86 protein-coding genes are annotated in these 104,575 nt (G+C 73.4%); 24 read left to right on the top strand and 62 right to left on the bottom strand.

Annotated features, from left to right (window positions below; all coding sequences use genetic code 11):
- Positions 1-701: 701 nt before the first annotated feature.
- The 6 genes from Q7T67_RS03610 to Q7T67_RS03585 form a co-directional block, all read right to left on the bottom strand.
- The gene (locus tag Q7T67_RS03610) at positions 702-1,763 is read right to left on the bottom strand and encodes an aldose 1-epimerase family protein (RefSeq protein WP_304786081.1); all 1,062 of its coding nucleotides are present in this window, start codon (positions 1,761-1,763) and stop codon (positions 702-704) included.
- 190 nt (positions 1,764-1,953) lie between these two features.
- Positions 1,954-3,387: an aldehyde dehydrogenase gene (locus Q7T67_RS03605; RefSeq protein ID WP_304786079.1), complete on the bottom strand. Its 1,434-nt coding sequence runs from the start codon at positions 3,385-3,387 to the stop codon at positions 1,954-1,956.
- 73 nt (positions 3,388-3,460) lie between these two features.
- On the bottom strand, positions 3,461-4,264 hold the full coding sequence (locus tag Q7T67_RS03600; RefSeq protein WP_304786077.1) for an SDR family NAD(P)-dependent oxidoreductase: 804 nt from the start codon (positions 4,262-4,264) through the stop codon (positions 3,461-3,463).
- Entirely contained in the window at positions 4,264-4,602 is a 339-nt protein-coding gene (locus Q7T67_RS03595; RefSeq protein ID WP_304786075.1) for a cupin domain-containing protein, read from the bottom strand. Before Q7T67_RS03595 ends, Q7T67_RS03600 begins: the two co-directional genes overlap by 1 nt.
- 39 nt (positions 4,603-4,641) lie before the next feature.
- Positions 4,642-5,805: a mandelate racemase/muconate lactonizing enzyme family protein gene (locus tag Q7T67_RS03590; protein ID WP_304786073.1), complete on the bottom strand. Its 1,164-nt coding sequence runs from the start codon at positions 5,803-5,805 to the stop codon at positions 4,642-4,644.
- Complete coding sequence (locus tag Q7T67_RS03585; RefSeq protein ID WP_304786070.1) at positions 5,802-6,557, bottom strand: SDR family oxidoreductase; 756 nt, start codon at positions 6,555-6,557, stop codon at positions 5,802-5,804. The genes Q7T67_RS03590 and Q7T67_RS03585 overlap by 4 nt, the downstream gene beginning before the upstream one ends.
- A gap of 202 nt (positions 6,558-6,759) precedes the next feature.
- Between Q7T67_RS03585 and Q7T67_RS03580 the strand changes: the two genes are divergently transcribed.
- A complete protein-coding gene (locus Q7T67_RS03580) occupies positions 6,760-6,963 on the top strand; it encodes a ribbon-helix-helix protein, CopG family (RefSeq protein WP_304786068.1) in 204 nt (67 codons plus the stop codon).
- Positions 6,960-7,337 (top strand): type II toxin-antitoxin system death-on-curing family toxin, encoded by a 378-nt coding sequence (locus Q7T67_RS03575; protein WP_304786066.1) that lies wholly within the window; start codon positions 6,960-6,962, stop codon positions 7,335-7,337. The genes Q7T67_RS03580 and Q7T67_RS03575 overlap by 4 nt, the downstream gene beginning before the upstream one ends.
- 25 nt (positions 7,338-7,362) lie before the next feature.
- Here Q7T67_RS03575 and Q7T67_RS03570 read toward each other — a convergent pair whose 3' ends face one another.
- The 19 genes from Q7T67_RS03570 to Q7T67_RS03480 all read right to left on the bottom strand — a co-directional run bounded on the left by Q7T67_RS03570 (position 7,363) and on the right by Q7T67_RS03480 (position 28,644).
- On the bottom strand, positions 7,363-7,749 hold the full coding sequence (locus tag Q7T67_RS03570; RefSeq protein ID WP_304786064.1) for a Na-translocating system protein MpsC family protein: 387 nt from the start codon (positions 7,747-7,749) through the stop codon (positions 7,363-7,365).
- Positions 7,750-7,854: 105 nt separating this feature from the next.
- Complete coding sequence (locus Q7T67_RS03565; protein ID WP_304786062.1) at positions 7,855-8,613, bottom strand: FadR/GntR family transcriptional regulator; 759 nt, start codon at positions 8,611-8,613, stop codon at positions 7,855-7,857.
- 126 nt (positions 8,614-8,739) lie between these two features.
- Positions 8,740-9,495 carry an SDR family NAD(P)-dependent oxidoreductase gene (locus Q7T67_RS03560; RefSeq protein WP_304786060.1) on the bottom strand — a complete coding sequence of 252 codons (756 nt, stop codon included), beginning with the start codon at positions 9,493-9,495 and terminating at the stop codon, positions 8,740-8,742.
- Positions 9,479-10,330, bottom strand: coding sequence for a sugar phosphate isomerase/epimerase (locus Q7T67_RS03555; protein ID WP_304786058.1), 852 nt, complete (start codon positions 10,328-10,330; stop codon positions 9,479-9,481). Before Q7T67_RS03555 ends, Q7T67_RS03560 begins: the two co-directional genes overlap by 17 nt.
- A gap of 27 nt (positions 10,331-10,357) precedes the next feature.
- On the bottom strand, positions 10,358-11,494 hold the full coding sequence (locus Q7T67_RS03550; protein WP_304786056.1) for a Gfo/Idh/MocA family protein: 1,137 nt from the start codon (positions 11,492-11,494) through the stop codon (positions 10,358-10,360).
- 250 nt (positions 11,495-11,744) lie between these two features.
- Positions 11,745-13,862, bottom strand: a complete 2,118-nt coding sequence (rhaD, locus tag Q7T67_RS03545; protein ID WP_304786054.1) for a bifunctional rhamnulose-1-phosphate aldolase/short-chain dehydrogenase — start codon at positions 13,860-13,862, stop codon at positions 11,745-11,747.
- A 103-nt stretch (positions 13,863-13,965) separates the two neighbouring features.
- Positions 13,966-15,180 carry a TIM barrel protein gene (locus tag Q7T67_RS03540; RefSeq protein ID WP_370695354.1) on the bottom strand — a complete coding sequence of 405 codons (1,215 nt, stop codon included), beginning with the start codon at positions 15,178-15,180 and terminating at the stop codon, positions 13,966-13,968.
- Positions 15,181-15,209: 29 nt separating this feature from the next.
- Positions 15,210-16,724, bottom strand: a complete 1,515-nt coding sequence (locus Q7T67_RS03535; protein WP_304786050.1) for a rhamnulokinase family protein — start codon at positions 16,722-16,724, stop codon at positions 15,210-15,212.
- The gene (locus Q7T67_RS03530; RefSeq protein WP_304786049.1) at positions 16,714-17,034 is read right to left on the bottom strand and encodes an L-rhamnose mutarotase; all 321 of its coding nucleotides are present in this window, start codon (positions 17,032-17,034) and stop codon (positions 16,714-16,716) included. The genes Q7T67_RS03535 and Q7T67_RS03530 overlap by 11 nt, the downstream gene beginning before the upstream one ends.
- Entirely contained in the window at positions 17,034-18,608 is a 1,575-nt protein-coding gene (locus tag Q7T67_RS03525; protein WP_304786048.1) for an L-fucose/L-arabinose isomerase family protein, read from the bottom strand. Before Q7T67_RS03525 ends, Q7T67_RS03530 begins: the two co-directional genes overlap by 1 nt.
- A 98-nt stretch (positions 18,609-18,706) precedes the next feature.
- Positions 18,707-19,798, bottom strand: a complete 1,092-nt coding sequence (gene rhaS / locus Q7T67_RS03520; RefSeq protein ID WP_304786047.1) for a rhamnose ABC transporter substrate-binding protein — start codon at positions 19,796-19,798, stop codon at positions 18,707-18,709.
- Positions 19,791-20,903, bottom strand: a complete 1,113-nt coding sequence (locus tag Q7T67_RS03515) for an ABC transporter permease (RefSeq protein WP_304786045.1) — start codon at positions 20,901-20,903, stop codon at positions 19,791-19,793. Before Q7T67_RS03515 ends, rhaS begins: the two co-directional genes overlap by 8 nt.
- On the bottom strand, positions 20,900-22,003 hold the full coding sequence (locus tag Q7T67_RS03510) for an ABC transporter permease (RefSeq protein ID WP_304786043.1): 1,104 nt from the start codon (positions 22,001-22,003) through the stop codon (positions 20,900-20,902). Before Q7T67_RS03510 ends, Q7T67_RS03515 begins: the two co-directional genes overlap by 4 nt.
- Entirely contained in the window at positions 22,000-23,532 is a 1,533-nt protein-coding gene (locus tag Q7T67_RS03505; RefSeq protein WP_304786041.1) for a sugar ABC transporter ATP-binding protein, read from the bottom strand. Before Q7T67_RS03505 ends, Q7T67_RS03510 begins: the two co-directional genes overlap by 4 nt.
- Positions 23,529-24,380 (bottom strand): DeoR/GlpR family DNA-binding transcription regulator, encoded by an 852-nt coding sequence (locus Q7T67_RS03500; protein ID WP_304786039.1) that lies wholly within the window; start codon positions 24,378-24,380, stop codon positions 23,529-23,531. The genes Q7T67_RS03505 and Q7T67_RS03500 overlap by 4 nt, the downstream gene beginning before the upstream one ends.
- Positions 24,381-24,989: 609 nt before the next feature.
- Positions 24,990-25,655 carry an LUD domain-containing protein gene (locus Q7T67_RS03495; protein ID WP_304786037.1) on the bottom strand — a complete coding sequence of 222 codons (666 nt, stop codon included), beginning with the start codon at positions 25,653-25,655 and terminating at the stop codon, positions 24,990-24,992.
- The gene (locus Q7T67_RS03490) at positions 25,652-27,286 is read right to left on the bottom strand and encodes a lactate utilization protein B (RefSeq protein WP_304786035.1); all 1,635 of its coding nucleotides are present in this window, start codon (positions 27,284-27,286) and stop codon (positions 25,652-25,654) included. The genes Q7T67_RS03495 and Q7T67_RS03490 overlap by 4 nt, the downstream gene beginning before the upstream one ends.
- Positions 27,287-27,368: 82 nt before the next feature.
- On the bottom strand, positions 27,369-28,151 hold the full coding sequence (locus tag Q7T67_RS03485; RefSeq protein WP_304786033.1) for a (Fe-S)-binding protein: 783 nt from the start codon (positions 28,149-28,151) through the stop codon (positions 27,369-27,371).
- A 145-nt stretch (positions 28,152-28,296) separates the two neighbouring features.
- Complete coding sequence (locus Q7T67_RS03480) at positions 28,297-28,644, bottom strand: hypothetical protein (protein WP_304786031.1); 348 nt, start codon at positions 28,642-28,644, stop codon at positions 28,297-28,299.
- A gap of 228 nt (positions 28,645-28,872) precedes the next feature.
- Between Q7T67_RS03480 and glsA the strand changes: the two genes are divergently transcribed.
- Positions 28,873-29,877, top strand: coding sequence for a glutaminase A (gene glsA / locus Q7T67_RS03475; RefSeq protein ID WP_304786029.1), 1,005 nt, complete (start codon positions 28,873-28,875; stop codon positions 29,875-29,877).
- A gap of 74 nt (positions 29,878-29,951) precedes the next feature.
- Here the strand turns inward: glsA and Q7T67_RS03470 are convergent, their stop codons facing one another.
- On the bottom strand, positions 29,952-31,214 hold the full coding sequence (locus Q7T67_RS03470) for an MFS transporter (protein ID WP_304786027.1): 1,263 nt from the start codon (positions 31,212-31,214) through the stop codon (positions 29,952-29,954).
- Positions 31,215-31,298: 84 nt separating this feature from the next.
- On the opposite strand from Q7T67_RS03470, the gene Q7T67_RS03465 reads away from it, so the two are divergent.
- Positions 31,299-32,234, top strand: a complete 936-nt coding sequence (locus tag Q7T67_RS03465) for a LysR family transcriptional regulator (RefSeq protein ID WP_304786025.1) — start codon at positions 31,299-31,301, stop codon at positions 32,232-32,234.
- Here the strand turns inward: Q7T67_RS03465 and Q7T67_RS03460 are convergent.
- Both Q7T67_RS03460 and Q7T67_RS03455 read right to left on the bottom strand, forming a co-directional pair.
- Entirely contained in the window at positions 32,188-32,949 is a 762-nt protein-coding gene (locus Q7T67_RS03460) for an SDR family NAD(P)-dependent oxidoreductase (protein WP_304786023.1), read from the bottom strand. The genes Q7T67_RS03465 and Q7T67_RS03460 overlap by 47 nt on opposite strands.
- Before the next feature lie 97 nt (positions 32,950-33,046).
- Complete coding sequence (locus Q7T67_RS03455; RefSeq protein WP_370695353.1) at positions 33,047-34,411, bottom strand: epoxide hydrolase family protein; 1,365 nt, start codon at positions 34,409-34,411, stop codon at positions 33,047-33,049.
- Between Q7T67_RS03455 and Q7T67_RS03450 the strand changes: the two genes are divergently transcribed.
- Positions 34,388-35,020 (top strand): TetR/AcrR family transcriptional regulator, encoded by a 633-nt coding sequence (locus Q7T67_RS03450; protein WP_304786019.1) that lies wholly within the window; start codon positions 34,388-34,390, stop codon positions 35,018-35,020. The two genes, Q7T67_RS03455 and Q7T67_RS03450, sit on opposite strands and share 24 nt — an antisense overlap.
- A gap of 12 nt (positions 35,021-35,032) precedes the next feature.
- Here Q7T67_RS03450 and Q7T67_RS03445 read toward each other — a convergent pair whose 3' ends face one another.
- The 4 genes from Q7T67_RS03445 to Q7T67_RS03430 form a co-directional block, all read right to left on the bottom strand.
- Positions 35,033-35,455, bottom strand: a complete 423-nt coding sequence (locus Q7T67_RS03445; RefSeq protein ID WP_304786016.1) for a hypothetical protein — start codon at positions 35,453-35,455, stop codon at positions 35,033-35,035.
- A gap of 230 nt (positions 35,456-35,685) precedes the next feature.
- Positions 35,686-36,093, bottom strand: a complete 408-nt coding sequence (locus tag Q7T67_RS03440) for a thioesterase family protein (RefSeq protein ID WP_304786014.1) — start codon at positions 36,091-36,093, stop codon at positions 35,686-35,688.
- A gap of 22 nt (positions 36,094-36,115) precedes the next feature.
- On the bottom strand, positions 36,116-37,600 hold the full coding sequence (locus Q7T67_RS03435) for a hypothetical protein (protein ID WP_304786012.1): 1,485 nt from the start codon (positions 37,598-37,600) through the stop codon (positions 36,116-36,118).
- A 213-nt stretch (positions 37,601-37,813) separates the two neighbouring features.
- The gene (locus Q7T67_RS03430) at positions 37,814-38,257 is read right to left on the bottom strand and encodes a MarR family winged helix-turn-helix transcriptional regulator (protein WP_304786011.1); all 444 of its coding nucleotides are present in this window, start codon (positions 38,255-38,257) and stop codon (positions 37,814-37,816) included.
- A gap of 187 nt (positions 38,258-38,444) precedes the next feature.
- On the opposite strand from Q7T67_RS03430, the gene Q7T67_RS03425 reads away from it, so the two are divergent.
- Entirely contained in the window at positions 38,445-38,987 is a 543-nt protein-coding gene (locus Q7T67_RS03425; protein WP_304786010.1) for a cysteine hydrolase family protein, read from the top strand.
- 24 nt (positions 38,988-39,011) lie between these two features.
- On the opposite strand, the gene Q7T67_RS03420 is transcribed toward Q7T67_RS03425, so the two are convergent.
- Positions 39,012-40,328, bottom strand: coding sequence for an LLM class flavin-dependent oxidoreductase (locus Q7T67_RS03420; RefSeq protein WP_304786009.1), 1,317 nt, complete (start codon positions 40,326-40,328; stop codon positions 39,012-39,014).
- Positions 40,325-41,356: an LLM class flavin-dependent oxidoreductase gene (locus Q7T67_RS03415; protein WP_304786008.1), complete on the bottom strand. Its 1,032-nt coding sequence runs from the start codon at positions 41,354-41,356 to the stop codon at positions 40,325-40,327. Before Q7T67_RS03415 ends, Q7T67_RS03420 begins: the two co-directional genes overlap by 4 nt.
- Before the next feature lie 284 nt (positions 41,357-41,640).
- Here Q7T67_RS03415 and Q7T67_RS03410 point away from each other — a divergent pair, with 284 nt between their 5' ends.
- Positions 41,641-42,660: an MsnO8 family LLM class oxidoreductase gene (locus Q7T67_RS03410; RefSeq protein ID WP_304786006.1), complete on the top strand. Its 1,020-nt coding sequence runs from the start codon at positions 41,641-41,643 to the stop codon at positions 42,658-42,660.
- Positions 42,661-42,830: 170 nt separating this feature from the next.
- Positions 42,831-43,364 carry a GNAT family N-acetyltransferase gene (locus Q7T67_RS03405; protein ID WP_304786004.1) on the top strand — a complete coding sequence of 178 codons (534 nt, stop codon included), beginning with the start codon at positions 42,831-42,833 and terminating at the stop codon, positions 43,362-43,364.
- 48 nt (positions 43,365-43,412) lie between these two features.
- On the opposite strand, the gene Q7T67_RS03400 is transcribed toward Q7T67_RS03405, so the two are convergent.
- From Q7T67_RS03400 to Q7T67_RS03370, 7 genes are all read right to left on the bottom strand, one after another.
- Complete coding sequence (locus Q7T67_RS03400) at positions 43,413-44,864, bottom strand: LLM class flavin-dependent oxidoreductase (RefSeq protein ID WP_304786002.1); 1,452 nt, start codon at positions 44,862-44,864, stop codon at positions 43,413-43,415.
- Positions 44,865-44,974: 110 nt separating this feature from the next.
- Positions 44,975-46,381, bottom strand: a complete 1,407-nt coding sequence (locus tag Q7T67_RS03395; protein ID WP_304786000.1) for an NtaA/DmoA family FMN-dependent monooxygenase — start codon at positions 46,379-46,381, stop codon at positions 44,975-44,977.
- 75 nt (positions 46,382-46,456) lie between these two features.
- Positions 46,457-47,869: an NtaA/DmoA family FMN-dependent monooxygenase gene (locus tag Q7T67_RS03390; protein WP_304785998.1), complete on the bottom strand. Its 1,413-nt coding sequence runs from the start codon at positions 47,867-47,869 to the stop codon at positions 46,457-46,459.
- A gap of 63 nt (positions 47,870-47,932) precedes the next feature.
- Complete coding sequence (locus tag Q7T67_RS03385; RefSeq protein WP_304785996.1) at positions 47,933-49,660, bottom strand: ABC transporter ATP-binding protein; 1,728 nt, start codon at positions 49,658-49,660, stop codon at positions 47,933-47,935.
- Positions 49,657-50,544, bottom strand: a complete 888-nt coding sequence (locus Q7T67_RS03380) for an ABC transporter permease (protein WP_304785994.1) — start codon at positions 50,542-50,544, stop codon at positions 49,657-49,659. The genes Q7T67_RS03385 and Q7T67_RS03380 overlap by 4 nt, the downstream gene beginning before the upstream one ends.
- Positions 50,541-51,548: an ABC transporter permease gene (locus tag Q7T67_RS03375; protein WP_304785991.1), complete on the bottom strand. Its 1,008-nt coding sequence runs from the start codon at positions 51,546-51,548 to the stop codon at positions 50,541-50,543. The genes Q7T67_RS03380 and Q7T67_RS03375 overlap by 4 nt, the downstream gene beginning before the upstream one ends.
- Positions 51,545-53,233, bottom strand: a complete 1,689-nt coding sequence (locus tag Q7T67_RS03370) for an ABC transporter substrate-binding protein (RefSeq protein ID WP_304785989.1) — start codon at positions 53,231-53,233, stop codon at positions 51,545-51,547. Before Q7T67_RS03370 ends, Q7T67_RS03375 begins: the two co-directional genes overlap by 4 nt.
- A gap of 142 nt (positions 53,234-53,375) precedes the next feature.
- Between Q7T67_RS03370 and Q7T67_RS03365 the strand changes: the two genes are divergently transcribed.
- A complete protein-coding gene (locus Q7T67_RS03365) occupies positions 53,376-54,320 on the top strand; it encodes a LysR family transcriptional regulator (RefSeq protein ID WP_304785987.1) in 945 nt (314 codons plus the stop codon).
- Positions 54,317-55,081: a hypothetical protein gene (locus tag Q7T67_RS03360; protein WP_304785985.1), complete on the top strand. Its 765-nt coding sequence runs from the start codon at positions 54,317-54,319 to the stop codon at positions 55,079-55,081. The genes Q7T67_RS03365 and Q7T67_RS03360 overlap by 4 nt, the downstream gene beginning before the upstream one ends.
- 57 nt (positions 55,082-55,138) lie before the next feature.
- Here Q7T67_RS03360 and Q7T67_RS03355 read toward each other — a convergent pair whose 3' ends face one another.
- Positions 55,139-56,332, bottom strand: coding sequence for a sensor domain-containing diguanylate cyclase (locus Q7T67_RS03355; protein ID WP_304785983.1), 1,194 nt, complete (start codon positions 56,330-56,332; stop codon positions 55,139-55,141).
- Positions 56,333-56,651: 319 nt separating this feature from the next.
- On the opposite strand from Q7T67_RS03355, the gene Q7T67_RS03350 reads away from it, so the two are divergent.
- Both Q7T67_RS03350 and Q7T67_RS03345 read left to right on the top strand, forming a co-directional pair.
- Positions 56,652-57,089, top strand: a complete 438-nt coding sequence (locus Q7T67_RS03350) for a hypothetical protein (protein ID WP_304785981.1) — start codon at positions 56,652-56,654, stop codon at positions 57,087-57,089.
- Between the two features lie 49 nt (positions 57,090-57,138).
- A complete protein-coding gene (locus tag Q7T67_RS03345; RefSeq protein ID WP_304785979.1) occupies positions 57,139-58,752 on the top strand; it encodes an MFS transporter in 1,614 nt (537 codons plus the stop codon).
- A 159-nt stretch (positions 58,753-58,911) separates the two neighbouring features.
- Here the strand turns inward: Q7T67_RS03345 and Q7T67_RS03340 are convergent, their stop codons facing one another.
- Positions 58,912-60,450 (bottom strand): acyl-CoA synthetase, encoded by a 1,539-nt coding sequence (locus tag Q7T67_RS03340; RefSeq protein WP_304785977.1) that lies wholly within the window; start codon positions 60,448-60,450, stop codon positions 58,912-58,914.
- A 210-nt stretch (positions 60,451-60,660) separates the two neighbouring features.
- On the opposite strand from Q7T67_RS03340, the gene Q7T67_RS03335 reads away from it, so the two are divergent.
- The 3 genes from Q7T67_RS03335 (at position 60,661) to Q7T67_RS03325 (ending at position 63,725) form a co-directional block, all read left to right on the top strand.
- Positions 60,661-61,914: an acyl-CoA dehydrogenase family protein gene (locus Q7T67_RS03335; RefSeq protein ID WP_370695352.1), complete on the top strand. Its 1,254-nt coding sequence runs from the start codon at positions 60,661-60,663 to the stop codon at positions 61,912-61,914.
- A gap of 94 nt (positions 61,915-62,008) precedes the next feature.
- Positions 62,009-63,295, top strand: coding sequence for a cytochrome P450 (locus Q7T67_RS03330; protein WP_304785973.1), 1,287 nt, complete (start codon positions 62,009-62,011; stop codon positions 63,293-63,295).
- Between the two features lie 13 nt (positions 63,296-63,308).
- The gene (locus Q7T67_RS03325) at positions 63,309-63,725 is read left to right on the top strand and encodes a GFA family protein (RefSeq protein WP_304785971.1); all 417 of its coding nucleotides are present in this window, start codon (positions 63,309-63,311) and stop codon (positions 63,723-63,725) included.
- Positions 63,726-63,781: 56 nt separating this feature from the next.
- Here the strand turns inward: Q7T67_RS03325 and Q7T67_RS03320 are convergent, their stop codons facing one another.
- Positions 63,782-64,456 (bottom strand): TetR/AcrR family transcriptional regulator, encoded by a 675-nt coding sequence (locus Q7T67_RS03320; protein WP_304785969.1) that lies wholly within the window; start codon positions 64,454-64,456, stop codon positions 63,782-63,784.
- Between the two features lie 52 nt (positions 64,457-64,508).
- Between Q7T67_RS03320 and Q7T67_RS03315 the strand changes: the two genes are divergently transcribed.
- Positions 64,509-65,966 (top strand): cytochrome P450, encoded by a 1,458-nt coding sequence (locus Q7T67_RS03315; protein WP_304785967.1) that lies wholly within the window; start codon positions 64,509-64,511, stop codon positions 65,964-65,966.
- Between the two features lie 15 nt (positions 65,967-65,981).
- Here the strand turns inward: Q7T67_RS03315 and Q7T67_RS03310 are convergent, their stop codons facing one another.
- Positions 65,982-67,082: an NAD(P)-dependent alcohol dehydrogenase gene (locus Q7T67_RS03310; protein WP_304785965.1), complete on the bottom strand. Its 1,101-nt coding sequence runs from the start codon at positions 67,080-67,082 to the stop codon at positions 65,982-65,984.
- Positions 67,083-67,391: 309 nt separating this feature from the next.
- On the opposite strand from Q7T67_RS03310, the gene Q7T67_RS03305 reads away from it, so the two are divergent.
- Together Q7T67_RS03305 and Q7T67_RS03300 are read left to right on the top strand one after the other, a co-directional pair.
- Positions 67,392-67,793: an SCP2 sterol-binding domain-containing protein gene (locus Q7T67_RS03305; RefSeq protein WP_304785963.1), complete on the top strand. Its 402-nt coding sequence runs from the start codon at positions 67,392-67,394 to the stop codon at positions 67,791-67,793.
- A 32-nt stretch (positions 67,794-67,825) separates the two neighbouring features.
- On the top strand, positions 67,826-69,349 hold the full coding sequence (locus Q7T67_RS03300; protein WP_304785961.1) for an aldehyde dehydrogenase: 1,524 nt from the start codon (positions 67,826-67,828) through the stop codon (positions 69,347-69,349).
- Between the two features lie 116 nt (positions 69,350-69,465).
- Here the strand turns inward: Q7T67_RS03300 and Q7T67_RS03295 are convergent, their stop codons facing one another.
- The 6 genes from Q7T67_RS03295 to Q7T67_RS03270 all read right to left on the bottom strand — a co-directional run bounded on the left by Q7T67_RS03295 (position 69,466) and on the right by Q7T67_RS03270 (position 76,009).
- Entirely contained in the window at positions 69,466-70,707 is a 1,242-nt protein-coding gene (locus Q7T67_RS03295) for a LuxR C-terminal-related transcriptional regulator (RefSeq protein ID WP_304785959.1), read from the bottom strand.
- Between the two features lie 2 nt (positions 70,708-70,709).
- Positions 70,710-71,957 (bottom strand): CaiB/BaiF CoA-transferase family protein, encoded by a 1,248-nt coding sequence (locus tag Q7T67_RS03290; protein WP_304785957.1) that lies wholly within the window; start codon positions 71,955-71,957, stop codon positions 70,710-70,712.
- A 47-nt stretch (positions 71,958-72,004) separates the two neighbouring features.
- Complete coding sequence (locus Q7T67_RS03285) at positions 72,005-72,766, bottom strand: SDR family NAD(P)-dependent oxidoreductase (protein ID WP_304785955.1); 762 nt, start codon at positions 72,764-72,766, stop codon at positions 72,005-72,007.
- Positions 72,767-72,890: 124 nt separating this feature from the next.
- Positions 72,891-73,694, bottom strand: a complete 804-nt coding sequence (locus Q7T67_RS03280; protein ID WP_304785953.1) for an enoyl-CoA hydratase/isomerase family protein — start codon at positions 73,692-73,694, stop codon at positions 72,891-72,893.
- A gap of 1 nt (position 73,695) precedes the next feature.
- On the bottom strand, positions 73,696-74,898 hold the full coding sequence (locus tag Q7T67_RS03275) for an acyl-CoA dehydrogenase family protein (RefSeq protein WP_304785951.1): 1,203 nt from the start codon (positions 74,896-74,898) through the stop codon (positions 73,696-73,698).
- A gap of 73 nt (positions 74,899-74,971) precedes the next feature.
- Positions 74,972-76,009 (bottom strand): phosphotransferase family protein, encoded by a 1,038-nt coding sequence (locus Q7T67_RS03270; protein WP_304785949.1) that lies wholly within the window; start codon positions 76,007-76,009, stop codon positions 74,972-74,974.
- Between the two features lie 108 nt (positions 76,010-76,117).
- On the opposite strand from Q7T67_RS03270, the gene Q7T67_RS03265 reads away from it, so the two are divergent.
- Positions 76,118-77,527 (top strand): S9 family peptidase, encoded by a 1,410-nt coding sequence (locus Q7T67_RS03265; protein WP_304785947.1) that lies wholly within the window; start codon positions 76,118-76,120, stop codon positions 77,525-77,527.
- Between the two features lie 168 nt (positions 77,528-77,695).
- Here Q7T67_RS03265 and Q7T67_RS03260 read toward each other — a convergent pair whose 3' ends face one another.
- A complete protein-coding gene (locus Q7T67_RS03260; RefSeq protein ID WP_304785945.1) occupies positions 77,696-80,929 on the bottom strand; it encodes a M14 family zinc carboxypeptidase in 3,234 nt (1,077 codons plus the stop codon).
- Between the two features lie 11 nt (positions 80,930-80,940).
- Complete coding sequence (locus Q7T67_RS03255; RefSeq protein WP_304785944.1) at positions 80,941-83,364, bottom strand: Ig-like domain-containing protein; 2,424 nt, start codon at positions 83,362-83,364, stop codon at positions 80,941-80,943.
- Between the two features lie 547 nt (positions 83,365-83,911).
- Between Q7T67_RS03255 and Q7T67_RS03250 the strand changes: the two genes are divergently transcribed.
- Both Q7T67_RS03250 and Q7T67_RS03245 read left to right on the top strand, forming a co-directional pair.
- The gene (locus tag Q7T67_RS03250) at positions 83,912-85,051 is read left to right on the top strand and encodes a N(5)-(carboxyethyl)ornithine synthase (RefSeq protein WP_304785943.1); all 1,140 of its coding nucleotides are present in this window, start codon (positions 83,912-83,914) and stop codon (positions 85,049-85,051) included.
- A 42-nt stretch (positions 85,052-85,093) separates the two neighbouring features.
- A complete protein-coding gene (locus Q7T67_RS03245) occupies positions 85,094-85,882 on the top strand; it encodes an alpha/beta fold hydrolase (protein ID WP_304785941.1) in 789 nt (262 codons plus the stop codon).
- A gap of 51 nt (positions 85,883-85,933) precedes the next feature.
- On the opposite strand, the gene Q7T67_RS03240 is transcribed toward Q7T67_RS03245, so the two are convergent.
- Entirely contained in the window at positions 85,934-86,956 is a 1,023-nt protein-coding gene (locus tag Q7T67_RS03240; RefSeq protein ID WP_304785939.1) for a hypothetical protein, read from the bottom strand.
- A gap of 639 nt (positions 86,957-87,595) precedes the next feature.
- Here Q7T67_RS03240 and Q7T67_RS03235 point away from each other — a divergent pair.
- A complete protein-coding gene (locus tag Q7T67_RS03235; RefSeq protein ID WP_304785937.1) occupies positions 87,596-89,146 on the top strand; it encodes a glucose-6-phosphate dehydrogenase in 1,551 nt (516 codons plus the stop codon).
- Entirely contained in the window at positions 89,143-91,071 is a 1,929-nt protein-coding gene (locus Q7T67_RS03230; RefSeq protein ID WP_304785935.1) for a glycoside hydrolase family 15 protein, read from the top strand. The genes Q7T67_RS03235 and Q7T67_RS03230 overlap by 4 nt, the downstream gene beginning before the upstream one ends.
- Before the next feature lie 92 nt (positions 91,072-91,163).
- Here Q7T67_RS03230 and Q7T67_RS03225 read toward each other — a convergent pair whose 3' ends face one another.
- The 7 genes from Q7T67_RS03225 to Q7T67_RS03195 all read right to left on the bottom strand — a co-directional run bounded on the left by Q7T67_RS03225 (position 91,164) and on the right by Q7T67_RS03195 (position 102,859).
- On the bottom strand, positions 91,164-91,439 hold the full coding sequence (locus tag Q7T67_RS03225) for a glutaredoxin domain-containing protein (protein ID WP_304785933.1): 276 nt from the start codon (positions 91,437-91,439) through the stop codon (positions 91,164-91,166).
- 98 nt (positions 91,440-91,537) lie between these two features.
- Positions 91,538-94,567 carry a hypothetical protein gene (locus tag Q7T67_RS03220; RefSeq protein ID WP_304785931.1) on the bottom strand — a complete coding sequence of 1,010 codons (3,030 nt, stop codon included), beginning with the start codon at positions 94,565-94,567 and terminating at the stop codon, positions 91,538-91,540.
- Entirely contained in the window at positions 94,564-96,849 is a 2,286-nt protein-coding gene (locus Q7T67_RS03215; protein ID WP_304785929.1) for a hypothetical protein, read from the bottom strand. Before Q7T67_RS03215 ends, Q7T67_RS03220 begins: the two co-directional genes overlap by 4 nt.
- A 169-nt stretch (positions 96,850-97,018) precedes the next feature.
- Positions 97,019-97,666, bottom strand: coding sequence for a hypothetical protein (locus Q7T67_RS03210; RefSeq protein ID WP_304785927.1), 648 nt, complete (start codon positions 97,664-97,666; stop codon positions 97,019-97,021).
- A gap of 195 nt (positions 97,667-97,861) precedes the next feature.
- Complete coding sequence (locus Q7T67_RS03205; protein WP_304785925.1) at positions 97,862-98,794, bottom strand: hypothetical protein; 933 nt, start codon at positions 98,792-98,794, stop codon at positions 97,862-97,864.
- Between the two features lie 440 nt (positions 98,795-99,234).
- Positions 99,235-99,903 (bottom strand): SDR family NAD(P)-dependent oxidoreductase, encoded by a 669-nt coding sequence (locus Q7T67_RS03200; RefSeq protein ID WP_304785922.1) that lies wholly within the window; start codon positions 99,901-99,903, stop codon positions 99,235-99,237.
- Between the two features lie 88 nt (positions 99,904-99,991).
- Positions 99,992-102,859 carry a hypothetical protein gene (locus Q7T67_RS03195; RefSeq protein WP_304785921.1) on the bottom strand — a complete coding sequence of 956 codons (2,868 nt, stop codon included), beginning with the start codon at positions 102,857-102,859 and terminating at the stop codon, positions 99,992-99,994.
- Positions 102,860-103,077: 218 nt separating this feature from the next.
- Between Q7T67_RS03195 and Q7T67_RS03190 the strand changes: the two genes are divergently transcribed.
- Complete coding sequence (locus Q7T67_RS03190; RefSeq protein WP_304785919.1) at positions 103,078-103,557, top strand: cupin domain-containing protein; 480 nt, start codon at positions 103,078-103,080, stop codon at positions 103,555-103,557.
- A 106-nt stretch (positions 103,558-103,663) separates the two neighbouring features.
- On the opposite strand, the gene Q7T67_RS03185 is transcribed toward Q7T67_RS03190, so the two are convergent.
- Positions 103,664-104,467 carry an NAD(P)H-dependent oxidoreductase gene (locus Q7T67_RS03185; RefSeq protein WP_304785917.1) on the bottom strand — a complete coding sequence of 268 codons (804 nt, stop codon included), beginning with the start codon at positions 104,465-104,467 and terminating at the stop codon, positions 103,664-103,666.
- Positions 104,468-104,575: the final 108 nt, after the last annotated feature.

Raw genomic sequence — 104,575 nt, 5'->3', positions numbered from 1 at the left:
GGCCGCGTCGGTGGGCGTTAAGGCGCGGCAGGGCGGGGCCGCGTCGGTGGGCGTTAAGGCGCGGCAGGGCGGGGCCGCGTCGGTGGGCGTTAAGGCGCGGCAGGGCGGGGCCGCATCGGTGGGCGGCAGGCCACGGCGAGGCGGAGCGGGGCGGAGTCGGTGGGCGCCAGGCCGCAGCGGAGCGGCGGCAGGGCGAGGCGAGCCGCAGGCCGGAGCGGACGGCAGGGACGAGACGCGGTGGCCGATCGGCCGCCGGCGGAACGTGCATCACCCGCCAATCCGCCCGAGCCCGGGCGGTGGGTTGGCGACGGACGCACGTAGAGCGTGCGGGATCCGCCACTCGACCGACGGCCCGCCCTCGATTGGCGGATCCCGCACGCTCCGGGGGTGTGGTCGATCCCCGGCCACCCCATGGCACCCGATCGGCCCCGCCCCTCGACCAGACGCGGCCGCAGCGGGCGGCCGCGGCCGGGAACGCGGTCGATCCCCGCCCACCCCACGGCACCCGATCGCCCCCCACCGTCGTTCCCGGGACCGCCCCGCCACCGCACCGCCGGCCCCCTGTGCCGGCGAGGGCCGGCGAGGGCCGGCGCCACCGATCCCGGGGCGCCCGGGCCGCCCGCCCGCCCGCGGCGGCCGGCGTCGGCCCCGGGTCGCGTCCTCCTCACCGAGCCCGGCGGACCCGACCCGGAGGAGGACCCTCAGCGCGAGACGCGCAGGGCGGTGCGGTACGTCCGCGACTCGCCGGCCTGCAGCCAGATCATCGAACCGTCGTCGCGGGCGGCCTGCTCACCGGCCACGTGGTGGGTCGACGGCTCCAGGCCCAGCGCATAGCCGCCCTCGCGCAGGTGCATCCACTCGAAGAACGCCGGGAACGCCTGGAGGTCGACGTCGAGCTCGACCGTCATGCCCAGGCGGTCGTTGACCGCGCGGACCTGGGCCCGGCCGTCGGGCCCGGGCGTGAGCTCGTGCTCGAGGACCTGCTCGACGAACTTCGAGGTGGGGGGATCGATCACCAGGTGGTCGCTGCCCTGCTCCCCCACGGAGTCCGTCTGCCAGAGGGTCTTCGCGATCGGGGCCTCCACGCGGACGCCCTCCTCGAGGAACGGCCAGCCGAGATTGATGTGGTAGAGGAACATGTGCGGCGTGACGTCGGAGCCGTGGTTGGTCACGACGTCGTGCAGGCGGATCTCGTCGCCGCCCAGGTCGCACTCGATCCGCCGGCGCAGCCGCAGGTGCTCGCCGAAGACCGCTGCCTGGCGGATCTCCCCCTCGCACCAGAGGACGCACGAGCCGTCGTCCTGCCACTCCTCGCCGTAGCCCAGGAGCTTGGCCGGGATGTTCGCGACCCGGCCGTGCAGGCCGTTCCAGGTCGTCGCCTTCGGCGGGTAGTGGTAGTTCGAGGCGTCGCCCTCGGCCGTGAACAGCGTGTGGTCCATGCCGGCCGTGACGATCAGGCCGGAGAAGCTGCGCAGCCACGACAGGCCGTCCTCGTCGCGGTACTCGTGCAGCCCGGGGTTGCGGAAGCCCGTCGGCGACTGCCAGCCGAACCCGACCCCGCCGTGCTCGGCCGCGCCGATGTCCATCGCCCGGTCGACGAGGACGTCGAACGCCAGCCCGCTCCCGGAGCGGAACTCGAGGACGCGGATGCCGCGCTCGACGCCGTCCTGCAGCTCGACGAGCCGCACGCCGCCCGCCGCCGCCAGGTCGCCGGCGTGCCGCGCGAGGCTCCTCCGGTCGTGGTCCTGCCCGTGGATCTTCATCGCTCTCCCTCTCCGTGGTCCTGCATCGTTCGTTCTCCCGGGGGCCCGCCGGCGGGCTCCCGTCCCCGGCACCCGTCGTCCGGCTCAGGCGACCGGACCCGCACCCGCGAGCCGGTCCTCGGCGCTCGGACGCCGCGTCCGACCGGTCACCACGGCCCCCGGCGCGCCCCTCGCGCGCCGGCCGCCGACCCTACGCCCAGCCCCAGGTGACGGACTTCAGGCGCGTGTAGAACCGCAGCGACTCCGGACCGTGCTCCTTGGAGTCCGTGCCCGACGCCGCGAAGCCGCCGAACGGGACCGGGAGGTCGATGCCCGCCGTCGGCCCGTTGATGGCGACGACCCCGTGCTCCGAGGACCCCGCGACCTTCCACGCGTGGTGCAGGTTCGCGGTGTGGACCGCCGAGCTCAGCCCGTACGGGGTGTCGTTGAGCACCGCGATCGCCTCGTCGACGTCCGCCACCGACAGCACCGCGAGGACCGGCCCGAAGACCTCCTCGCGCGCCAGCTCGGAGTCCTGCGCCACGTCGGCGACGATCGTCGGGGCGTACCAGGTGCCCTCCAGATCGAGACGCCCACCACCCGTGACCACGCGCGCCCCGGCCTCGGTGGCCCGGCGGACGAAGCCGTCCACCGTGTCGAGCTGCGCCTCGTCGATCAGCGGCCCGTAGGTCGTCGACGCCAAAGCGGTGTCGCCCGGCGTCAGCGCCTCGGCCCGCGCGACGAGCTTCGCCAGCAGCGCGTCGTGCACGCTCGACTGGACGATCACCCGGCTGGTGGCCGTGCACTGCTGTCCGGCCAGGGCGTAGGCGGCCGCGATGATGCGGTCCGCCGCGGCGTCGAGGTCGGCGTCCTCCAGGACGACCGCGGCGTTCTTGCCGCCGAGCTCGAGCTGGATCCGGGTCAGCGTGTGCGACAGCGCGTGCTTGAGGTCCAGGCCGACCGAGGTCGAGCCGGTGAACGACACCGCCGCGATCCGCGGATCGAGCGCCAGCGCGTTGCCGACGACGCGGCCCGATCCGGAGACCGTCTGCGCCACTCCGTCCGGTGCGCCGGCCTCGCGGAGCGCGTCGACCATGTGCCACGCCGAGATCGGCGTCGCGCTCGCGGGCTTGACGATCATCGGGTTGCCGGCCAGGAGCGCCGGCGCCAGCTTGCGCGCCGGCGAGGCGGCCGGGACGTTCCACGGGGTGATCGCCACGGTCGGGCCGATCGGCTCCTGCCGCGTCACCGTCGTGAAGCCCGGGGTGCCGCCGTCGAACGAGCGGCCGTCCAGGGCGCCCGCGAGACCGGCGTAGTAGCGGAACGTCGCGACGCTCTTGCCCCACTCCCCGGCGGCCTCGGCGCGTGGCTTGCCGCCCTCGCGCCGCAGGTCGTCGATCGCCTGCTCGGCGCGGGCGTCGAGCAGGTCGGCGGTGCGGGCCAGGAGCGCGGCGCGCGCCTGGGGCGGGGTGGCCGCCCAGCCGGGCGCGGCGGCCGCGGCGGCGTCGACCGCGCGGGTGACGGCCTCGACGTCGAGCGCCGGCACCTGCGCGAAGGTCTCCGCGTTCGCCGGGTCGACGACGTCGAGGACCGAGCCGTTGGGCGAGACCTGCTGCCCGGCCACGAGGGCGTTCACGCTGCGCATCAGGGGGTCACCGTTCCGTGGTGGGAGGTCTCGCCCGCCGGCGTGGCGGGGCCGTTCGCGTTCGCCGCAGGCATCAGGACATCACCAGTCCGCCGTCGACGTTCAGGGCCTGGCCGGTCACCGAGGACGCCAGGTCGGAGGCGAGGAACGCCACCGCGCCGGCGATGTCCGCCGGCTTCTGCCCCCGGCCCAGCGGGATCAGCCGCGAGGCCTTGTCCTGGAAGAACTCCTCGTCGGTGATCTCCAGGAGCTTCGGGTCGTTCTCCGCCGCCGCCAGGCGCTGCTGGCGGTAGAAGGGTGTCAGCACCATGCCGGGGCAGACCGCGTTGACGCGGACGCCGCGCGGCGCCAGGTCGGTGGCCATCCCCTGCGTGAAGTTGAGGATCGCGGCCTTCGACGCCGAGTACGGCGGGCTGGTCGTGAACCCGCGGCGGCCCGAGACCGACGCGATGTTGACGACGCTGCCGCCGGTCTCCGCCAGCTGCTCGACGAGCGCCGCGGTGACGAGGAACGGGCCGACGACGTTGACCTTCCAGGGCAGCTCCCAGTCGGAGCTGTTCAGCCGCGTGAACGGCATGCCGGTGCGACCCGCCATGCCGGCGTTGTTCACCAGCAGCGAGACGGGCGCGGGCAGCTCCGCGTGGCCCTCCAGCGACGCGACCGCCGCGGCGACGCCTTCCTCATCGGTGACGTCCATCGTCAGCGGGACGACGCTCCCCGGATGGTCGGCGGCCACGGACGCCGCGGCGTCCGCGACCAGGTCGGCGGCGACCACCGTCGCGCCGGCCTCCACCAGCGCGGCGACGATCCCGCGGCCGATGCCGCCGGCCGCGCCCGTGACCAGGGCCGTCCGGCCGGTCAGATCGATGTTCAGCATCAGCTCTCCTCGCTCCAGGTCAGCGGCGAGCGCCCGACGTAGCCCGGGAGGCCGTCGTAGCGCGCGGGCGCGAACCACTCGTAGTACTCGGCCCCTTCGGACCCCACGCCCACCGCGCCGTGCACGGTGTGCGGCTGGAACAGCACGAGGTCACCGGTGGTGACGTCGAACTGCTCCCCGTCGATCTGCAGCCGGAGCTCGCCGGCCAGCATCACGAGCCACTGCTCGTGCGGGTGGTGGTGCAGCCGGCCGTCGAAGACGGCGTCGGCCTGGGTCACCACCCGGGTCAGGCTGACCTGCTCGCCGGCGACCCACTGCCGGACGGCCCCCGGGCGCATGCCGGGAGCCTGCGGGATGGTGTCCCAGTCGATCCGCACTCAGACCCGCATCCCGGCGCCGGTGCCGATGGACCGCTCGCCGGCCCACACGTGCTCGGCGACGAAGTCCTCGTCGATCTCGATGCCCAGACCGTTGCCGGTCGGCGGGTGCAGCAGGCCGTCGACGACCTCGATCGGCTCCGTCGTCAGGTGCGTCATCAGCTCGTTGTAGGTGACGTCCCACTCGAACATCGCCGGGTGCGGCGACGCGGCGACGAGGTGCAGGTTGGAGACGACGGTGAGGATGTCGTTGAACGTGTGCGGGTTCCACTGCAGGTGGTGCGCACGGGCCATCGCCTGGATCTTGTTGACCTCCGTGATGCCGCCGGCGCGCGAGACGTCGGCCTGCAGGACGTCGATCGCGTCGGCCTGCACGAACGGCAGGAAGCCCGACGCCGTGTAGTGGTTCTCGCCCGTGGCGATCCGCACCGACCGGCGCGCGGCGCGCAGCATCGCGTGGCCCTCGATGTCGTCGATGTCGATGGGCTCCTCGAACCAGTAGACCCCGGCCTGCTCGAGCACCGGCAGCATCGCCAGCGCATCGGTGCGCGAGAGCGCCTGGTTGCCGTCGACCAGCAGGTCGTTGTCGGGACCGATCGCCTCGCGGATGGCCAGGACGCGCTCGGCGTCCTTGCGCGGCTCGCGGCCGACCTTGAGCTTGACGGCGGTGAAGCCGCGGTCGATCCAGGAGCGCGCCTCCTCGGCGGCCTGGTCCGGGGTCAGCTTCCAGTAGATCGACGAGGCGTAGGTGCGGACGCCCTTGGCGTGGTAGAGCCCGCCCAGCAGCTCGTACAGCGGCAGGCCGGCGGCCTTGCCGCGCAGGTCCCAGAGCGCCATGTCGACGCCCGAGAGCGCGGCGACGCCGACCCCGCGGGTGCCGAGGTTGCGGGTGACCTCGCCGACGTAGACGTGGTTCCAGAGGCGGCTGTGCTCGGAGAGCTCCTCACCGATCAGGTGCGGCCCGATCACGTGCTCGACGATGCGGCCGAGGACCGCCAGGTCGTACGGGCCGGACGGTGAGCCGAAGCCGACGAGGCCCGAGTCCGTCTCGATGCGCACGAGGCACATCTGGCGCATGAGCTTGAGCCCCGCGCCGGACTCGACCCGGAGCTCCTCCGGGATCGGGGTGTTGAGCAGGTTGGCGGTGACGCTGACGATCTTCACGAGAGGAGACCTCCGATCTTGCCCCCGTCGACGAGCACGGTGGTGCCGGTCACGTAGGAGGCGTCTTCTGAGCACAGGAACCCGACGACCGCGGAGAACTCCTCCGGAGTCCCGTAGCGGCCGGCGGGGATCGACGCGCGCGACCTGGCGCTGACGTCGTCGACGGTGGAGTTCTGGCGCTTCGCGGCGGCGGCGTCGAGCTCGCCGACGCGATCCGTGGCGATCCGGCCGGGCGCGACGCAGAGGACGCGGACGCCGTCGCCGGCGAGCTCCGCGGCCGCGGTCTTCGCCAGCGCGGTGACGGCCGAGCGCATCGCGTTGGACGCGACGAGGTTGGGGATCGGCTCCAGCACGCCCGAGGACGTGAGGAAGACGACGACGCCCGATCCGCGCTCGCGCATCGGCGCGTCGATCCCGGCGATCAGCTCGTAGGCGGGGCGCAGCATCGAGGCGTACGCGCCGTCGAGGCCCTCGACCCCGAGCTTGGCGACCGGACCGGGCGGCGGGCCGCCGCCGTTGAAGATCACGACGTCCGGCACCGAGCCGTGGCGTGCGGTGAGCTCCTCGAGCGCCTTCGTCACGACGAGCGGCTCGGAGAGGTCCAGCGGCAGCGCGTCGACCTCGCCGAGCGCCGAGAGCTCGGCCAGCGCCGCGTCGAGCCGCTCGCCCGGTCGGGCCGAGATCGTGACGGCCAGCCCCTGGGAGAGCAGCCGGCGCGCGACCGCGTTGCCGAGACCTCGAGAGGCCCCCATGACCCACGCCCTGCGCGGTGTCGTCCCGTCGGTCATCGCCGCACCCCCGGACCCGTGAGTCCCTCAGTCGTTCGCTCCATGAGATGAACCTACACTGTTCTGAACACCTGATGTGCTGAGTTGCAACGGACCGGAGAATCGAACCGTTGGGAGCGCCCACCGTTCCCTGGTGACGTGACACCACGGGCGATACCATCTCGTCATGGCCATGACGCTCCGACTCACCGAGGACGAGACCGAGGCCCTGCGACGGCGCGCCGAGCGCGAGTCCCGGTCGATGCAGGAGGTGGCGCGTCAGGCGATCCGCGACTACGTCGAGTCGTCGAGCCGGGCCGAGCTCCTGGACGAGGTCCTCGACGCCGAGATCCCGCGCTACGCAGAGGCTCTGGAGCGCCTCGGGCGGTGATCTTCCTCACCCTGGCCGAGCTGCTGCACGTCGCGGACCGGGTCATCGAGGGAGACGTCGCCGTGCGCGACCACGGGCTGCTCGAGTCCGTACTGGCCCGGCCGCGCGCCACGGCGTTCGGATCGGACGCCTACCCCACCCTCGAGGAGAAGGCCGCCGCGCTGCTCCACTCCCTCGCACGGAACCGCGCGCTGGTCGACGGGAACGAGCGCCTGGCGCTGGCCGGCACCTTCGCGTTCCTCGGCGTGAACGGCCGGCGCCTGACGCTGTCCCACGATGAGGCCTACGACCTGGTGATCGCCGTCGCGACGGGCGACGTCGACGAGATCGGGGAGATCACCCGGCGGCTGCGCGACGGGAGCGAGTCCCGCTGAGACCGTCCGGACCGCGCGCCGCGGCTCAGTCGCGCGGGGCGAGGACCAGGACGATGACGCAGAGGTCCGGGTCCTGGCTCGTGTCGGCCAGCACCGCGACGACCTCGCGGTCGATCACCTCGGTGATCGCCTCCGCCAGGGCGGGGGCGACCATGTCCCCGAAGACGCGCCGCTGGTCCCGGACGGCCTCGGCCTGACCGGCGGCGCGGAGCGACTCCTCCACGACCGAGAAGCCCCCGCGCAGGAGGGCCATGACGGTGTCGCCCGTCAGGTGCACCCGGATGTTCTCCGGCCCCTTGCCGAACTTCGCCTTGTAGGTCTGGATGATGACGGCGGAGATCCGCTGCGCCGGTGGGGCCTCGCGGTCGCCGGAGCCTTCTCCGTCGGTCGCGTCGGTCGCTGCTTCCGTCATGGCGGGCATCGTGGGAGAGACGGCCCGGTGAACGGCGACGGGACCCTGGCGCCCGGCGCCACGGGCCGCCGCGGGCGCGACGACCGGGAACCCGCGACGGCGAGGTCAGTCCGCCGCGGACGCCGCCGGCGGCGGCGCCGCCGCGGTGCCCTTGAGCACCGACTCGTGGTGCCGGCCCATCATCTCGAAGAGGGTCTGGCGGGTCGCCTCGGCGTCGCCGGACTCGATCGAGTCGACGAGGCGCCGGTGCGACTGCAGGCTCGCCTCCAGACCGCCGGGCCGGCCGGCCGCGATGGTCGACGAGAGCTCCATGTTCTCGCGGATCATCGAGCGGATCTGCTCGACGGCCTGGCGGAGGAAGCGGTTCTGCGCGGCGTCGGCGATCGCCATGTGGAGCGCCATGTCGGCGTCCGCGTAGGCGGGGACGTCGTCGACCGAGGCGGCCATCGCCTCGAGGCAGGCGCGCAGGCGGGCAACGTCCTCGGCCGAGGCGCGCTCGGCGGCCATCGGACCCAGCTGCAGCTCGACGATCTCGCGGGCCTCGATGACCTCCTCGACCTCGCGGCGGGTCAGCCGCGTCGCCGAGCCGGCGAACGCGAACGACGCGCCGCGCTCCTGGACGTAGGTGCCGCGACCGGCGCGGGTCTCGACCAGCCCCTCGCTCGCGAGCATGCTGATCGCCTCGCGGACCGAGCTCAGTCCGACCGAGAACATCGCCGCCAGCTCGCGGTGGCCCGGCAGGCGAGCCCCCGCCTGCAGGTTGCCGTCGCGGATCTCCTCGCGCAGCTTCTCCGCGACGCTCTCGGAGAGCTTCTCGCGGCGCAGTGGTGCGAAGCCGGGGCCGGCGGGGGTCTCGGTGCTCACGATCGGTCCAGGCTAGCGGTCATCGGGTCCTCCGACCTTCAGGTGTACTGCTTGCACGTGCCCCGGTCGGGGCCGCCCCACTCCTGCAACCGGCGCCCCTCCCCCGAAGGTCGCCGGTCGCGGGCATCAGTGGTGCGCCCAGCCGCCGTCGACCTCGAGCATCTGCCCCGTGATGAACGACGCCCGGTCGCTGGCCAGGAACGTGACCGCGTCGGCCAGGTCCTCCCCCGTGCCGCGGCGCTTCAGCGACTGCTGGTCGATGACGTGCTGCGAGTAGCCCTCGGGATCGGGGTGGATCGTCTCGCCGCCCGTCGGGAACGCCCCCGGCGAGACGGTGTTGACCCGCACGTTGTGGACGCCGACCTCGCGGGCCAGCGCCCGGGTGAACCCGACCATCCCGCCCTTGCTCGTGACGTAGGGCAGGATCAGCGGCATCCCCACCAGGAACGTGATCGAGCCGATGTTCACGATCGATCCGCCGCCGCGGCCGGCCATCACGGGCACGACCGCCTTGCTCATCACGAAGAGCGACCGCAGGTTGGTGTCGAGGACGCGCGAGAACTCCTCGACGTCGTACTCGTCCCACTTCTTCGACGGGTAGATCGCCGCGTTGTTGACGACGACGTCGATGCCGCCGAAGGCCTTCGTCGCGGTCTCCACGACACCGTCGGCGAAGTGGGGATCGGAGACGTCGGCCAGGTGGGCGACGGCCTCGCCGTGCTCGGCGAGCCGCTCGATCAGGGCGGCGGAGCGCTCGGGGTTGCGGTCGACGGCCACGACGCGGGCGCCCTCGCGCAGGAGCCCGACGAGCATCGACTCGCCCAGCCCCCCGCCGGCGCCGCCCGTCACGACGGCGACCTTGCCCTCAAGCCGCAGATCCACTCAGGCTCCTCACGCCGAGCTCGTCCAGGATCCGGGCGGAGGACTCGTAGGCCTCCTCGACCCAGGCGACGATGTTCGCCGGGTCGGGCGAGTACTCCAGCTCGAGCGCGACCGTGGAGTCGTCCAGGCCGGTGTCGATGACCGCCTGGAGGTACTCCTTGATCGGCGTCTTCCCGCGGCCGGGCGGCAGGTCGCCGTGGACCTCGCCGTCGCAGTCCGAGAGGTGCACGTGGCCGATCATGCCGGTCATCAGCGCGACGTCGGAGAACTCCGTCTTCGCGAGGTGCAGGTGCGAGATGTCGGCGTTGGCCTTCACGCGCGGGTGCCCGACGTCCTTGACGAACCGCACGAGCTCCGGGACGTCCTTGACGAGCGCCTGCGTGAACGGCTCGAGCTCGATGACCAGGTCGACGCCGGCGGCGTCCGCGTCCTGGGCGAGCGCCTTGACGTTGTCGACGGCGATCTGCCAGACGCCGTCCTTCGGGATGACCTCGTCGTCCCAGTAGTACTCGCCGATCACGAGGACGACGTTGCGCGCGCCGTAGAGCTTCGCCTGCTCGATGTAGGCCCGGCCGCGGTCGAGCGCGAAGCGCTGCACGGACGGGTTGAAGTCCACGAGCGCGAAGTTCACGCACACGCACGAGCGGATCGGCAGCTCGAGCTCGTCGGCGAGCTCCTTGATCCGCGCCTGCTCCTCCGTCGTCATGTCGAGCGGGTCCTCGAAGATGTCGTAGGAGTCGAAGCCGATCTCCTTGACCTTGCGCATCCCCTCCTCGCGCCCGACCGGCGTCCCGTCCCACACGCCGCTGATGATCCCCAGCTCCAGCTTCGCCATGCGAATCCTCCCCTTCTCGTCCGTCGTTCAGGACGCCGCGGTCGCGGCGCCCGTCGGGGCGGCCACGAGGCCGCCGGTGATCTCCTCGACGCGCACGAGGCGCTTCTCCTCGATGGAGCGGTAGCCCGCGTCCAGGAGGGCCAAGGTCTGCAGGTTGTCCCGGCCCGAGATGCTCAGCGGCGCACCCTGCGTCGCGCCGATCAGCTCGCCCATCGTTCCCGCGAAGGCGTCCGGGAACCAGACCTCGGGCCACACGGGCTCGACGATCTGGTTCGGCCGCGCCGTGGACGCGAAGCGCATCGTGCTCGGCGTGCGGTTCGGGTAGCTCGGCCACCCGATCGTGCCCCAGGCGACGCCCGCGGTGCCCTCGACGCGCCACTTGATGTAGACGTCGCCCTCCGAGCCCTCGCGGACCGGGCCGGTCCAGACGTCGTCCCACGCGCTGGCACGGACGCCGTCGTCCCACTCGAGGATCGACAGGCAGATGCCGTCCCGGTGCTCGAAGGTCGTGCGCGGGTCGGTGCGGGCGGAGACGTAGATCCCGTCCGGGTCGCCGAGCAGGTAGCGGAACGCGTCGAGGTGGTGGATCGACATGTTCTGCAGCGTCAGGCGGTCCGTGCCCTCGAGGAACGGCTGCCAGTGCGGGATGGCCCGCATCTCGATCGTCGCGAGCACCGGCGTGCCGAGCTCACCGCGGTCCAGCAGCGTCTTCACCGCGCGGATCGACTGGTCGAAGCGCATGTTCACGTTGACCGCCAGCGGCGTGCCGGCGGCCTCGCAGGCCTCGACGGTGCGCAGGCCGGTGGCGTGGTCGACCGCCATCGGCTTCTGCGCCAGGACGCCTCGGACGTGCGGCTGCTCGGCCGCGGCGACCACGATCTCGGGCTGCAGCGCCGGCGGGAAGGCCACGTCGATGATCTGCAGACGCTCGTCGGCGACGAGGTCCTGCCAGGTGTCGTGGACCGTCGGGATGCCGTGACGCGCCGCGACCTCCTGGGCCCGGGCGGGCGAGCGCGACGCGATCGCCTGGACGTTGAACCCGGCCTCGCGGTAGGCGACGAGCTGGATGTCGTCGACGATGAACCCCGCCCCGACGACGCCGATCGGCGCGCTGCGGTCGGCCGGCAGCTGCGGCATGTGGGCCAGATCGAGATCGTGCGACATGTCCTCTCCCCCTCCGGAGTCCGGAGATCAACTGTTCAGAGCACCTGAACTTCAGGTATCTCTATCCGACCGGTCCGCCGGGTGTCAAGGGGAGTCGCCGGATGCGTCGCGGAGGCGGGGCGGGGGCGCCGCGGACGGCCCCGGAACGACGGCGAGCCGGGCCTCCCGGCCCGGCTCGTGCACCGTCGTGCGGGCCGCGCACGAGGCGCGGCCCGGGGTCCTGCGGGCGGCCGGCGCCCGCGGGGGACCGCTACCGCGTGTAGGCCGCCGGGACGCCGCCGTCGACGTTGAGGATGTTGCCCGTCGACTTGCCCGACCGCGCCTCGGAGGCGAAGTGCAGCGTCGAGGCCGCGATGTCCTCGGGGAGGATCAGGACCTTCAGCGTGTTGCGCTGGCGGTAGTGCTCCTCGAGCTCGGCCGGGTCCAGGCCGTAGTTGGCGGCCCGCTCCTCGCGCCAGTTGCCCTGCCAGATCTTCGAGCCGCGCAGGACCGCGTCCGGGTTGACCGTGTTGACGCGGATGCCGTCGGCACCGCCCTCCTCGGCCAGGCAGCGCGCCAGGTGCAGCTCGGCGGCCTTGGCCGACGAGTAGGCGGAGGCGTTCTTGCCGGCCACGAGCGAGTTCTTCGAGGAGATGAAGACGATGGAGCCGCCCGTCCCCTGCTCGCGCATGATCCGGAAGGCCTCCTTCGAGACGAGGAAGTACCCGGTGCCGAGGATGCGGTGGTTGCGCTCCCACTCCTCGAGCGTCGTGTCCTCGATGGCGGAGCTCGACGCGATGCCGGCGTTGCTCACGAGGATGTCGACGCCGCCGAACTTCCGCACGGCCTCGCGGTACGCGTTCGCCACGGACTCCTCGGAGGTGACGTCGCCGCCGATGCCCACGCCGAGCGGGCCGACGGCCTCGGTGGCACCGTCCGCGTCCAGGTCGAACCCGGCGATGACCGCACCGGCCGCGGCCAGCTCCGCCGAGATCGCGCGGCCGATGCCGCCGCCGGCGCCGGTCACGAACGCGACCTTGCCCTGCAGCTCGCCGGGCGCGGGCGCCAGGGAGAGCTTGTAGAGCTCGAGCGGCCAGTACTCGACGGCGAAGCTCTCGTCGGCGGTCAGCGAGACGAACTCGTCGACCGCGTCGGCGCCGGCCATGACCTCGATGGCGCGGTGGTAGAGGTCGCGCGAGAGCGACGCGCCCTTCGGCGTCGGGGCGACGCCGACGAGGCCGACGTGCTGGATCAGCACGACGCGCGGGTCGGGATCGGAGATCGGCACGGCGCCGGCCTCGGTGCCCGGCATGCGGACGTCCGGGTTCTCGGCGTTGGCGGCGTGGTACGCGGCGTACTGCTCGCGGTACGCCGCGGCGCGCTCGACGACGCGCGCCTTCAGCACCTCGGCGTCCTCCGACGTCGGGTCGAAGGGCACGAACATCGGCAGCATCTTCGTGTGGACCAGGTGGTCCGGGCACGCGGCGCCGACGGTCACGAGCTCGGGAGCGCGGACCGACGTGACGAACTCGATCGCCGGGGCGGACTGGTCGACGAGCAGCACCTTCGAGCGCTCGCTGGAGACCGCGCCGCGCAGCGACGGCAGGACGACGTCGAGGACGGCCTGGCGACCGGCGGCGTCGAGCGCCGAGGCCTCCGGGGCGACGCCGCCGAAGCGCACCGCGCCGCCGGCCTTCTCGTTCATGAAGGCGGCGCCCTCGTTGATGATCGAGATCGTCCGGCGGTAGGTGTCCTCCGCCGTGTCGCCCCAGACCACGAGGCCGTGCTTGCCCAGCACGACGAGCTCGGCGCCCGGGTTGTCGCGGACGGCCTCGCCGATCTGCTTGGCGAGCGTGAAGCCCGGGCGGATGTACGGGACCCAGATCGCGCGGTCGCCGAAGCACTCCTGGATCAGCGCCTCGCCGTTCTTCGCGCCGGCGATGACGTTGATGCCGTCGGGGTGCGTGTGGTGGACGTGGTCCGCCGGGATGAACGCGTGCAGCAGCGTCTCGATCGAGCCGCGCGGCATGGCGGGGTCGAGCATCGAGCGCCCGACGTAGGCGACCATCTCCTCGTCGACCATCTCGGGCCGGTCCATCAGCGGCAGCAGGTCGTCGAGCTTCAGCCCGGTGAAGTTGGCCTCGGTCATCGTCGCGAGGTCGGAGCCGGAGCCCTTGACCCACATCGCGCGGACCTCCCGACCGGTGTGGTCGGTGGCGGTGCCCTTGGCGGACGTGTTGCCGCCGCCGATGTTCGCCACGGCGCGGTTGGCCCCGAGCAGGTGCGACGCGAGGACCACCTGACCCAGCGGGTCGGACGGCACCTCGGACGGGTCGGTCGGCCAGAGGTCGTCGGCCAGGGCGACGAGGGGCTGCGTGGTGGTGCTCATCGAGGATCCTCGTGCTGCGCGGGGCAGGTCGTGGTTGCGGAAGTGGTGGTCGTGGCGGCGCCGGGGATGCAGGCGCGGCTCGGTGCGTGAGCGGGGCACGAGGTCATCGGCCCCATCCCCCCGCGACGCCGGCGGCCTTGCCGCGCGCGTCGATGATCTTCTGGGGGTAGCCGCCGTCGCGGAGCGCGGCGACCGGGTCCGCCGCGGCGCCCTTCGCCTCGCGGACGCTGGCGGTCAGCGGGCGGACGTCGGTCGAGAACGCGTCGGTCAGCAGGCCGTGCGCACGGTTGACGTCGCCCTCGGCCTGCGCCTGCGCGAGCGCGGTGCGGTCGACCAGCAGCGCCTTGGCGTAGGAGTCCTGGATGTTCAGGACGGAGCGCAGGATCGCCTCGACCTTCGTCTCGACGTTGTGGCCCTGGTCGATCGAGATCCGCGGCAGCTGCGGCAGGGCCGTCAGCTCGAAGAAGATCGAGAAGAGCGCGAACGGGTTGACCGACCCGGTGATCAGGTCGTCGTCGCCGTAGCGGCGGTCGTTGGTGTGGAAGCCGCCGAGCAGGCCGTAGCTCGCGAGGATCGCGACGATCTGCTCGATGTTCACGCCGTGGGCGTGGTGGCCGAGGTCGACGAGGACCTGCGCCCGCTCGCCGATCTCGCGGCAGAGCAGGGCGGCGGAGCCCCAGTCGGCGAGGTCGGTGGCGTAGAACGCGGGCTCGTAGAGCTTGTACTCGACGAGCAGCGCGAGAGCGGGGCCGGACTCGGATCCCGTGGCCGCGTGGAGCTCCTGCAGCGCCTCGCGCATGCGGTGGCGACGGGCGAGCAGGTCGTCCTGGCCGACGTAGTTCGTGCCGTCGGCGAACCAGAGCGACAGTGCGTCGGACCCGGTCGCGCGGGCGATCTCGCCGCACTCCAGGAGGTGGTCGGTCGCCTTGCGGCGGATCCCGGCGTCGGGGTTGGTGATCGAGCCGAGCTTGTAGTCGACGTCCTGGAACAGGTTCGGGTTGATGGTGCCGACGGTCAGGCCGCGGTCGGTGATCTCGCGCCCGAGCTGCGCGTAGTCGTCGACGGCGTCCCACGGGATGTGGAGCGCGACGCGGGAGGAGGCGCCGGTCAGCCGCTGGACCTCGGCGGCGTCCTCGAGCCGCTCGACCACGGAGCGCGGCCGGCCGTCCTGCAGGAACGTGGCGAAGCGGGTGCCGGAGTCGCCGAAGCCCCACGACGGGACCTCGACGACGAGCTCGGACAGGCGCGCGCGGACGGCGGCGACGTCGACGCCCCGGTCGGTCAGCTTCGCGGCGAGGTGCTCGTAGTCGGTGCTCATGGGGTTCTTCGGTCCTCGGTTCTCGGAGGTCATGCGGTGGTGGTCGGCGCAGCGAGCTGCGCGACCTTCAGGAAGCGGCGGTAGAGGTCCTCCGCCGCGGCGCGGTCCGGGGCGGGCTCGTGGACCCGGGGCCGTGCGGACGCGGCGGCGAGCGCCCGCAGCTCGGCGAGCGAGCCGAGCTCACCGGCGGCGCGCAGCTGCACGAGCACGTTGCCCATGCCGGTGCCCTCGACGGGTCCGGCCAGGACGGTGCGCCCGGTGACGTCGGCGGTCAGACGGCAGAGCAGCTCGTTGCGCACGCCGCCGCCGACGACGTGGATCGTGCGGATCGTGCGCCCGGAGACGGCCTCGAGCTGCTCGAGCACCCAGCGGTAGCGGCAGGCGAGCGACACGAAGATCGTGCGGACGGTCTCGCCCTTCGTCGCCGGGGGCGTCTGGTCCGTGCGACGGCAGTGCTCGGCGATCAGCATGGGCAGGTCGTCCGGGGCGAGGAACGCGGCGTCGTCGATGTCGAGGACCGGCACGTCGGGATCGGCCTCGCCGGCGAGGCGTTGCAGCTCGGCCGCGTGGACGTTCCAGGCGCGCGAGAGCTCCTGCTCCAGCCACAGGCCCATGACGTTCTTCAGCAGCCGGATCGTGCCGTCGACGCCGCGCTCGTTCGTGAGATTGGCGTCTCGGGCGGCGTCGGTCAGGACGGGCGCGTCGAGCTCGAGGCCCAGGAGCGACCAGGTGCCGCTCGAGAGGATCGCGGCGTCGTCGCCGACCACCGGGGCGGCGGCGAACGCCGAGGCGGTGTCGTGCGAGCCGACCGCGTGGACCTTCGCGTCGCCCAGGCCGAGCGCGGGGCGCAGGCGGCCGATCGTCGTGCCCGGCTCGACGGTGGGGCCGAAGAGCACGCCGGGCAGGTCGAGGCGGCCGATCAGGTCGTGCGACCACGTGCCGGTGCGCGCGTCGAGCAGCCCGGTGGACGAGGCGTTGGTGGCCTCGTTGACGAGGTCGCCGCCGAGCCAGTGGGAGAGCAGGTCGGGGATCAGGGCGATGCGGTCGGCCGCGTCGATCGCCGCGGAGCCGCGCTCGGCCTCCAGCTGGAAGACGGTGTTGATCGGCATCGTCTGGATGCCGGCCACGGCGTACTGGGCCTCGCGGGAGACCCGGGCGAAGCTGCGGTCCACCATGCCCTCGGTCCGACCGTCGCGGTAGTGGAACGGCAGACCGAGCAGTCGGCCGTCGCGGTCCAGCAGCCCGTAGTCGACGGCCCACGTGTCGACGCCGACGCCGACGAGGTCGGTGCCGGCCGCGACGGTCCGCAGGCCCTCGAGCGCCTGGGCGTAGAGGCCGAGCAGGTCCCAGTGCCTGCCGTCGGGCAGGTCGACGGGCCGGTTGGGGAATCGCGCGGCCTCCGTCAGGCTCACCCGCTCGCCGTCGTAGCGGCCGGCCAGGACCCGGCCGCTGGAGGCGCCGAAGTCGATCGCGGCGTAGGTCGCGGCCGATCCGCCGGCGGGGCCGGCCCCGTCCGCGGGTCCGGCGTGTGGGTCAGCCGACATGGAAGACCTCCCGCAGGCGCAGCAGCCCCGTGTCCGGACGGGCGCCCTCGGGCAACGTCATGAACTCGGCCATCTCGGCCTGCCAGCGGGCGTTGACGTCCGTCGCCTGCATCGCGGCGTCGGCGGCGGCGAAGTCGTCGCACTCGAAGTAGCCGACGAGCAGCCCGTCGGGGCGCAGGAAGATCGAGTAGTTGCGGTACCCCGACGCCAGCAGGGCGTCGAGCATCTCGGGCCACACGGCGGCGTGGCGCTCCTCGTACTCCGCGATCCGCTCCGGCCGGACCTGGAGCAGGAAGCAGACGCGCTCCATCAGCGGCCGCCGATCGGGGCCGGGCGGTGGGCGACGTGGCGGTCGTTCGCCGAGGCGGAGAGGCGCGAGCCGCGGGCGGCCGCGTCCTTGCCGACCACGACGAGTTCCAGGTCGAGCAGCCGCGCGACGGCCTCGATGTCCTGGATCCGGTGGCCGACGCCGAGCGCGACGTGGTGCGTCGGACCCTCGGCGGACCAGGCCTCGAGGAACGACGCGGGGTCGAGGTCGAAGCGCAGGCGCGAGTTCGTGTTGCCGATGCGGAACGTCGGGCCGGGAATCGACGCGCCCTCCGCGGCGATGAGCTTCAGGCGGCCGTCCGCGGTCTGCGTGCAGCCGAGGATCGTCACGTCGCCGTGGCGGACCTGCAGCTCGACGGACAGCCCGCCGCCGCGCTTGCCGTGGAAGAGCTTCAGCGAGCGGAGGACCGGCTGCTCCTGGGCGATGGCGATGTGGCCCGGGCCGTCGTGGCCCATCAGGACGAAGTCCTCGTCCAGGTCGAGCCCGTAGTACTCCGTGTAGGAGCCGCCGGCGCCGAGCCGGTCGAGGATCAGCTGCGCGAGGTTCGTCTTGATGTCGGCCTCGCCGGCCGTCGGGATGCCCCGCGCGGTCAGCAGCGAGTTGCCGACGATGACCCCGGCGCCGAGGCGCTCCTGCGGGTTGTCGTCCAGGCCGCGGTAGTAGTAGGTCAGCGCGTCGAGCTCGAAGTCCTTCGCGAGCGCGTCGAGGCCGACGGCCACGCGGGCGGACCAGTCCAGCTGCGCGTCGGTGATCGGTCCGGCGATCGGGTCGCTCGACGGGTCGGCGAAGGCGAAGTGCTCGCGGATCTCGGCGGTCTTCGCGGCGACCTGCTCGTCGGTGGCCGCGTCCGTGCGGACCTGCAGGTCGTCGATCTCGAGGACCTCGACGTGCGCGCCGACCTGGCCGTGGAACATTGTGAAGTCGGAGTACATGTCGAGCATGCCCGCGTAGGCGTGCCCCATGAAGCCGATGCGGGCGCGCTTCAGCGAGCGGGCGACGCCGGCGGCGCGGACCCAGGCGCCGATCCTCGACCAGGCGCGCTCGTCGTCCCGGATCGTCCCGGCGACCGTGTCGTACGGGATGCCCGAGCGGGTGAACGCTCCGGCGATCTCGGGGACGGAGCAGGCGGCGCAGTTGGCCAGCCACTCCCCCGTGTCGACGTGCTCGTAGTCCAGGGTCCGGGTGGGCTGCAGACCCAGCAGGACGACCGGGACCTTCGCCGCCTGCACCGCCGCGAGGACGGTGGCCGACGTGGCGTACGTGACGACGTGGCAGAGGATCAGGTCGACCTGACCCTGGGCGAAGAGGTCGCCGGCGATCCGGGCCTTCTGCGGGGTGTCGACGAGGCCGGCGGAGACGACCTCGCCGCCGAGCTCGGCGACCTGGGCCTCGACGTCGGCCTGGTAGCCCTTGCAGCGGTCCTCCAGGCCCTCGAACTGGTCCCAGTACGCCTCGAGGCCGATGCCGAAGACGCCGATGCGGCCGGTCGCGCGAGCGGACGGGCGGGCATCGGTCTCTGCGGGGGCGGTGCTCGTGATGTCGTGGGTGGTGCTCATGTGGTCCTGGTCCTCGGGGGTCTCCGCGGTGCGGCGGGACGGACGCGTGGTGCGCCCGTCCCGCCGTCCTGCGAGGGGTGTTCGACGTCTAGGTGGCCCTAGAAGTCGAACTTGTCGATGTTGTCCGTGGTGAACGTCGTGGGCGGCCCGAGGACGATCTCGCCGTTCTCGCCGATGGTCTTCGTGCCGAGCTTGCCCGCCTTGAAGGACTCGCCCTGCTTGCCGGTGATGACGTCCGAGGCCAGGGCTGCGGCGGCGTAGCCGCCGAGGTAGCCGACGTCCTCGGGGTTCCACAGCGCGAACTGCGCGACGGTGCCGTCCTTGACGAACTTGCGCATCTGGTTCGGCGTGCCGAGACCGGTGACCGCGACCTTGCCCTTGTACTTCGAGTCCGACACGTACCGGGCGGCCGCGGCGATGCCGACGGTCGTCGGGGAGACGATGGACTTGAGGTTCGGGTAGGCCGACAGGAGGCCCTGGGCCTGCTGGAACGACTTCTGGTCGTCGTCGTCGCCGTAGGCGACCTTGACGAGCTTGATCTTCGAGTACTCGGGCTTCTTCAGCTCGGTCTGCATGATCTTGATCCAGGCGTTCTGGTTCGGCGCGTTGGCCGTCGCGGACAGCACGGCGACCTCGCCGCCGGCGGAGCCCGCGGTCTCGAGCGCCTGCTTGGCCAGCTGCTCGCCGATGGACTGCGTCGTCGCCTGGTTGATGAAGATCTGACGACCCTCGGGCGCGGAGTCGGAGTCCTGCGTGACGACCTTGATGCCGCGCTGCTGCGCCTGCTTCAGGACCGGGACGACCGCGTTGGGGTCGTTGGCGGCCAGGACGATGGCGTCCGGCTTCTGCTGCGTGATCGAGCGCAGGAGCGAGACCTGCGACGACGCGGCGGCGTCGGTCGGACCCTGGATCTTGGCGGTGCCGCCCGTCTCCTCGATGGCCGCGACGGTGCCCTTGTCCTCGAGCTCCTCGTACGGGTTGCCCAGCTGCTTGGGCATCACGACGACGTTGAGGCCCTTCTTGATCGTGGCCGACGAGTCGGCGGCCGTGGTCTCGGCGGCGGTCGAGCCGGAGCTCGCGCTGCCGCTCTCCTCGTCGTCCTTGGTCGAGCCGCAGCCCGTGATGACGGCGGCGCCGAGCACGACTGCGAACAGCAGTGCCAGGACGCGCATGAAGCGTGAATCACGCATTCGAGTTCCCCTCTCCTCCCGGCCCGGACTGTGGTGCCGCGGATCGGCCGGGCCGAGGGGGCCGAGTTCCGCGGGAGTTGATGCGGCGCGCCTCACGGACGCGCGCTGCGAGGTTCGGCCCCAGGACGGAGCCGATGAGCAAGATGCCGAAGACGATGTTCACCCAGTACGTGCTGATGTCCGGGTCGAGGTTCAGCGCCTTCTGGATGCCGCCGAGCAGGATCAGGGCGAGCAGGACGCCGCCGATCGTGCCGGTGCCGCCGAAGATGGACACGCCGCCGAGGACGACCGCCGCGATGGCGGTGAGCTCGAAGCCCTCGCCGACGTTGCCGGCGGCGGTCGAGTTGCGGAGGGTCAGCAGGATCCCGGCCAGGGCCGCGATCACGCCGCTCAGGATGAAGAGCCGGAGCTGGATCCGGTTCACGCGCAGGCCGCTGAACCGCGCGGCCTCCCGGTTGGCGCCGATCGCGAAGATCGCGCGGCCGAACGGGGTCCGGTGCAGGACCACCGCGAAGACCGCGGCGAGCACGAGGAACAGGACGATCGTGTTGGGCACGACGGTGCCGGCGAAGTTGCCGAACGCCCAGTCGGTGTAGCCCGTCGGGAAGGAGGTGACCGACTCGTCGCCGAGGATCACGAACGCCAGGCCGCGGAAGAGCGCGAGCGTGCCGATCGTGACCGCGAGGCTCGGGAGCCCGAGGCCCGTGACGAGCCAGCCGTTGAGCAGGCCGCAGAGCGCGCCGGCCACGAGGCAGATCGGGATGATCCCCTCCATCGGCAGCCCCTGGTTCCAGAGGTAGCCCATGAGCGCCGAGCTGAGCGCCAGGACCGAGGCGACCGAGAGGTCGATCTCGCCCGTGGCGATGATCAGCGTCAGCGGGAGCGCCAGGATCGCGTACTCGGTGAAGTCGCTCGAGCCGGTCGTCAGGGACTCGCCGGTCAGGAACTCGGACGAGATGCCCGAGCCGATCAGGAAGACCAGCGCGATGAGCGCCAGGATCAGCGTCTCCCAGCGGCCGAGGATCGCCTTCAGGCGGGAGTCCTCGGACCGCGGGCTGCTCGGCGTGCGGTCGGGTGCCGGCGCCGTCGGGGCGATGGTGCTCATGCTGCGGTCCTCCGTCGGGCGGACCGCTGCCGGAGCAGTGCCTCGCTCTGCTTGGCGATCAGGCGGTCCAGCGCGATCGCGACGATGATCAGGAGACCGACGATGGCCTGCTGCCAGAAGTCGTCGATCTTCAGGACGATCAGGGCGGTCTGGATCGTCCCCAGGACGACCGCGCCCAGGGCGGCGCCCAGGACCGAGCCCGAGCCGCCGGCGATCGCGACGCCGCCGACCACCGCGGCACCGATGACGCGCAGCTCGTAGCCCTGGCCGGCGGTCGCGTCGACCGTGCCGTAGCGGGCGGCGAACATCGCGCCGCCGAGGCCGGCGAGCGCGCCGGAGATGACGAACGCCTGGGTGACGCGGCGGTCGCTCTTCAGGCCGGCGAGCTTGGCCGCCTGCCCGCCGGAGCGGCCGGACGAGCCGATCGCGTAGAGCTGGCGGCCCCACGCGTAGTCGCGGGCGACGAACCAGAAGAGCGCGATGACCAGGAGCGCGACCACGATCAGCGTCGGGATCCCGAGCAGGTCGCCCGAGCCGGCGGTGAGGAACGAGTCGGGCAGGTCCTCCGCGTTGATCTGGCGGCCGTCCGTGACGAGGAAGGCGACGCCGCGCAGCGCGTACATCGTGCCGAGCGTCACCACGAGCGCCGGGACCCGGCCCCAGGTGACGAGCACGCCGTTGAGCAGGCCGCAGGCGGCGCCGATCACCACCGCGATGACCACGCCGACGGGCCACGGGACGTCCGGGTTCTTCGTCAGGAAGTCGCCGCACACGAAGGCCGAGAGCCCGAGGATCGAGCCGACGGACAGGTCGATGTTGCGGGTGACGATGACGAGCGTCATGCCCGCCGTCATCACCGCGATGATCGCGACGTTCAGGACCGTCTGCTTGAGGCTGTCGGCGTCGAGGAAGTTCGGCTCGATGACGCCCGTGACGATCACGATGAGCGCCAGGACGACCAGCAGGCCGAGCTCGCGGGCGCGGATCAGGCGGTCGATGAAGCGGCGCCCGGCGGAGACGCGGGCCTCCTCCTCGGCGGCGATCTTCGGGGCCAGGCCGCCCGGGCCGGCGGGCGCGGGAGACGTCGTCGGGGTGCTCATGCGATCTCCTGGGTGGCCGGCGCGGACACGCGGCCGGTGGCGGCGCGGACGATGCGCTCCTCGTCGGCCTCGGCGCGCGAGAGCTCGGCGGTGACGCGGCCCTCGAACATCACGAGCACGCGGTCGGCCATGCCCAGCACCTCGGGCAGCTCGCTCGAGACCATCAGGACGGCGAGTCCCTGGCCGGCGAGCTCGTCGATGATGCGGTGGACCTCGGACTTCGTGCCGACGTCGATGCCGCGGGTGGGCTCGTCGATGATCAGCAGGCGGGGCTCGGTGCCCAGCCACTTGGCGAGGACGACCTTCTGCTGGTTGCCGCCCGAGAGCGTGCCGACGGCGTCGCCGAGGCGGCCGTACTTCAGCTGCAGCCGCTCGCCCCAGCGCTCGGCCTCGGCGCGCTCGCGCTTCGGGGACAGCAGCCCGCGGGAGCGCATGTCGCCCAGGCGGGCGAGCGTCGCGTTCTGCCCGATCGACATGTCCATGACGAGGCCCTGCTGACGACGGTCCTCGGGCACGAGCGCCATGCCGGCGGCGACCGCGGCGGTCGGCTTGCCGAGCGGCAGGTCGTTGCCGAGCATCGTCACGGTGCCCTCGGTGGCGCGGTCGACGCCGAAGATCGCCTGGACGACCTCGGAGCGGCCGGCGCCGACGAGGCCGGCCAGGGCGACGATCTCGCCGGCCCGGACCTGCAGGTCGACGTCGTAGAAGACGCCCTCCCGGGAGAGGCCCTTCACGTCGAGGACGACCTCGCCGATCTTCGGCTCGCTCTTGGGGAACAGCTGGGTGACGTCGCGGCCGACCATCCGGCGGACGAGCTCGTCCTCGGGCAGCTCGGACAGCGGGCCGTCGTGGACGACCTCGCCGTCGCGCATGACGGTGACGACGGAGGCGATCTCGTAGACCTCCTCCAGGCGGTGGCTGATGAAGAGGACGGCGGCGCCGCGCTCCTGCAGCGCCCGGACGACGCCGAACAGGCGCTCGACCTCGCGGCCCGAGAGGGCGGCGGTCGGCTCGTCCATGATCAGGACGCGCGCGTCGAAGCTCATCGCCTTGGCGATCTCGACGATCTGCTGGTCCGCGATCGACAGGCCCTGGACGGGGCGGTCGGGGTCGAGGTCGACCCCGAGGCGGTCGAGCAGCCCCTGGACGGTCTTCTTCATCGCCGGGCGGTCGACGCGCCCGAACGAGCGCTTCGGGTGGCGGCCCATGACGACGTTCTCCGCGACGGAGAGGTCGGGGAAGAGCGTCGGCTCCTGCAGGATCACCGCGACGCCGGCGTCGCGGGAGTCGGCGGTGGAGTGGAAGACGACGGGCTCGCCGTCGACGAGGACCGTGCCGCTGTTGGGGCGGTCGACGCCGGTGAGGATCTTCACGAGCGTCGACTTGCCGGCGCCGTTCTCGCCCATCAGCGCGCGGACCTCGCCGGCGCGCAGGGCGAGCGACGCGTTCTGCAGCGCGCGGACGGCGCCGAAGGAGCGGCTCGCGTCGTCGAGGGCGACGAGCGGGGTCGTGGTGGACGGGGTGCTCATGCGGTCGCCTCCTCGGGCGTGGGTGCTTCGCCCGCGTCGAGCTGGCGCACGGCCACGCCGGGGACGTCGATGGCGGAGATGAGGTCCGAGCCGGCGGGCAGCCCGGCGACGAGGACGTCGCTGCAGGTCGAGACCGGCCCGATGACGGACAGGCCGCGCCGGTCGAGCTTGCCGCCGTCGACGAGCAGCGTGGCCGTCGTGGCCTGGCTGATCATGGTGCGCTTGACCTCGGCCTCGAGCGGGTCGGCGTCCGTCAGCGTGCCGTCGGGGGCGATGCCCTTGACCGACAGGAACGCGCGGTCGGTCCAGTGGCGCTTGATCGCCTCGACCGCGAGCGGGCCGACGAACGAGCGGGAGATGCGGCGCAGCTGGCCGCCGGCGACGATCAGCTCGATCGTCTCGCGGGCGTTCGACGAGAGCAGGTCGATGATCGGCAGCGAGTTCGTGACGACCGTGACGGCGCGGTCGTCGCGGATCAGGACCTCGGTGAGGTGGTACGCCGTGGTCGACGAGTCGAGGAACAGCGCCTCGCCGTCCTCCACCGTCTCGGCGGCCGCGACGGCCAGGGCGCGCTTGGCGGCGGTCGCCGTGGCCATGCGGGCGGAGAACGAGTCCTCGTGGGAGGAGGAGCTCGGCAGGACGGCGCCGCCGTGCGTGCGGCGGGCGTGCCCCTGACGCTCGAGCTCGGCCAGATCGCGACGGGCGGTCATCGGCGAGACCGCGAAGCGGGACTCGATCTCGGCCACGGTGATGGCGCGCTGGGCCTGCAGGACCTCGAGGATCGCCTCGCGGCGCCCCTCGGCGAGGCGCGGTCGATCGTCCGGTGCTTTGCGGTTGTTCTTCCCCACGAGGTGGCTTCTCTCTCCTACAAGTGCACGGGTTCGCGCAGAAACGATCAGAACAGAAACGGAAGTCTGTGTCAAGACGCACATTGGCTCCTTGCCCGCGAACCTCCGCATCGCCAGTGTTGGACGGTGGATTCGGGGAAACCTCCCCCCGTTCGGAGGGTGGCCGGAGGGCTGTACGCATGGTCGACGTTCGCCCCCTTCCGCACAAGGGACACCGCGAACGACCACGTTCGGGAGGGGTCGCGGGCCGGGGGCGGGAGGCGCGGGCGCCGCGTGCCGGGCGGCCGGCCGGCCGACGCCGCGAGGCGAGGCGCGGGGCCGGCCGACGTGCGGAACCCGTCAATCCGGGCTCGGCCCACCGCCCCATTGGCGGATGACGCACGCTCTACGTGCGTGACCTGCCAACGGACGGGCCCGGCCCGGCCGATTGGCGGAATTCGCACGCCGACCGCCGACGCAACGCCCCTGGAAACGACGGTCGCGGGCCCGCCGCGCGCTGCGCCACCCACCGGACCCGGTCGCGATCACGACGCCACCGGCGACCGGACCACGACCACTCCGCCGCGATCGCCCTCCCGACGGGCCGGGGATCGGTGCACCGCCGACCGTTCAGCCGGGCCCCACCACGATCACCACGAGGGTCCGCGGGCCGTGGACGCCCTCGACGCGCTGCAGCTCGATGTCGCTCGTGGCCGAGGGGCCGGAGACGAACGTCAGCGGCGGGGTGCCCGGGCCCGGCGGACCGTGGTCGGCGGGCGACATCGCCGCGAAGGCGTCGTCCACGTCGTCGACGATCTGCTCGGTGCGGACGACGCAGACGTGCCGGTCCGGCACCAGGGTCAGCCGCCGCGGGCCCTGGTCGTCGGCGTGGTCCAGGACGATCGTGCCGGTCTCCGCGATCGCCAGACGGCACGCGGTGACGACCGCCGAGACTGCGGGCAGCTCCGCGGTCCGCAGCACCGACCCGTCGAGCGCGTCGTCCGGTCTCCACGCGGCGGGCAGCCCGGCCGGCGCCGCGACGGTGCCGGGGTCCAGATCGGCCAGCGCGGCGGCGACCGCGGCCCCCACGCCGTCCGGCCCCGTCCGCACGACGGTCGCCCGGTAGTCGTCGACCCGCTCGGCGAAGCGGTCCGCGAGCTCGTCGGCGTCCCACGCGTCGGGCCGGGTCCGCCGCCCGGGAGCGGGCACGGGCCGCGGTCCGTCCGGCCCCGCGCCGCGCTCGGCCGTCTGCAGCGCCGCCCGGACCTTCGCCAGCACCTGGTCGCGGCCGCTCACGCGTCGTCCCCCGCGGTCCGGGTCGGGTCGGTCGGCGCCCCGCCGGGCCGTCCGACCACGCCGGGCCCGCCGACCACCCCGGGCCGGCCGCCCGGTGGATGCACGACGACCTCCAGCGGCACCGACCCGGCGGCGCCCGCCCCGCCGACCGCTGCCGGCCGCTCGACAGGTGACGCGCCACCGACCGACGGCGCCCCACCCGTGGCCTCGCGCTCCCGCCACCACGAGCGGAAGGACGGCTCGGGCGGGGGCAGGTCGCGCGAGGCGGTCCAGCCCTTCAGGCCCGGCAGGCGGCCGGGGCGGCCGTTGCCGTGCTGCAGCAGGGACAGGCCCAGCCGGCCGGCGCGCTGGGCGGCCTCGTACGCGGGGCGGCTGTCCATCACCCGGGCGACGCTGCGCATCGCGAGACGCTCGACGCCGGCGTGGTGGCCCTTGCCGGAGGCGTCGGTCTCCGCCGTGACGCGCCCGCGCAGGTGGACGAGGATCTTCGGGATGTCGATCTTGACCGGGCACACCTCGTAGCACGCGCCGCACAGGCTGGAGGCCCACGGCAGGGTCGGCGCGGTGTCGAGGCCCTGCAGCTGCGGGGTCAGGATCGCGCCGATCGGGCCGGGGTAGATCGACTCGTACGCCTGCCCGCCCGTGCGCTCGTAGACGGGGCAGACGTTCAGGCACGCCGAGCAGCGGATGCACCGCAGCGCGTCGCGCCCGACGGGGTCGGCCAGCGCGTTGGTGCGCCCCGCGTCGACGAGGACGAGGTGGAACTCCTCGGGCCCGTCGCCCGGCGTCACGCCGGTCCACAGCGAGGTGTACGGGTTCATCCGCTCGCCGGTCGAGGACCGCGGGAGCAGGCGCAGGATCGTGCCGAGGTCCTCCCAGGTCTCCAGCACCTTCTCGATGCCCATCACGGTGATCAGCGTCCGCGGCAGGGTCAGGCACATGCGCCCGTTGCCCTCCGACTCGACGACGGCGACCGTGCCCGTCGCGGCGACCGCGGCGTTGGCCCCGGAGATCGCGACCGGCACGCGGAGGAACGTCTCGCGCAGATGGCGTCGCGCGGCCTCGGCCAGGGCGGCGGGATCGTCGGACACGTCCCCCGCTCCGGGCAGGTGCTCGCGGAAGATGTCGCGGATCTCGCGCCGGTTGCGGTGGATGGCGGGGACGAGGATGTGGCTCTGTCGGTCGCCGCCGAGCTGCACGATGAGCTCGGCCAGGTCGGTCTCGTGCGCCTCGATGCCGGCATCGGCCAGGGCGGGGTTCAGCTCGAGCTCGTCCGTCAGGAGCGACTTGACCTTGATGACCTCGTCGCTGCCGGTGGCGGCGACGAGGTCGACGACGATCCGCTGCGCCGCCGCCTTGTCGGGCGCCCAGTGCACGACGCCACCGGCGGCCTGCACGTTGGCCTCGAGCTCGACCAGTCGCTCGTCGAGCGCGCGCAGCGCCCGGTCGCGTGCCGCGGCGCCCTCGTCGCGCAGGTCCTCCCAGTCGTCGACCTCGGCCACCACGCCCCCGCGCTTGGCCCGGATCGCGGTCGTGGCGTGCCCGAGGTTGGCCCGCAGCTGCTCGTCCTGCAGCGTGACCTTCGCGGCCTTCGGGAAGTCCTGGGGCACCTCGGGCCAGCGGGCGCTCATCGGGTCACCGCCGGTCGGGGCGTGGGCCGGTGCCCCGGCGTGGCCGTCGGGCGGGACGCGGCGCGGACGGGCAAGCGGGCGCTCATCGGGTCACCTCGAGCGTCGGGGCCGACCGGCGGGCGTCGTCATCGCGGACGCCCGCGAGGATCTCGGCGTAGTGCAGCGGGCGGACCGTCGAGTGGCGGTGCTGCAGGCCGCCGCCCATGTGCATCAGGCACGACGAGTCCGCGGCGCTGAGGACTTCGGCGCCCGTCGACGTCACGGCGGCCAGCTTGTCGTCCATCATCGCCGTCGAGACGTCCGCGTTGGTGACCGCGAACGTGCCGCCGAAGCCGCAGCAGGTGGCGGCATCCGGCAGGTCGCGCAGGTCGATGCCGGGGACGTGGCGCAACAGCCGCTGGGGCCGGTCGGCGATGCCGAGCAGCCGCAGCCCGTGACAGGTCGGGTGGTAGGTGACGGTGTGCGGGAACGCGGGCGCCCCGACGTCCTCGACGCCCAGGTCCTCGACGAGGTAGGTCGACAGGTCGCGGGTGCGGGCGGCGAGGTCGCGTGCCTCGCGCAGCAGGCCGGCGTCCCCCGTCCGTTCCGCCAGGTGCGGGTAGTGCGCGACGACCTGGGCGGCGCAGGAGGGCGAGGGCGACACGACGACCTCCGCGTCGGCGAACGCCGCGATCGTGCGGCGCATCAGCCGGGTCGCGTCGGCGGGGTGCCCGGCGTTCTGGTGCATCTGGCCGCAGCAGGTCTGCTCCATCGGCACGTCGACCGCGACCCCGACCCGCTCGAGCACCGCCACGCTCGCCCGTCCGACGTCGGGGAACAGGGTGTCCACCAGGCAGGTGATCAGCAGCGATGCCCTCGTCCCCATCCGAGCGAGGGTAGCCCGTCACGATCGTTCGCGGGGCTTTTTGTGCGTTTGCGCTCGAATGACCGTCGAGCGGGCGGGACCGCACGGCCGGCCACCGCGAGGCGCCCCGCGCCGTGGTGCTCGGGGCGGCCGACCGACTGCGCCCTCAGCGCGAGCCGGCGCCCGCCCGCGGCGCCGGGCGCGGCGGGAGGACGACGTGCTCGAGCATGCCCTCGCTGCGGGCCTGCGCGAGCAACTCCGGCGAGGCCTGGCCCGGCCACATGCCGTAGCGGCTGTAGAAGGCGCGGACCTCGGCCTCCTTGTCGCGCTCGACGTCCCCCGCGAAGCCGACCCGCTGGATGTAGTTGACGACGACGATCGCCGCCCCGCCGCCGAAGAGCACCGCGATGACCTCGAGGCCCGTCTCGTCCGGGCTCAGCGCGTAGACCACGAAGCAGGCGACGAGGATGACGCCGGGGAACCAGTACCGGTTGAGCTTCTCGAGGGAGAACATGGGTAGCGCGGGCTCCTGACGGTCAGGGGCAGGGTGCCCCGTACCGTCCCATCTTCCCACCCGCGCGGGCTCGGTCCTGGGTGGAGAACCCGACAGCCGTCCTCCGGTCCCGTCGGCTCGCCGCACCGGGGATCGACCAGGCGGGTCGTCCCCCGGCGCGGGGCCCGCCCGCACGCACGGCGCGGCCGACCGCCGGGCAGCCTCGCCGCTGCGTGCGATGCTCGCCGCGTGCCCTCCGCCGCGATCCGCGCCCAGCTCCAGGACCGCCTCGGGGACCTGCTCGAGCGCCACGCCCGGGCGGGGCACGAGGGGGTCGAGAAGCTCTACGACGAGCACCGCGGGATGTACCCGCCCGAGGAGGCGGGCGACGAGCTCGACCGCCTGGCGATCGCGATCACGACCGTCGACGGGGAGACGTTCGCGGTCGGCGACCACGACGTGCCCTTCGCGCTGCAGTCGATGAGCAAGGTGTTCTCGTACGCGCTCGCGCTCGCGAGCCACGACTCGGAGGAGCTGGCGGAGACCGTGGGGGTCGAGCCCAGCGGCGACGCGTTCAACTCGATCACGTTCGACGAGCGCCACCACCGGCCGTTCAACCCGATGGTCAACGCGGGCGCGCTGGCGACCACCAGCCTCGCCCGGGGCGACACGTTCCAGGAGCGGCTGGACGCCATCCTCGGCGTCATGCGCGCCTGCGCGGGCGACGACGGGCTGCACGCGGACGACGAGACCGCCGCGGCCGAGCTGCGCGGCGCCGACCACAACCGCGCCACGGCGTACCTGATGCGCGCCGAGGGGATGATCGAGGGCGACGTCGAGGAGCTGCTCGAGCTCTACCTGCACCAGTGCTCGGTGCACGTCACCTGCTCGACCCTGTCGACGATGGCCGCGACCCTCGCCAACGGCTGCGTGCACCCCACGACCGGCGACCGGGCGGTCCCGAAGGACCGCGTCCGCGACCTGCTGAGCGTCATGTACACGTGCGGCATGTACGACAGCACCGGGGAGTGGGCCTACGACGTGGGCCTGCCCGCGAAGAGCGGCGTCAGCGGCGGGATCCTCGTCGTCGTCCCCGGGAAGATGGGCATCGGCGTCTGGTCCCCCGGCCTCGACGCCTACGGCAACAGCGCCCGCGGCGTGGCGATCTGCGAGGAGATCTCGAAGAAGCTGGGGCTGCACCTCTTCGCCACCGAGGACGAGGACCGCCTGACGGTCGAGGAGGCGACGGGCTAGGCCGCCCGCCGCCTCGCCGGACGCCCAGAAGACCGGGGCGACGGGCCGCAGACCGTCGCGACCGCCGGCCGTCCCTACGCCGCGGCCCGGGCGGGTCGGCCCCCCGGCTCCCCCGCCGGCCGCCGCAGCAGCCGCGGGGTGGACAGCACGATCGCGCCGCCGACGAGGACCGCGAAGCCGGTCAGCGTGGTCCGGGCGCTCAGCTCCTGCAGGGCGATCCCGGCACCGACCGCGGGGACCGACAGGCCCAGGTAGCCGGCGAGGAACAGGCCGGCCAGCGCCTCGGCGCGGGTCTCCGGCGGCGCCAGGTCGACGACGGTGGCGACCGTCCCCTTGAAGACCGCGCCCGCACCGGCACCGCTGATCGCGCCGCCGAGCAGGAAGACCGCCAGGCTCGGCGTCGGCAGCCAGACCGCCAGGACGGTGAGCGCGAGCCCGGCGAGCATGAGCGCCGTGCCGGCCGCGAGCACCCGGTGGGCCGACCAGCTCATCGTCCCGACCTGCGAGACGACGCCGCCGCCGAACATGAGGAACAGGGTCAGGCCGGCGAGCGCGTGGGACGTGTGGCCGAGCGTGCCGACGAGGAAGACGGAGACCAGGCCGGTGAAGAGGCCGAGCACGCCGAACGCCAGGAACGCGCCGGTCGCCGCGGCCGCGAACGCCCCGCGCGACTCGGGCGGCACCGACACCCGCTGGGGGCGGTAGTCGGGCATCGGGTCGGGGCGCTCCCGGGTCTCCGGCGCCAGGGCGACGACGCCGATCGCCACGACGAGGACGACGACGAAGAGCACGTAGGGCAGGCCGAGCGGGCTGCCCGACCACTGCGCCAGCGCACCCGAGACCAGGGGTCCGACCCCGAGGCCGCCGAGGTTGACCGCCGTGGCCACGAGCTGCGAGCGCCGCGGGCCGGCGTCGGGGCGGCTCACCGCGTGCAGCTCGGCGAGGTACGCGGTCGCCGTCGCCGCGACCACGCCGACGGACACGCCGTTCAGGATGCGGGCGAGGAACAGACCCGGCAGGTCCCGCCAGACCAGGAACACGATCGCGCTGAGGACCGAGAAGCCGAGCGCCGGCAGCAGGACCCGCCGGCGGCCGTGCCAGTCCGAGAGGTGCCCGGCGAGCAGCAGGCTGCCGACGACGCCGACCGCGTAGCCGGCGTAGATCAGCGTGATGACGAACGACGAGAAGCCGTCGCGCTCCTGGTAGATGCCGTAGAGCGGGCTCGGCACGGTCGAGAACGCCATGACGACGAGGAACGCGAAGGCGACGGACCAGAAGCCGAGGCCGTGGCGGCGGCGATGACGATGACCTGCCGCGGGGTCGAGGGGCGTGGACATGCATCGAGGATGCGCCTCTCGGCCATCGCACGCAACGCCGGTACGCGCTCTCGGTCATATCCAGATGCGATTACGATCGGGATCGTGGACCTCCGGCATCTCACGGTCTTCGTCGCGGTCGCCGAGGAGGAGGGGTTCTCCCGCGCGGCCGACCGGCTGCGGGTCGCGCAGTCCGCGGTCTCGGCGACGGTCCGCAACCTCGAGCGGGAGTGGGGCGTCGTGCTCTTCCACCGCACGACGCACCGGGTCGCGCTGAGCGCCGAGGGCCGGGCGCTGCTGCCGGAGGCGCGCGCCGCGCTGGCCGCCGCCGCCCGGGTGGGCGACGCCGTCGGCGAGGTCCGTGGCGGGCTGCGGGGGACGTTGCGCCTGGGGATCGTGCAGGCCGGGGCCATGCCCCGCGGCGTCTCGGCCGCGGCCGTCCTGGCCGCCTTCCGGGAGGAGCACCCCGGCGTGACGTTCGACCTGCGCCAGGGCGGGAGCGAGCTGCAGGCCGAGGCTGTGCGGTCCGGGGAGCTGGACCTCGCGTTCGTCGGCCTCCCCGACGTCGAGCTCCCGGGGCTCACGACCACCGTCCTGGCGCGCGACACGATGGTGCTGGCGTGCCACCGGGACCACCGCCTCGCAGGACGGTCCGCCGTCGAGCTCGACGAGCTGGGGGACGAGCCCTTCGTCGAGCTGCCGTCGACCTGGGGCGTCCGGATCGCGAACGACCGGGCGTTCGCGGCGGCCGGCGTCACCCGGACGGTCGCGCACGAGATCAACGACCTCGGCACGGCGGTCGACTTCGTCCGCCACGGGCTGGCCCTGGCCGTGGTGCCGCCGCTCTTCGTCGCCGACCCGGCGATCGTCACCGTCCCGATCGGCCGGCACGCGCCGGGCTTCGTCGTGTCGCTCGTCCTGCCCGCGGGACGACCGCCGGGAGCCGCCGCCCGCGCGTTCGCCGCGACGGCGGCGCGGGTCACCCGGCCCGGGGCTACGAGATCGTCATCCCGCCGTCGACCACGACGGTCGCGCCCGTGATGTAGCCCGACCCCGCGCCCGCGAGGAAGACGACGGTGGCCGCCAGCTCCTCCGGCCGTCCGCCGCGACCGATCAGCGTCCGGCCGATCGCCTGCTCGAGGTAGCCGTCCTGGTACTGCTCGGTCATCTCGGACGGGAAGAACCCGGGGCAGATCGCGTTGACCCGGATGTCCTTGCGGCCCGACCACTGCTGGGCCAGGTCGCGCGTCAGCCCCAGCAGGCCCGCCTTGCTCGCCGCGTAGGCGGCCTGCGGCAGGCCGGCGGTCGTGAGGCCCAGGACGCTCGAGATGTTGACGACGCTGCCGCCCCCGGTGGCGGCGCGGGCGAACTCCTGGGCCATCCAGTAGCACCCGTTGAGGTTCAGGTCGATGACGCTGCGGAACTGGTCCGGCGTCTCCTTCAGCGCCGGCACGGCCGTCCCGATGCCCGCGTTGTTGACCAGCACGTCGACCCGCCCGAACTCCTCGATCGCCGCGGCGATCAGCGCCTTGCAGGCCTCGGGGTCGGTGACGTCGGTCGGCACCGCGAGCGCGCGGCGGCCGGTCGCCTCGACCAGCCTGGCGGTCTCCTGCAGCGCCTCGGCGCGGCGGGCGGCGATGACGACGTCGGCGCCGGCCTCCGCCAGCCCGATGGCGCACGCCACGCCGAGGCCCGAGGACGCGCCGGTGACGACGGCGACCTTGCCGTCGAGTGCAAAGAGGTCGGTGATGCTCACGCCGCCCAGCCTATGTCGCCGGGCGACCGTGGTGCCACCGCGGTCGCCGCACCCGGCGGCGGGTGTCGCGAGCCCCTCCGGCGCCGGCGCCGTGCCCTCAGCGCATCGTGGCGAACGCCGCCCGGACCTCGTCCACGAAGACCGCGGGCTGCTCCATCGCCGCGAAGTGCCCGCCGCGCTCCACGCGGGAGTAGTGGCGCAGGTCGCGGTAGCGGGTGCGGGCCCAGCGCTCGGACACGGCGAAGATGTCCTCCGGGAACAGCGTGTAGCCGACGGGGATCTCGACCGGCTCGGGCTTCGGGCCACGGCGGCCGAAGCTCTCCCAGTAGAGCCGGGCGGACGACGCGCCCGTGTTCGTCAGCCAGTAGAGGCTGATGGCGTCGAGCAGCGCGTCGCGGGACACCGCGTTCTCGGGGTGGCCGTCGCAGTCGGTCCAGGTGCGGAACTTCTCGAGGATCCAGGCGCACTGGCCGACGGGCGAGTCGGCCAGGGCGTAGCCGACGGTCTGCGGCTTGGTCGACTGCTCCTGGGCGTAGCCGTTCTCCTGGGTGGCGTAGTGCTCGAGCTTGGCCAGCTGCCCGCGCTCCTCCTCCGTCGGCTCGCCGAGGGCCAGCAGGGCCTTCGGGCTGCACGCCGGCAGGTTCAGGTGGATGCCCTCCACGCGGTCGGCGTGCGCGGTCGCCAGCCGGTGGGTGACCCCCGAACCCCAGTCCCCGCCCTGCGCGAGGAACCGGTCGTACCCCAGCGCCTCCACGATCGCGACCCACGCGGAGGCGATCCGCTCCAGGCCCCACCCCGCGCCCGTCGGCCTGCCGGAGAACCCGTAGCCGGGGAGGGACGGGAGCACCACGTGGAACGCGTCGGCCGCGTCGCCGCCGTGCGCGACGGGGTCCGACAGCGGTCCCACGACGTCGAGGAACTCGAGGACCGATCCCGGCCAGCCGTGGGTCAGGACGAGCGGTCGTGCGCCGGGCTCGGGGGACGGGACGTGGACGACGTGGAGGTCGAGCCCGTCGACGGTGGCCAGGTGCTGCTCGTGGGCGTTCAGCCGCGCCTCGACGGCCCGCCAGTCGTAGGCGTCGGCCCAGGTCGCGCAGACCTCCTGCAGGTACGCGAGCGGCACGCCCTGGGACCAGTCCTCGACCGTCTCGCGCTCGGGCCAGCGGGTGTCCCGCAGACGGCGGCGCAGGTCCTCGAGGTCCGCGTCGGGGACGGCGACGGTGAAGGGACGGAGCAGGGCGGGGGACACCCGGGGGACGCTAGCGACGCACGCGACGGCGGTGGACGGGCCGCAGGTCCCTCGCGGGCCGCAGGTCCCTCGCGGGGCGCCGGCACCGGGGACGGCCCACGGCGGGCGGAGGACGGACCGGTCCCCGGACCGTGGACGGACGTCGTGTGCGCCGCAACCGTCGGAGGGGCTGCTTCGTACCCTGTTGCAGTGCCTCGCCCTTGGTCCAAGCAACCCGTGGAGAGCCTCGACGCGGACCAGCTCGCGGCCCTCGCCCGCCGCCGTGAGCAGATCGTGGCCGCCGCCGAGCGCCTGATGGGCGGCCGCGGGCCGGCCGTGACGATGGCCGAGGTCGCGGCCGAGGCCGGCCTGGGCATGTCGAGCGTCTACCGGACGTTCGCGTCGAAGAACGAGCTGCTCGACGACCTCGCGGGTCGGCGGGCGGAGCGGTGGGTCGGCATCTGGAACGAGGCGCTGGAGTCCGCGGACGCGCGCGCCGCCCTCGTCCAGGCGATGTGGACCTTCGGCGAGCTCGAGGCGATCGACCCGCTCGCCGACGTCGTCCGCGACTACGTGCTGGCGCACCGCGACACCTTCCGCCCGGTCATGGAGGCCGGCGAGGCCGTCGTCCGACGCGCCCACGACGCCGGCCTCCCGGCCGACGTCGACCACGAGGACGTGATCCGCGCGATCCAGGTCCTCTCGGCCCTCCCCCGCAGCCCCGACGGCGCGTGGCGACGCGTGCTGGCGATCTACATCGACGGCATGTTCGGCGAGCGCTCCGAGCCGCTGCCGGACGCCGTGGGCGAGCGGACCGAGCCGCAGCCCGAGCACGCCGGCTAGCGCGCCGCGACCTCAGGCCACGTGGCGCTCGGCGGCGCCCGGCAGGCGCACGACCACCGCGGGCGCCTGCGGCGACGTCTCCACGTTCGACCCGCCCTCGTCCCACGAGAACGGGCGGTGGCGCTCCCGCTCGTCCGCCGCCGTCCAGCCCGCCGCCGCGTCGGCGGTGACCGAGGCGACCGCGGCGTCGGCGGCACGCCGGAAGGCGGCCGTGACGCCGTCGGGGGTGGCGCCGACGAACGTGATCGCCGCGGGGTCGCCCGGTGCGATGCGCACGGACGCCGCCCCGCACCGCCACGTCAGGCGCGCCTCGAGCAGCTCCAGCGCCCGGGCGCCGAGGGCCGACAGCTCCGCCGGGACCCCGATCGCCGGCCGTCCCTCCACCGCATCGGGGCGAACGCCCGCCCACCGGATCGCCGGCGCCGCGTAGCTCATCGCCCGCCTCGCCCGGAGTCGCCGGGGAGTCCGGCCGGGCGCCGTGGGGCACCCTGCCGGAAGAGGGGTCGGGTGCACATGGGAGCACGACGGTAGGAGCACCCCCGACGCCCCGCAACGGCGGTGGCCGAACGGCGGACGCCGCGGGCCAACGAACGTTGAGCCCGTACGCGGGCCCGGCCGGCGGTCGCCCCGCCCCGTGCGTGGCGGCCGGTGCGGGGAGGCGACGGTCAGCCCAGGACGACGTGGTCCGCCAAGGCGTCACGGACGTCGTCGGGCCAGGGCTGCTTCGCGTGGGTCGCACCGTCGACGCAGACGTGGCGGACCCAGGTCTCCGCGAGGACCGTGTCGCCCCGACGCATGGTGTGCCGCGAGGTCATCGAGCTCGTGGTCAGCGGCTCGAGGACGACCTCGATCGCGACGTCGTCGTCGAACCGCGCCCCGGCACGGAACCGCGCCCCGACCTCGGCGACCAGGATCTCGAGGCCCCGGTCCGCGAATTCCGCGTAGGGCCCGACGGCGGCGCGCCACAGCTCGGTGTGGGCGATGTCCATCCACGTCACGTAGTGCGCGTTGAAGACGTGGCCCTGCATGTCGCACTCGACGTAGCGGACCCGCAGCTCGTGGACGAACCCCATCGCGCCGCGGCCCGCCCCGCCCCTACTTCGTCTTCCGCAGCGAGGTCGCGGCGCTCGTGACCTCGGACTGGGTGACCGGGTCGACGTAGACGTAGCGGTAGCGGGCCTTCGACGACTGGGGAACCTTGAGCTGGAAGACGCCGTTGACGTCGGTCTTCACCGTCTTGTAGTCGCGGAACGACGAGCCGCTCGCGCGCTGCAGCCGGACGCTCGTGGCCGTGTCGCCCGGGCGGACCTGGCCCCAGACGTACGCGGCCTTGCCGGTGCGCCAGCCGAAGATCGGGTTGGAGAACACCGCGGCGAGCGGCTTGGCCTTGCCGTCGAAGGTGTAGAGCCCGGACTGCCAGCGGTTGAACGCCTTGTCGCCCTCGCCGAGCGGCTCGTCGAACCACTCGTACTGGGTGAGCGTCTCGACGCGCGGGTTGCGGGCGGCCAGCGACCAGCCCCACTGCAGGTAGGTGGCGGCCTGGCTCGGGCTGAACTTCTGCTCCTTGTCCGGCGGGTTGGTCTGGTAGCCGTACTCGTCGAGCCACAGCGGCAGCTTCGACGCGCCGGCGACCTTCATCCGCTTGCTGGACGTGAGGCGATCGATGACCTTGATCAGACGCGGCAGGTCGGCCATGCGGGCGTTGCCGGAGTACTTGTCGGCCTGGCCGGGCGTGAGCGTCGTGGAGTGCGGGTGGTACGCCAGCGCCTCGCTCTGGACGGGCTTGAAGTCCTTGCAGGCACCGGTGCGGATCCGCTTGTACTTCGAGGTGACGCAGGACATCGTGCGCAGGAAGTTCAGCGGCTGCGTCGTGGCGTTGACCCGGATCGCGAACCGGTCGCCGAAGGAGGAGGTGCCGCCGACCGCGACGCGGGCGGTCTTGTCGGCCGCGTGGATGGCCGCGTAGCCGGCACGCGCCAGGTCGCGGTAGAGGTGCGGGGCGGTCGACTCGCACGAGGCGGCGCCGATCTTCTTGCCGGTGCAGACGTACTGCGGCTGCAGCCACGTCTTGACGTTCGGCTCGTTCCAGACGATGTAGCGGTCCACGCGTGCGCCGACGTGCGAGGCGATCGCCGTGCTGAAGTCCGCGAACTGCGCCGGGTCCGGCCGCCAGGCGCCGTTGCGGCGCGCGGCCTCGAGCGAGCCCCAGACCGGCCCGGGACCGGTGACGACGAGCGTCACGTTCAGCCCGTGCTTGACGACGGCGTCGATCTTCTGGTCCAGGACCGTCAGGTCGTAGGACGCGGGGTTCTTCGGGTCGAAGCCGGCGGGCGCCTTCGTCTTCGCCGCGTCCGGGGCGAACTTGTCCCACTGGGCGAAGATCCGGACGTCGTCGACGCCCGAGGCCTTCCACTTGGCGACGGTCGCGTCGATGCCGCCCGGCGTCCGGCCGGTCAGCACGTTCTCGTCGGCGATCCCGACCTCGAGGTCGTTGGCCGCCGACGCGGCGGTCGGGGCGGCGAACGCGAGGGCCAGGGCCACGAGGGCGAGGAGGGCCGTGCGCAGGAGGCGAGGGGTCATCGAGAGGGTCTCCGGGGGCGTCCCGCGGCGGCGTGCCCGGGGCGGGCGCGCGGCGGACGCGGCGAGGTCTGTACATGGGAACCCGCGAAGGGGCCCGATGTTGCGGACGAGCCCCGTACGGTACGGGATCCGCACCGCCGGGCGGCCCCGCGGGAGCGGCCGTGCATGGCGCGCCGGCGCTCGCCCGCGACCCCGGCGGGCCGAGGTCCCGGGTCAGCCCAGGGCACCCGCGAGCCGGGCGATGGCCGCGTGCGCGTCGTCGTCGAGCTCGTCCAGCAGGTGCCGGCGGACCGCGGCGGCGTGGACCGGCCGGGCCCGGCCCAGCAGCGTGCGGCCCTCCTCGGTCAGGTGGATCAGGACGCCGCCGGGGACGACCTCCCGCTCGACGAGCTCGCGGCGCTCCATGCGGCTGAGGTGGTTGGACGCGCGGCTCTGGGTCCAGCCCGTCTCGTCGCACAGGCGCTGCTGGCGGACCGGGCCCTCGGCGTCCGCGACGATCGTCAGCACGCCGAAGTCGGCGTTCGACAGGCCGGTGGCGGTGCGCACCTCGCGACGGACCCGCTCGAGGACGGCGTCGCTGGCGTGCTTCCACGCGGTCCAGCGCTCGAGCTCGAGCGGGGTCAGGGGATCGTCGGTGGTGGGTTCTGGTCGGGACATGCGACGGGAGTGCCGGGGCGCCGGCGGTGGTCCGCGGGTCGGGCCCGCGCCGACCGACGACACGAACGCTAGCGATGTACGCGCGCTTTCGCGATTACCTATCCGGAATACAGTGAATCCATTACCCCGGTCGCCGGGCGTGCCCGCCCGACCGGGGCCAGGCCCCGGCGGCCCCTAGGCTGTCCCCATGACCCGCGCGCTGCTCCTGATCGACATCCAGCAGGACTACTTCCCCGGCGGGGCGTTCCCGCTCGTGGGGCCCGAGCCCGCCGCCGAGGCCGCTGCGCGCCTGCTGGCCGCGTTCCGTGACGCCGACGAGCCGGTGGTCCACGTCCGCCACGCCGGCGAGCCGGGCTCCGGCTTCCTCGTCAAGGACACCCCTGGTGCCGAGTTCCACCCCTCCGTCGCGCCCACCGAGGGCGAGGAGGTCGTCGTGAAGGGCTCGCCGAACGCGTTCCTCGACACCGACCTGGACGCCCGCCTCCGTCACGACGGGGTGCGCGACCTCGTGATCGCGGGGATGATGACCAGCATGTGCGTCGACGCCACGGCGCGGACGGCCTCCGACCTGGGCTACCGCGTGACGGTCGTCGCCGACGCCTGCGCGTGCCCTGACCTCGAGCACGACGGCCGCAAGGTCCCCGCCGCCGACGTCCAGACGGCGTTCCTCGCCGCGCTGGGCAGCGCCTACGGCGACGTCGCGCCGGCGGACCAGGTGCTCGCGGGCTGACCCGCGGGACCGCGGGCCGCGACGTCAGGCCCCCGCCGCCCCCTGCTCCGGCGTCCACCGCGGCAGGCCCAGGCGCTCGCGCAGCGTCCCGGGCTCGCGCTCCGTGCGCAGCGAGCCGCGCTCCTGCAGCAGCGGGACGACCCGGTCGGCGAACTCGTCCAGGCCGCCCGGGGTCAGGTGCGGGACGAGGATGAAGCCGTCGCACGCGTCCGCCTGCACCTGCGCGTCGATCTCGTCCGCCACGGTCTGCGGCGATCCGACGAACGAGTGCCGTGCACGGGTCTCGACCATGACGTCGCGCAGGCTCAGGCCGTCCTTCGCCGCGAGCGCGCGGAGCTGCTCCACGGTCTCGTGCCGCTTGCCGGAGAACGCCCGGGCGGGGATGCTGCCCGGCGCGATCGTGATCTCGCCCTCGACCGGGTCGACGTCGGGCAGCGGGCCGTCGGGGTCGTAGGCGGAGAGGTCGCGGTTCCAGAGCTGCTCGGCGAAGACGATCGCCGTCGGCCCCGAGACCTGCTGACGGCGGACGTGGGCGGCCTGCTCGCGGGCGTCCTCGTCCGTGTCGCCCAGGACGTACGTCGCGCCCGGGAGGATCAGCAGGTCCTCGGGCCGCCGCCCGTACCTCGCCAGTCGCCCCTTCACGTCGGTGACGAACGCCTGGCCCTCGGGGATCGTGCCGGCGCGGGTGAAGACGGCGTCGGCCTGCGCGGCGGCGAACTCGCGGCCGGCGTCGGAGTCGCCGGCCTGCAGGATCACCGGGCGGCCCTGCGGCGGGGTGTCGAGGTCCCACTCGCCGCGCAGCGTCACCTGCCTGCCCGTCGTGTCGAACGGTCCCGGCCCCTGCGCCCAGAGCCGGTCGGCCAGGGCCAGCAGCTCCTGCGCCCGGTCGTACCGGCCGTCGTACGGGAGGTACGCGCCACGGCGGAAGTTCGCGCCGGAGACCGCGTCGGTCGACGTGACGAGGTTCCACGCCGCGCGGCCGTCCGAGAGGTGGTCGAGGGTCGCCAGCTGCCGGGCGACCTCGAGGGGCTCGTGGTAGGTCGTGGTCAGCGTCGCCGCCAGGCCGATGTGCTCCGTCACCGCGGACAGCGCGGCCAGGATCGTCATCGCGTCGGGACGTCCGACGACGTCGAGGTCGTGCAGGTGCCCGGCGTGCTCGCGCAGGCTGAGGCCCTCGGCGAGGAAGAACAGGTCGAACATCGCCCGCTCCGCCGTCCGGGCGAGGTGCGCGAACGAGGCCAGATCCATGTGGCTGCCGGCGGCGGGGTCGCCCCAGACGGTCGTGTTGTTGACGCCGGGGAAGTGCGCGGCCAGCCGGACCTGCTTGCGCGGCGTGCTCATGCGGGGACCTCGAAGCGGTTGGTGGCGGCGGGTAGGCCGAGCCGGTCGCGCAGGGACGGCGGGGCGGCGACGGGCGGGTGCTCCCCCGTGGGGTCCGGAGCGGGTCCCGGCTCCGCGAGCGGCCGGACGCCCGCGGCGGCGAGCGCGGGCAGCAGCACCGCGAGCGTCCCCTCCAGGTCGTCCGCACGCAGGACCACGCCCTGCACGCCGGCCGCGTGCTCGTCGGCCAGCCGGGCGGCGAGGCCGTCGAGGTCCGCCGGGTCGACGTCGACCTCGAGGAGACGGACGGGACCGGCGAAGGTGCCCGGGCCGCCGGCGGGGGCGGCGGCGTCATCCGGGTCGCGCCCGGTGGCGGCCTCCCCGTCGCGGCGGTCGGTCGCCTCGCCGCCGCCCCGGGCGAGGTGGGGGTCCGTCGTCAACAGCGCATCGCCGTGGGCCCGGGCCAGCTCGAAGGTCGCCTCGTCGGTCACGCGGACGAGCACCGGCGGATGGCCCTGCGGCGGGCGCGGGGTGATCGACGGGCCGCGCACCGCGAGGTGCCGGCCCTCGAAGTCGACGTGGTGGACCTTGTCGCGGTCGAGGAACCGGTCGGTCGCGGTGTCGCGGATCACGGCGCCCTCCTCCCAGGAGTCCCACAGCGCGCGGACCGCCTCGAGGTGCTCGGCCGCGTCACCGGGAACGTCGCCCGGGACCTCCCACGTGACGGTGCCGCGCACGTCGTCCGCCGCGTCGACCTCGAGCACCCAGCCGGCCCGACCCCGGGCGACGACGTCGACGGTCGCCAGCGCGGTCGACACGTGGAACGGCTCCGTGGTCGTCGCCGACGTGACCGGCACGATGCCGATGCTCGCGGTCTGCGCCGCCAGCCGGGCGGCGACGAGCAGCGGGTCGAGCGGTTCGGCCTCGAGGACGACGAGGTCGAGCCCGGCGCGCTCCGCGACGAGCGCGCGGGCCGTCAGGGCGGCGTGGTCGGGGGTCGCGCGGCGGTCGGCGAGCGACGCGGCGAGGAGGAGCGGGCGGGTCGGCATGGCGGCGATCGGGGCGAGGGGGTCTGAGCGGGGCGGTGGCGAAGGGCGCGGCGGGCGGGCCGGCGGGCCGCCCGGTGGGTGGCCCGGTGTCCGGATCGGCGCGGCCGGCACGGCGGCGGACGGGATCCCCGTTGAGGACGGGGAGCACGTCCGGCTGGTCTACCGTGACCGTAGGGAATGTCGATCCGGTTTCCGTCCCCACCGGGTGATGCGCACCGCGTCGCGTCCCGGATGCGGGTGGGCGGGGATCCCTCGCGACGACCGACCGGAAGACCGAACCAGCCATGCTCCTCTCGATCCTCGACCAGGCCCCGACCCGTACCGGCGGTGCCCCCGGCCACGCGTTCCAGGACGCCCTGACGCTGGCCCGTGCGGCCGACGAGCTGGGCTACCACCGCTTCTGGGTCGCCGAGCACCACGCGATCGGCAGCGTCGCGATCTCGGCCCCCGAGGTCCTGATCGGCGTCCTCGCCCACGTCACCGAGCGCGTCCGCATCGGCTCCGGGGCGATGCTCCTCCCCAACCACCGGCCGATCCACGTCGTCGAGCAGTTCCGCTCGCTCGAGGCCCTGGCCCCCGGGCGCATCGACCTGGGCATCGGCCGGTCCGAGGGCGCGATCGACGAGGCGATCGTCCGCGCGTTCGGCCGGCCCACGGACAACGCCCACGGCGCCGGCTACGAGGACCAGCTGGACGAGCTGCTCGCGTTCGGCGAGGTGCAGCCGTGGCCGGAGGGCCACCCGCTCGCGACCGCGCGCGCCGCCCCGACGGACGTGCCGCTGCCGCCCGTGTTCCTCCTCGGCTCGTCCGCCGGCTCGGCGGCCACCGCCGCCCGGCGCGGCCTCGGCTACGGTTTCGCGGCGCACACCAACACGCAGGGCGCCGCCGAGGCGGTGCAGGCCTACCGCCGCGACTTCGTCCCCGCGAGGCCCGGCGACCGGCCGCACGCCATCCTCGCCCTGAAGATCACCGTCGGCGAGGACGACGAGCACGCCCGCGCGCTGGCCGCCCCGTCGCACCTGTCGATGGTCCGGGCGCGCCTGGGCGACCGCTCGCCGATGGTCTCCGTCGAGGACGCGCTCGCGCACCGCTGGACCGACGAGGAGCGCGCGGCCGAGGCCGAGTTCGTGGACACCCGGGCCGACGTCGTCGGCGGCGTCGACGCGGTGCGCGCGGGCATCGAGGCCGCGGTCGAGGCCTCCGGCGCCGACGAGGTCATCGCGATCACGAACACCCCGGACCCCGAGGAGCGCCGCGCCTCGTTCCGCCGGCTGTCCGAGGCCTTCGCGCTCGCGGCGGCCTGAGCGGCGGGTCGGCTGACCGAAGGGTCGGCTCACAGGCGGGCCGGCTCACAGGCGGGCCGGCTCACAGACGGACCCGCTGCCGGGTGGGCGAACGGACGAGCAGCCGGCCGACGCGCGGTCGGGCGGGCGTACGATCCGCCCGGTCCCGTCCTCGTCCCAGGAGCCCACCGTTGTTCGCCCGACCGCTGACCGAGAACGCCGAACTGCGACCGCTCGAGGCGTGGCACGCGGAGGAGTTCGCCGCGCACCTCGACCGGGCCCGCGAGCACATCCGGCCGTGGGTCGGCCCGAGCTTCGTCACCAGCACCGTCGACGGGGCCCGCGCGACGCTGGTCCGCTACGCCGCGGCCACCGCGCAGGACGGGGCGCGGCTCTACGGGATCTGGGCGGACGGCCTGCTCGTCGGGGGCGTCATGTTCGTGACCTTCGACGCGGGGGGCGGCTCGTGCGAGATCGGCTGCTGGCTCGAGCCGGCGGCCGAGGGCCGCGGGCTGGTCACGGCCGCCTGCCGCGTGCTCGTCGACTGGGCGCTGCAGGACCGCGGGCTCGTCCGCGTCGAGTGGCGCTGCCGTGCGGACAACGACCGCAGCTCGGCCGTCGCCGAGCGCCTGGGCATGACGCTGGAGGGCGTCCTGCGCCGGGCCTGGCTCAACGGCGGCAGGCACCACGACAAGCAGGTCTGGGCGATCACGACGCCGGGGTGACCCGGCGGGCGGCCCGTGGCCTGCGGCACTCCACCTCGCCCCCGGCCGTCAGTCGGCCGCCCCGGCCGCCTGCACTTCGCGGTCTGCCTGCGGCCCACGCCTGACGGGCACCGTCGCGCCCACGCCCCGCCGGTACTGCGCCGCCGGGTGGCGGTCCGGCAGTCGCGGGCCGACGCGGCCGTCGAAGAGCTTCTCCCGGAACGTGCCCTCACGGTATTCGCGCTGCACGATCCCGCGCTCCTGCAGGACCGGGACGACGCCGTCGATGAAGTCGCGGAACGAGCCCGGTGTCGTCGTGTAGGTCAGGTTCACGCCGTCGATGCCGCCGTCCTCGTGCCACTCCTGCAGCTCGTCGGCGACCCGCTCGGCGGTGCCGACGATCCGCTGGTTGGCGATCGACTTGACGAGGTCCTTGAACCGCCAGGTGTGGTCCGGTGCGGACTCCACCAGGGCCTTGATGATGCCCTCCTGGGCGTTCGTCCGGAGGTCGCCGACCGGGGCGTCCGGGTCGACCGCGCCGAGGTCTGCGCCCAGCCAGCCCGAGACCACCGCGAAGGTCCCCTCGTCGCTCAGCTGCTCCTGCACCTCGCGCTCCTTGCGCAGCGCCTCCTCCTCGGTCGCGGCGGTGATGACCGTGAGGCCCTGGAAGACGAGCAGGTCCTCGGGGCGGCGACCGTTGCGCAACAGCCGTTCGTGCAGGTCGTCGACGTTGGCCCGCGCGCCACGGACGTTGCGTGCGGCGATGAACGTCGCCTCGGCGTGGCGGGCGGCGAACTCGCGGCCCCGCTCGGACGAGCCGGCCTGGAACAGCACCGGGGTGCGCTGGCGCGAGGGCTCGGACAGGTGCGGGCCGACGACGTCGTAGTACCGGCCGCGGTGCCCGATCTCGTGGACCTTCGCGGGATCGGCGTACATGCCGCGCTCGCGGTCGTCGACCACGGCGTCGTCCTCCCACGAGCCCTCCCACAGCTTGTAGAGGACGTCGAGGTACTCGTCGCCGCGGTCGTAGCGCGTGTCGTGCAGCGGCAGCCCGCCGTAGCCGAGGTTGCGCGCGGCGTTCTCCAGGTACGACGTGACGACGTTCCAGCCGACGCGGCCGTCCGTCAGGTGGTCGAGCGTCGTCGCCCGCCGGGCGAAGCTGAACGGGTGCTCCTGCAGGATCGAGAGCGTGAACGCCAGACCCAGGTGCTCGGTGACCAGCGCCATCGCGGGGATCAGTGCGCTGGGGTCGTTCACCGGGAACTGGACGGCGTTGCGCACCGCCGCGTCGCGCGAGCCCTCGAAGACGTCGTAGGCGCCGACGACGTCCGCGAAGAAGACGGCGTCGAAGCGACCGCGCTCGAGCAGCCCGGCGAGCTCGACCCACGGCTGCAGGCTCGTGTAGTCGCGCTGCCGCGTGTCGGGGCGGGTCCACTGCCCCTGCACGATGTGCGAGACGACGTTCATCGTGAACGCGTTCAGGCGCAGGCGGCGGGGCGGGTCGGTCTGGCGGTCGGTCACGTGGGGCTCGGCTTCGGTGTCGGTGGGGTGGGACGGGACGCTTCTGCGGTACCGGTGTGCTCGGGACGCCACGGCTCGCGGCCGCGGTGCCGGGGTGCTCGGGACGGCGGTCAGTCCGCCGCGATCGAGGTCGGCGCGGACTGCGGGGTGAACGCGCCGCGGTAGCGCGCGGCCGGGTGGCGGTCGCTGAGGCGGTCGGTGCCGAAGAGGCGGCCGCGCAGGGTCTTCGCGGGGCTGCCGGGCTCGGGCGCCGGGGCCGCGAGGCCCCGGGTGCGCAGCGTCGGCAGGACGTGGTCGACGAACTCGACGTAGGAGCCCGGGATCGTCGCGTTGATGACGTTCACGCCGTCGACGCCGGCGTCGCGCCAGGCGGCGAGGCGGTCGGCGATCTGCTCCGGGGTGCCCACGACGCGGCTGCGCTGTGCGTTGAAGACGGCGATGTCACCGACGGTCGGGCGGCGGTGCGGGACGCCCTCGGCGATCCACTGGAGGATCGACCGCACGCCCTCCGTCTCGATCTCGTCGATCGGCGCGTCGTGGGACAGGTCGCCGAGGTCCGCGCCGACGCCTCCACCGAGGTGCGCGATCTGGCCGGCCACGTCGATCTGGCCGTCGAGCTCCTCCGCACGCCGGCGGGCCTCCTCCTCCGTCGAGCCGACGACGAACGACAGGCCCTGGAAGAACCGCAGGTCGTCGGGGTGGCGCCCGTGCTCCTGCGCGAGCCGCCGGGTGTCGTCGATCAGCCGCCGGGCGCCGTCGGGATCGGGGCTCTGGATGAACTGGGCCTCGGCGTGCCGCGCCGCGAACGCCCGACCGACGGGCGAGCTGCCGGCCTGGAAGATCAGCGGCGTGCGCTGCGGGGACGGCGCCACCAGGAACGGGCCCTCGACGCGGTAGCGCTCGCTCTCGTGGTGGATCTTGTGGATCCTCGACGGGTCCGCGTGCCGCCCGGACGCGCGGTCCTGCAGCAGGGCGCCCTCGTCCCACGAGCCCTCCCAGAGCTTGTACAGGACGTCGAGGTACTCGTCGGCCCAGCGGTAGCGCTCGTCGTGCTCGGTCAGGCCGTCGAGGCCGAAGTTGCGGGCGCCGTTCTCGAGCGCGTTGGTGACGACGTTCCAGGCGATGCGGCCGCCCGAGGCGTGGTCCAGCGTCGCGACCTGACGCGCGAAGTTGAACGGCGGCTGCTGGATCGGGGCGGACGTGAACGCGAGACCCAGGTGCTCGGTGTGCGACGCCAGCGCGGAGAGGATCACCAGCGGGTCGTTGCTCGGGATCTGCAGCCCGAGCTCCACGTGGTGGTCCCAGCCCCCGCGGAAGTCGCCGTAGAGGCCGACGACGTCGGCGAAGAAGATCGCCTCGAAGCCGCCGCGGTCGAGGGTCTTCGCCAGGTCGACCCAGAGGTCGAGCTCGCTGTGGCGGAGCTGCTCGCCGTGCGGCTGGCGCCAGAGGCCGTGGGTGATGTGCGAGGCCGTGTTCATCACGAACGCGGCGAAGGTGAGGGGGCGGGGCTGGGGCATCGGGTGGTCCTCGGAGGCGGGTCGGAAGGGCGCCGGACGCGGTCGGGCGGGGCGCCCGTCCGGTCCGGCGGTCGGTCAGTCGGCCGCGATCGGCGCGGGCGCCGGCGCGTCGGAGGCGGACGAGAACGCCCCGCGGTAGATCGCCGCCGGGTGCCGGTCGCTCAAGAGGTCGCCGCCGAAGAGCCGCGCGCGGAGGGTCTGCGCCGGCGCGTCCGGGTCGGGGGTCGCCGCCGCCAGGCCCCGCTCGCGCAGCACCGGGAGGACGTGGTCGATGAACTCGACGTAGGAGCCCGGGATCGTGGCGTTGACGACGTTGATCCCGTCGACCCCGGCGTCGCGCCACGCCGCCAGGCGGTCGGCGATCTGCTCCGGGGTACCGACGACGCGGCCGCCGCGGGCCCGCAGTCGGACGATGTCCTCGAGCGTCGGGGTGCGACCGCCGGTGCTCTCGCGCAGCCACGTCAGGCCGGACTGGCCGCCCTCCGTGTGGACCTGGTCGATCGGGGTGTCGGGGTCGTAGCCGCCCAGGTCGATGCCGACGCTGCCGCCGAAGTGGGCGATCTGGCCGTCGATGTCGACCCGCTCCTCGAGCTCCTGCTCCCGCTCGCGGGCCTCCGCCTCGTTCGACCCGACGACGAACGAGAGGCCCTGGAAGAACTTCAGGTCGTCCCGGTGACGGCCGTGCTGCTCCGCCAGCCGGCGGGTGTCGTCGATCAGCGTCCGCGCGTTGTCGGGGTCGGGCGAGGCGATGAACTGCGCCTCGGCGTGGCGGGCGGCGAAGTCGCGCCCGACGGGGGAGGAGCCGGCCTGGAAGATCAGCGGCGTGCGCTGCGGCGAGGGCGCCACCAGGGCGGGGCCCTCGACGCGGTAGTGCTTCGACTCGTGGTGGATCTTGTGGATCCTCGACGGGTCCGCGTGGCGCCCGGACGTGCGGTCCTGCAGGAGCGCTCCGTCATCCCACGAGCCCTCCCACAGCTTGTAGAGGACGTCGAGGTACTCGTCGAGCAGGGCGTAGCGGTCGTCGTGGCCGTAGCGCTCCTCGTGGCCGAAGTTCCTCCAGCCCAGCAGGTTGGAGACGACGTTCCAGGCGATCCGCCCGTTCGACGCGTGGTCCAGCGTCGCGACCTGACGGGCGAAGTTGAACGGCGGCTGCTGGATCGGCCCGGCGGTGAACGCCAGGCCCAGGTGCTTCGTGTGCGACGCCAGCGCGGAGAGGATCACGAGCGGGTCGTTGCTCGGGATCTGCAGGCCCAGCTCGGCGTGGAAGTCCCAGCCGCCGCGGTAGTCGCCGTAGAGGCCGACGACGTCGGCGAAGAAGATCGCGTCGAACCCGCCGGCCTCCAGGGTCTTCGCCAGGTCGACCCAGAGGTCCAGCTCGTTGAACCGCAGCTGCTCCCCCCGGGGGTCGCGCCAGAGGCCGTGGGTGATGTGGGAGGCCGTGTTCATCACGAACGCGGCGAAGTGGAGGGGGCGCTGCTCGGTGGTCATGGGGACTCCGGGAGGGGTGGGGGACGGGGTGCGGCGGCGCCGGGCGAGGGCGCCGCCGCGGGCTCAGTCGGCGGCGGCCGCGGTGCGGGAGCCGGGCCGCTGCAACCGCGGGACCGCCGCGAGCAGGGCCTGGGTGTAGGGCTCCTGCGGGCGCCGGAAGACGTCGTCGGCGGGGCCCTGCTCGACGACCCTCCCCTTGCTCAGGACGAGCACGTGGTCGCTGATGTGGTGGATCACGCCGAGGTCGTGCGAGATGAACAGGTAGCTCACGCCGAGCTCGCGCTGCAGGTCCTCCAGCAGGTCGAGCACCTGCGCCTGGATCGACACGTCGAGCGCCGAGACGGGCTCGTCGCAGACGATCACGGCCGGGTCCGGGCCCAGCGCCCGGGCGATCGCCACCCGCTGCCGCTGGCCGCCCGAGAGCTGCAGCGGCCGACGGTGGCGGTGCTCGTCCTGCAGGCCGACGAGCTCCAGCAGCTCGCCCACGCGGCGCCCGCGGGCGGCGTCGTCGGCGAAGGCCTCCGGGGCCAGCGTGTCGCGCAGGATCCGCTCGACCGACCAGCGCGGGTCGAACGACGACAGCGGGTCCTGGTAGATCACGCTGACCTGCCGGCGACGGGCGCGGCGCTCCTTCTCCTTGAGGCCGCTCCAGGGCTCCCCGTCCAACAGCACCTCGCCGCCGTCGGGCCGCGTCAGGGCCAACGCGATGCGCGCCGTGGTGGTCTTGCCGGAGCCGGACTCGCCGACCACCCCGAGCGTCTTCCCACGTTCGAGCCGGAACGACACGCCGTCGACGACGGTGCGCTCGATCCCGTCGGGCCCGCGGTAGCGCTTGACCAGGTCGGTGGCCTCGAGGACCGGGACGGTCGCGTCGGGAGCGGCGGCGCGCGCCGACCCGATCACCGAGACCGCCGCGTCCCGCCCCGGCGACAGCCGCTGGCCACGGGAGTGCTCCGACGGGACGGCGTCCAGCAGCGCCCGCGTGTAGGCGTGACGGGGGTTCGCGAGGACCTCGCGGGCGTCGCCCTGCTCGACGATCTCCCCGCCCTGCATGACGGCGATGTCGTCCGCCATGCGCGAGACGACGGCCAGGTCGTGGCTGATCAGGATCAGCGTCCTGCCCCGCGCCTTCGTGGCCTCGAGCAGCTCGAGGATCTGGGCCTGCACGGTGACGTCCAGCGCGGTGGTCGGCTCGTCGGCGATGACGAGCTCGGGGTCCAGGGCGAGCGCCGAGGCGATCAGCGCGCGCTGGCGCAGCCCGCCCGACAGCTCGTCGGGCCGCTGCGACGCCACGAGCTCCGCGTCGGGGACGCCGACCTGGGTCAGCAGCTCGACGACCTTCTCGTGGCGGGACGTGCGGGTCCCCCAGCCGTGCAGCCTCAGCGCCTCCGCGATCTCCCGTCCGACGGGCCGCAGCGGGTCGAGCGAGACCAGGGCGTCCTGCAGGATGAAGCCGACGTCCTGGCCGCGGATCGCCCGGAAGCCGCGGTCGCCGAGGCCACGCAGGTCGCGGCCGGCGAGCTCCAGGCGACCCGCCCGGACGTGCGAGCGGCCGCCCGTCAGCCCGACGATCGTGCGCGCCGTGACGGACTTGCCGGACCCGGACTCGCCGACGATCGCCAGGCAGCGCCCGCGCTCCAGGGTGAACGACACGCCCTTGACGACGGGCGTCGGATCCCGCGCGTCGCCGAAGCCGACGTGCAGGTCCTCCACCCGCAGCAGCGTGCGGTCGAGGTCGGCGGGGGCCTCCGTGGGCCACACGGGTGCGGACCGCCGGGTGGTGGTGCTCATCGCTCCGTCCCTCCTTCGAGGCGTGCCTGCAGCGCGCGGCCGAGCGTGGTGACGGAGAGCGCGAACGCGACGATCGCGAGCCCCGGCATCACCTCGAGCCACCAGGCCTTCTGCACGTAGTTCTTGCCGGCGTCGAGCAGGGCGCCCCACTCCGGCGACGGCGGGGCGACGCCGAGCCCGAGGAATGCGAGGCCGGAGGCCCACACGATCGCCTGGCCGACGCCGAGGGTCACGACGACGACCAGCGGCCGCATCGCGTTGGGCAGGACGTGGCGCCGGACGATCCGGGCGTAGGAGTGCCCGAGCGCCCCGGCCGCCTCGACGTAGCCCGAGTCGCGGACCGCGATGACCTGCCCGCGGATCAGGCGGGCGTAGCCGGGCGCGGTGCCGATCCCGACGGCGACGATCTGGGTCGTCGCGCTCGCGCCGAAGACGGTCACGAAGAGCAGCGCCAGGAGCAGCACGGGGAACGAGAAGAGGACCTCGAGGAAGCGGTTGATGATCGCGTCGGCGATGCCGCCGGCCAGCCCGGCGCTGACGCCGAGGACCACGGCGATCGACGTCGAGAGCGCGGTGGCGCCCAGGCCGATCAGCAGGGACTCCCGGGCGCCGTAGACGACGCGCGTGTAGAGGTCGCGCCCGTTCTGGTCCGTGCCCAGCAGGTGCTCCAGGGACGGGGCCCGCAGCGCGCCGCGCAGGTCGATGTCGGTCGGGGAGCCCGACGCCAGGAGCGACGGGACGGCCGCGGCGACGACGAAGAACAGCAGCACGAGGCCGGCCAGGACGAGCCCGGGACGCCAGGTCCGGACGCGGGACCACGCGGCGCTCGCGACGGCGCCGGGGGTCGGGGCGCCGCCGGAGAAGGTGGGGGTCGCGGTGCTCATGCGGCCTTCCCCAGCCGCGGGTCGACGACCACGTAGAGCGCGTCGACGATCAGGTTGGCGATGACGTAGACGAGCGCGACGAGCATCACGACGCCGGAGACGAGGGGGATGTCCCGCGCGCTGGCCGCGTCGACCAGCACCTGCCCGAGGCCGGCCCGGGCGAAGACGAGCTCCACCACGACCGCCCCGGAGAAGAGCGCGCCGAGCGCCCAGCCCGACAGGGTGATGGCGGGCAGGACGGCGTGGCGCAGGGCGTGCTTGACGCGCACGCCCAGGTCGCTCATGCCGCGCGCCCGGGCGGAGGTCACGAACGGCTCGTCGAGCGTCCGCTCGAACTGCTCGCGCGTCACCTGGCCGAGGAACCCGGCCAGCGGGATCGCCAGGGTCAGCGCCGGCAGGACCAGCCCCACGAACCCGGTGCCGCCCTCGACGGGGAACCACTGCAGGTCGATCGCGAAGACCACGAGCAGGATCACGCCGAGCCAGTAGTGCGGGAGCGCGGCGGTGACGACCTCGAAGCCCGACGCGACCGACGAGGCGATCCGGCCGCGGCGAGCGGTCGCGACCGTCAGGGCGATCGAGATGATCCAGGCGAGCGCCAGCGCCGAGAACGTCAGGAGCAGCGTCGGCCCGATCTGCTCGGAGATGATCGTCGTGACGGGCTGCTTGAGCCGGTAGGACGTGCCCAGGTCGCCCTGCACCAAGCCGGTCAGGTAGTGGCCGTACTGGGTGACCAGCGAGTCGTCGAAGCCGAAGCGCTCGTTGATCGGGGCCAGCTCGGCGGCGCTGCGCTCGATCGTCTGACCGGTGTCCTGGTTGATGATCAGCGTGGCGCGGTCGCCGGGCAGGACGGACTGCACGAAGAAGGTGAAGGTCGCGGCCGCCCACAGCACGCCGAGCGCGCTGAGGATGCGGACGGCGACCCTCGCCGGCCGGCGCAGCCGGGCGCGCAGGAGCTGCGCGTCCGGCGGGGCCGGCCGGTCGTCGAGGACCGCGGTGCTCACGGCTTCACGAGCCAGGCGTCCGAGAACACGGGCTCGCCCTGCGAGCTCTCCAGCCACACGTCGCGGAGCTTGGACCGGTCGATCGCCAGCGACGAGGTGCGGGTGTAGAGCCCGATCGCCGCGGCCTGGTCGGAGATCCGCTTCTGCGCCTTGGAGTAGAGCGCCTGCTGCTCCTGCGGGTCGAGCGTCGAGTTCGCCTCGCCGATCGTCCGCTCGAGGCCCGGATCGTTGTAGAAGGACGTGTTGTTGCCGTTCGGACGGTCCTTCAGGTTCTGGCGCCAGACGATGTAGAGGACGCCGGCGGTCGGGCTCGTCCAGTAGCCGGGCCGGGCGTCGTAGCTCGTCGGCGTGGAGAACTGGCCGCCGAAGAGCTGCGTCAGCGTCAGCGGCTTGAGCTCGATCTCGAAGCCGACCTGCTTGGCCTGCTCCTGCAGCGTCTGCAGCAGCGTCGCGCCGTCGGCGTTGATGATCGAGCCGGCGCCGTAGTCGATGACGGCCTTCAGCGGCCTGCCGCCCTTCGTCCGGATGCCGTCGGCGTTCTTCGTGCTCCAGCCGGCCTGGTCGAGCAGCGCGTTCGCCTTGTCCGGGTCGTACGTGTAGGCGTTCTCGAGCGACGCGTCGTAGTTCGGCGTCGACTTCGACAGGGCGGGGTTGCCGTTGAAGTCGGCGGCCTCGCCGAACGCGTTCTCCACCGCCGCCTTGCGGTCCAGCGCGTAGGCCAGGGCCTTCCGCACGCGGATGTCGTCGAACGGCGCCTTGGTGACGTTCAGGGACAGCGTCTGCGGCCGGCCGGGGGTCGTGTACTTCTCGACCTGGTACTCGGCCTTCGCCTCCTGCCAGTCCACGGACGGGATGTCGTAGATGACCTGGTTCTGCCCGGTCGTCAGCGAGCCCCAGCGCGTGGCGGGCTCCTTGACGAACTTCCAGTTCAGGCGGTCGACGTACGCCGGGCCCTGGTTCTTGGCGTTCTGCGGGGCGGAGTTGTACGTCGGGTTGCGGACGAACTCGACGTTCTGGCCGCGGTTCCACTTCTCGATCACGAAGGGGCCGGAGCCGACGGGCTTGACGCACTGGACGTCGGCCGGCTGCTTCAGCGACGACGGCGAGTGCAGGCCGAAGTAGCCCTGCGAGAGCGCGGAGAGCAGCGGCGAGTACGGCTTCTTCAGCTTGAGCTGGAAGGTCGTCGCGTCGACGGCCCGGCTGGAGTCGTAGTACTCGCCGATGTAGGCGGCGACCGTGCCGTTGATCGTCTTCGGGTCCAGCCAGTAGTCGAAGTTCGCCTTGACCGCCTCGGCGTCCAGGGCGTCGCCGTCGGAGAACTTCACGCCCGGCTTGAGGTCGAACGTCCAGGTCAGCTGGTCCTTGGAGACCTTCCACTTCGTCGCGATCCAGGGGACGATCCTGCCCTTCCCGACCTGGGAGACGAGCGAGTCGAAGACCTGACGCGAGATGTAGGCCTGCTCGACCCAGCCGCCCGAGATGCACGGGGGCTCCTGCTGGTGGGCGTACTCGATGGTGCCGCCGCGGGTGGGCTTCGCCGCCGCGTCGTCGGTCGCCGACGCGTTGGTCGTCGAGCCGGAGCCGCCGCAGGCGGTCAGCACGAGGGCGGTGATCAGGGCGGCGGCCGCCGCGGCGAGGCGGGCGGTCAGCGGCGCTGAGGCGGTCGGGCTGAGTGGTGAGGGCATCGGTTCGTCTGCTGCTTCGGTGGAACGGACGGCGAATGGAACGACACGTGGAACCGCCCGTCCAATAGAGGATCGCGACGGCCCGATAGTCTTTTGCTCAAATCCCGATCCGATTTAGTGCTTTACCCTTCGTCAGGTCCCCATGCGCATCGAACAGCTCGAATACGTCACCGCCGTGACCCGCCTGGGCTCGTTCCGCGCCGCTGCGGAGGAGCTACACATCTCGCAGCCCGCGCTCAGCGTCACGATCCGCAACCTGGAGCGGGAGCTCGGCGTGGACATCCTCGAGCGGCGCCGGTCGGGCACCACGATCAGCGACGCCGGCCGCGAGCTCCTCCCCGACATCCTGCGCGTGCTCGAGGCCGCCGACCGCCTGCGTCGCGCCGCCGACGACCAGCACCGCTCGAGCCGCGTCGTCCGCCTGGGCACCGTCAACGCGGCGACCGTCCCGCTCGTCACCCCGGCGATCCGGGCGTTCCGCACCGAGCACCCGCAGACGCAGGTGGAGGTCATCACCGCGCAGGGCGACGCGATCCACCGGTCCCTGCTCGACGGGTCCTTCGACCTCGGCCTGGTCAACCTCCTCGACGGCGACGATCCCTCCCCCGAGCTCGAGAGCACCGAGATCCTGCGGGCGGCACCGGTGGTCTGCATGCGTGCCGACAACCCGCTCGCGGCGCTGCCCAGGGTCACCGTCGACGATCTCCTGACCCAGCCCCTGATCGCGATGCGCTCGGGGTACGTGATGCACCGCTACGTCCACCGGCTGCTCGCCGGCCGTACCCCCGTCGTGTCCTACGCGACCGACGGTGCCGAGATGGGCAAGCTGCTCGTCGCCGAGGGCCTGGGCGTCACCGTCCTGCCGACGTTCAGCGTCGTCGGCGACCCGCTGGAGCGCTCGGGCGTCCTCGTCCACCGCCCGATCGAGGGCGACGACGCCGAGGTCCTCCTGATGCTCGTCCGCCGCCGCTCGGCCGAGGCCGCCACGGCCACGGGCGACCTGCACCGCCTGCTGGTCGAGCACGCGGCGACCTACGTCGAGGCGACGGTGCCCCCGGTCGCCGCCGCCGTCGCGGTGGCCCGATGAGCACGACGCTCGCCGGGACGGGTGCGGCGGAGCGCGCCGCGGTCACCGGGTCCGCGGCGGCGACCCGGACCACCGGGTCCGGGACCCGTGCGACGGGGACGCGGTCCGGGACCGCAGGGCACGGCGGCGCGGCCGTCGTCGCACCTCCCGGGCCGCTCGCGCGCCCCGCACCCGACCCGCTCCCGCCCGGCCACCCGCTCGGGCCGCTCGAGCACCTCGGCCTCGGCGACGTGCGGTTGATCGCCGTGCCGGACGTGCACCTCGGGGCGACCAGCCTGCTCGCGCTGGTCGGCGATCCGCTCGCCTCGATCGCCCCGCTCGTGCGGCTGCACCGCCTGCGCCCGTCCGGCGAGGACGGGAGGCCGGGAACGCGCGACGACGATCTCGTGCGTGCGTTCCGCCGCCTGCGCGAGGACGGCGCGGGCCTCCTCGTCCTCCACCGCGACGAACGCGATCCGATGCTCGCTGCCGCGGGGCCCGCGCCGACGCGCCCCGACCCCGGGACGCACGCCCCCCGGCCACCCGGACCTCGGCCGCGCGGCCGCGTCGGACGACGCCCGCTGGGGGTCCCCGAGGCCTCCCCCGCGCTGGAGGTGCTCGCCGCCTCGATCGCCGCGATCGGCCTGCGTCCCGCCCGCCTGCTCGTGTGCTCGGACCCCGAGCCGGACGCCCTGGACCCGCGCGACGTGGGGCTCCCCGTGGTGCGGCGGATCCCGTTCGGTGCCGCACGGCCGCGGCCCTCGGCGCTCGTCGGGGCCTGAGCACCCGCCGACCGCCGGCGCCCTCGGAAGCGTGCCGGCCCCGAGCGCCCTCCCGGCTCAGCGCCCCGCGCCCGCCCGCCCGCTGCGCGCGCCCGCCTTCGCCTCGTACATCCGGGCGTCGGCGGCGGCCATCAGGGCGTCGGGGCGGCGCCCGACGTCGTCCGTGGTGGCGACGCCGACCGAGACGCCCAGGGCGGTGGCCTCCGCCGCGGCGTCGACGGCGTCGTGGATGCGGGCGACCAGGCCCGGCAGGCCGGCGCCCAGCGCCGGGGCGAAGATCGCGAACTCGTCGCCGCCCAGCCGGGCGACCAGGTCGCCCGCGCGCGTCGCGCCGCGCAGGCCGTCCGCGCAGCGCACGAGCGCGTCGTCCCCGGCGCGGTGACCGTGGGCGTCGTTGACCGCCTTGAACCCGTCGAGGTCCAGGACGAGCAGCCCGCCGCCGGGGCCGTGCTCGTCGCCGAGCAGCCGGTGCAGCTCGCGGTCGAACGCCCGGCGGTTGAGCAGGCCCGTGAGCGGGTCGTGGTCGGCCATCCGCTGCAGGCCCTCCTCCGTGCGCCTGCGGGCCGTGATGTCCTGGAACTGGCCGATCCAGCTGATCGGCCGACCGAGCTCGTCGCGGAGGAACGCCAGGTTGGCGATGGCCCAGACGACCGTGCCGTCGGGACGGACGAACCGCTTCTCGCACTGGTGCGTGCTGCGCTCGCCGCGGAGGATCGACCAGGCCGCCACGACGTCGCTCCGCCGGTCGTCGGGGTGCGTGAACTCCTGGTCGCGCCGGCCGAGCAGGGCGGCGGCGTCGCGGCCGAGCATCGTCGCGAGCGCCCCGTTGACCCGGATGTACTCGCCGTCGGGGTTGAAGAGGGCCATGCCGATCGGCGCGGTCTCGAACGCCGCGACGAAGTGCCGCTGCGCCAGCTGCGGGACCGCCGCGGCCGGGGGCTCGCGGAACGTGCAGAGCGTCCCGCCCGGCGCGCGTCCGACGCTCGTCTCGACGGCGAACGGGATCCCGTCGCAGCGGACCCCGACCCCACGGCCGAGGTCCGCTCCGTCCGCCGCGGTCACGAGCGCCGTGAGCGCGCGACCGACGACGTCGCCGCGGAACATCTCGCGGGCCCGGGCGTTGGCCGCCCGCACCCGGTCGTCCTCGTCGAGCCACACCGCCGCGTCGGGGATCAGCAGCAGCGTCGAGTCGATCACCTCGGACGCCGTCGACCCGGGGAGCGGGCCGAGCGGTGGTCGGACGGGTTCCATCCCGTCGATCGTGCCCGACCACCCCCCGCCGGGCCACCCGAGTCGACCGACGTTCGGGTCCGCCGCGTAGGCCGTCCGCATACGGCGGCACCCCGCGGTGCAGGGAGCGACACCTCCCGGCGCCGTCGTCCGAGGCGGAGGCCCGCCGAGGAGGCTCTGCGGTGGGCGTCCGAGCGTCGAACCGCCAAGCCTGCGCACCGGCGCCACGTCGGGCTGAGCGGCGCGGCGACGGATGTCCCGTCTCACACGTCCCGAGGTTGCGTGTGGGGTACAACGACCTTCGTCCTCCCTTTCGCAGGGTGCCCCCACGGAGACCTGCATGAGTCCACGCTTCACCACGAACCTCCTCCTCGCCGTGCTCGGCGGGACCCTCCTGACCGCCTCGCTGACCTTCGGGTTCGCGAACGCCGGGTGGATCGCCCTCGGCGTCGGCGCCGCCGCGTTCACGATCGCCGCCGTCGGCTTCGCCGATCTGCACCGCGGCGCGGCCCAGCGGTGGCTCGACGTCCTCGTCGCCCTCGTCGGCGTCTGGACCGTCGTCGAGTCGCGCGTCTTCGACGACGGTGCGCTGCGCTGGATCTCCTTCGGGGGCGGCTGCGCCCTCGCCGTCCTCGCCGCGGCCGGCCTCGTGCTCCACGAGCGCAGCCGCCAGGCCCACCTCGCCGCCCTGACCGCGGCGGCGGACCCGCGCAACGCGCCGGCCCGCAACGGATCGGGTCCGCGGTCGTCCGTGCCGGCTCCGGAGGTCGCTGCATGAGCTCCGTCGGCGCCCACCCGTCCCTCACCCCCACCCCGGAGGTCGCAGCATGAGCACCGCCGCCACCGCGCCCGCCCCCTCCGGCGTGCCGGACCGCCACCACACCACGGGCTGGCAGGTCCGCGGGCCGTTCGCCGACTCGTACTGGTCCGCCGCGTTCCTCGTCGTCCTCGCCCTCGTCCCGTACCTCGTCCTCTCGACGACCGTCGGCGCCGTCGGCGCGCAGGTCGGCCGCGACGTCGGCCTGGGCGAGCAGGCGCTCTCCCTCACCAACGGGATGAGCAACGCCGCCTACGCCGTCGGCGCGGTCATCGCGCTGCAGCTCACCGTCCACCTGCGCGGGCGACGGTTGCTCGTCGGCTACGCCGGGCTCTTCGTCATCGGGTCCGTGCTCGCCGCCTGGGCACCGACCTCCGGGCTGTTCGTCGCCGGCCGCATCCTGCAGGGCCTGACGACCGGCCTGATGCTGATCGCCGCGGTCCCGCCGCTCGTCATCGGCTGGCCGCCGAAGCGACTGACCTCGACCGCGATGGTCATGAACATGGGCATCTTCGGCGCCGTCGCGCTCGGCCCGGTCATCGGCGGGGTCGTCGCCGGCGCGGGCGAGCACGCCTGGCGCCCGCTGTTCTGGATCGTCACCGGCCTGGGCGCCGGCGCGTTCCTGTTGTCGCTCCTGACCTTCCACGACCAGGACCCGATGAACCCCGACGCGCCGTGGGCCCCGGGCGCGCTGCTGCTCGCCGCGGCGGGCTGCGGCCTGACGTTCTTCGCCTCGGCCGAGCTGACGTCGCACGCGTTCGTCTCGACCTGGGTGATGCTGCCGATGCTGCTGGGCATCTCGCTGATCGTGATCCTCGTCGTCCAGCAGTACACGGCGAAGCGCCCGCTGATGCCGGTGAAGCAGCTGGCCTCGACGTTCCCGGTCGTCGGGATCATCGTCGCGATCACGGCCGGCGCCTCGTCGGTCGCGGTGATCGAGCTGACCCAGGGCGCGCTGCTGGCCAAGGGCACCGATCCCGGCCACATCGGCACGCTGTTCCTGCCCCAGTTCGCCGGCGCGGTGCTCGCGGCGGGCATGTTCGGCCTGCTGTTCCACACGAAGTGGACGAAGGTCATCGCCCTGACCGGCCTGGTCTGCATCGCCGGCGCGGCCGCGATCCTCTCCGGCGTCGCCCGCGGCGGCGAGAGCCTCGTCTGGGTCGGGTCGGGCCTGCTGGGCTTCGGCGTCGGCGCCTCCGTCGCCCCGGCGCTGTTCATCGCGGGCTTCTCGCTCCCGTCGAACAACATCGCGCGGATCTTCGCCCTGATCGAGCTGCTGCGCGCGGTCGCCGCGTTCAGCGTCGCGCCGGTCCTGGCGCACATCGCCCTGACCGTCGGCGGCGACCCGGCGACGGGCACCCGCACCGCCCTGTGGATCTGCCTCGGCATCGCCGCCGGCGGCGCGTTCGTCGCGGTCTACCTGTTCGTCCTGGCGCGCGCGAAGCCGCACCACCCGGACATCGACCGCTGGATCGGCGGCGAGGAGCCGGCCTTCGACTCCCCCGCCCTGGCCGCGGCGCTCCGCGGCCTGCCGAGCGACCCGAAGGGCCACTCGGACTACCCGGGCTCGCAGCGCGGCGCGACGCACGACGACGCGCGCGTGCCGGCAGGCGTCGGGGACTGATCGGCCCACCCGCGGCGCCGAGCGCCGCAGGTTCGTGCCGCCCGGCGGCACGTTCCTGCGGCGGTCCGCCGCGGCGCACCTCCGACGCAGACGCGTGCCGCCCCACGGCACGTCCCTGCGTGGGTCGGCGACCGCGCGCGACCTCGGACGGGCCGGGCCTCAGCCCGCGGCGGGCGCCGGCGTGGCCGCCCGGTACTCGTCGACCAGCAGGCGCTTGTAGAGCTTGCCCGTGTCGTGGCGCGGGAGCTCGGCGCGGAAGTCGACCGACCGGGGGCACTTGATCGCCGAGAGGCGCGACCGGCAGAGCTCGATGAGGCGCTCTCCCTCCTCCTCGCTCGCGGCGGACGGGTCGACGAGCTGGACGACCGCCTTGACCTCCTCGCCGAAGTCGGCGTTGGGCACGCCGAAGACCGCGGCGTCGAGCACGGCGGGGTCCGAGATCAGGACGTCCTCGGACTCCTGCGGGTAGATGTTCACGCCGCCCGAGATGATCATGAACGAGGCCCGGTCGGTGAGGTAGAGGAAGCCCTCGTCGTCCATCCGGCCGATGTCGCCGCACGTCGCCCAGCCGCGGGCGTCGTGCGCCTCCGTCGTCTTGGCCGGATCGTTGTGGTACTCGAACTTCGGGCCGTCCGAGAAGAAGACGCGCCCCGCCTCGCCGGCCGGCAGCTCCTCGCCGTCCTCGCCGACGACGTGGGCGACGCCGATCACGGCCTTGCCCACGGTGCCGGGGTGCGCGAGCCACTGGTCGCTCGTCGTCCAGGTCAGGCCGCAGCCCTCGGTCGACGCGTAGTACTCGTGGACGATCGGGCCCCACCAGTCGATGATCTGCTGCTTCACGTCGACGGGGCACGGGGCGCCGGCGTGCAGGACGACCTTCAGGCTCGACACGTCGGCCGCGTCGCGCACGTCCTGCGGCAGGCGCAGCAGGCGGACGAACATCGTCGGGACCATCTGCGTGTGCGTGACGCCGTGCCGGGCGATCGCCTCGAGCGCGCCCTCGGGGGTGAACTTCTCCATCAGCACGACGGTCGCGCCGAGCTGCTGCACGGCCATCGTGAACCGCAGCGGCGCCGCGTGGTACATCGGTGCCGGGGTCAGGTAGACCGACGAGGTGCCGACGCCGAGCATGTCGCGCAGGATCGGGGTGACGATGACCGCGGCCTCGTCGATCGGCACGTCGACGTCCTTGGGCTTGATGCCCTTCGGCCGGCCGGTGGTGCCGGACGAGTAGAGCATGTCGCGGCCGCCGATCCGGTCTTCGAGGGGCGTGTCGGGGCGCCCCTCGAGCTCGGGCTCGATCGCGTCGTAGCCGTCGATCGCGCCGCCGATCGAGAACCGCTTCACGCCCTCGGGGATCAGGCCCGCCAGCGGCACGCCCAGCTCGGCGTAGGCGGCGGAGACCACGAGCACGCCGGCCTGGCAGTCCTCGACGATGTAGGCCGCCTCCGGCGCGGTCAGCCGGGTGGAGATCGCGGTGTAGAGCAGGCCCGCGTAGTGCGCGCCCCACAGCAGCTCGAGGAACGCGACGTCGTTCTCGGCGATCAGGGCGACGTGGTCGCCCGGCTGCAGGCCCGAGTCGCGGAGCAGGTGCGAGATGCGGTTCGCGGCGGCGTCGAGCTCCCCGTAGGTCACGGTCCGTCCGGAGTCGGCCATGACGATGGCGGTGTTGTCGGGCGGGAAGTTCCCAGGGTGCATGACGACGGCTCCGTCGATCGCGGGTGGAGGTCCGACCCTCCCACGCGAGCGTCGGCGCGCCATCGCTCCGGCGGCGGGTCCTGCTCTCCCGCACGGGGTATTTCGAGCGCCGGGCCCCACCCGATCGTCCGGGCCGGGCCCTCGGATCCCGCCCCGGGGGTGCGAAGACCGCCCGGACGGTGGTTGCGCCGGGGCGGGCCGACCCGGAGAATGGACACCATGTCCATCTCTCCTCCCGCGACCTCGCCCGAGCGCACCCAGGACCGGCTCTGGCACGACGTCTTCCTGCCCGAGGACGTCCGCGAGGTCCGGGCGGACGTGCGCGCCGCGGTCGCCGAGCACCTGGCCCCGACCGCGCGGGAGATCGGCCGGCAGCTCGAGACGCCCGACGCGTTCCCCTGGACCGCGTTCAAGGGCCTGGCCTCCGCCGGCGTCTTCGCGTACCCGTTCGAGGGCGAGCACGGCGCCGGCCTCACCCACCGCACGCTGGGCACCTGCATCGCGACGGAGGAGATCGCGTACGAGAGCTCGAGCCTCGCCGGCGTCTACGACGGGCAGTGCATCCTCGTGGCGCAGACGCTGCGCTGGGCGCAGGACCCGATCCGCGAGGAGCTGCTCCCGAAGCTGATCTCGGGCGAGAACGTCTTCTCGTTCGCGACCACCGAGCCCGACGCGTCGTCCGACCTCACGCCGTCGGCCCTGAAGACCGTCGCCACGCGCACGGAGGACGGGTTCACCGTCACCGGCCGCAAGCGCTGGATCACCAACTCGATCGTCGCGGACTGGGTCTGCATGCTCTGCCGGGACGGCGAGGAGGACGCGTGCACGATGCTGCTGATCCCGCTGAAGGACAACCCCGGCGTGAGCATCGGCCCGCCCGACACGAAGATGGGCCACCACGGCCAGATCACGGCCGACATCGTGCTGGAGGACGTGCACGTGCCGCACGAGCACTGCCTCGGGCAGCCGGGTCGCGGCCTGGGCGTCGCGCTCGGCTCGCTCGCCGCCGGCCGGGTCGGCATCGCCGCGGCGGGCGTCGGCGTCGCGCAGGCCGCCCTCGACCTGGCGGTCCAGCGGGTCCGGGAGCGGAAGCTGTTCGGCAAGCTGATCGGCGAGATGCAGCACTGGCAGTACCGCCTCGCCGCGCACGCGACCGAGATCGAGTGCGCCCGCTCGCTCTACCAGAAGGCCGCGATGCGGATCGACCTGGGCGACCGCTCCGGCGAGCCCGAGGCGTCGATGGCCAAGAGCTACGCCACGCGCCTGGCCAACGACGTCGCCCGCGACGCGCTGCAGGTCCACGGCGGCTACGGCTTCGCCCGGCAGATGGGTGCCACCGGCGAGCAGTACCGCCTCGAGGAGATCTACCGCGACGCCAAGATCCTCGAGATCTTCGAGGGCGCCAACGAGGTGCTCCAGTGGGTCATCGCGCGGCACCTGATCGGCCGCGACGTCACGGGCTGAGGCGGGCCGGACGGGGTCCTGTCCCCCGTTCGGAACGCGGAGATCCCCCCTGGGGCCGATGGTCGAGCGCCGTCGCCCCGGGGGAGACTGGGGCATGAGCACGATCGACGCCCCCGCCCCGACCGAGTGGCCCGCGGAACTCGACCTCGGCGCCCGCGAGTTCTGGGCCCAGCCCTTCGCCGAGCGCGAGAAGGCCTTCGCGAAGCTGCGCAAGGACTTCCCCGTCTCGTTCCACCGCGCCTACGAGAGCTCGCTCCTGCCCCCGGGCGAGGACGCCGTCGGCTTCTGGGCCGTCACGAAGTGGGCCGACTGCAAGCAGGTCTCCCGCGACGTCGAGACGTTCGTCTCCGGCAAGGGCGTCCTCATGGAGGACATGCCCGAGGTCGTCACGCTCGCCACCACGTCGTTCCTGGCCATGGACGGCCCGGAGCACCGCCAGGTGCGCGGCATCGTCTCGCAGGCGTTCACCCCGCGGAACGTCCGCAAGATGGACGGCTGGATCGACGGCGAGGCGAAGAAGCTCGTCGACGAGATCATCGGGCTGGGCGAGGGCGACATCGTCGACCTCTACGCCAAGATGCTGCCCGGCCGCATCTTCGCGTTCTTCTTCGGCGTCGACCCCGGCTCCGAGGACATGCACACGATCATGGAGGCCGCCGAGCGGATGCTCGCGTGGGACGACCCGAACTGCGCGCTGGGCCGCGACGCCCTGACGACGTTCGCGGAGGAGGCCGACCGCATCCAGGAGATCGCGATGAAGCGCGCCGACTGGTACCGCGAGAACCCCGAGGAGAACCTCGTCTCCTGGGTCGTCAACGCGAAGTTCGAGGACCGCGTCCTCGACGACTGGGAGATCGCCGCGTTCTTCTCGCTGCTGGGGTCCGCCGCCAACGACACGACCCGGCACTCGATCGGCCACGCGTTCCGGCTGTTCCACGAGAACCCCGACCAGCTCGCCCTCCTCAAGGAGGACATGGAGGGCCGGCTGGACGGCGCCGTCGAGGAGATCCTCCGCTTCGTCTCCCCCGTCCAGCACTTCCGCCGCACCGCGGTCAAGGACGGCACGATCGGCGATCAGGAGATCAAGGCCGGCGACAAGATCGTCATGTGGTACTGCTCGGGCAACTACGACGAGGACGTCTTCGAGGACCCGCAGCGCTTCGACATCCTGCGCACGCCGAACAAGCACCTGGGCTTCGGCGCCGGCGGCCCGCACTTCTGCATCGGCTCGGCGCTGGGCCGCCAGATGATCAAGGCGACGCTCCGCGAGGTCTACACCCGCATGCCGGACCTCCACCTGACCGCGGAGCCCGAGCTCCAGGTCAACAACTTCATCAACGGCATCCACGCCGCCCAGGCGGCGTGGACCCCGACCGCCTGACCGAGGAGGACCCATGTCCCGTACCGGACGCTGCGTCTGCGGCACCATCAGCTACGAGGTCGAGGCGGACCCGATCGTCGTCGCGCTCTGCCACTGCGACGACTGCCAGCGCCAGAGCGGGGCGGCGTTCTCGACGAACCTCCTGTTCCCCAAGGACGCGGTGACCGTCGCCGGGACGCCGACGGTGTTCCACACCACCGGGACGGGCACGGGCGAGGACCGCGAGCGGTCGTTCTGCGGCACCTGCGGCTCCGTGCTCTTCACCCAGCTCGCGGAGCAGCCCGGGGTGACGATCGTCAAGGCCGGCACGCTCGACGACCGGACCGGCTTCGCCCCGGCGGTCGAGGTCTGGACCGACTCGGCGCAGGAGTGGGTCGCGGCGATCGAGTCCGGGCGGCCGACGTACCCCCAGGATCTGCCGGCGGGCTGACTGCAGGCGGACGCGCCGGGCGCGCGGACGGCGTCGCGCGGGCCACGCCTCGGCGGTCAGTCGGCCGTGGGCGCCGCGGCGATCGCGGTCACGGTCGCCACGACGGTCCGCACCAGGGCGTCGTCGTCGACCTCGAGGTGGCCGTCGAGGCGCCCGGACAGGAGCGCGGTGACCGCGCCGCCAATCGCGGTGGCGCGCACCGCGCGCTCCCCGGCGTCGGCTCCCACGTCGGGGAAGAACATGGTCCACCGCTCGGCCAGGAGCGCGAACAGGCCGGTCAGCGCCCGGCGCCGCTGCTCCTCTAGGTCCCGCACGCCGATCCCCTCGATGAGGGCCGCCCGTCCCCGGTACGGGTCGCGGACGTAGAGCTCGACGATCGAGCGGATCGCCGCCTCGACCCGCCCCTCGGGCGTCAGGTCCTCCCCCGAGATCGCGTCGAAGGCGGCCTCGCGCAGCTCGCGTTCGAGGTCGTCGATCAGCGCGCCGTAGAGCTCCTCGCGGGTGCGGAAGCTCTCGTAGAAGTACCGCTCCGTCAGACCCGCGACCCGGCAGATCTCGGTCATCGTCGCCTCGGCCCACCCGCGGGTGCCGGCGATCTGGAGCGCCGCGGCCTCCAGGCGCGACCGGCGCTCGGCCCGTCGCTGCTCCACCGTCAGCCCGCCGTAGCGGCGCCCGGTGGGCGCCTGGTCGGAGGCGGGCACGACGCGGATCTTGACAGACGGCCCTGTCACCGCCAGGATCCTTCGTGACAGGACCGCCTGTCACTTTGCGGAGGAGCGACGGATGAGCACGACCACCCCCACCCCCAGCCCACGGGCCGCCCCCAGCGCGCCGGCCCCCGAGCCGGTCGACCGGCGGATCACGCGCGAGGTCCTGCGCGACCTGGGCCGCGAGCGCACCGCCCGCCGGCGGGTCCCGCTGCCGAAGGGCAACCTCGGCCCCAGCCTGCGCAACACGCTCGCGGTGACCACCGCCCCGCTCGAGATGCTGCTGGAGCACGAGCGGCGCCTGGGCCCGGTCTTCACCCTGCGCCTGGCCCACCAGGCCGTCGTCTGGGGCATCGGCGCCGAGGCCAATCACGACATCCTCGTCAAGCAGGCCGACGCGTTCGGCTGGCGCGAGAGCCGCTTCGGCGACCTCTGGCCGCTGCTCGGCGACAGCTTCTTCGCGATCGACGGCCCGTACCACCAGCAGTCCCGGCGGATGCTCCTGCCGGCGTTCCACGCGAAGACCGTCGGGGGCCTGGCGCAGGGCATCCTCGACGAGGCCGTGGAGGGCGCCGCGCAGCTGCAGCCCGGGACGCGGGTCGACATCAACGGATGGGTGCGCGAGCTGGCGATGCGGATCGCGCTGCGCGTGCTGGCGGGCATCGGCACGGACTCCGACGTCGAGCGGCGCTTCGCCCACGCGTTCGAGCGGGCGCTGGCGTTCCACGGCCGGCCGCTGCCGCTGCAGATGCTGCGCGGTCCCCGCACGCCCTACGCCGACATGCGCAGGGCGCGCGCGGAGCTCGACGGCCTCGTCCGCGACGAGATCGACCGGCGCCGCGCCGCCGACGACCCGGGTCCGGGCGTCCTGGGCATGCTCGTCGCGGCCACCGACGAGGCGGGCCGACCGCTGCCCCCCGGCCTCGTCCGCGACCACCTGATGACGCTGCTCTTCGCCGGCCACGACACGACGACGGCGACGTTCTCGTTCCTCGCCCACGAGGTCGGTCGCAACACGGGCGTGCGCGACGAGCTGCTCGCCGAGCTCGACAGCGAGCTGGTCGACGGCGTCCCCACGGCCAGGCAGCTCGACGGCACGGCGCTGCCGGTGCTCGAGCGCGTGCTGTCCGAGGCGCTGCGCCGCTACCCCGCCGCCTGGGTCGGCCCGCGGCGCACGCTGCGCGACGTCGAGGTCGCCGGGGTCGAGATCCCGGCGGGGATGGCCGTCCACTACTCGAGCTGGGCGACCCACCACCTGGAGGAGCTCTACCCGCAGCCGATGGCGTTCCGACCCGACCGGTTCCTGCCCGGCGGCGAGGTCGATGCCCTGCCGAAGGGCGCCTACGTCCCGTTCGGCGGTGGCTCGCGCATCTGCCTGGGCAAGCGGTTCGCGGAGTACGAGCTGCGCGCGATCGTCGCCACCGTGCTCTCCCGCGTCCTGCTCGATCCCGACCCGGCGGACCCGCTGCGCCTGAGCTTCACCCCGACGCTGGGCCCGAAGGGCGGCCTGCGGATGGCGGTCCGCCCGCGCTGAGCGGACCGCCGCCCGTCAGTCGAAGACGACGACGGGCTTGATCACGCGGCCGTCGGCGGAGGACTTGATCGCCTCGTTGATCTCCGCGAACGGGAACGTCTGGATCAGCCGGTCGAACGGGAACTTCCCGGCGCGGTGGAGCTCGATCATCTCGGGGATGAACTGCTGGGGGTCGGCGTCGCCCTCGATGACGCCCGACAGCGTGCGGCCGAGCATCAGGTGGCCCTGGTCGATCGAGATGTTGTTCTCGAGGCCCTGGAAGCCGACGGTCGCGGCGTGACCCGGCGAGCGCAGGACCTCGAGGGTCTGACGGACGACGCCCTCGGTGCCGACGGTGTCGAAGGAGAAGTCCAGGCCGGTCGGCGTGACCTGCTGGATGTCCCAGACGAGGTCCTTGGACTCCTTCGGGTTGAAGACGTGGGTGGCCCCGAGCTCCTTGGCGAACTCGAGGCGCTCCGCGTTGGTGTCGATGCCGACGATCGGGTCGCAGCCGGCCGCCTTGGCCGCCATCAGCGCGGCGAGACCGACGCCGCCGAGGCCGAAGATCCCGATGCCCTGGCCCGCCTTCGGCCGGAGGACCTTGAGGACCGTGCCGGCGCCGGTCTGGATGCCGCAGCCCAGCGGGCCGAGCAGCTCGATCGGGGCGTCCTCGGGCACCTTGACCGTGTTGGTCGCCTTCGCCACCGCTCGGGAGGCCCAGGAGGACTGCTGGAAGAAGTTGCCGTGGATCTCCTCGTCGCCCTTGTGCAGGGTCGTCGTGCCGTCCAGGCGCGTGCCGAAGTAGTTCAGGGGGGCGAACAGCTCGCAGTAGGCGGGGCGGCCGCCGGTGCAGACGTCGCACTCGCCGCAGTGCCCGAAGCTGAGGACGACGTGGTCCCCCGGGACGACGTTGGTGACCGCGGAGCCGACCGCGGAGACGATGCCCGAGCCCTCGTGCCCGAGCACGGTGGGCAGCGGCAGCGGCACGGTGCCGTCGATGCCGGTCATGTCCGTGTGGCAGATGCCCGCGCCCTTGATGTCGATCAGCACCTCGTCGTCCTGGAGCTCGGCGACGTCGATCTCCTCGATCGAGAGCGGCTGGTCGATCTCACGGAGCACTGCTGCGGTGGCCTTCACGAATCCTCCCGGACTCTCGGAACTACGGACGTTCCGACGCTAACCCGGGCCCCTCGGCGGAACCATGGACCGTTCGGGTGAGCTTCGTCGCCCGGACGGCGGGCGAGTGCCGGAGGGGTGCGGTCGATCCCGTGCCCGGGGGTGGCACCCGATCGACCGGGCCTCGGGCCCCGAGCGCCCCGGACGCGCAGAACGGGGGAGGAGGATGCCCCCCGCGAGCGATGCGCGGGCGCAGGGCCCGGACGTAGCGTGGAGCGGGGAGTCCGCCACCGGGCGCTTCCCGCACCGACGACACCACAGGGAGCACCCATGCCGTTCTTCAACGACGCCGACGAAGCCCTCAAGTACCTCGGGGGCGTGTTCCGCAAGTCCAACGAGACCGAGGTCGGCCCCAAGCTCGCCTCCGCCGAGATCGACCTGCAGGTCTACTACTCCGATCCGGACGCGAAGGTCCTGATCAAGATGCGCGACGGCAAGGTCGAGGTCCTCGACGAGGAGGAGAACGACGACGCCGACGTCAAGCTCTACATGCCCGCCGACATCGGCGACAAGTTCTGGCGCGGCGAGTACAACCTCGCCGTCGGGCTGGCCAAGGGCCAGGTCAAGGCCAAGGGCCCGGTCAACAAGATCCTCAAGCTCGTCCCGCTGACGAAGCCGCTGTTCCCGATCTACCGCGACCTCGTCGCGGACAAGGACAAGGCCGCGGCCTGAGCGCCGGGGACCGCGAGCGAAGGAGTCAGACCGTGTCCACGACCAGCGTGCGTCACCACCAGATGTTCATCGACGGGGGTCACGTCGACGCCGACGAGCAGTTCGAGATCATCAGCCCCTCCACCGAGGAGCTGGTCTGCACCGCCGCGAAGGGCACGGTCGACGACGCCGACCGCGCGGTCGAGGCCGCGCGCCGCGCCTTCGACTCCGGCTCGTGGTCCCGCAAGTCGCCGGAGGAGCGCTCGCAGGTGATGCGGGCGATCGCCGACCGCCTGGGTGAGGAGGCCGACGAGCTCTGCGAGCTCGAGATCTCCGCCAACGGCGCGACGATCCGTCAGGCGATGGGGTTCCTCGTCGGCCTCGCCGCCCCCCACTTCCTCTACTTCGCCGAGCAGGCCGCGACCTACCCGTTCGAGACGCAGATCCCGACCGCCGCGTACCCGACGGCGTCGAGCAACCGGATCCGCCGCGACCCCGTCGGCGTCTGCGCCGCGATCGTGCCGTGGAACTTCCCGCTGCTGCTGGGCATCTGGAAGATCGGCCCGGCGCTGGCCGCCGGCAACTCGATCGTCGTGAAGGTCGACGAGAAGACGCCGCGGTCGCTGCTGCGCCTGGCCGAGATCGCCCACGAGTGCGGCGTGCCCAAGGGCGTCTTCAACGTCATCACCGGCGAGGGCGCCGAGGTCGGTGCGCGGCTGGCGTCGCACCCCGACGTCGACAAGGTCGCGTTCACCGGCTCCACGGCGATCGGGCGCGAGATCATGCGCCTGGCCTCGGGCACCGTCAAGAAGGTCTCCCTCGAGCTCGGCGGCAAGGGTGCCGCGGTGCTGCTCGACGACGCCGACCTGGACGTCGCGGTCGACGGGATCCTCTTCGGCTGCATGCTCTACTCGGGACAGATCTGCGAGTCCGGTACGCGCCTGCTCGTCCCCGACGCGATCCACGACGAGGTCGTCCGCCGGCTCGTCGAGCGCGCGAGCACGATCAAGCTCGGCGACCCGTCGGACTTCGACACCGACCTCGGCCCGGTCGTCTCCAAGCGCCAGCAGGAGCGGGTGCTCGGCTTCATCGAGGGGGCCAAGCGGGACGGCGTCACGGTGGCGCTGGGCGGCGGCGTCCCGGAGGGCCCGGAGTTCGAGAAGGGCTTCTGGATCCAGCCGACGATCCTCACCGACGTGAAGAACAACATGGAGATCGCCTGCGAGGAGACCTTCGGGCCGGTCCTCTGCGTCATCCGCTACTCCTCGGTCGACGAGGCGATCAAGATCGCCAACGCCTCGCAGTACGGCCTGACCGCCGGCGTGTGGTCGACGGACTACGAGCGAGCGATCGAGGTCGCCGACCGCCTGCGGGCCGGGACGATCTGGATCAACAACTGGCACCAGATCGATCCGGCGCTGCCGTTCGGCGGCTACCGCCAGTCCGGCGTCGGCCGAGAGCTCGGTCCGGGGGCGCTGGACGAGTACACCGAGGCCAAGCACGTGCACGTCGACCTGACCACGAAGCTCGACCGGCACATCTTCGACGCGCTGCTGTCGACGCCGCCGTCGAGCTGAGCCGCCGGGACCGGGGCGGGCGCGGCCGGAGGGGCGGGACCGGACGTCCCGCCCCGCCCCGCCCGCCGCGACGGATCCGACGTCCCGCCGGACCACCGGCGGAACGCCCCACCCCGTCAGCTGGGGATCTGGGTGCGGTGCTCGAGCTGGAAGTAGCGCGAGACGGCCTCGGCGCGGTTGGCCGCCGAGAGCTTGCGCAGGATGTGCTTGACGTGCGTCTTGGCGGTGCCGTGCGAGATCACCAGCCGCGACGCGATGCCGTCGTTCGTGGCCCCCGAGGCCATGAGGCGCAGGACCTCGAGCTCGCGGCGCGTCAGCAGCGCGTCGAGCGCGGAGCGCTCGCCGGAGACGGGCCGGTGCATCGGCATCGGAGCCGCGGGGCGGGAGACCCCGTCCTCGTCGGCGTGCTGCGGGGCGACGAGGTGCTCGTCGAAGGAGATCTCCTCCTCGATCGCACGGGCGAAGTTGCGCTCCGCGTCGGCCATCGTGCGCATGTACGAGCTGCGCAGCGCCGCGATCCGCTCGCCGTAGGCGATCCGCTCGTAGGCGAACCCGAACGCCTCGGTGAACATCCAGAGCAGGTCGGAGTCCGTCGCCCCCACCAGGCGGCGCTGGGCGTAGTAGTCCGCGTGGACGAAGCCGATGACCTTGTCCTGCACGATCACCGGCGCGGCGACGTAGCTGCGCGACATCGAGACGTCGGCGATCTCGCGGTGCACCCGCGGGTCGTTCTGGGCGTCGAGCACCCGGATCGGCTGACGGCGGCGGACCATCTCGGTCTCCAGCAGCGTGCGGTCCAGCCGGCGGGGCTGGTCCTGGCCGGCGCGCACGACGGCGGCGGCCCACTCCGTGTCGCCCTTGATGAAGCAGGTGCGGGGGACGAAGTACGAGTCCTGGATCGCCGAGATGAACGTGCGGTCGAAGCCCAGCCGGGCCGCCGCGATCGGGGCCTGGTCGAGCATCTGCTCCACGGTGTTCACGCCGCGCAGGAGCGCCATCGCGTCGCGGACGCGGCCGAAGGACTCCTGTCGGGCGACCTCCTGCGCCTCGCCCAGGCGGGCGGCGACGTCGCGCAGGTCGAGCATCAGGTCGACGACCTCGTCGCGCGTGGTGCCGCGCGCCCGGATCGACGAACCGCCCGAGCGCAGGGACGCGGTCAGCGCCAGCGTGGCGTCGTCGATGCGCGAGCACGCGCTCGACAGATCGGGGGACTCCTCCTCCGCCGGGGCGTCGGCGCCCTCGAGGACGCGCGCCGCACGGCCGAGGACCTCGGCGACCTGCGCCCGCAGGCCGGCGTCGTCGATGGCCTGCGTGGACGGGCTCCAGCCGTCCTCGACGGCCGCGATCTTGCTGGTCATGGTCATCCGATGCTACCCCCGCTCGGATCGGTGGTGTGTCGGGTGTCACGGACCTCGTCCGCTCCGGGCGACCCTGCGCCGCCCGTGACATCCGGCTGGTGGATCGTGCCCGCGGCCTGCAGCCGGTCGAGCTCGTCGGCCGCGATCCCCCACTCGCGCAGGCCCGCCAGCGTGTCGGCGCCCGGAGCCGGTGCGGCCGTCGGCGTGGCGGGCGCGGTGCGCGAGAACCGCGGCGCGGGACCCGGCTGCGGCACGCCGTCGACGGTCACGAAGACGTCGCGCGCGACGTTGTGCGGGTGCTCCGGCGCCTCGTCCAGCTCGAGCACCGGCGCGAAGCAGGCGTCGGTGCCCTCGAGGATCCCGCACCAGTGCTCGCGGGTCTCCGACGCGAACGTCGCGGCGAAGCGCTCGCGCATCGCCGGCCAGGTCGACACGTCGTGCTGGGCGGCCATCTCGGGCGCGTCCCCCAGCTCGAGCAGCCGGATCAGCGTCGCGTAGAACTGCGGCTCGAGCGCGCCGATCGAGACCCAGCGGTCGTCGCTCGTGCGGTACACGCCGTAGAAGGGCGCGCCGCCGTCGAGGACGTTCGAGCCGCGCGGCGGGGAGTGCTGGCCGCTCGCGTGCAGCCCGTAGAAGGCGGTCATCAGGCTCGCGGCGCCGTCGACCATCGTCGCGTCGACCACCTGGCCGAGCCCGTCGGCGCGCGCGGCGAGGACGGCGCTGACGATCCCGAGCGCGAGGTACAGCGACCCGCCGCCGAAGTCGCCGACGAGGTTGAGCGGCACGACCGGCGCCTCGCCGTCGGCGCCCGGGCCGACCGCGGCGAGCGCGCCCGACAGCGCGATGTAGTTGATGTCGTGGCCGGCGGTGGGGGCGAGCGGGCCGCTCTGGCCCCAGCCGGTCATCCGGCCGTAGACGAGCGCCGGGTTGCGGGCGTGGCAGTCGTCGGGCCCCAGGCCGAGCCGCTCGGCCACGCCGGGCCGGAAGCCCTCGATCAGCGCGTCCGCACGGGCCACGAGGTCGAGGACCGTCGCGACGCCGTCGGGGGACTTCAGGTCGACGGCCACGGAGCGCCGACTGCGGTTGAGGACCGTCAGCTCGAGGCCGCCGGGACCGCCCCGCCGGGCGGCGTCGACCCGCTCGACCCGGAGCACGTCGGCCCCCAGGTCGGCGAGCAGCATCGCGGCGAACGGGCCGGGACCGATCCCGGCCAGCTCGACGACGCGGACCCCCGAGAGCGGTCCGGCCACGGGTCAGCCCTCCCGGCGGGCCGGGGCGGACGCGGTCGTCTCAGGGCTCATCGCGGCGCCATCCGCAGCGCGCCGTCCAGGCGGATGACCTCGCCGTTGAGCATCGGGTTGGTGACGATGTGCTCGACCAGGTCGGCGTACTCGTCGGGCTTGCCCAGGCGTGCGGGGTACGGGACGCTGGCGCCGAGCGCGTCCTGCGCCTTCTGCGGCAGTCCGGCGAGCATCGGGGTCTCGAACAGGCCCGGGGCGATCGTCACCACGCGGATGGCGTGGGCGGAGAGCTCGCGGGCGATCGGCAGCGTCAGGCCGACGACGCCGCCCTTGGACGCGGCGTAGGCGACCTGGCCGATCTGCCCGTCGTACGCGGCGATCGACGCGGTCTGCACGCAGACGCCACGCTCGCCGGCCTCGTCGGGCTCGTTCCCGGAGATCTCGCCGGCGGCCAGGCGCAGCGCGTTGATCGTGCCGAGGAGGTTGACCTTGATCACCGACTCGAACTTCGAGAACGGCGTCGGGCCCTCGCGGCCCAGGAGCTTGGCGGGGGTGCCCAGCCCGGCGCAGACGACGGAGATGCGCAGGCCGCGCGGGGCCTCCTTCGCGGCGGCGATCGCGGCGAGGACGGACTCCTCGTCGAGCACGTCGCAGCGGACCCCGAGGCCGCCGATCTCGGACGCGAGCTTCTCGGCGCGGTCCTCCGCCAGGTCGGCGATGACGACGTGCGCGCCCTCGGCGGCCAGCCGGCGGGCGGTCGCCTCGCCAAGTCCCGATGCGCCGCCGAAGACGATCGCCCCTGCTCCCTTGATCTGCATCCCTGCTCCTTCTCGTGGTGGTGCGCGGGCGTGCGGCCCGCGCGGATCCGGCGCTCGGCCGGCGGTGCTGCGACCGGCACCGCGGCCGCCCCGTCGATGCCGGGGAGACGCGCGGCGCCGGCGCTCAGCCGGTGGTGCCGACCCCGGGGAAGTCGGCCGGCCGGCGCTGCAGGAACGCGGCGATGCCCTCCCCCGCCTCGGCGGTCGCCCCGCGGACGGCGATGCTCTCGCGCTCCGCGTCGAGCTGCTCGTCGAGCGTGGCGGTCGCCGACGCGCGCAGCAGGCGACGGGTGGCGGCCAGCGCCCCGGTCGGACCCGCCGCCAGCTCGTGCGCCACGGTCGTCGTGCGCTCGAGCAGCGCGTCCTGCGCGACGACCTCGGTGACCAGTCCGATGCGCAGCGCCTCGTCGGCCTTCACCCGCGTGTTGCGCAGCATCATGTCGGCGGCCCGGCGGACGCCGACCAGGCGCGGCAGCGTCCAGGACTGCCCGCCGTCGGGCGAGAGTCCCACGGCCGTGTAGGCGACGGTGAACGACGCGGCCGGGCCGGCGATCACGACGTCGGCCGCGCAGGCGAGGCTCATCCCCGCGCCCGCGGCGGCGCCCTGGACGGCGGCGACGATCGGGACGTCGAGGGCCACGAGGGCGCGGATCCCGTCGTGCAGGTCGCCGGCCAGTGCGTGCAGCGCGGCGTGGCGGTCGGGTGCGGAGGCGAAGAAGCCGACGTCGCCGCCGACGCAGAACATCTTCCCCTCGGCGCGCAGCAGGACCGCACGGACGTCGTCGCGGGCGGCCAGTCCCTCGGCCGCCTCGCGCAGCTCGCGCGCGAGCACGGGGTCGATCGCGTTGCCGGTGTCAGGGCGGGCGAGCGTCAGCGTCGCGACACCGCCGTCGACCGCGACGGCGATCGCCGGAGCCGTGACCGCCACCTCAGGCCGCCTTCGCGCCGGCCGTCCGGGAGGCGCTGATCGTCTGCGCCGCGCCGCCCTCGTCGCGCTGCAGGTGACGGCTGATGACCATCCGCTGGATCTGGTTGGTGCCCTCGAAGATCTGCATGATCTTCGCCTCGCGCATGAACCGCTCGACCGGGAAGTCGGTCGTGTAGCCGGCGCCGCCGAGGACCTGCACGGCGTCGGTCGTGACGCGCATGGCGGCGTCGGTGGCGATCAGCTTGGCGACGGAGGCCTGCCGCGCGAACGGACGGCCGAGGTCCTTGCGGCGGGCGGCGTCGAGCACCGTCGCGCGGGCCGAGTCGACGGCGGCGGCCATGTCGGCGAGCAGGAACCCGAGGCCCTGGTGCTCGATGATCGGCTTGCCGAACGTCTCGCGCTCGCTCGCGTACCGGACGGAGTGGTCCAGCGCCGACTGCGCGAGGCCGACGGCGGCCGCCGCGATGCCCAGGCGCCCGGAGTCCAGCGCCGACAGCGCGATCTGCAGGCCCTGGCCCTCGTCGCCGAGCAGCCGCCCGTCCTCGACGAAGACGCCGTCGAGCTCGATCGTCGCGGTGGTCGAGCCGGTCAGGCCCATCTTCGACTCGGGGTGCCCGGCGCTCAGGCCCTCGGCGTCGGCCGGGACGAGGAAGCACGAGATGCCGCGCGAGCGGTGGTCCGAGGTGCGTGCGAACACGGAGTAGAAGTCGGCCTCGCCGCCGTGGGTGACCCACGCCTTGCTGCCGGTCAGGCGGTAGCCGCCGTCGACCTTCTCGGCGCGGCAGCGCATCGCGGCCGGGTCGGAGCCGGCGTCGGCCTCCGACAGGCAGTAGCCGCCCAGCAGCGAGCCGCCCACCATGTCCGGGAGCCACCGGGCGCGCTGCTCGTCCGTGCCGAACGTCGCCAGCGGATAGCAGGACATGACGTGGACGGAGACGCCGATGGCGACGCTCGCCCAGGCGCCGGCGAGCTCCTCGAGCGCCTGGAGGTAGACCTCGTAGCCCAGCCCGGCACCCCCGTAGGACTCGTCGTAGGGCATGCCGAGCAGCCCGAGCTCGCCGAGGTGGGCGAACGTCGAGCGCGGGAACGCGTGGTCCGCCTCGGCCTGTGCGGCGTGCGGCGCGAGCTCGCCGGCGGCCAGGTCGCGGGCGAGGGAGACGAGCTCCTCGGCCTCGGAGGAGGGCAGCAGGCGGTCGGCGGGCATACGGGCGACAGTACCAGGGACCGTCCCGCAGTACACCCTTTTGTTCGGGGCGTCGGCTCCGGGCGCCGCCGGGTCAGCCGCCGAGCGCCCGCAGCGCCGACTCGACAAGCGCCGGGACCTGCGTCTCGGGCGGCGCCTCGTCGGGCCGCGTCCGCAGGTCCCGCTCGCGGACGCCCTCCATGATGCAGGCGATCTTCCACAGCGCGAACGCGACGTAGAAGTCGATCCGCGAGACGTCGAGGCCGGTCGCCCCGGCGTACCGCTGCAGCAGCACGTCGCGGCCGGGGACCCCCGGCACGCTGCTGGGCCCACGGCCGAGCGGGTGGGTCGCCGCCTCGTCGGCACCGACCCACCAGGCCAGGGTGTAGCCGACGTCGGCCAGCGGGTCCCCCAGGGTGCAGAGCTCCCAGTCCAGCACGGCGCGCAGGGCGCCGTCGGGGCCGAGGATCACGTTGCCCAGCCGGTAGTCGCCGTGGACGATCGAGACGCGCTGCTGCTCGGGCACCGCCGCGGAGAGCCGGGCGTGGACCTCGTCGATCAGCGGCACCTCACGGGTGCGGGAGGCCTCCCACTGGCGGTGCCAGCGGTCCAGCTGCCGGGCGACGTAGCCCTCGCGCCGGCCCAGGTCGCCCAGGCCGGCCGCGTCGACGTCGAGGTCGTGCAGGGCCGCGAGCCCGTCGATCATCGACCGCGCGACGGTCGGCCGGTCGCGCTCGGCGAACCCCGCGAGCATCGCGGCGTCGTCGTGCAGGACGGCACCGTCGACGTGGTCCATGACGTAGAACGGCGCACCCGTCACCGTCGGCTCGTCGCAGACCCCGAGGACCACGGGGACGGGGACCGCGCCGGACGCGAGCGCCCCGACGATCCGGGCCTCGCGCAGCACGTCGTGCGCGGACTCCAGGACCGCCCCGGCCGGCGGGCGTCGCAGGACGCTCACGCGACCGGCTGCGTCGGTGACGCGGTAGGTGAGGTTGGAGCGCCCGCCGGCGATCCGGGCGAAGGCCAGTGGCGCGGCCCCTCCGGCGACGCGCCCGGTCCACCAGGCCTCGACCGCGGGGACGTCGATGCCGGGAAGCAGGGCCGGAGGCTCGGGCGGAGTCACGTCCATGAGCCCGAGTATCCCGCCACGACACCGTCGGTGTCCGGGAGCCGGGGCGCCCCGCGGTGCACGCCTTCCGTGCTTCCCGCACGCGTCGGCCGCCCGTAGGGTCGGGTCGTGCCGTCCCGCGTCCTCGCCCTCCTGCTCACGTCCGGGGCGGTGCTCGCCGCGGCCGCGCCGACCGCCGCGTCGGCCGCTCCACGCACGACGCTGACCGGCGGGTCCGCGGCCACCGCCGCGGTCTGCGGGACCACCGCGGCGGTCCGGCGCGTCGCCACCGGTGCGGCGCTGCGCCTGTCCGTCGCGCCCGCCGCGTCGGCCCGGGGCCGCGCCGCGCGGAAGGGCTCCGCGGTCGTCGTCGAGCGCTGCGACGCCGGGGTCTGGAAGCCGCTGCGGACGATCACCCTCGGGGCGCGCCGGCGCACGATGAGCGCGGTGATCGGCACGTCGGCCTCCGCGACGGGCGACCTGCGGGTCCGCACCCGCACGCGGACCGGGTCGCACGGCCCGCCGGTCTACGCGCGGATCGGCGTCGGCGAGATCGTCGACGTGCCGATCAGCGTGCCGGTGGTCAATCGCAACCGCACCGCGACCCCGTGCCTGGGTGCGCCCGACGGGAAGACCTACACCGTGAAGGGCTCGCTCGTGGCCCCGCGGGCGACGCTCGATGCAGCGCGGCCCGCGGTCGCGCTCTACCTGCACGGTGTCGGCTACTCGAGCTTCTTCTTCCGCTTCGGGGACGTGCCCGGCTACGACTACGGCCTCGAGCAGGCGCGGGCGGGCCACGCGTCCGTGGTGATCGACCGGCTGGGCAACCCGTCGAACGGACAGCTCGGCGACGGGAACGCGACGTGCATCCCGGCGCAGGCCGACATGGCCGACCAGGTGATCGGCGCCCTGCGCTCCGGGAAGGTCTCCGGCTCGACCGGCCGTGACGGGGTGCCGGCGTTCCGGCGCGTCGTGCTCGCCGGCCACTCGCTCGGTGGCTTCATCGCGCAGGTCTCCCAGTACTCGTTCGGCAGCGCCGACGCGCTCGCGGTGGTCAGCTACACCGACGTGCCGTCGCCGTTCGCCCTGACGACCTTCGCGGTCGCCGGCGCGGACTGCGTGACCGCGCCGCGTCCGAACGGCACGACCGGCGCCCCGAACTACGCGGCGTTCGGCCGCACGGACGCGGACTTCGCGGCGGGCCACTTCCACGACATCGACCCGGCGGTGGCGGCAGCGACCCTGCGGCGGCGCAACGTCGACGCCTGCGGGGACCTGCTCTCGGCGGCGCAGGGCCTCGTCGTCGACCAGGTCGCCACGCGCACGGCGATCACCTCGCCGGTGCTCGTGATCTCGGGCCAGGACGATGTCCTCTTCTCTCCCCCGACCAACCAGCTCCAGGCGAACACGGCGTACCCGCGCTCGCGCGAGGTCCGGCTCGTCGAGCTGCCCGACACGGGCCACGCGGTCACCCTGGGCCGCACCCACGAGGCGTTCCGCCGGGCGATGGACGCCTGGCTGACGGACCAGGGGGCCTGAGCCGCTCCTCCCCGGGGCGGCCGGCCTGGAGTCTCGGCCGAGCACGACCACCTGAGCGGGAGGGTCCCCGGACGCACACCGCCCCCGGACGCACGAGGCGGCCGGGGGCGGTGGTCCTGCCGGCGGGGCGCGTCGGTCGCGCCCCGCCGTCCTGCCGGTGCCGGTCGGCTACATCTGGCCGACCTTCACCTTGACCTTCTGCTTCTTCACCTGGTCCATCAGGCTCGTGACCCACTCCTGGCGATCGTGGAAGTCGTCGGTGCGGCCGTTCCTGATCGACAGCGTGACGAGCTTCACCTTCTTGCCGGAGGTCTTGAAGACGATCTTCCTGCGGATCGCCTTCGGGATCTTCGCGGCCTTGACGGCCTTCTTCAGCTTGGCCTTGTACTTCGCCTTCACGACGAGCTGGAAGTCCTTCGTCGTGTCGTGCTGGGCCTGCTTCTTGGACTGGACCGGCTTGGGCAGGTCCGCCTTCTTCACCGGCGCGTTCTCCTCGACCGTGGTCTTCGCGGTCAGGGCGACGGGCGCCGGGGCGTCCGGAGCGGCAGCGGCCTTCGCCACGGCCGCGGTGTCGGCGGGGACCGTCGCCGTCGTCGGGTACATCGCCGCGTTCAGGACCAGACGCTCGTCCTGGTCCTTCCAGGCCCGGTAGAACGGGTTCCAGCCGAACACCGTCGCGTGACCCTGGCCGGGCGAGCTGCTGATGACCGCCGGGCGGCCGTCCAGCAGGCCGGGGCCCGTGGCGTTGACCGACAGGCCGTACTTCTGCCCGTTCAGCGACTTGGCGGAGTTGAGGTCCGTCGCGTAGCTGACCGCCGCCGTCGAGGCCGGATTCGGCGTGGTGCCCGTCAGGGACGCCGCGTCGAACATCGGGTCCGTCGAGGAGGCGCGGTAGATCCAGCCGCCGAGGTCGAAGCCCCAGGCGACCGGGTCGCTGGTGTCGAACGTCGCGTCGTAGGTCGAGCCCGGCGTCTTCATGTTCGACTGCACCGTCGTCTGCGTGACGTTGCTCAGGCCGGCGTTGCGGGCACCCGTCGCACCGCTGGTGCCGTAGTTGACGTAGCGGCCGCCCCCGTTGACGAAGGCCTGCACCGCCGTCGCCGTCGTGCCGGTGATGTTCGCCCCGGCGCCGATGATCGCGGTGTAGCCGCCGGTGACGAGCTCACCCGCGTTGACCTGCGTCGACGTGATCGGCACGACGCTGTCGGCCGGCATGTCGTCCTTGACCCGCAGCGTGAACAGCGCCTCGCAGAACGAGGTGGCGCCCGTCGGAGCTCCGGGTGCCGCGCAGTGTCCGGCGTTCACACCGATCGCGCCCGTGGTGCTCGGGCTCGGATCGGTCGCCGTCGTCGGGTACAGCGGGTTGCCCGGGACCGCGGCCGAACCCGTGAAGAGGCCGATCTTCGGCTTCGTCATCGCCTTCGTGGCGACCGGGAAGCTGCCAAGGCCGGAGACCGGGGTGTCCTGCTCGGCGGCCAGCGCCTTGATGTCGACGCCCGCTGCCGTCAGCGACGTGGCCCGGACGAGCGCCGCGCCGGTGAAGAACCGCTTGCCCGCCGCGGTGAACGCGGTGGTCGCGCGGGAGACCGCGACGCCCTTGCCCAGGAGCTTGGCGGAGAGCACGAGGCCCTTCGCCGAGTCCGTGTTGAACGCGTAGACCGGCGACGCCTCGGTGGGTGCGGTGCCGAGGTCCAGCGCTCCGACCTGCGTGATGTCGGTCGGGACCGAGCCCTTCTCCGTCAGGAAGCCGGAGCCCGCGAGGCCGCGCTGCATCCCGTAGGACCAGGTCACGACGTCGTAGTAGTACGGGTACGGGATGAACGGGTTCTCGCCCATGACCGACTGGATCCAGTGCTTCATGCCCTGGGCCATCGGGATGTAGAGCGTGCCCGCCGGCAGGGTCGCGGTCTTCGCGTCCTTGCCGTACTCCTTGACGCCCGAGAGGGTCGTCGCGCTGTTGAGCTTGAAGACCTTGACGCCGGTCTCCTGCATCTCGTCGATCAGCTTCCCGACGTCACCGGTGTGCTGGTCCGGCGGGAAGAAGTAGCCGCAGACGCGCTTGTCCGCCGGGATCGGCGTCAGCTCGTCGTGCAGCGGCGAGACCAGCTTGTTCGGCTGCAGGGTGCAGTCCGCGCCCTGCGAGACGGCGTCCTGCCACTGGCGCACCCAGTCCTGGGTGGTCTTGATCTTGTCGTTGGCGATCGTGTTGATCGTCGTGTCGATCGCGAGGTAGTGGTCGTAGACCTGCTTGGAGTAGACCTCGGCGTTGCCCTTCTCGTACGTCATGCCGGCCGCGCCCATGATCAGCGACGGGACCGTGTCGCCGTACTCCGGCGTGAACAGGTCGTACTGGCTGTAGTTGTTGTAGAGCGTCGACGTGTCGTTGAACGCGCCCTGCAGCGCCGGACCGATCTTGTTCTGGACCGTGTCGAGCGTGAAGCTCGAGATCTCGTGGTGGACCGGGTCCTCGTTCGGCGGGAAGAAGTACGCCGAGCCGCCCTGCTGATGGGCGTCAATGAAGAACAGGCCGGGGTACTCGTTCATCTTGGGGATGAACTCGCTGTTCTCGACGTAGTTCCGCGTGCCGAAGTCGCGGTTGGGGTCGAACCCGAACGCGGTGGTGCGCTGGACGGCGTCGCGGCCGTCGGGGTTGCGCACGAGCTGGATGAACAGGTCCATGTTCACCAGGCGCTTGACGTTGCCGCAGTCGGTGCGCGCGGCGAGCTCGTAGAGCTCACGCGTGATCGACTCGCCGGCGGCGGACTCGCCACCGTGCGGGGTCGCCGTGATCCAGCCGAAGGCCGGCTTGGAGACCGCGGCCTCCAGGCCGTCCTCCTCCGGGATGTCACCGGCGCGGACGCCGCGCCAGTACGCCGCGTCGCCGTTCGGGCCGTCGAGGTTGTTGATGTTGACCGGCGTGCCGACCACGTAGAAGGCGATGCGGCGGCCCAGGGAGGACTTGCCGATCTCCTTGTTGATGACCTTCACGCGCGGGTTGTCGGCCGTGACGCGGACGAGGTAGTCCGCGTAGGCGAGGTTCACGTCGCTCTGGTTGCGGCCCTGCGGGGTCGCACCGCCGACGCCGCCGGACTCGGCGCCACCGCCGGCCTGTGCGGCACCGGTACCGAGGGCCGGGACGGCCTTCGGGGCCAGACCGGTCAGGGTCGCCTGGACCGACGGGTCGGTCGCCTTGACCGCCGCCCAGTCAGCGGCGCTGTTCGAGGCGATGGCGACCTTCGTCGCCGCCCAGAACTTGTCCCACGACAGCACGCCGGCGTCGAAGGTGGGCGCGGCGGAGCACTGCGTGGGGGGCGCGTCGGCGGCGACCGACGCTGCGGGCAGCGCGGCCGATCCGGCGAGCGCCGTTGCGGCCACGGCGAGCAGCGCTCGCGTGGCCTTCATGCGACGGGACGTCACGAGAACCTCCGGCTGATGGACTTGGAGGCCAGCACCGAGCTGCCGCCGTAGCGCGCGCTCACGGTGAACTTCTGGCCGGACCGCGCGGCGGTGACCGAGCGGGTGACGGTGCAGGACTTGGAGACCTTGACCTGCTGGTTGATGACGGACTGGCCGTTGCGACGGACGACGAGGGTCACCGTGCCCTTGCAACCCTGGGCCTTGGTCACGCCCTTGGGCAGGACGAGGGTGGCCTTGAAGGTGCGGCGCAGACGGCTGCCGACCTTCTTCTTCGTGACCTTGGAGCGGAGCGTCGGCTTGAACTTCGCGACCGTCACCCGGGAGGTCACGACCGACGTGCTGCCGTTCTTGTCGACGATCGTCGCGGTCAGCGCCTGGACGCCGACGTCGGCGCCCGTCGGCTTGATCTTGCAGCTGTACGGCGCCTTCGTCTCGGTGCAGACGAGGCGGCCGCCGAGGCGGACCTCGACGCGCTGGACGCCGGCCGCGGCGGACACCGCGAGGGAGACCGTCGAGCCGGAGCCCGGGATCGTCGTGGGCTTGACGCCGAACGAGATCGTCGGGACCGCCGGGGCCGGGGCCGGGGCGGGTGCCGGGGCCGGAGCCGGGGCGGGCGAGGTGCCCGGACCGGGGGCCGGGGCGGGCGCCGGGCAGGCGACCGTCACGACGACCGGGGCCGAGCCCGTGGTCTGGCCGAGCGAGTCGCCGACCAGCGCGGTGTAGGAGCGCGTGCTGCCGCAGGCGGCGTCCGCCGGGAGGGCGACCGTCGTCGTCGGGCTCTTCGCGGTCGTCTCACCGATCAGCGTGCCGCCGTCGTAGAAGCGGATCCGCTTGACGCCGTAGTCGTCCTCGCCCGTGGCCGTCAGCGTGATGCTGCCGCCCGGGGCGACCGTCGGCGCGCTCGCGACGATCGAGACGCCGGTCGGCGCCGCGTCGTCCATCGGGAGCGGCGCGTTGGCGAGGGTGAACTGCCCCGTGTCGGGCGTCGACGCGACGCCGCTCCGGAACGGGAACATGTCGACGGCCGTCGAGGTGATCCCCGCCGGGTCGTCGGAGTCCGTGGCCGCGGTGCCGTTGACCGGGTTCTCCGGCCAGGGCTGGTTGGCCGTCGGCGAGATCGCGGGGCCGGAGTTGGCCGGGGCGCCGGCCGCGCGGGAGGTGACCCGCAGGCCCCACCAGTTGTTCTCGGCGAGGAAGACGTTCGACGCGCCGCCGGCGTTGTTCTTCGTGCCGGTGTTGGCGGTGGCGCCGTCGGCCTGGAGGTTCAGGGCGCCATAGGCGTTGTCCATGATGTTCGAGCGCGTGACCGACGTGTTGTACGTCCGGTTCAGGCCCGAGGACACCGGCGGCGTGGTGAGGAACGCCCCGATCAGGCGGATGCCCGCACCGAGGTTGAGGTTGCCGTTGTTGCTGCCCGGCGCGGTGATCGTGTCGCCGTTGGCGACGGTCGGGCGGACCGGGGCACCGGTGCCGTTGACGAGGTTCTGCGAGATCAGCGAGTCGGAGATCTGCGCACGCGAGCCGGCGGTGACCCGAACGCCGTCCTGCCCGAACAGCGGGCCGGTGGTCAGGTTGTCGACCGTGCCGCGGCTGCCGCAGTTGCCGGTGCCGGCGAAGTTGATGCACTGCGTGCGGCCGACGATCTGGCTCGCCGTGATCTCGCCGCGGTTGATGACGCCCGACGGGGTCAGCGGCGGGGTGTCGTTGGTCGCGCCGTCGATGAGGACGCCGAACCGGTTGTACTTGTCGACGCGCGTCAGCTCGATCTTCAGCGTGCGCGTGCCGTCGTTCAGCGCGTTGCGCGTCGACGAGGTCTGCACGATGCCGATGCCGGGCTGCGAGCCGCGGTAGCCACCGTCCTGCTGGAAGGCGGTGTCGGCCTCGGAGGTGACGAGGTTCGTCACGCGGCTGCGGTTGATCGAGCCCTTGGCGTCGAGGTAGACGACGCCGGCCTCGACGACGATCGGCTTGTCGTCGGGGTCGAAGCCGTCGACCGTGACGCCGCTGATGTCGACCGTGATCGGCCGGGTCGGCGCGCCGACGACGGCGACGATGTCGCCCAGGCCGTTGCGCAGGTCCGGGGTCGTCTCCATGATCCGGCCGCCGGCCGTGGAGGACGCCTTCGGCGAGATGTGGACGAGGTCGGCGCCGGCGCCCTTGAGCGTCAGGCTCTTGGTGATGAGGAGCGCGTTGCTCCCCACCGTGCCGGGGCCCTCGGCGTAGTCCCCGGCGCACACCGCGACGGTGTCTCCCGGGACCGCGGCGTTGACCGCGGACTGGATCGAGGTGTACGGCGCGGCGGGGCAGTCGGCTCCGTCGTCGTCGACCGCGAGCGTTGCCGCTCCGGCCGATGACGCGAAGGCCAGGCTCCCCGCGACCGCCATCAGTGCGACGGATGGCCGCACGGCGAAGGTCTTCATGGACAGATCCCTTGTGGATGATCGGACGAGACCCGGGGTCGGTCGCCCCGGAGGACGGCCGCCGACGGGCGGTGACGTCCGGCGGACTCCTCGGCCGGCCCTCGAGGGGGCCGGGACGGGGAGCCGACCGGACGTCGGGCGGCAGGTGCGGGCCGGCGGTCAGGCCGGTCGGCGCACGTCCCGCGTCCCGGAGGACGCGGCGACGACGGACGGGCTCACGAGAACGCGAGCAGACGCGACGTGGACCACCAAGGTCGGCGGGCCCGGCGTGTCGCGGGGCCCGGGACGACGTCCGACACGTCGTTCCGTGGCCCCACCGGTGGTGTCCGTGGATGCTGCACGGCTCGAACCTAATACGTAGATCAAGACGAATGTGATCCATCGCGTACAAGCCGCGCCGAGCACCGGAGGACCGCTGTACAACAGGGGTTTCGCGGACACCGCACACATCTGACACGGTGTCGATCCGTGGTGATTTCCTACGTAGGCGAGCGTTTCTGCGCCACGCCTGCCGGGGCCGCCCGACACCCGCCCGTAGACTCGTGGGGTGCCTCAGCTCTCCATCGGTGTCGTCTCGTCCTCCGGCAAGGCCGACGAGCGCCGACTGGCGATCCACCCCGCGCACATCGAGCGCATCGCCCCCGAGCTGCGCGCGCGGATGACGCTGGAGCACGGCTACGGCGAGCGCTTCGGCCGCTCCGACGCCGAGCTCGAGCCCCTCGTCGCCGGCATGTGCAGCCGCGAGGAACTCTTGGCGGAGAGCGACGTCATCCTCCTGCCCAAGCCCCTGGTCGCCGACCTCGAGGGGCTGCGCGAGGGCCAGGTCGTGTGGGGCTGGCCGCACTGCGTGCAGGACGAGGCGCTCACCCAGCTGGCGATCGACCGCGGCCTGACCCTGATCGCGTGGGAGGCGATGAACCACTGGACCAAGGAGGGCAACTTCTCGGTCCACGTGTTCCACAAGAACAACGAGCTGGCGGGGTACTGCTCCGTCCTGCACGCGATGCAGCTGCGCGGCGCGACGGGCGACTACGGCCGCCGGCTGCGCGCGGCCGTCATCAGCTTCGGCGCGACCGCGCGTGGCGCGGTCCGCGGCCTCTCGGCGCTCGGCGTCTCCGACGTCACGGTCCTGACGCAGCGCAGCGTGTCCTCCGTCGCGTCGCCGTTCGCCTCGGTGCGGATGCAGCAGTTCGAGCGCGACGAGGCCGGCCTGATGATGCTGCCGTCCGCCGGCCCGGCGCCGCTGCCGCTGGCGAAGGAGCTGGCCGGCTACGACATCGTCGTCAACTGCATCCTCCAGGACACCGACGACCCGCTGACGTTCGCCACCTGCGACGACCTGCCGCTGTTCCAGCCCGGCTCGCTGATCGTGGACGTCTCGTGCGACGAGGGCATGGGCTTCGAGTGGGCGCGGCCCACCTCGTTCGCCGACCCGATGATCGAGGTCGGCGAGGGGGTCCACTACTACGCCGTCGACCACAGTCCGTCGTTCCTCTGGGACTCCTCCACGTGGGAGAACAGCGAGGCGCTCCTGGAGTACCTGCCGATCGTGGCCGCCGGCCCGGCCGAGTGGGACCGCAGCGAGACGATCCGGCGCGCGATCGAGATCCGCGAGGGTCGCGTCCAGAACCCGCGCATCCTGTCGTTCCAGGGCCGCTCGGCGGAGTACCCGCACCCCAAGGGCTGAGGAGTGGGGGACGCGGGCGGGGACGACGACCTGCGGGCGGCTGTGTTCACCGCGTCGCACCGTGGCGGGTCCGGTTCGCCCCTCGTCCTCCTGCACGGGTTCCTCGACACCTGGCGGGTGTGGGAGCTCGTGCTGCCGGCGCTGGAGCGCGGGCACGACGTCCTCGCCGTGACCCTCGCCGGCCACGCGGGCGGGCCGCCCCTGCCGGACCGGGTGGACGCGGCGACCCTCCCCGATGCGGTCGAGCGGGCGATGGAGGAGGCCGGGTTCCCGACCGCGCACCTCGTCGGCAACTCGCTCGGCGGGTTCGTGGCGCTCCAGCTCGCCGCCCGCGGCCGGGCGCGGTCGGTCGTCGCCTTCGCCCCGGCGGGCGGCTGGCCGGCGGGCGACGTCTCGTACCGCGGGCTCCTGTCGTCGCAGGGCGACCTGCAGCGGCAGGCGCGGTCGATCGCCCCGCACGCCCGGTCGCTCCTGTCGACCCCGGAGGGCCGCCGGCGCGCGACCGCGCTCCTGACCGAGAACCACGAGCACCTGCCCGCCGAGCTCCTGGCCCACCAGCTGCTCGGCGTCGCCCGCTGCGACGCCGCACCACTGCTGGAGTTCGCCGCCCGCGAGGGCTACGACCTGGACGCCGAGCGCATCACCTGCCCGGTGCGCATCGCCTGGGGCACCGAGGACCGGCTGCTCCCCTGGCCGGCCACCGCGGAGCGCTTCCGCCGCGACTGGCTCCCCCACGCCGACTGGATCGAGCTGGACGGCGTCGGCCACTGCCCGCAGCTCGACGTGCCGCTCGAGACGGCGCAGCTGGTCCTGGGGTTCGCCGGGGGGTGAGGGTGCGCGGGGCGGGCGGCGAGGCGGGGGCGGACGCCGGGGCCGCGCCGCTCAGCGCCGGTCGGCCGCGACGTCGACGGCGACCGTGTCCCGGTCCCAGCCGGCGCCGGGTCGCAGGCGGATCACCCGCGGCTGCCGGCGCGTGCACCCGGCACGCGGCTCGTCCGGCGGGGCGATCACCCAGACGCGGACGGTGCGCGACGCCGCGCCGCGCGGCCCGAGCTGCACGTGGTCGAGGCGGTCGCAGTCGGCCATCCGACCGAGTCCGCCGATCTCGAGGACATCGTCCCGGAGGCGCAACGTCCCCCAGCGGACCGTGATCAGCCGCGGTCGCCGGCCCCCCGGGACCGGCGTCCGGGTCGTGGCCGTCGCGACGACGTCGCCAGGGCGCACCGACGCGGGCCGGGCGGGCGTCTGCGCGGTGACGGGCCGGTCCGCCCGGTGCCCCGCGCGCAGGACCGCGGTCCGCCCCGACTGCCGGACGACGTCGTAGCGCCGCCCGTACTCGGACCGGAACCCCGAGGCGCCCAGCCGCAGGGGCGCGGCCGACGCGGGCAGGCCGACGAGACTCGGGGTGTGCAGGCGCGTCGGGGCGGCGGGGGCGGTCCCGGCGGTCGTCCGTGCCCGGGTCCCGGGGGGCGGCGCGGCCGTCCGCGACCCGGCGGTCGGCGTCCCGGCGGTCGACGACGTCAGGCCGGCGATCGGTGCCACCGTGCTCGTCGGGGCCGGGCCGGCGGACGTCGCCGTCAGGTCGGCGGCCGGCGCCCCCGCGGTCGTCGGTACCGATCCCGCGGCCGGCACCGCCGCGGACGGCTGCGTCTGGCCGGCGGTCGGTGCCGCCGCGGTCGTCGACGTCGGCTCCCGTCCGGCGGCCGACGGCGCGCCCGCAACATCGGTGGGCGCGGGGCCCGTCGTCGCCTCGCCGGTCGCGACCCCCGGCACCACCGCTGCGTCGCGCGCGGCGTCGACCTCCGGTCCGACGACGTCCTCCGACGTGTCCAGCCCGCAGCCGGTCGCGACCAGCGCCAGGGTCGCGGCCACCACGGCCGTGGGGAGGAGGTGAGGAACGTGCATGCAGAAGGGCCCGGGGCGCAGGCGGGAGGGCCCGTGGGCACGGGCGGACCCGGCGACCGCCGGGCGGCGACCCGCCACGGTACGACGTGGACCGGACCGAGCGTCCTGGAGACCCGACCGGGGCGGCATGTCGCCGGGTGCTTCCAGGCCCGGAACCGACAGGCGGCAGCACGCTGCGCCGGTGACGCGCGGGCGTCGGCCCCGGTGGCCGACCCACACCGGTCACCAGGCGCCGTGTTCCCAGAACGCGCGCCCCGGCATCGCGTCCTTGGAACACGACGCTCGCCGCGGGGCCCACGCACGCCGGGTTCCAGAAAGGCGCGCCCCAGCATCACGTCCTTGGAACACGACGCTCGCCGCGGGGACCACACACGCCGGGTTCCAGAAAGACGCGCCCCGGCATCGCATTCTTGGAACACGAGCCCGCCCGACCCCCGGTGCCCGCATCACCCGCGCCGCGTTCCCCAGAACGTGCACCCAGGCAACGTATCCCGGAACACGGCGACACCCGGCACCCCCGTCCCGCCCCCACGAGCGCCCGCCACGGCCCGCCGCCCCACGCCGCCCACCGCCCCACCGAACCCCCGCATCGCCCGTCCCCCGCGTCCCGGGCTCCCCGATCGGGAACATGGGGTCACGATGCCCGACTCCTCCTCCGCCTCGCCCCAGCGTCCCGAGAACCGGGTCCTCGTGCTCTTCGGGGCCACCGGCGACCTGGCCAAGCGCAAGCTCTACCCCGGGTTCTTCCACCTGATGCTGGCCGGGCTGATGCCGGAGGACTTCCGGATCATCGGCTCGGGCCGCCACTCCCCCGGCAGCGACGACGAGTTCCGCGACAAGATCCACTCCGCGCTGGAGGAGTTCGGTCGCAAGGAGCTCACGGACGAGCGGTGGAAGGAGTTCTCCGAGCGGATCTCGTTCGTCGTCTCCTCCGCCGACGACGGCGAGGACCTCGCCGAGGCCGTGAAGGCCGCCGAGGAGGAGATCGACGCGCAGGGCGAGCGGCTCGTCTACCTCTCCGTCCCGCCGTCGGCGATGGGCGACATGGTCGGGATGCTCGGCAAGACCGGGATCGCGAAGGACGCGGCGCTCGTGATCGAGAAGCCGTTCGGGCACGACGTGCAGTCCGCCAAGGACCTCAACGCCGCGCTGCACGAGACGCTCGACGAGGACCAGATCTACCGGATCGACCACTTCCTCGGGAAGGAGGCGGCGCAGAACATCCTGGCGTTCCGCTTCGCCAACGGGCTGTTCGAGCCGATCTGGAACCGCGACCGCATCGCCTACGTGCAGATCGACGTGCCGGAGAAGCTGACGATCGAGGGCCGCGCGTCGTTCTACGAGGGCACGGGCGCGTTCCGCGACATGATCGTCACGCACCTGCTGCAGCTGCTCGGCTTCGTGGCGCTCGAGCCGCCGGTCGCGCTGACCGCCGACGCGCTGCACGCCGAGCGCACGAAGCTCTTCCAGGCGCTCCGTCCGCTGGACCCGGACAGGGTCGTCCTGGGCCAGTACGAGGGCTACCGCGACGAGGAGGACGTCGCCGACGACTCCGACGTCGAGACGTTCGTCGCCCTCGAGGCCCACGTCGACAACTGGCGCTGGCAGGGCGTGCCGTTCTACCTGCGCACCGGCAAGGCGCTGGCGGAGGGCCGGCGCACCGTGACCGTCGGGTTCCGCGAGCCGCCGATGCGGATGTTCCCGCTCTACGGCGACGCCGGTGAGGACGACGGGTTCCCCGGCGGCGACGCGGCCGACGGCACCGCCACCGACGACGGAGGCCGCGGCGGGGTCGACCGCCAGCACCGCGCACGACCGAACGAGGTCGTCTTCGAGCTGTCGGAGGAGCCGACCGTCTCGATCGAGCTGCTCGCGAAGGTCCCCGGCCCGACGATGGAGCTCGCCGGCGCGGCGCTGCGCCTGGACATCGACCAGGACTTCTACGGCCAACACGGCCTCGAGGCCTACGAGCGCCTCCTGCACGACGTGATGAAGGGCGACCACACGCTCTTCACCAAGGCCGAGGAGATCGAGCGCCTGTGGGAGGTCTGCGCCCCGGCGCTGGACGCCGCCGGTGAGGAGGGCCGCTCGCCCCTCCCCTACGCCAAGGGCTCCTGGGGTCCGGACGAGGCGATCGAGCTGCCGCGCCCCCGCGGCTGGCGCCTGCCGGACGCGGGCTCCGACGCGTGAGCGCCCGCCCCGGGGCGGCGCACCCGTCCCTGGCGATCGCCGACCACGGCCTGATCGGCGACCTGCGCACCGCCGCGCTCGTCGGGACGGACGCCACCATCGACTGGTTCTGCCCGGGGCGCTTCGACGCCCCGAGCGTGTTCGGGTCGCTGCTGGACCCCGACGCCGGCTGCTGGCGGATGTGGCCGACCTGCGACGTGTCGAGCACCGGGCAGTTCTACTTCCCGGACTCCAACGTCCTGATCACCCGGTTCCTGACCGAGAACGGCGTCGTCGAGGTGCAGGACTTCATGCCGCTGCACCGCTCGACGGGCGGCGGCGGATCGAGCGCGACGGACGAGGACGGGCGCAGCGTCGAGCACCGCCAGCGGATCGTCCGACGGGTCGTCTGCGTCCGCGGGCAGATGTCGCTGGCGACGACGATCGCCCCGCGGTTCGACTATGCCCGCGGCACCCACGAGGTGCGGGCGGACGAGCACGGCGCCCGCTTCTCCGACGGCGACCTGGAGCTGGCGCTGGGGTCGAGCGTGCCGCTGGAGCTCGGCGACCGCGACGCCTCCGCCGAGTTCTCGCTGGAGGAGGGCGACGAGGCGACCTTCGTGCTGCACGTCGTCGAGCGCGAGGGCACCGACGGGTCCGACGGAGGCGGCGAGGGCGGGACGTCGGACCGCCCGGTCGCCCATCGCCCGGAGAACGCCGAGCGGCTGTTCCGGCACACCGTCGACTACTGGCGCGACTGGCTCGAGAGCTCGACCTACACCGGGCGCTGGCGCGAGATGATCCACCGCTCGGCGCTGACCCTGAAGCTGCTGACGTACGAGCCGACGGGCGCGATCATCGCCGCGCCGACCGCCGCGCTGCCGGAGGAGCTCGGGGGCGAGCGCAACTGGGACTACCGCTACGTCTGGATGCGCGACGCCGCGTTCACGATCTACGCGCTGATCCGCCTGGGCTTCACCGCCGAGGCCGACGCGTTCATGGGCTGGCTGGCGGACCGCTTCCGCGCCACGGACGGCGTGGCCGACGAGGACCTGCCGGAGTCCGGGCCGCTGCAGACGATGTACCGGATCGACGGCGACCCCGAGATGGACGAGGAGGAGCTCGACCACCTGGAGGGCTACGCCGGATCGACCCCGGTGCGGATCGGCAACGGCGCCGCGACGCAGCTGCAGCTCGACATCTACGGCGAGCTCATCGACTCCGTCTACCTGTTCGACAAGTACGGCACCCCGGTCTCGTGGGAGACCTGGCTCGACCTCACGCGCGTGGTCGAGTGGGTCTGCGACCACTGGGACCAGCCCGACGAGGGGATCTGGGAGACCCGCGGCGGTCGACAGGACCACGTCTTCTCGCGCCTGATGTGCTGGGTCGCGATCGAGCGGATGGTCCGGATGGCCCGCCAGCGCGGGCTGCCGGCCGACCTCGAGCGGTGGACGTCGGTCCGCGACGAGATCTACCGCCAGGTGATGGACCGGGGCTTCAAGCAGGACAAGGGCGAGCACGGCGCCTTCGTGCAGCACTACGCCGACGGGGTCCTCGACGCCTCGGTGCTGCTGATGCCGATGGTCAAGTTCTGCTCGCCGACGGACCCGCGGTTCCTCTCGACGCTCGGGGCGATCGAGGAGCACCTCGTGTCCGACAGCCTCGTGCATCGCTACGACCCGGAGGCCTCGCCCGACGGCGCGGAGGGCAGCGAGGGCACGTTCTCGATCTGCTCCTTCTGGTACGTCGAGGCCCTCACCCGGGCGGGTCGCCTCGAGGACGCCCGGCTGGCGCTGGAGAAGATGTTCACCTACGCCAACCACATCGGCCTGTACGCCGAGGAGGTCAGCCTGACGGGCGAGCAGCTGGGCAACTTCCCCCAGGCGTTCACCCACTTCAGCCTGATCAGCGCGGCCTACAACCTGGACCGCGCGATGGGGTGAGGGGTGGCGGCGCGGGCCGGGATCAGCGGGCTTCTGATCCGCAGGTCGATCAAGGTGGCCCGGTGGCGGCGATGCTCCGAACCGCCGGCGCCCTACGCGCGACCGAGCAGCTCGTCCAGCCGGCCGCTCTGCTCCAGGGCGACCAGGTCGTCGCAGCCACCCACGTGCTCGCCGTCGATCACGATCTGCGGCACGGTCGTGTGCTCGGCGCCGAAGCGCTCGACGAGCGGTCGCCGACCGCCGGGCAGGAACAGCCAGATCCGTTCCCGCCGGTAGGCGACGCCCTTGCTCTTCAGGAGCTTCTCGGCGCGAACGCAGTACGGACACGTCCGGGCCGCATAGACCGTCACTTCGGCGTGCGCACTCATCGAAGACCGAGTCTCGCAGACGTCCGCAGGGCCGCCGGGCAGGTGACCCACGGCCGCCCGGCCCGTCGCAGCGGGGGCCGGGCGGTCGTCGGCCGGCGTCAGCGGCGCTTCTTGACCCCGCGGACGGCGACCGTCTTGGTGACCTTCTGGGTCTTCTTCGCGCCCTTGGGCAGGAAGGAGGCCGTCAGGCGCAGCCGCACCGTGCGGCCGGACGCGACCCGGCGCCGGACCGACGCGGTCAGCGGCGCGACGACCGTCGCGCTGGTGGCCGAGCGAATCGTCCGCCTCGTGGTGCGCAGCCCCCGGCCCGACACCGTCAGGCGACCGGCGCCGACGTTGGCGTAGGAGAACTTCACCCGCGTCGGGCTGGTGTTCATCGCTGCGCGGAGGCCGCACTGCGGCGTCATGACCGTCAGGCCCCGCTCGTTGCGCGCCCCGTTGTGCCCGTCGAAGCGGACCTTCGCCCGGCGGTCGGCGGTGCACGGATCGTCCACCGCGGTGAGGATGCCGTTCTCGCCCCCGTCGATCTCGAGGTGGAAGTCCTCGATCGGCACGTCCGGCACCTTCGGGAACGTGGTGATCAGGCGACCGGTCGAGTCGACCGAGGTGTCGGCCCGCAGGTCGAGCGAGACGCCGTCGCCGCTGAGCTTCAGCAGCAGCTTGGGCAGCGTCTTGACGACCTTGCCCGACGCCGTCGTCCTCGTGCCCTCCACGAAGTAGATCGGCCCGCCGATCGGCTCGTGCAGCGCCCGCGTACGGGCCGACGCCCGACCGACGATCGACGCGGCCGGGCAGGCGCCGGCGGCGTCCTGCGCCGGGGTGCACAGCGCCTTGGCGTTCTCGGGCTTCAGCGACGAGAGCAGCGGCAGCGTGACCTGCACCGACTTCATCGATGCCTGGCCGAAGGTCTGCCCGAGGTCGGCGGTCAGCTTGGGGTTGCCGCCCTTCTTCAGGTCCTTCGAGCCCGAGAGGTCGAGCTTCAGCGACGGCGCCAGCTTGAGGTTCGCGCAGCCGTCCGCCTGGTAGCGGACCGACGGCTTCGCGACTCCGCCGCCCGTGCCGGTCAGGGTGCTGCCGATCGCCTGGGCGTTGCAGTTCGTCGCGTTGAAGATGAAGTTCTGGCGGTCCAGGGTGACCGAGACCGACCGGAGCTTCAGCGGCACGCCACCGACGACCGTCGGCAGCGGATCGACCGGGGTCGACACCTTGCCGTTCGCGGCGTCGACGTTCAGCGGCGCGCGGACCACGACGAGCCCGAGGTCGAGCGGGCCGGCCTTGGCGGGCACCGCGATCGACAGCGAGAACGGCGCCCCCTTGTACGGACCGCCGAGCGAGACGGTGCCCGGCAGCGAGAACGGCTTGGGGCCGGAGCCGGCCTGCACCGTGGTCGAGCCGACCCGCGACGCGGCACCGCACGTGCCGGCCGCGGCCTGCGCCTCGGCGCACACCGGGACGCTGCCCAGGTCACCGAGCAGCCCCGAGGGCAGATCGAGCGCGACCTGCGAGAGCTCCTGCTCGCCGTCACCGCGGGTGATCGTCGTGGTGAACGGCGAGTACGCACCGGCCAGCGGCGAGAGCGTCCCGGCCGTGAAGGACGGGTTGAACGCCCCGGTCGGGCAGCCCTGGTCGATCACGAACGAGCTGTCCGAGGTGACCGTCTGCCCGGCCCACGAGGTGATCGTGGCGCGCGTGGTCTTCGTGCCGCAGGTGGTGGGGTTGACGAGAGGGGCACGGGGGCCGCCGTCGAAGCGCAGGTTCAGCGCGCTGAATGGCAGCTCCGGGTTGCCGGCGAACGAGGCCGTTAGCTGCCCGGTCTGCGGGTTCGCGCTGATCCGGCCGAGGAGCTTGATCCGGACGCCGTGGCCCTCGGCGACGACGAACACCCGGTACATGTCGCCCGAGGCCGGGTCGTTCGACTTCTGCGTCCCGAGGTACACGGAGCCCGTGAGGGGCGACTCGACGATCGGGCTCGCCACCGAGACGGAACCGATCTTCGACGCGTCGGGGCAGGCCGCCGCGTTGCGGGTGCCGCGCCCGAGCTGCTCGTCCGAGCACGCGGCCAGGCCGTTCGCGGCGGAGGGCGAGATCGCCGTGCCTTCGGGCAGCGCCACGGTCACGTCCCTGACGTGCGGGGTGGCGCGCTCGTCGGCGCCGCTGGTCTGCGGGACGTTCAGGTCGAACGCGTAGCCGGCCGGCTGGCCCGCGGCGCGGGTGTCGGGCGTGGCGCCGAAGGTCGGCGCGAACGGCACCTCGCCGCAGCCGGTGAAGCCGATCGGCGTCGACTGGCGGCGCGACACGACGTCCGGGGCGCCCCACGTGGTGATCCGCATCTCGGCCGGACGGGCGACGTCGCAGCGGGTGCCGTTGACCATGAAGGGCTTCAGGCTGCGGGTCGCCGGCGGGTCGCAGGGCTTCGCGTCCTGGCTCGTCGCCGGGTCGGGGCAGAGGCGCTGATCGTCGTTGGCCGCCGCGGACGGCGTGCCCCACAGGACGAGGTTCGCCCCGACGATGTTCAGCGAGTTCGGGACGTCCCGGATCTCCGCGGTGATCCCCTGGTCGCCGTCCTCGCGGGTGCGCAGGTGGACCTGGAGGATGGCGACGCCGTTCTGGACGGGGATGGCGAGCCGGGCGGGCTGGCCGGGCCCACGCTGCATGTTGTAGACGGGGTCCCGGGACAGCTCCACGCCGTTGGAGCCGTCCTCGTAGCTCTGCTGCTGGATCCGCGTCTCGATGAAGCCGACCTGGGCGGCGGGGTCGCAGAGGCCGCGCGACGAGTCACGCAGCTGGGCGGTCGTGCAGGTGGGCGTCGCGAGCGGATCTCCGAGCAGGCCGGCCGGCAGGTCGAGGTCGAGATCGCGGAGCTCCCCGTTGGGATAGGTCAGCGAGTCGAACGGGAAGCCGAAGTCCGGAGACGCCGGGAAGTCCGTCGTGGCGATGTCGAAGTCGACGTCCACGTCGCTGTGGGCGCCGGCGACCAGGGACGACGGCTGCACCGACACGCTCGCGAGGTCGTCTCCCGCCGCCGAGGCCGTGCCGGCGGTGCAGGTGAAGAGGACCGAGGCCGCCACGGCGACCGTGGCCCCCCGGATCGCGTTGCGGATGTTCGTGTGACGACGCACGGCGGTCACCGGGCCTTCCGGACGATGGTGAAGGTGACGCGGCGCGTGGGCGCCCCGGACTGGGTGGTGGTGAGCGTCACGCGCAGGCGCCCCAGGCGACGCAGCTCGCGGCGTCCCGCCGCGTTGAGCTTCACGCGGATGCTCGACGTCCCGACGCGGGCTCGCCGCGAGGCGGATGCGACCGTGCGCGTCCGTCTTGCGATGCGCGCCGTCGCCCGCAGGCGGACGGTCCCGGCGGTCGTCACCCGGACGCGCACGGACGCGGTCCGACCGGCGGCGAGGGCGCGGCGCGCGGTCGCCGACGGGGTCGTGACCACGACCCGCGGGACGGGCTCTGCCCGGGGGGCCGGAGCGTTGCCGACGGTGGCGGGGACCGTGCTTCCCGGGGCAGGCGGGGTGGGGCCGCCTGCAGCCGCAGGGCGACAGGCGTCCCCGGCACACGGCGGCGCCAGGGCAGCGGGGGGCGGGAACCCGCCGCCCCGGCGGGCCACGTAGATGGCGTGGCTGTCGTCCTGCGCATCGGGCGTGAGCCGTTGCGCGGTGAGCGCGAACGCCGAGTCGCCGGTGCGGGTCGTTCCCAGCGCGTCGGACCTCGTGGCGTCGAGTGCCGCGAGCGTGCCGATCGAGCCGTCCTGCCAGAGGTAGGCCGCCACGGGTGCCTGACCGCTCAGGTCGGTCGAGTCGGGGCCCGTGAAGGGGCTGCTCGACGTGAAGGCGACCGTTCGGCCGTCGTCCGACACCGCGGTCACGCCGCGGGTGACGGCACCGGGCGGACCGAACGCGCCGAAGGCCCCGGACCCCGGGAGCCGGGCCGGTCGCGGCTCGCGCCCGTCCGCACCGGCGCAGCTGAGGCACGTGACGTCGACGGCGGAGGCCCCGACGACGCCGCGGTAGAGCGCCCCGCCGCGGCCCGTCGTGACCGGGTCGGCCGGAACCCTCCTGGTGTTCTGGAAGACGAAGGTCGAGCCGTCGTAGGACGTCGCGAACCGCGTGAGGGAGTACAGGGAGCCTACGGCGACGTCGGGCGTCGCACGAACCGCCACGCGCGTCCCCGACCGGTCGGAGACCCAGAGGTCCGTCGCCGTGCCGTTGCGCAGCGAGAAGAAGACGCGGCTGCCGTCCGGGGAGACGATCGCGTCGCCCGCCACCGCGCCGCCGAGCCCGCAGCTCACGCACGTCCTGACGGCCGGCTCACCGCCGGCCGGGGCGTCCCACCGGTAGAGGTCGTTCGAGCGGTCGTCGGGGTCGGAGGCGGCGATGGCGGTCGTCGTCGCGAAGTACGCGCGTGCGCCGTCCGGCGAGGCCCCGAAGAAGGTCGCGTCGCGCGGCGTCGCCCCCGCGCGGGGCGCGGAGATCTCCGCCGGACCGTCGTCGCCGGTGGACCAGACCTGGCTCGGTTCCCCCGCGCAGGCCCCACCACCCACGGTCTGCGCCGGCGACGGGCTCTGAACGAACGCGGTCCTGCCGTCCGCCGACAGCGCGTTGGTCGCGAACCCCCGCGAGCCGCCCGCGGTGTTGAAGTCGTACGTCTCGCCCGGCATCGAGACCCCGCAGGCACTCAGCGGGAGACCCGAGGCGTCGACCCCGATGGCCGACTGCGTGCCGTCGGCGCGCCACCGGTAGACCTGGAAGCGTCGCGCCTCGGGGACTCCCGCCTCGTCGCCGAGTCCCGTCGGGGCCTTCGTTGCCGAGTACGCGACGGTGCTCCCGTCGGCCGACATGCCGCCGAACGCGATGCTCTCGGCCTCGCCGGGCGGGGCCTTCGACGGGTCCCCGATGTCGTCCAGCACCGTGAAGTCCCCGCCGGGGCCGCGGTGGATGAGCTGCTGGGGAACGGTGATGGTCGGGCCCGTCGTGAACTGTCCGTTCTTCCGGAACAGCACGAGGCTCGCGCCGTCGAGGCTCGTGGCCTCGGGCTGGTAGGTCGCGCCTGACGGCGCGGTCGGCGGCAGGAGCGGCTCGCTCGTCCAGCCGGTGCTCGTGCGACGAGAGAGCGCCAGCGCGGACAGGCCGCCAGGCGATGCCGCGCCGTGCGGCGACGGAGCCACCGGTCCTCCCGAGATGACCGTGTCGTCGTCGACCGGACGGAAGAACTGCCCCCCGTAGTCCTTCACGCCGTCGTCGTTCGTGTCGACCGGGGTGACCCGCTCGAACGCCCGGCCCGGCGGGGCGTCGGCGGCGGTCGCGACGGCGGGCGGGCCGACGGCGACCCCGGCCGCGAGGGCGAGGCCCAGGGCGGTCGCGGCGCGGCGGCGGCGCGGTGATTCGGAGGTGCGGGACGTGCGGGACATGGGGTCCTTCCGGGCGGGAGGCGGCTGGTGACGGGACGGCGCCGGGTGACGGGACGGCGCGTGCCGGGCGGTGCGTCGCAGGGCGCCGCCCGGCCCACCGACGGGACTCGCGCCCCGTCGGACGACCGTGTGGTCCGCCGACGCGCGCGCCGGCCGGACCCGTTGGGGACTAGGGGTTGAGCCAGAGGTTGTTCGCCGCGGAGACGGGGGCGCCACCGACCGACGTGAGGACGTTCTCCTGGGTGACCGCCGCGGTGGCGGGCAGGAACGGGCAGCCCGAGCCGGACTTCGTCAGCGAGCCGGCGGCGGCCAGGCTGATCTTGGAGCCGTCCGTCTGGTTCGTCTCCGAGACGCCGGTCGTCAGCGTGCCCGTGTAGGTGGCCGGGGTCGCCGTCGCCGTGCCGCAGCGGACGGTCACGTTGACGTTCTGGACCTCGCCGGCGAACGGGCTCGTCGTGCCGCTCGTCGGGACGACGGACCACGGCGACGCGGCGGACGCGTTGACCGTCACGAAGACGTTCTGCGAGCCGACCTTGCAGCCGGTGTAGCTGCCGCCCGTGACGTCGAGCTGGGAGCTGGTGCCCGAGCCGCCCGTGACGCCGTTGAGGGTCGACGCCGTGCAGGACGCGACGTTCGCGCCCGTGGCGGCGTTCTGGAAGCTCAGCGCGCCACCCGCGCTCGAGAACGACGTGCCGACCGGGACGGCTGCGCCGCCGGCGGACGAGGTGATGGAGTAGGCGGACGCGGCGGTGGCGGTGCCCGCCAGGCCGAGGGTGGCGGCCGTGGCGATGACGGCGGCCTTGTGCTTGAGGTTCATGCTCTCGTATCCTCGATCGGTGTTCTGGAGCGGCCCGGCGGGTCGCTCTCGTCATGTGGTCCGGGAGGCGTTGCAGCGCCGTCGGACCGGGAAGCTCTCGGCGGGGCGGCCTCGGCCGCCCCGTCCTCGTTCTCGGGCTCGCGCCCGTCCTGCCGGCCGCGTCCGGCTCGCGCCGTCGCGACCGGGGCGGTCCGGCTAGTTGCCGGACTCGCTGTCGACGACGCGCGAGGCGCTGCCGAGCTTGGCGTCGCCGGTGAAGCGCGCGACGCTCTGGCCGGCCGTCGTCGGCAGGCCGATCTTCAGGTCGACGACCGGGTCGATGGCCCAGGAGAACGCCCCGCCGCAGCCCTTGGCCTTCGGGGCGGTGAAGGTGTTGTCGACGAGCGTGAGACCGGTGTTGACGAGCAGGTTGGCGTCGTCGAGGAAGTCGATCGATCCGAGCGTGCCGCTGATCGGCGCGACGCCGGCGGGCGGGGCCGTCGTGCCGTTGGTCAGCCGGATGGTGATCGGGCTCGCGGCGGACCCGACGTAGCAGTTGGACCCGAGGAAGGCGTTCTCCAGCTTGACCCGGATCGGCAGCGTCACGCCCACGCCCTCGGCGTTGGCGTAGTTGGCGAAGTTGAAGCCGACGGGCCCGACGAGCTCGGCCGTGGCCTTCACGCCGTTGGCGGTGTCGATCGCCTTCTGCAGGGCGCCGCGGACGGGCTGCGGGACGCTCGGCGGGATGGTGATGCCGAGCAGGCCGCCCGGCACGTCGAGCGCCGTCTTCTCGAGGGTCTGCCCGTTCTTCGCGCCGTAGAAGACGTTCTGGCCGGTGATCTCGTCGCCGATGTCGATGCCGCCCTGCAGGCGGATCCGCTTGGTGATCGGCACGTCCTGGTTGCCGAGCTTGATGTTGCCGCTCGTCGTGTCGGAGACGATGCACGTCACGACGGCCGCGTTGCCCGTCGGGCACTGGTCGAAGTCGGCGTACTGCCCGGTCGGCGCGGCGCTCGCGGGGGCGGCGGCGACGGCCAGTGCGGACACGCCGGCGACGGCGATCGAGCCGAGCGCGGCACGCCGCGTACGGCGACCGGGGCGCCGCTTCGGGAACGATGAAACGGCGCCGGACGGCAGGGGGAACGACATGGAGGGGGCTCCTGGGGGCTAGGGGGACAACCGAGGCCGATGTGCAACACACATGTGCACTGAACCGGCTGGCGCCACGCTAACCAGCCTGTGTGACCCTTGTCAAACCCCACGTTCGTGGGGGGTCCCGGAACATGGTCGGGGGAGGCTCCGACCGGCCGTTTCGGGCCAGCGGCCGTGGACGGCCGTCCGGGACGCGACACCCGCCGCATCCCCAGTCGGAATGGGCCTTCCGGGGCCCCTGACCCCGCTGCGGCCCTCGCGGTGAACGGCGATACCGCCGTCGCCGGACAGGCGCAGTCTGGACGTTCGTTGTCGTGTACGCGCAACACCGTTCGCCTCGGCACCCCGGGCAGCGAGGCGTCGGCGGACGCCGGATCCGGACGGTGGGGAGGCCGCGACGACGGGCGTCGCGGGCCGCCACGGATCGGCTCCCCGGGTCAGTCGGCGCTGACCTGCACGCGGAAGCGGTCGCGCTTCTCGTGCAGGTCCCACAGCAGCCCGGCGAGGACGTCGGGGTCCTTCTCGGGGTCGCCCTCCTCGATCCGGCCGCCGATGATCAGCTGCGAGACCTGGATGCCCTCCTCGCCGAGGACCTCGTTGAGAAGCTGGGCGTAGGCGGCCTGGCCGGCGAACGCGACGCTCGTGCCGGTGACGTTGCGGCCCGGCTTGACGGCCGATCCGCCGTTGACGAAGAGGATCGTGCCGCGGTTCTCGCCCGGCAGGAACCGCATGCCCGGGACGACCGCGTGGACGGCGGCGACGGGACCGTAGATCGAGAACTCGACCGGGCCGACGAGGTCCTTCGGCGTCGTCTCGAGCACGGGCCGCATGAAGTCCTTCTGCGGCAGCGGGCTGTACTGGAGGACCTCGATCGGGCCGAGCGTCTCCGTCGCCTGCTCGAGCGCCGCGGCGATCGAGTCGGGGTCGCGCACGTCGGCGGCGAAGCCCTTGGCGGTCAGGCCCTCGGAGGACAGGTCGGCGGCGAGGCCGTCAGCCCGCTCCTGGCTGCGGGAGATGAGGGCGACGGAGAGCCCCTCCTTGCCGAAGCGGCGGGCGACGGCCGCCCCAAGCCCGCGTCCGGCACCGATGATCGCGATGGTGGTCATGACCAACCATTGCCCGCGCAACCGGCGTCGGACACGCGGCCGAGCCGGGGAGGGATCCCTCCCCGGCTCGTACCGCGCGATTGGACCGCTACTTCTTCTTCGCCGTCCTGCAGACGGTGCTGACCACCGGAGCGCGCGTCGGCGCCTTCTTGCCGCTGTGGGCGGCGAAGCGGGCGCTGGCCCTGGGCTTCGGGCCCTTCGTGCACAGGTCCCGGGTCAGCGCGATGATGCCGTGCTTGCCGCCGTCGACGTTCAGCGTGAACGATCGCAGCGGCTGGTCGGGGATGGACGCGAACGTCGTCACAAGACGGCCGTGGTTGACCGCCGTCGTGGCGTCGAGGTCGATCGACGCCTGCCCGCGCAGCTGCACGTGCAGCGTCGGGAGGGTCGCGACGACCTTGCCCGCCGCGGTGGTCCGCTCACCCTTGACGAAGTAGACCGGGCCGTTCAGCGGCCGGTCGAGGATCGTCGTCGTCGCCGACGCGGAGCCCACGATCGAGGCCTTCGGGCACGCGTTCTTCGCCGCGGCGGCCTTGGCGCACAGCGCCTGGGCGTTGGAGGCCGCGAGCGCCAGGGTCTTGGGCAGCGCGACCTGCGCGCTGCGGATGCCGGCCTCCGACTCGAACTGCGTGATCTTCGCGGTCAGCCGCGGGTTCCTCCCCTTCTTGACCTGCGTCCGGTTGGACAGACCGACGGTGATCTTCGGCCGGAACGGCAGGTCCTTGCAGCCCGAGAACGTCAGGCCCGGGGCCTTCACCGACGTGGCACCGCCGGCGCCGGTGAGGGTCGACGTGACGCCCGCCGTCCCGCAGGACGTCGGGTTGCGCAGCAGGTTCTTGCGGTTGACGTCGAGGGTGAGGTTGCGCAGGCGCAGCGGGATGCCCTCGACGATCTGCGGCAGCGGGTCGCTGTCGATCGTGACCTGCGCGGTCTTCGGATCGATGCGCAGGGCCTGGCGGACGACGACGTTGCCGAGGTCGTAGGGGCCGGCGAGGGCGCGGATGATCGCGACGGAGCCGAAGTCGCCGCCGTTGTGCCCGTCGGTCAGGTAGACCGCACCGGTCAGCGGGAACGGTGCGGAGCCCGGACCGGCGAGCGTCGACACGGAGCCGATGCGCGAGCTCTCCGGGCACGCGGCCGCCGCCACCTGGGCGTCGGTGCAGTGCGCGATGCCCTTGACCTTGGCCGTCATGCCGACCGGGAGGGCGATCTTCAGACCCGAGAGGGTCGGCTGGCCGTCGGGACGCGAGAAGGCGAACGCCGCGGGGCTGTAGGTCCCGGACCGCCCGCTCGCGACCGCCGCGGTGGCGTCGGGTGCGAACGCCGCGCCGGTGCAGCCGCTCACCGGCACGGAGCCGGAGACCGTCGACGCGGTCGGCCGCGAGAACGGCGTGAGAGCCGCGGACCCGGCGAGGTCACCGCAGGCCGGGGGGCTGGCGAGGATCGCCTTCGGGCCGCCCGAGAACGACAGGCGAAGCTCGGAGAACGGCAGCTGCGGGTTGTCGGCGAACGTCGCGCTGACCCGGCCGGTGGCGGGGTCGGGGCGGACGGTGCCCTTGAGCTTGATCGTCACGCCGTGGCCCTCGGCCACGAGGAACAGCCGGTAGCGGTCGCCCGGCAGCGGCGCGCCCAGGAACACGGAGCCCGTCAGCGGGCTGTCGACGATCGGCGAGCTGATCGACGCGGTGCCGACCTTCGACGCGGCCGGGCAGCTGACGGCGCTGTCGGTGCCCTGACCGAGCTGCTCGTCGGAGCAGACGCCGATCGTGCTCGCGGCGGAGGGCGAGATCGAGAAGCCCTCCGGCAGGGTCACGGTCGCGTCCTTGATCTGGGCGGAGCCGCGCTCGCTCGTGCCCGACGACTGCGGGACCTTCAGCGAGACGTCGAGGCCGGTCGGCGAGTCGGCACGCACCGGCTCGGACGACGAGAACGCCACCGACGGCGAGAACGGGACGGAATCGCAGCCGAGCGCGCCGTAGGGCGTGTCGAACGCGCCGTCCGTCGTCTGGCCGTCGAACGCCCGGACGCGGACCGTGGTGCGGAGCTTGCCGGCGCAGAGGGTCGGGTTCGTGAGGAACGTGGCGGTGCGGTCCAGGCCGCTCATGTCCTTGCCGTCGTTGCTCGGCCCGAGGACGACGTCGATGTTCGGCGCCTCCGTCAGCGTCTTGCCGCGGTCCTCGTCGTGCGTCGCCAGCCCGGGGGTGCCCCAGAACGTGAGCTTGGAGCGCAGCAGCGGCAGGCTCTCCGGCGACTTGATCGTGAAGTAGAGGCCGTTGTCGGACGGGCGGACGCCGCCGACGATGTCGACCCGGGACTTGTCGCCCTCGAGGGCCGGGGACGCCGGGGCCTGGCCCGGCAGGAACGCGAAGCGCCCGACCTGGCCGGCGCCGCGGGTCATGTTGTAGACGGGCAGCTGCACGCGCATCGTCTGGCGCGCCGGCGTGCCCGGGAAGATGTCCGCGAAGAGCGGCACGTCGCCCCGGACGGTCAGGTTGATGAAGCCGACCTGCGAGCCGACGGGGCAGGCGTCGGCCTCGGCGAGGGGCTCGCCGCTGCCGTAGGCGACCTGGGCGTCGAGCTGCGCGTTGGTGCAGGTCGGGAACCCGGCGGGGTTCGGGACGAGGCCGGCGGGGATGTCCACGCGGATCTCGTCCGCGACCGCGGAGGGCTCGGAGTCCGGGCCGCCGTCCTTCGACGCGATCGAGAAGTCGACGATCGCCGTGTCGGGGTGCTCGCCGGCCAGGTCGGCGTAGTGCGGCCCGTCGGGACCGTCGTCGGGTGCCGGTGGCCGGAGGACGGTGCCCTCGAAGGCGGACAGGCCGAACGCCGGGTCGGGCGCGGCGGCGGCGACGCCGGTCTGCAGGCCGAGCGCGGGGAGCGCGAGTGCGGCGACGACGAGCAGCCGTGGGAGGACCGACGTCCGTGGGACGTCGCGTCGGGGACCAGCTGGGAACACGTGGACCTTCTGTGATCAGGGGACGGGGTGAAGCGTCGAGCAGGCTAGATCGGCCCCCCTCCGTCCACCAGGGCCATCCGTCCAGTGCACACGTGGACACCGCCGTTCGGTGCACGAGTGGACACCGTTACGGCTCCGTGACCACCGGGCCTTGCGGGTCGTCGGACATCATTCGTCCAGGGCCACGCCGATCGGGGTGATGCGGGCATGATCCGCCCATGCCGCACGTGAACCTCGACGAGGTCGTCCCCGAGGCCGACGCCACCGACCCCGAGGGCTTCCGGGCCCTGATGGCGCGCGTCGGCGGTCGCCTGGGTGCGACCGAGAGCGGGGCCAGCCTCTACGTCCTGCCACCGGGCCAGTCGACCGCGCCGTACCACTACGAGTACGGCGAGGAGGAGTGGCTGCTGGTGCTCACGGGCCGTCCGACGATCCGCACGCCGGAGGGCTCGGCGGCACACGCGCCGATGGACCTCGTCTTCTTCCCGAAGGGTCCCGCCGGCGCGCACCGGGTCACGAACGACACCGCCGACGAGGTCCGGGTCCTCATGTGGTCGACGGTGGGCGTCCCCTCCGCCAGCGCCTACCCGGACTCGGGCAAGATCGCGGTCCACACGGGCGTCGCCGGCGAGGACGTGATGGTCCGGCGGACCAGCGCCGTCGACTACTGGGACGGCGAGGCCGGGGCGGGCGACTGACCCTGCGCCAGGCGGCAGGCGCGCCAGCCCGGCCGGCCTCGGACCCACGCCGGGCGGCGGGGCCGGACCGGGGCGGGGCGGGGCGGGCCAGGCCGGGGCGACCGACCTACGCCGGGCGGCGGTGCCCGATCACCCGCGGCTCGACGCCAGGGAGCAGGCGCCAGTCCTCCCCGACCTCGTCCGAGCGGTGGAAGGGGATCGGCTCGGCGGTGCGCCAGTCCCGGATCCGTCCGTCGAGCTCGTCGAGGATCCCGGCGCGCGCGTCGTCGTCGACGAACGCCACCGCGTTGGCGACCAGCGCCGGCAGGACGGTGAAGCCGGTGTAGGCGAGGACGCCGTTCTGCAGCGGCCAGAGCACGATCTCGACGTCGCCCATGAGCCCGTCGGGCTCGAGCATCCCCGGCCAGGCGTTGGTCGTCGTCACGATCATCGCCCGCTTGCCGGCGAAGCCGCCGTTCTCGTAGCGCCGGGCGCTGCCGTAGGCGACCTCCTTGACGAACGTGCGGTCGATCCAGCCCTTCATGATCGCCGGCACCGAGAACCACCAGAGCGGGAAGACGAGGACCACCAGGTCGGCCCGCCGCAGCTTCTCGACCTCGACCGCGACGTCGTCCGGGAGCGTGTCGCCGCGGACCGCGTGCTGCTGCTCGCGGTCGTACCAGAGGCGGTCGGGGAACCGGCGGTCGCGGAAGTCCTCGCCGCGCGCCACCGGGTCGAACCCCATCTCGTAGAGGTCGGACACCTCGACCTCGACGCCCTGCGCCTCCAGCCCGGCGACGATCCGGTCGCGCATCGACGCCCCGAACGAGGTGGGCTCCGGGTTGGCGAAGACGACCAGCGCGCGCTCGGGCTCCGCCGCCCCCTCCGCGGCGGTCGACGAGGCGGCGGGGACGGCGTCGCTGTCGGTCATGGACACAGTGTCTCGTACCGGCGTCCGGGCGGAGCGTCGGTGTCCGGGGCGACGGGACGGAGGGGCGGGGCGGGCGGGGCGGGCGGGGGCGGGCGGGGCGGGGGCGGC

This window comes from Patulibacter sp., from assembly GCF_030655195.1.
Classification (GTDB): Bacteria; Actinomycetota; Thermoleophilia; order Solirubrobacterales; family Solirubrobacteraceae; genus Patulibacter.
This window is presented reverse-complemented; position numbering and strand designations above follow the sequence as displayed.

What these genes read in the sequence shown, in the direction of transcription:
- Q7T67_RS03610 (WP_304786081.1), bottom strand. Translation starts at nt 1,763, where the DNA reads ATGAAGATCCACGGGCAGGACCACGACCGGAGGAGCCTCGCGCGGCAC.
- Q7T67_RS03605 (WP_304786079.1), bottom strand. Translation starts at nt 3,387, where the DNA reads ATGCGCAGCGTGAACGCCCTCGTGGCCGGGCAGCAGGTCTCGCCCAAC.
- Q7T67_RS03600 (WP_304786077.1), bottom strand. Translation starts at nt 4,264, where the DNA reads ATGCTGAACATCGATCTGACCGGCCGGACGGCCCTGGTCACGGGCGCG.
- Q7T67_RS03595 (WP_304786075.1), bottom strand. Translation starts at nt 4,602, where the DNA reads ATGCGCCCGGGGGCCGTCCGGCAGTGGGTCGCCGGCGAGCAGGTCAGC.
- Q7T67_RS03585 (WP_304786070.1), bottom strand. Translation starts at nt 6,557, where the DNA reads ATGGGGGCCTCTCGAGGTCTCGGCAACGCGGTCGCGCGCCGGCTGCTC.
- Q7T67_RS03580 (WP_304786068.1), top strand. Translation starts at nt 6,760, where the DNA reads ATGGCCATGACGCTCCGACTCACCGAGGACGAGACCGAGGCCCTGCGA.
- Q7T67_RS03570 (WP_304786064.1), bottom strand. Translation starts at nt 7,749, where the DNA reads ATGACGGAAGCAGCGACCGACGCGACCGACGGAGAAGGCTCCGGCGAC.
- Q7T67_RS03555 (WP_304786058.1), bottom strand. Translation starts at nt 10,330, where the DNA reads ATGGCGAAGCTGGAGCTGGGGATCATCAGCGGCGTGTGGGACGGGACG.
- Q7T67_RS03550 (WP_304786056.1), bottom strand. Translation starts at nt 11,494, where the DNA reads ATGTCGCACGATCTCGATCTGGCCCACATGCCGCAGCTGCCGGCCGAC.
- rhaD (WP_304786054.1), bottom strand. Translation starts at nt 13,862, where the DNA reads ATGAGCACCACCACGCAGCCCCTCGTCGCCCTGGCCGACGACCTCTGG.
- Q7T67_RS03540 (WP_370695354.1), bottom strand. Translation starts at nt 15,180, where the DNA reads ATGAGCACCGACTACGAGCACCTCGCCGCGAAGCTGACCGACCGGGGC.
- Q7T67_RS03535 (WP_304786050.1), bottom strand. Translation starts at nt 16,724, where the DNA reads ATGTCGGCTGACCCACACGCCGGACCCGCGGACGGGGCCGGCCCCGCC.
- Q7T67_RS03530 (WP_304786049.1), bottom strand. Translation starts at nt 17,034, where the DNA reads ATGGAGCGCGTCTGCTTCCTGCTCCAGGTCCGGCCGGAGCGGATCGCG.
- Q7T67_RS03525 (WP_304786048.1), bottom strand. Translation starts at nt 18,608, where the DNA reads ATGAGCACCACCCACGACATCACGAGCACCGCCCCCGCAGAGACCGAT.
- rhaS (WP_304786047.1), bottom strand. Translation starts at nt 19,798, where the DNA reads ATGCGTGATTCACGCTTCATGCGCGTCCTGGCACTGCTGTTCGCAGTC.
- Q7T67_RS03515 (WP_304786045.1), bottom strand. Translation starts at nt 20,903, where the DNA reads ATGAGCACCATCGCCCCGACGGCGCCGGCACCCGACCGCACGCCGAGC.
- Q7T67_RS03510 (WP_304786043.1), bottom strand. Translation starts at nt 22,003, where the DNA reads ATGAGCACCCCGACGACGTCTCCCGCGCCCGCCGGCCCGGGCGGCCTG.
- Q7T67_RS03505 (WP_304786041.1), bottom strand. Translation starts at nt 23,532, where the DNA reads ATGAGCACCCCGTCCACCACGACCCCGCTCGTCGCCCTCGACGACGCG.
- Q7T67_RS03490 (WP_304786035.1), bottom strand. Translation starts at nt 27,286, where the DNA reads ATGAGCGCCCGCTGGCCCGAGGTGCCCCAGGACTTCCCGAAGGCCGCG.
- Q7T67_RS03485 (WP_304786033.1), bottom strand. Translation starts at nt 28,151, where the DNA reads ATGGGGACGAGGGCATCGCTGCTGATCACCTGCCTGGTGGACACCCTG.
- Q7T67_RS03480 (WP_304786031.1), bottom strand. Translation starts at nt 28,644, where the DNA reads ATGTTCTCCCTCGAGAAGCTCAACCGGTACTGGTTCCCCGGCGTCATC.
- Q7T67_RS03470 (WP_304786027.1), bottom strand. Translation starts at nt 31,214, where the DNA reads ATGTCCACGCCCCTCGACCCCGCGGCAGGTCATCGTCATCGCCGCCGC.
- Q7T67_RS03445 (WP_304786016.1), bottom strand. Translation starts at nt 35,455, where the DNA reads ATGAGCTACGCGGCGCCGGCGATCCGGTGGGCGGGCGTTCGCCCCGAT.
- Q7T67_RS03440 (WP_304786014.1), bottom strand. Translation starts at nt 36,093, where the DNA reads ATGGGGTTCGTCCACGAGCTGCGGGTCCGCTACGTCGAGTGCGACATG.
- Q7T67_RS03435 (WP_304786012.1), bottom strand. Translation starts at nt 37,600, where the DNA reads ATGACCCCTCGCCTCCTGCGCACGGCCCTCCTCGCCCTCGTGGCCCTG.
- Q7T67_RS03430 (WP_304786011.1), bottom strand. Translation starts at nt 38,257, where the DNA reads ATGTCCCGACCAGAACCCACCACCGACGATCCCCTGACCCCGCTCGAG.
- Q7T67_RS03425 (WP_304786010.1), top strand. Translation starts at nt 38,445, where the DNA reads ATGACCCGCGCGCTGCTCCTGATCGACATCCAGCAGGACTACTTCCCC.
- Q7T67_RS03420 (WP_304786009.1), bottom strand. Translation starts at nt 40,328, where the DNA reads ATGAGCACGCCGCGCAAGCAGGTCCGGCTGGCCGCGCACTTCCCCGGC.
- Q7T67_RS03415 (WP_304786008.1), bottom strand. Translation starts at nt 41,356, where the DNA reads ATGCCGACCCGCCCGCTCCTCCTCGCCGCGTCGCTCGCCGACCGCCGC.
- Q7T67_RS03410 (WP_304786006.1), top strand. Translation starts at nt 41,641, where the DNA reads ATGCTCCTCTCGATCCTCGACCAGGCCCCGACCCGTACCGGCGGTGCC.
- Q7T67_RS03395 (WP_304786000.1), bottom strand. Translation starts at nt 46,381, where the DNA reads ATGCCCCAGCCCCGCCCCCTCACCTTCGCCGCGTTCGTGATGAACACG.
- Q7T67_RS03390 (WP_304785998.1), bottom strand. Translation starts at nt 47,869, where the DNA reads ATGACCACCGAGCAGCGCCCCCTCCACTTCGCCGCGTTCGTGATGAAC.
- Q7T67_RS03385 (WP_304785996.1), bottom strand. Translation starts at nt 49,660, where the DNA reads ATGAGCACCACCACCCGGCGGTCCGCACCCGTGTGGCCCACGGAGGCC.
- Q7T67_RS03380 (WP_304785994.1), bottom strand. Translation starts at nt 50,544, where the DNA reads ATGAGCACCGCGACCCCCACCTTCTCCGGCGGCGCCCCGACCCCCGGC.
- Q7T67_RS03370 (WP_304785989.1), bottom strand. Translation starts at nt 53,233, where the DNA reads ATGCCCTCACCACTCAGCCCGACCGCCTCAGCGCCGCTGACCGCCCGC.
- Q7T67_RS03365 (WP_304785987.1), top strand. Translation starts at nt 53,376, where the DNA reads ATGCGCATCGAACAGCTCGAATACGTCACCGCCGTGACCCGCCTGGGC.
- Q7T67_RS03360 (WP_304785985.1), top strand. Translation starts at nt 54,317, where the DNA reads ATGAGCACGACGCTCGCCGGGACGGGTGCGGCGGAGCGCGCCGCGGTC.
- Q7T67_RS03355 (WP_304785983.1), bottom strand. Translation starts at nt 56,332, where the DNA reads ATGGAACCCGTCCGACCACCGCTCGGCCCGCTCCCCGGGTCGACGGCG.
- Q7T67_RS03350 (WP_304785981.1), top strand. Translation starts at nt 56,652, where the DNA reads ATGAGTCCACGCTTCACCACGAACCTCCTCCTCGCCGTGCTCGGCGGG.
- Q7T67_RS03345 (WP_304785979.1), top strand. Translation starts at nt 57,139, where the DNA reads ATGAGCACCGCCGCCACCGCGCCCGCCCCCTCCGGCGTGCCGGACCGC.
- Q7T67_RS03340 (WP_304785977.1), bottom strand. Translation starts at nt 60,450, where the DNA reads ATGCACCCTGGGAACTTCCCGCCCGACAACACCGCCATCGTCATGGCC.
- Q7T67_RS03335 (WP_370695352.1), top strand. Translation starts at nt 60,661, where the DNA reads ATGGACACCATGTCCATCTCTCCTCCCGCGACCTCGCCCGAGCGCACC.
- Q7T67_RS03330 (WP_304785973.1), top strand. Translation starts at nt 62,009, where the DNA reads ATGAGCACGATCGACGCCCCCGCCCCGACCGAGTGGCCCGCGGAACTC.
- Q7T67_RS03325 (WP_304785971.1), top strand. Translation starts at nt 63,309, where the DNA reads ATGTCCCGTACCGGACGCTGCGTCTGCGGCACCATCAGCTACGAGGTC.
- Q7T67_RS03315 (WP_304785967.1), top strand. Translation starts at nt 64,509, where the DNA reads ATGAGCACGACCACCCCCACCCCCAGCCCACGGGCCGCCCCCAGCGCG.
- Q7T67_RS03305 (WP_304785963.1), top strand. Translation starts at nt 67,392, where the DNA reads ATGCCGTTCTTCAACGACGCCGACGAAGCCCTCAAGTACCTCGGGGGC.
- Q7T67_RS03295 (WP_304785959.1), bottom strand. Translation starts at nt 70,707, where the DNA reads ATGACCAGCAAGATCGCGGCCGTCGAGGACGGCTGGAGCCCGTCCACG.
- Q7T67_RS03285 (WP_304785955.1), bottom strand. Translation starts at nt 72,766, where the DNA reads ATGCAGATCAAGGGAGCAGGGGCGATCGTCTTCGGCGGCGCATCGGGA.
- Q7T67_RS03275 (WP_304785951.1), bottom strand. Translation starts at nt 74,898, where the DNA reads ATGCCCGCCGACCGCCTGCTGCCCTCCTCCGAGGCCGAGGAGCTCGTC.
- Q7T67_RS03270 (WP_304785949.1), bottom strand. Translation starts at nt 76,009, where the DNA reads ATGGACGTGACTCCGCCCGAGCCTCCGGCCCTGCTTCCCGGCATCGAC.
- Q7T67_RS03260 (WP_304785945.1), bottom strand. Translation starts at nt 80,929, where the DNA reads ATGAAGGCCACGCGAGCGCTGCTCGCCGTGGCCGCAACGGCGCTCGCC.
- Q7T67_RS03255 (WP_304785944.1), bottom strand. Translation starts at nt 83,364, where the DNA reads ATGAAGACCTTCGCCGTGCGGCCATCCGTCGCACTGATGGCGGTCGCG.
- Q7T67_RS03240 (WP_304785939.1), bottom strand. Translation starts at nt 86,956, where the DNA reads ATGCACGTTCCTCACCTCCTCCCCACGGCCGTGGTGGCCGCGACCCTG.
- Q7T67_RS03235 (WP_304785937.1), top strand. Translation starts at nt 87,596, where the DNA reads ATGCCCGACTCCTCCTCCGCCTCGCCCCAGCGTCCCGAGAACCGGGTC.
- Q7T67_RS03225 (WP_304785933.1), bottom strand. Translation starts at nt 91,439, where the DNA reads ATGAGTGCGCACGCCGAAGTGACGGTCTATGCGGCCCGGACGTGTCCG.
- Q7T67_RS03215 (WP_304785929.1), bottom strand. Translation starts at nt 96,849, where the DNA reads ATGTCCCGCACGTCCCGCACCTCCGAATCACCGCGCCGCCGCCGCGCC.
- Q7T67_RS03210 (WP_304785927.1), bottom strand. Translation starts at nt 97,666, where the DNA reads ATGAACCTCAAGCACAAGGCCGCCGTCATCGCCACGGCCGCCACCCTC.
- Q7T67_RS03205 (WP_304785925.1), bottom strand. Translation starts at nt 98,794, where the DNA reads ATGTCGTTCCCCCTGCCGTCCGGCGCCGTTTCATCGTTCCCGAAGCGG.
- Q7T67_RS03200 (WP_304785922.1), bottom strand. Translation starts at nt 99,903, where the DNA reads ATGACCACCATCGCGATCATCGGTGCCGGACGCGGGCTTGGGGCGGCC.
- Q7T67_RS03190 (WP_304785919.1), top strand. Translation starts at nt 103,078, where the DNA reads ATGCCGCACGTGAACCTCGACGAGGTCGTCCCCGAGGCCGACGCCACC.
- Q7T67_RS03185 (WP_304785917.1), bottom strand. Translation starts at nt 104,467, where the DNA reads ATGACCGACAGCGACGCCGTCCCCGCCGCCTCGTCGACCGCCGCGGAG.